We start from the raw sequence: 99,809 nt of genomic DNA, 5'->3' as shown, positions 1-99,809 counted from the left end.
AGCCGGGAAACCGTTCAAAGTGGTCATCATCGCCCTCGCCAGACGCCTGCTCACCCGGCTCAACAGCATGGTCAAAGAGGATCGAAACTACCGGTTCAAACCACTTCCGTGCTAACAGTTGCTACATGGTGCGACTGGCGTTCCGCGATAATCTACGGCGCAATTGTCGCAACAGCTCATGGTAGTAGTTTCAATGCCGGTGAAACCAGCGTCGTGTTCATCAAGCTCAATAGCATACTGCAAACGCAAGTGATGATCGCCTCCAAGCGTCAGAAAACCTCGCGTTCGACGCGGAAAGTCACAAGAGCGGAGATAATCGGCATGGCCGTGCAAAGTCGCAAATCAAGATTGTTCAAAACAGTCCAGATTCGCAAGTGACGTGCCAGTCGGGCGGATGTAATCCGTACCCAAACAAAAGGGGATGACATCTCTAGTCGGCGCTTTGGGCTTTCGATGCCCGGTCTTTATCGGTCTGGGCGTCTTGCAAAATGTCCACGCCGCCATAAGCCGCTATTGCCGCAACGGCCAGACCAACGATCAAATCGGGCCAATTGGAGCCGGTCCAAAGGACGACCACTCCCGCGACAATAATTCCGCCATTTGAGATAAGATCGTTGAAGCTGAATGTTGTTGCCGCGCGCAGGTTCACGTCCTTGTGCTCGATTCTCTTCAGGAGCCAGAGGCAGATCAAATTTACGACAGCGGCTATCCCCGCCATGCCCAACATCACCAAGCCGAGCGGCTCGGACCCTTCGATAAACCGTCGAACGGCGTCGAACACCACACCGACTGCGAAGAGAAGCAGCATTATTCCCGAAAGACGCGCGGCGCTCCGTTTCCAAATCGCCGAGCGAGTTAGTGCAAGCAGACTCAACGCATACACAATTGCGTCCGATGAATTATCAAGTCCATTCGCAAGCAATGCATTCGAGTCGCCGGCCCAGCCGGAGGCAAAAAAGCCGATTGCTATCGCTACATTCAGCCATAGAACGATGTGCAGTGTCCTGCGCTTCTCTGCTGTATCGATACTTAGATTTTCACCGCTCATTGTCTTTGTCCTGCGCTTTAATCAGCCCCTGGCTGTGGATTGCGATGCGTGTTCTGTGAGGTCTGCCCACCTGCCTCTCGGCATAGGGATCAGGATGCCGAAAATCGGGGTCCGACTTGGGGGCCGCCATGGAGAGAGCGTCCTTCGCCAGATTCCGACGCCTGCGGAAAGTGAGCCATCGCCCGGTCCGTCGGCAATATTGCTCATACTGATCCCCAAATTTCCGCCGCAGAACCTGTTCTTCCGGAAAGATCTGCAATTTACTCAACGTGAAAACAAAGAGCGCAGGCATCATCAACGCCAGGATGTTGTTAGAATAGATCGCGATACCGGTGAGCTGGAGCGCGAAGGCGAGATACATCGGATTTCGCGTGAACTGATAAATGCCTGCCGTTACCAGTACGGCCGCGTTTTCAGGATTGATGGGGTCTACTGTCGTCGACGCGCGTTTGAAAGACGAGAGTGCCATGATCAGAACCGCTGTTCCAGAAACAAGACAAACAGTGCCGACGACTTTGCCTGTGACGCCAAGACCCAATCCAAACGATGGAATCAGGATGCTTGAAAGCCAGGCCAGCACACCAAAGCATGCGAGTATCAGGACAGGGGTTATACGGAGCGTCATGAAGGCGCCTTCGCTTCAGATACGTTTCTCCTGCGGGCTCCGGCGAGTTCGGACAAGGCTTGAGAGGAAATTGCCAAAGACGATTTGAGGAACAGTCCTGCAAGCGCGAAAGCAACGAGCAGATCGGGCCAGAACGAACCCGTGAGCGCAACCAGACCACCGGCGACGATGACGGCGACATTTCCGATCGCGTCATTGCGTGAGCAGAGCCAGACCGACCGGACATTGCTGTCACCGCTGCGCCACTGAAGAAGTATGAGAACACTTGATAAGTTGGCTGCCAGCGCGAGGACTCCGATGACGCTCATGGTCATGGCTTCCGGGGCCTGATCTGCGAAGACTCGAACCAAGGTAGAGATGAGAATGAAGCTCGCGATGATTGCCAACAAACCCGCCTTCAAGAGGGATGCTATCGATCGTACCGACACGCTCATTCCGATCACGGCCAGGCTGATGGTGTAGGTCGCAGCATCTCCACCGAAATCGAGCGCGTCAGCCTTGAGAGCCTGGGAGTTGGCAACATAACCTGCGGATAGTTCGGTTACGAACATTATGGCATTGATGGCCGTCACTGCGACAAGGGCACGCCGGTAAGCCCTGGATGTTCCGTCGAAGGATTTCTGGCCGCAGCACTCACTCATGATGCGCCTCCTCTTGGGAGGTCGATGAAGCGTGGCGTCGACGTCCGATATGTCCGGCAGGCCTCGCTATACTTGTCTTCCAGCCATGGTTCTTGTGCAGGGGACACCGTCGCAAGTGAGGCTGGGCGGGGGCTGTAATCGGAAGTGGATCCACCGACGCGGGTAACAGACACCATCCCGAGAACCTGACCATGTCAGCTAAATCGAGCAGAATGGACACGGCGGCTAATCCATCCAACCGAATGATAGGGGTTTGCTTTTCCATAGGCAGTTCGTTCTTGATTATCGAATGTGTCCTTCTAATTGCTATAGTAACTGTAGGGGCAAGAGGTTAGGTGAATGGCTTATCTGAGCATAGGACAGCTGGCGCGCCGTTCCGGCGTGAAAGTCACGACGATCCGATACTATGAAACGATCGGCCTTCTGGAAGAACCAGAAAGGACCGAAAGCGGTCAGAGAATATTTACCGACAGCGATGTGCAGCGTTTGTCATTCATCCGTCATACGCGGGATCTCGGATTTCCTGTTGAGGATGTGCGTGCGCTTGTTTCCCTGCAGGCAGATGCGGAGAAGGACTGTGCATCAGTCGATCGTATTGCCCGCCACCAGCTGGGAGCCGTGCGTCGCAGGCTGACAAAACTGGAGGCACTTGAAGCTGAACTGAAACGGATGATTGCGGCCTGTGAGGGCGGAACTGTCGCGAGCTGTTCGGTTCTGGCAGCACTTGGCGATCATGATGATTGTCTAGTCGGGGAACATGAAGGCGCAGAGCTCATGGCCGTACCTCCATCAAAAAGGTCTTGACCCTATAGTGACTGGAGGTGCTAAGGGATTTAGAGTAAGTGTTAACCAGATAGCCAGAAAAGCCTGAGACAATCCGAGAATGGACCTTATCGGCTGGATACGACCCATCAGAATGCTCATGGCGCTCGCCGTCATGGTTGCATTCGCTTTGGTCCCGCTATCTGCCGCCGCCAATATTGAGCATGCCTGCGATGAAGGCGGCATCGTCTGCAACGACCTGACAACATTGGATGTTGCGCCTGACGAGGCCCCTGATCACGAAGGTCATGACCATACAGCCCATCATTGCGGAAGTTGTCATGTTCACCTGATGGGTGGCGCCGCTGTCTCGATTGCCAATTCCAAAGAATTGTCCGGCCCCATCCCGATGCCGCTCAATGAGCGCTGCCCAGTTTCTGACCCGGACGGTCTCTATCGACCTCCCAAGGTCTGATTCAGCAAGTCGCGGCGGGTCGCTGACGCGGTCCTCCTTGTTGAATTCTAGAACTGGACAAGACACAAAATGAAAAGTCTATATCGCGGCGCATTGGCGTCGCTTGCCCTGCCGATTCTGGCGGGGGCGGCACAGGCGGAGCCATGCCTGCAGGTGCCTTCAACGACCGTCTCGACGGTTGAGCGTGGGCCTTTGACGCTGGAAGGCGCAGTATCGCGGGCGGGAAACGCCTCGCCGGAAGTGCTGCTGGCTGCACTCGAAGCGCGCGCAGCCTCGGCTGATGCCGATCAGGCGGGCCGCCGCCTGAATCCTGCCATCTCCCTGGAAACCGAGAACTTCGCTGGTTCAGGTGGCTTTCAGGGGTTTGACTCTTACGAGACCACACTCGCGTTCGAACAGACCTTCCGGCTGGGCGGCAAGCGCAGGCTATCGGAAAGAGCTGCCCGCGCAGATGCAGTGCGTGCACGCGCAGAGTGCGGTGTCCAGCGTCTCGAAGCGGAAGCCCTGGCAGGAGAGCTATTTCTCCAGCTTCAGGCCGCAATCGATCTTGCCGATGTCGCTGACTCATCGGCGGCACTCTCCGGCGAGTTCGTCGATATTGTTGCCAGGCGAGTGGAAGCGGGCGCCGGTGCCCCTCCGGAACTCGCTCGGGCCCGGGCCGAAGCCGCTGCATTGAAGGCTGTTGCGGACAAGGCACGAGGCGAAGTTGAAGCTGTCGCACTTGCGCTTGCTTCGATCTGGGGAAGCTCGTCAGTGGATTTCGAGCTTCCGGCAAGGCCCACAGACGACCCAGGCTCCGCCTTGCCACCTGAGAGAGCAAACATGTCGGGTCATCCCCGTCTGGACGCCGCTCGCGCCAATGCTGCAGCCCGGCTAGCGGCCACTGAACGCGCAAGAGCTGGCGCATGGCCGGATGTGACGGTAACGGCAGGTGTGCGGCGGTTTGAAGATACCGGCGACAGCGCCTTCCTTGCCGGGATCAGCCTGCCACTCCCAGTGTTTGACCAGAACCGCGACGCTACGCGGGCAGCAGGCATCAGGGCCGACGGGGCAGAGCTCAATGCCAGGGCCGTTGAAGCGCGCCTTCGGGCGGAGCAGGCAAGCCTGGTCGCCCGAATCCGTGCGGCTCAGCAAAGCTTTCAGCGCCTGAGAGATGAAGCTCTGCCGCTTGCCGAGGAAGCCTATGCCTCCGCGGCGGAGGGCTACCGGGTCGGTAAGTTTGATCTCACCACGACCCTCGATGCACGCCGTAGCCTGATTGAAACCCGCGCTGACGTCATTGCGTCGCAGCTCGTCCTTGAAACAGAAACCTTGCGGCTGCGCGCTCTGATCGGCGCAGCACCGTTTAACGGAGATACACAATGAACAGGAACTTATTATATGCGGCGCTCCTGACGCCTGCGCTCTTTTACATCACCGCATGCAGCGGTGATGCATCGGGGTCTGGACTACCGGCCGATCGTGAAGCTGGCCATGAAGACAGCCACGATTATGATGGGCGGCCGGATGAAGCTGGCCACGGCGATGAAGCCGGCGCGCATGACGAAACGGATGCCCACGATGAAGGGGATCATGTTGAACTCAGTCTGGATGAAGCGAAGGCGGCTGGCATCAGAACAGGAAAAGCGGAGACGGGCCGGATCGCGGGTGGGATTGAACTGCCTGCTGAAATCCGGTTCGACGCCGACCGGGTAGCGCGACTTTCTCCCAAGGTCGAAGGTGTTGTCTCCCGTCTCTACTCGGGAGAGGGCGATACCATCAAGGCCGGAGCTACTCTGGCGCTTCTGACGAGCCGCGAACTCGCGGGTCTCAAGGCGGACTTTCTCAATGCCCAGACAGCAGAACAGCTCGCAATGGCTGAACTGGAGCGAGAGGAACGGCTTTTTAAGCAGAACATCACAGCCGAGGCCGACGTCCAATCTGCCCGCGCTGCCTATGCGGCGGCCAACGCTCAGCTTGAAGCTTCCGAGAACAGGCTCCACGCTGTTGGGGTCGGGCATGAGGTTCTCGATCGATTGGATGACGTTGCAGACGGAGCTTTGTCCCACGCCTATGTGACGTCTCCCATTGCCGGAAAGATCATCCGGAGAACCGTTTCGCTGGGCGAAACGGTTTCAGCTGGAGATGATCCAATATTTGTGATCATCGACGACAGCGTCGTCTGGGCTGATATCGCCGTCTACAAGGAAAATCTCGGCGAAATAGATGTCGGACTTCCGGTCTCACTTCGACAGGAGACCGGCGAAACACTCGCTGACGGGGTGATTGCCACTGTCCTTCCCGTCATCGACGAGACTTCCCGCACAGCAACGGCACGCGTTGTCGTTGACAATAGCGAGCACCGTCTGAAGCCGGGCCAGTTCGTGACGGCGCACATCGAGACGGGTGGGACCGCAACGTCCGTTCGCGTCCCGTCGGGGGCTATCGTGGAAGTTGAGGGCACGCCCTCCGTCTTCGTCCCAACTGATGATGGATTCGAACCAAAGCGGATTGTGCCAGGCGACAGTGCAAATGGGTTCACACAGATTCTGTCGGGCCTCGAAGCGGGGGACGCGCTCGTCATCGAGGGCGCATTTACCTTGAAAGCCCAGCTTGAAAAAGACGCTTTTGGCGACGGCCACGCGCACTAGGAGACCAAGTAGATGTTTAACCTTATGCACCGACTCGCTGGTGGCCAGCTTCTTGCGGCCATTGCGGCGTTTGCCCTCGCAATCGGAGGATTGTTTGCTTTCCGAAGCCTTCCGGTGGATGCGTTTCCCGATCCTTCCCCGTCTCTAGTCCAGGTCTTCACCGAGACTGAAGGACTTTCACCCGAAGAGGTGGAGCGGTATGTCACCTATCCCATAGAAACAGCCATGTCTGGCCTGCCAAAGGTCGAGGAAATCCGTTCAACTTCGAATTTCGGTCTGTCTGTCGTCAATATCTATTTTGAGGATGGAACGGATGTCTATTTTGCCCGGCAAGTCGTCGGAGAGCGGTTGGGCGAAGCGGCGGAAGCGATTCCCCAGGGGTTTGGTACGCCCAAGATGGGCCCGATCTCGACCGGTCTCGGGATCATCATGTATTACCGCCTTGTCGATGAGACCGGCGAGCGATCGCTAGTAGAACTGCGCGAGATTGCAGACTGGATGATCAAATATCCGCTGCAATCGGTTGAAGGCGTGACTGAAGTCCTGTCACTGGGAGGGTTCGAGAAGCAGTATCAGGTTCGCCTTGATCCCGATCAGCTGACCTCATACCGCCTGTCCGTTTCAGAGGTGATCGCTGCGCTCGAATCGGCAAACCGGACTGCGGGCGCCCAGTTCATTGAAATAGGTGCAGAGCAATACACCGTTCGCGGCGTTGGCCTTGCTCGCACGCTCGACGATCTTCGCGAAACGCCCGTCAGAACGGTTGATGGCCGGACAATCCGGGTCCGCGATCTTGGCCAAGTGGAGATTGGAGGGGGCGTCCGGCAGGGTCTTGCGACCGCCAACGGAGAAGGCGAGGCCGTTGCTGGTCTTGTGCTCAAGCTTTACGGTTCAAATACGTCAGATGTCATTGAGAACGCCAAAACAAGATTCGATGAGATCAACGCCTCACTTCCGGCTGGCGTCAAGGCAATCCCCTATTACGATCAGGGCACGCTTGTCCGGAAAGCCGCGGCAACGGTAACAACGGCGCTGTGGCAAGGGGCTCTGCTCGTTGCAATTGTCGTGTTTGCGTTCCTGGGCGGGTGGCGGCCGAGCCTGGTTGTTGTGTTTTCCATTCCGTTCTCAGTTGGATTTGCCTTCATCGCGATGAACCTCCTGGGCATAGGTGCGAACCTGATGACGCTGGGCGGTGTCGCCATCGCAATCGGCATGATGGTCGATGGTGCGATCGTGATTGCGGAAAATGTTGATAGGAGCTTCAAGGAACGGCAAAGCGGCGAAGATGCTCGAACGACCGTGGCGCGAGCCAGCACCGAAGTCATCGCTCCCCTGATTGCAGCAGTCGCTGTCGTCATTATCGTTTTCCTGCCTTTGTTCTCGCTGCAGGGCACCGAAGGAAAGACGTTCCGCCCCCTCGCCGCGTCAGCTGCGCTGGCGATGACCGGGTCGCTTTTGTATGCAGCGTTGATTGCACCAGCCATGGCGCTCGGTCTGATGCGGCCTTCAGACAAGGCAGAGTCCGGCGCAGAAGGATGGTTGACGCGGTTTGTTAAACCGCTTGCGGCCTTCTTTGTTCGCCAACGGATGGCTGCGATCGGCCTGGCTTGTGCGTTGCTGCTCGCTGGCGGGCTGTCTGCGACACGGCTCGGGTCAGAGTTCACGCCCGCACTGGAGGAAGGCGATGTCCTGCTTCGGGTCACGATGGCACCCTCGATATCGCTGACTGAAGCCAAGGCTACTTCGACACGTATTGAAAGCCGGTTGCTCGAAGCCTTTCCGGAAATTGACTCAATAGTGAGCCGGATCGGGCGCGGCGAGGTTGGCGCACACGCTGACCCCGTCAACAGTATCGAGGCCTTTGTTGCGCTCAAGCCGAGAAGCGAATGGCGGGATGGAATGAGCCCGGATGAACTGCGTACCGCCATTTCGGACAATCTGGGTTCGTTTCCTGGTGTCCGCGTCAATGTCGGCCAACCCATTGCGATGTCGGTCGATGAGCTGCTCACGGGCACAAAGGCTCAGTTGGCGGTCAAGATATTCGGGCCGGACTCGGATGTCCTGCTGGACGGCTCTCAGAAACTGCAATCCATCCTTCAGGATGTTCCGGGTGCAAGTGATGTCCAGGCGGACCAGATTACCGGCGCGCCGCAACTTGTTGTATCGCTCAACCGGGTAGCACTCGGCCGTTATGGTCTCAGTATCGAAGACGCGCTGGAGGCCTTGCGATCAGGGGTTGGCGGCGCAGAAGCAGGTGCTGTGTTTGAAGGCGTGCGCCAGTTTCCGGTCGTCGTCCGCTTCGCGGAAGACGATCGAAACACGCCGGCAGCGATCGGCCGTATCATTCTCGAGTCCGAAAGCGGCGCACGTATTCCGCTGGAAAGCGTCGCTGAGATACGGGAAATCGTCGGACCGCGGCAAATCACGCGCGAGAATGGGGAGCGGTTCATCACCGTGCAACTCAACGTGCGGGGCAGGGACATCGGTAGCTATGTCAGCGAAGCCCAGAATGCGGTGGACGCGAATCTTGATTTGCCGGCCGGGTACCGGGTGGAGTGGGGCGGTCAATTTGAACTGCAGCGGGAAGCCAACAAGCGGTTCGCGGTCGTGATCCCGATCACGCTCGCCATCGTCTTCCTCATCCTTCTGCTGACATTCGGCCGCATGAAATCTGCCGTCCTGATCCTGCTCAACATCCCGCTCGCCCTGACTGGCGGCGCAATGGCGCTTTGGATCAGTGGTCTGCCTGTGTCTGTTCCGGCGACCGTCGGGTTCATCGCCCTTTTCGGGATCGCGCTTGGCAATGGCATGGTGCTCGTCAGTTTCATGGACGATTTCGCACGTGAAGGGCGGGATCGCGATGAGCTTGCAGTTGAAGCCGCCGGCCTTCGCGCAAGGCCGGTTCTCATGACGGCGCTGACGACCGCGCTCGGTTTGGCGCCCTTATTGTTCGCCACCGGCGTTGGTGCGGAGGTGCAGCGACCCCTGGCGACGGTGGTCATGGGCGGATTGGTGTCGTCGACCGTTCTTACGCTTCTGGTTCTGCCCGCGCTCCATCGCTGGTTCGCGCCGAAGCCGGAAAGCCATCATTCCATGCTGGAGGCACGCCATGTCCATGCTGAGTAAGAGGACGACGACTGCGGTTCTGCTTGCCGCGACTGGTCTGAGCGCCTGCGTCGCTGCGCCAGATTGGGTAAAACCAATGACGGCGGAACAAACGGATGCTGTTCGCGAAGCGTGTGGACCGATCCCCTCCCGCTCAAGAGTTCGCGCGGGCGGAGAAGCCAGATCTTTGAAATACAGGATGTGCAAGCAGCACGTGCTTGAAGATCCCTCGCTCTGATCTGAGATACGCGAACCCGAAGCCCGGCGACACCCGCGAGGTGTCGCCGGCGCCTTCACAAGTGGGCGACACTGACAGGTGGCATGCCGTCTATCTCAGAATGCGCCAAGGCAGTTCTCTTCCTCTGAGGACTTTCTGCAAATCTCCTGGATGCGGTAGGAGCCGTCGCGTCCGCGCTTGACCTCGAACATGACCACATCGCCTTCGGTGAAACCAGAAAGATCGGTGTCCCCCATCACCTCAAACCCCATCGTCATGGCGCCCATGTCGATGCCGTCGAAGGGGCCATGATCAATAGTCACAAAGTTGCGGTCTGCGCCGATAGACTCGATTGTCCCGGTAGCCTGCCCGACCCCGCCGTTCAGCACCGGTTCCTGTGTCGCATCTTCTGCCATGCTGTCTTGCGAGGCGTCCATCGATGTCGACGCGTCTTGCGCTGGAGGGGGGGAGTCTCCGCAGGCGGTCAGGAGCAATGCGACCGCTGCGAGCGGTAATGTAAAGAGGGGGGGCATTCCAAGATCCTTCTCTGTAAGCAATGAGGTCCTGTCCCATACTCGCGGATGGGACAGGACGCGCGGTGCCGTCCGACTAGTGGTCGGTGCCGTGATGATCTCCGTGCGACATGCTTTGGGTGTCGTCGCCGTGGGACTTGCCGTCACACATCATCATGTCGCCTGATCTCATGTTCTCCATCATGCTCTGCTTGAATTCCGCACGGTCGCCTTCAAACGGCATGAGCATGGCGATGGTCTGGTTGTTACCTTCTTCTTTGAGCATGAAGTGGACATTCGTCCCGGCACTGATTTTATCAAGATCGACCGTGTCCACGACTTGGAAATCCATCGTCATGGCGCCCCAGCCAAGCTTCTCGATGGGGTCATGGGTCATGTTGAGCCTACGGCCGTCAGCGTCGATACTATTGATGACACCATATCCCGGCGCCATGTCATCGCATGAGGCCATCATATCCATATCGTGCCCCTTCATCCCGTCCATCTTCATGTCGTGACCCTGGGCAAACGCAGATCCAAACAGGGTTGCAGACAGGGTGGCTCCTGCCAGAAGGATTTTCAGACTGGAAACTCGCATGTGTATTGTCCTTTGGTTTGAAAGTGTTGGCGCGTCTCTGGGAACGGCCCCCGTCATGCGCCGGGGCGGGGGAAGGGGTTGGATGGATAAGGGGCTATTTCGATCTCAGATACTTGATGAGAGCGGCGATCCCGAGGAGGAGGAAAAGCACGGCAAGCAGCATGAGGATCATGCCGAACAGCCCGCTGCCCATCATGCCGCCATCCATCATCATCCTGTCTGGTGCACGCTCCTGTGCGGCCGCTGGCTGGAGCGCTCCACCCATTAGTAATGGGATAACAAGCGATATTTTCGGTAAGCGTCTGGTCATGAGGTTTCTCCTTTGGGGGCGAATGAGCCGGACCGGTCATCCGGTTGGGCTGGGGGTCGATCAGATGGAAGCTGTAATCCGACCCGAATGTAATAGATGGCGGGGATCACGATGAGGGTGAGGACCAGCGTCGAGGCCATGCCGCCGATCATCGGCAGGGCGATGCGGCGCATCACATCGCTGCCCAATCCATCTGTCAGGAAAATTGGCGCGAGACCTGCAAAGATCGTTGTCACTGTCATCAATTTCGGGCGGACGCGCATGGCAGCCCCCTTGCTGACTGCCGCAAACAGGCCGGGCAAGTCGTCCGGCCTGGCCTTGCGAACTTCGCTGTCAATGTAGAGCAGCATGACCACGGCTGTTTCGACCGCGATGCCACCTAGGGCAATGAAGCCAACGGCAACTGCGACTGAGAGGTTGTAGCCAGCCAGCCAGACCACCCACAAACCACCAATCAGGCCGAAGGGCAGGCTCGCCATGATGATAAGTGTCCGGTCCAGCCGGCCAAAGTGGAGCATCAGCAGCAGGAAGATCAGCCCAACCGCAGCCGGAATGGCCACTCTCAGGCGGGCATTCGCCTCCTGCATCTGCTCGTACTGACCGGAAAACTCCACGGCGTAGCCGGGCGGAAGATCAACCGTAGAGGCGATCCGTTCGCGCGCTTCGGAGACGTAACTTCCTATATCGCGATCTGCAATGTCGACGAAGACCCAACCTGTGAGGCGCGCATTCTCCGACCGGATCATTGGCGGACCCTCCGTGTACGAAATAGAAGCCAATTCACCGATAGGGATGTGCGCGCCTCCTGGTGCTGGAACGAGGATGCGGTCAAGATCACCAGTGTCCTCACGGAACGGACGATCGTAGCGCAGCATGATATTGTAGCGTTCGCGACCCTCTACCGACTGGGCAAGGGACATCCCGCCGAGTGCGGTCTGCACGACCGACTGGAATGTTGCCATGTCGATTTCGCGCCGGGCGAGTTCAGCGCGGTCCGGCTCGATTTCGAGATACTTGCCGCCCATGACCCGGTCCGCAAAAGCGGATCGGGTGCCGGGAATATCCGTTGCGACCTGTTCGATCTGGCGGCTGATCGCCTCGATCTGATCGAGATTGTCTCCGGTTACCTTGATGCCCAGCGGTGTTCGAATACCGGTCGAGACCATGTCCATCCGGATCTTGATCGGATAACCCCAGGAGTTAACGAGACCCGGCATTTCAAGGCGCGCATTCAATTCGTCCGTGATGTCGTCAATTGTGATGCCGGGCCGCCATTCAGACTTGGGTTTCAGCCGGATCCAAGTTTCGATCATGGTAAGGGGGGCAGGATCGGTTGCGGTATCTGCCCGCCCGGCTTTTCCGAAAACCCGCTCGACCTCTGGCACTGTGGAGATGACCCGATTGGTCTGACCAAGGATTTCGCGCATCTTAGTTGATGAGGCGCCGGGCAAGGTTGTCGGCATGTAGAGAAGTTCGCCCTCGTAAAGGGCCGGCATGAACTCCGACCCAAGGCGCTGAATGGGCATGATGACGCTGGCCGTCAGCAGCACCGCCAATGCGATGGTGATCCACTTGAAACGCAAGGCAAGGTGCAGGATTGGCTTATAGGCCCAGACGAAGAAAGCATTCAGCGGATTGGCCTCTTCTCGCCTGAACCGTCCGCGCATCAGATACAGCATGAGCACGGGGACCAAGGTCACCGAAAGGATGGCGGCAAATGCCATCGCATAGGTCTTTGTATAGGCCAGCGGGCTGAACAGCCTGAAGCTTTGTCCCGTCAGCGCGAAAACGGGCAGGAAGGAAACGGTGATAATGAGCAGGGAAAAGAAAATCCCGGGGCCTACTTCCTTTGACGCCTCCACAAGCGCTTCGCGGCGAAGGGCGGGATCCGGTTTCGGACCGAGTTCGGATAATTTGCGGCTGGCATTTTCAACGAGCACGATGGAAGCGTCGACCATTGCGCCGATCGCGATGGCAATGCCGCCGAGCGACATGATGTTTGCAGTGACACCTTGCCAGGACATGATCAGGAAGGCGCCCAGAACGCCTAGCGGCAGCGTTATTATTGCGACCAGCGATGAGCGCACATGCAGCAGGAAAATCAGGATGACGAGGGCAACTGCGAGGCCTTCCTCCACCAGCTTATGCTTCAGATAGTCGACGGAACCTTCGATGAGGGGCGCGCGGTCGTAGACGGTGACGATCTCGACGCCTTCAGGCAGACCACGCTCCAGGCTGGCAAGTTTCGCCTTCACCCGTCCGATCACATCCAGCGCATTCTCGCCATCTCGCATGACGACGATGCCGGATACCGTCTCGCCTTCACCGTTGAGCTCAACGATACCACGGCGCAGTGCAGGTCCTTCGACGATGCGTGCAAGATCGCGCAGCTGAACAGGTGTGCCACTTTCGGATTTCAACACAACCTGTTCGAGATCTATACGGTCATCGACATAGCCGGACGAGCGGATGACAAACTCAGTCTCGCCCTGCTCAAGGACGCGGCCGCCAACCTCCCGCGAAGCTGCGCGAATTGCGTCGACCAATCTTGCGATGGATACATCGAAGCTGCGCAACCGGTTGGGGTCAATTAGGACCTGATACTCGCGCACGAATCCGCCAACCGAGGCAACCTCCGCAACCCCATCGACACCAGCCAGCTCCAGCTTCAGGAACCAGTCCTGCAAAGAGCGCAGCTCAGCAAGGTCCGTCCGGCCGGTCTTGTCGACGAGCGCGTACTGGTAAACCCAGCCGACACCTGTTGCGTCCGGCCCGATCTGGGGTACTGCGCCCTCCGGTAATTGTGAGCCAAGCCGCGACAGGGCTTCCAGCACGCGCGAACGCGCCCAGTAAAGATCAACATCATCTTCGAAGATGACGTAGACGAAACTGGTGCCGAACATGGACGAACCGCGAACATCCTTCGTGCGCGGCAGCCCAAGTAAATTGGTCGAGAGTGGATAGGTAACGAGATCCTCGACAATCTGCGGGCTCTGTCCGGGAAACTCGGTCCGGATAATGACTTGTGTGTCAGTCAGGTCAGGCACCGCGTCCAAGGGGGTGCGTTGAACGGCCATCCAGCCGGTCACCGCGAGCGCCGCGGCTAGCATCAGGACGATGAGCTGGTTCGTAACCGACCAGGAAATCAGTCCGGCTACCCAGGATTTCGACGGATCATTGCCGGCGAGCTGGTCTTTGTCCTGATGTGTCATTGGGGCGCCCCGTCATTTTTGAGGGCATTTGCACCTTTGCGATCGCCCGCGTCGCTCATCGGGTTGGGCCACGGCAGGCGGACGGCTGCGCCGTCGCCGTAAGGGTTCATGACCGGGGCACGGTCCTGCAGCCAGAGGCGTCCCGATGCCTCGTCTCGATGAAGCGTCAAACCGGCATTGCTGTAATGTTGTGGTGCGCCATTCAGGAGCCAGGGCTCCAGCGCTTTCACCAGTTGAGCGAGCGCGTCGGCGAGCTGCTGGCGGGATCCGGCCGCTTTTGCTGCCTCAAGCGCCGTCACGCTCCGCTCTATCACAGGCGTCAATCGCGTTGCAGCAAACTGGGAGGACAAGTCGGCCGACAGTGTCAGAGCGGGATCTACAAAGTAGGGGTCAATATCATATCCGTCCGTCACCGCTTCGTGAAAGTAGAGTGCCATATCGGTGAAGTGATCGAGCTTCGCGAGTGTCCCGGCATCCATCGGAAGGGCGTCCAGTGGGGTGTCAGGGCCAAAACCGGTCGAGCGAGACGGATCAAGCTTGGCAAGTCCTTCGCGCAGGCTGGCTTCGCTATCGAGAAGAAACTGGCCGCTCGCGACGACCTGTTCTCCAACACTCAGTCCAGAGAGGATTTCCGTCCGACCGCCTGCCGAAAGTCCGATCTTCACAGGTCGACTCGCGAAGCGGCCACGACCTTCGGCGATGACAACCCGTGCTCCGTCGCTGCCATACAGGATGGCCTCTGTCGGAACAGACAAGCGTTCTCCAGCCCCGAGGTCGAACGCAATGTCCGCATAGGCCCCAGGCCTCAGCATGCCGCCTTCATTTGCGAGTTCTATCCGCACCTTTCCGGTACGGGTTTGTGGGTCAATGGTCGGGTAGATGTAATCAATACGCCCACCGCTGTTTGCGTCTGGCGCGCTCGGAAAACGTAGGTCGACGGGTATATCTGTGTTGATAAGTGCAAGGTCGCTTTCAGGTATCGAGGCGATGACCCAGACGCCGGCATAGGATTGAAGGCGCATGATCGGCGTGCCGGGTTTGACATAGTCTCCGTTGCGGATCTGCAATTCGGCGACCGTGCCGCTTGCTTCAGCGTAAACCGGCACGCGTTCGATGATCTTGCCAGAGTCCTTGACCTGCTGAATGGCCGCGTCCTGCATGCCGAGCGAGCGCAGGCGCTGTGTGACAGACGCTATTCGCGCTTCATTTCCAATCTTGAGTGAATTGAGCAGATCTTTCTGCCCGGCCACGAGGTCCGGGCTATATATCCGGTACAGCAAACGACCGCGGTTTACAGTGTCACCAACAGCGTTGACGGAAAGGTTTTCGATCCAGCCCTCGAGCCTCGAGACAGCGGCGTTCTCCAGACGCTCATTTGTCTCGACAGTTCCAAAGGCGCGAAGTGTTTCTCCGAGCGGCGTCAGCTCCACAGGAGCGGTTCGGATCCCCATCGTCTGGACCATTTCCGGAGCAACGGTCACGCCGCCTCCAGCTGGCTCGGCATAGACGGGGATATAATCCATGCCCATGGAGTCCTTCTTCGGCACGGGCGACGTGTCAGGCTGCCCCATCGGATGCTTGTAATAGAGGATCTCACCCTTTGCCGGCGGCGCAGCGGACGCTGTGGCTGGCACAAGGTCCATGCCGCAGATCGGACACGATCCGTCCGGGTCGGTTGAAACGTAATGGGGGTGCATCGGACAGGTGTATTGCTGCACGGTCTCGGTCGGCCCATCGGTGCCCCCGACATGCGGAGTGGACGACGAGGGCTGCGCGCCACATCCTGCGAGCAAGGCGGCTGATGCGGCAAAGAGAATAAGAGCTGATTTGTTCATGGCTGCACCAAAAGCGCGTTCGATCGGGCCGTAGCGATGTCCCTGCGGGACTGCTCGGCCGCGATCTCCGATTTGAGTTTGAGAATGGCGATCTCGCCGTCGATAATGGGGGCATACCCGCCGACGCCTGATTCATAGATCGTCAGCTGCGCAGCGACTTCATCCTCGATCGCGCTGATCCTTGTCTGGATGACCGACATGGACCGTTCCGCGGATCGGATGGCGGCGTCGAGAGCTGAATATTGAACTGCAGCGGTCCGGGCCGCAGCCTGGTAGCGCTGCTCGGCGCTGGCCCGTTCAGCTTTGGCAGCGCGCAGCCTGGGCGCCTGTTTGCGCTCGGCCCAGATCGGTACCGTAAAGGTCACCATTCCCGAGACCCAGTCGTCGCCAGCGAACATGGCGCCTGCGTCCCGTTGCTGATAGGTGAGCTGAGCGCCCCACTCAGGCTTCCATTCCGACTTCGCCTCGTCGATCGCGTAATCGGTCACCTCGATTTCGCTCTCGGCAACACGCACGAGGTGAAAGTCGAGGGCGCGGCCCGACCACGGTTCAAGTGTCACTTGCGGATCAGTTCCGACGGGCACGAGCCCGACGAGATCGATGAAGCGGGCATTGATTTCGGCTTCCTGCTTGTCGAGGTCGACCAAGGTCCGGTCGACCTCCGTGCGTTCACCTTCGATCTCGGCCAGGCGATAGACGACGGGGCGCCCGGAATCGATTTCGGCTTCGGCGACATCGAGCAATTCATCATATTTTGCATTCCGGGCATTCGCGAGCGAGCGTTGCGTCTCGATCCGCCGTTTCTCGATCAGGAGCGCCAACAAATCGCTGCGGAGCGCGGCGTAACGAGCCTCCAATTGCGTGCTGGTCTGATCAGCCATGGCGCGCGCCTGGCCTGCCCGAGCTTCGCGCCCAGCCAGGTTCGGAAATTGTTGCCGGATGCCGACCGCCTTGTTGGTTGGCAGATACGCGTTGAACGAAGGATCATAGATCGGGAAGTTGTTGATCCCCAGCGAAACGACAGGATCAGGCAGGGCTATCGCGGCGACGGCGCGTTCTTCCTGGGCTGACGCGCGATAGTCCATCGCGATGAGGCTGGGGTGTCCGCGAAGTCTGGCTTCCAGATCTTCGAATGTCTGGGCTGTCGCGAATTGCGGCACCGCTGCAGCGATGCACATCGCGAACAGCGAATATCTGAATTGGGTAGGCAAGGTCGCGTCCTCTGAACTGGTTGAAAGGATGAGTGCGGCAGGCCATTCAGCCAGCCGGATTCATCGCTCTCAATTCAGGGCGCGTTGTTTCAGGGAAATTGGAGTTTCGGGCTGCAATACCGCATTGGGGGGTGGACCTGTCGAGCGCGACGGTCTTTCCGGCGGAAACGATACTGGAGCGGCTGCAAGAATGACTGGAAGAGCAGGCGCGGGATCAGCATTTGGTGCGATCGGCGTTGTTTCCGATTGCGCCTGAATGAGCATTGGCGCGCAATCAAACCCGGCAGGGCAGTCAGACGACGAATCCTGCTGGTGGTTATCCTGACCGGCAGCTTCCATCGCCATATCGTGACACGGATGCGCTGTGCTGATCTCGCTCGGCGCCGCAACGCCTGCCCCGGTCATGAGGGGACAGGCCAGCACCGGCTGTGCGACGATAAACGTCGCAGCAATCAGTGTCAGAAGGCGAGTCAGTATTGGCATCGATCGGTTTATTTAGACCAAAAACATAAAGAAGTTACTTCAAGACTTTGTGAGGGGTGTTCATTTCTTGCGCCCGCCAAGGACTGCAACCAGCTCTTCGACCTTTTCCCGCCGATCTTCGACGCTATCTCCCGTCAGTGCATGTTCAACACAGGTCGATATGTGATCGTCCAAAATAGTTGCTTCAAGACCGGTCAAGGCGGCCTTCACCGCCTGCACCTGCCGGATCACATCGATACAATATCGATCCTCGGCGATCATTTTGGATATCCCCCGGACCTGGCCCTCAATACGGGCCAGCCGCCGGGCTGCTGCGTCTTTTGTTTCGGTCTTCAACATTCAACAATACCCCATACAGGGTATCTATTTGGGAAGAAAGTTAAGATATTTCCAGTCTCTTTTGCAGAATCCTACTGTTCACCTTTATGCTAAGACTATTGCTCTGCTACTTCTGAGCCAGACGGGACGGCAGGGTCGAGTTCGCCCTCGAAAGGAGGCACGGGTCTGGCCGCTGCCTCGGCCTCTGTCGTGGCCGGACCGTTGGTAGCGATATCCCTGATCAACCAGTCCATCTCCTTTATCTCACGGCGCTGAGCCTTGATGATTTCATCAGCGAGCTTGCGAACACGCACGTCTTTAATTCCAGCCCGTTCGCTCGTCATGATAGCAATTGAGTGGTGCGGGATCATCGCTTTCATGTAAGAGCGATCCTCGACCGTCGCCTGGCTGCGCACAAGCCACAGGGCAAGCAGGAAAACGAGGGCGGAACCGCCAAAGATCGCGAGATTGATCCGGCTATCCTTGTACATGCTCAGCATGAAGCTCAACATGACCACCGCCATGCCAGCGCCCATTATAAAGGTCATATAAAAGCGCGTTTCACTCCACCGCACGTGCTCAAGGGCGTAGGTGTTGAGATACATCAGTCCAAACATCACAATCATCGACGTGCCGATCATTGCGCCGAACTTCCAATAGTTGCTTTTGCTTTCCATCTTATGCGTCCTCCTTATACGGCGGTGGGGTATATGAAGGTTGAAACGGAGCGGGCTGACCAATGTTCCGTGAAAAATTAGAACGCAACGTCAGCTATTGCCTGGCTGGCTAAAATTTTTGTGCATCAGAACGAACACCAGCGAGGCTGAGCAGGAGATGAGCAGAAAACCATTCAGGGATTCCAGCCCAGCCATAAATCTCGAATGTCCCGTGGGGTAGATGTCACCAAGGCCGAGCGAAGTGTAATTGACCAGAGAAAAATAGAAGATGTCCATGAAACCATCGCTGTCGCCTCCCTTGAATCCGCCTAGTCCAGTAGCGTCCATGACGGCAAAGCTGAGTGCGTAAAGCATGGCTTCGAGAAGGTGAGCAGCTCCTGCGCCGCAGATGCCAGCCAGCACTGCCGAATACCCCGGCTTCATTCGCGCCGTGATTACCCCGTGCAGCCGGGTCAGCGCAAAATAATGGACCGTACTTGCGAGGCAGAATGTGAGAATGCCGATGAGAATGGACCCGGTCACGACGGTTTCATGTGATCGTGCGGCGTACTTTGATCAGACCTTTGGCTTCGCAAGTGACGAAGGAAGAATCGTTCGAAAGCGAACACGATCACCATGCCGACAATCGCAATGACGATGATCATAGGGTCGGCCTGCCATTTCAGCACTATGAAAGCAGACAGCGCGATCACATCCAGGCCAATGGCGACAAGAAGCACAATCGGTGAAGCCTCAACCTCTTTGCGGAGATACCGGAACACGCCCCAATGGATCATAATATCCATCACAAGGTAGAAAATCGCACCGAGTGAAGCGATACGGCTCAAATCAAAAAACACGGCAAGGAGCCCCGCAATTACTGCGGTATAAACGAGTAAGTGCTTCTGAATGGGACCTGGCATGCCGAAATGACTATGCGGGATCAGCTCCATATTCGTCAGCATGGTCAACATGCGGGATACAGCGAACAAGCTGGCTAACAACCCTGATGCTGTTGCGATCATCGCAATCGCAACGGTGAACCATAAACCGTAATTGCCCAGCGCAGGTTTTGCGGCCTCGGCTAATGCATAGTCTTTCGCTTCAACGATTTGCGAAACACTGAGTGTTGCCCCAACGGCGAGACACACGAGCAGATAGACAACCGTACAGATCGCCAATGAGATCATGATTGCTCGGCCAACATTCTTGTTCGGGTCTTTCACCTCGTCGCCGCTATTGGTGATGGTCGTGAAGCCTTTATAGGCGAGGATTGCAAGAGCGACCCCGGCAAGAAACCCGCCAGCAGATGTCTTGTCGGCCAGGCCATTCTCCATGGGCTGGAAACTGAAGCCACCAGCCCAGAGCGCGATCACGGCGAATACCAGAATGCCGCCAATTTTCAGAAATGCCGTCACCTTGGACACACTGCCAATAACATTGTTTCCGGCGATATTGACCAGAAAGGCCAGCAAGATCAGGCCGACCGCCAGAATGGGAACCCAAATTCCTCCTTCAATGCCAAATATCTGGAGCGTGTAGGTGCCGAACGTCCGCGCCACGAGGCTTTCATTGATGATCATGGAAAAAGCCATGAGCAGCGCCGCACCGCCTGTGATCATTGACGGCCCGTAAGCCTTCTTCAGAATCATAGCAATGCCGCCAGCGCTCGGAAACTTATTCGATACCTTGATGTAGGAATATGCACTGAAGCCGCTGATGATCGCGGCAAGCAGGAAAGCAGCAGGATATAAGTCACCGGCAAACTCTGCGACTTGTCCGGTGAGCGCAAATATGCCCGCGCCGATCATGACACCAGTGCCCATGGCCACGGTGCCCGCGAGAGTCAAAGACCCTTTTTTGTAGTCGTCATGCTGCATTCTTATGTCCAATCTGCGGAACCAGTTCTGATCCCGCGCTCATCGAGTTTTAAAGTTTCAGGGATCGCAGCCGCAACGCGTTGCCGATGACCGAGACTGAACTCAAGCTCATGGCGGCGGCAGCGATCATGGGTGACAGAAGTAGCCCGAAAATCGGGAACAATACTCCAGCCGCCACGGGGATGCCGAGTGTGTTGTAGCCAAACGCAAAGACCAGATTTTGGCGGATATTGCGCATGACAGCCCGAGACAACTCAAGTGCCTGAGCTACACCGGTCAGGTCTCCGCGAACCAAGGTGACCCCAGCACTCTCGATGGCAACATCGGTGCCCGTTCCCATGGCGATCCCGATATTAGCCTGTGCAAGAGCAGGTGCATCATTGATACCGTCTCCGGCCATGGCAACAATTGCACCGCTATCTTGGAATTCACCAACGATGCGGTGCTTATCTTCTGGCGAAACATCGGCCCGCACGTCGTCAATGCCAACTTTCTGGGCCACTGCCCTTGCCGTGGTTTCATTGTCGCCGGTCAGCATCACAATCTTCAACCCATCTGCTTTGAGCCGTGAAATCGCATCAATCGTTGTCGATTTGATCGGGTCTGCAACGCCAATAAACCCTGCAAACGCACCATCAATTGCAGACAGCATTACAGTCTGGCCATCCGCACGAAGAACGTCAGCTTCCCGGCCGATCTCTTCACTATATACGCCAAGCGTTCGCATAAGTTTCGCGTTGCCAATGGCGACTTTCCGTCCATCGACTTCTGCTTCAACACCTTCACCGGTTGTGGAGGAGAAATTCGAAGCGTCAGAAAGCTTCAGGCCACGTTCGCTTGCTGCGTTGACGATGGCTTGTGCGAGGGGGTGTTCGCTGGAGGTTTCTACGCTCGCAACGAGCTGGAGCAACGTGTCTTCCATCATGTCGTCGGATGGCTTGAGGCTTTGAAGCTTTGGTTTTCCTTCGGTAAGAGTGCCTGTTTTATCGACAATAAGTGTGTTGACCTTCTCAAAAGTCTCAAGAACCTCGGCGTTCTTAATGAGGACACCGAGCTGCGCACCTTTTCCGGTGCCCACCATAATCGACATCGGGGTGGCAAGACCAAGTGCACATGGACAGGCAATGATCAGGACCGCCACTGCGTTCACGATTGCAAACGCCATCGCGGGTTCAGGGCCAAAGATTGCCCAAACAATAAAGGTCAGAATAGCCGTCAGGATGACAGCAGGCACGAACCAGGATGACACAATATCGACCAGTTTCTGGATGGGAGCACGGCTCCGCTGAGCTTCAGAAACCATTCGCACGATTTGAGATAGCATGGTGTCTTCGCCGACTTTAGCGGCTTGAATGATCAGCATGCCCGTGCCGTTTACGGTTCCGGCTGTGACCTGACTTTCAGCGTGCTTTTCAACCGGCATTGGCTCTCCGGTGATCATGCTTTCGTCTACAGAAGAACGGCCTTCCAGCACCGAGCCATCAACGGGAAGTTTTTCCCCCGGACGCACGCGAATCTTGTCGCCCTGTTTTAAAGCTTCGACTGGAACCTCTTTTTCTTCACCGTTCTCACCGATGAGGTTTGCGGTTGGCGGCGCGAGTTCAAGCAAGGCTCTGATCGCGCCCGATGTCTGAGACCTGGCACGGAGTTCGAGCACTTGTCCCAACAACACTAGCGCTGTGATCACTGCCGCTGCTTCGAAATAGACGGGAACATTTCCGCTATGATCACGGAAGGTTGGCGGAAAAATTTGAGGGAAGAATAGCGCGACGAGTGAATAAACAAACGCAACCGACACGCCGAGACCGATCAGAGTGAACATATTCAGATTGCCGCTGCGAACAGATTGCACCGCGCGGACCATGAAGGGATAGCCACCCCACAAGACGACCGGCGTCGCCAAGATAACCTGGAACCATTTATTCCAGTCGCCGGAGAAAACATGTCCGAAAGCTGGGATCATTTCCCCCATGGTAATGACGAGCAGTGGAAACGCGAGGAACGCGCTCACCCAGAACCGTCTGGTCATGTCTTTTAATTCACTGTCATCCTCGGGTGTGGCACTGAGCGTCTCGGGTTCGAGTGCCATGCCGCATATGGGACAACCCGAGTTCCGTACATCGCGGACTTGCGGGTGCATTGGGCAGGTCCAGACCGTGCCTGTATAGCCAGATGGTACTTTATCATACTTGCCATCTGCGCCTGCGCTCTTCTGTTCAGGATCGGTGGAACAGCAAGAGTGGTCGTGGTGATGGTGATGCTCGTGATTGTGATGATCGGTCATGGTCGCCTCAAGTTTCTTAAAATACATATACCCCCTATAGGTATTTATTCAATACGTCGCACCTTGAACTTAAGTGATGGCTTTTCTACGAAATGCCACGAAATGGCAGAAACGATGATGATAAACGGGAGCCCGATCAGGAATAACGTCGGCGCATTCGTGAGAGAAAACGTGATTGCGAGGCTCTGCATGACCGGGAAATGCCAGATATAAATACCGTACGAGTAATCAGGAATTTTGGCGATCCGTGCGTTTGCTGACCGTACCAATCCGGCGCGCATCATGATCAATGCAATCGCGATGTTAGCGAATAGTTCGCCTAAGAACGACCACCCAAATACCGCGAACAAGACGACTGAACAGCCTAGGCTCCATAGAGGAGGATGTCTTAAAACCGGAAAATACCAGAGACACATACCCATCAGGAAAGTGCTCATGAAGCGAAGCAATGAAATTACTCCACCCGGAATGGACAGATTCTGTTGCTGCAGGACTGGGGTCGCCAGATACATTATCTGAACCAGCAAAAAAGCGATTAAAACGCTGCGCGCTGACCGAAGCACACCGACAAAGAATGCGGCACCGGCTAAAATATACGCAAGAACTTCATATCTGATAGTCCAGAGCGCGCCATTAAAGTGAGGGTCTGATGATGCGTGGAACACCCCTCCAGGCCTACCCAAAGGGTCACCCATCGCGAGCGTTTTTGCGACATAAGCCCAAGGCTCACTCTGCGTCAGGTAATCAAAGCCGGTCTTTTCACCGTAAACTGGTCCAAAGAACAGGATGAGTGCAATTAGAAGCACAATGAGTGCGGGCGCTATCCGCAACAACCGTGAGATAATGTATGGCAGAAGTTGGGGGCGTGTGTTCAGACTCTTTGATATCAGCAATCCCGACAGAATAAAAAAGCCATTCACTGAGAGATAGCTCAGGGTCCACTCATGTATACGGGTTACTTCATAACCCGTCGTAATCATGAAGGCATGACCTATCACCACGCCAAGTGCCAGAGCCCATCGGAGCAATGTGAAGTAATTTGCTCCAAAGAGCGGGTCCGTTTCCGGTCCCGCTCCCGTGGCCAGTGTCGCCGTCAATTTCACACGCCCATATGGGTGTGCAGATTGTGTTCAGACTCGAAGTAATAGACATTCCCGTCTGCATCAGCGCCGATGACTGCTGTCGCCTTGTCGACTTCAGCGCCGCTGACAGGGTCTGTCGCCGTTCTCAGGCTGGCATCAGATTCAAGGCGGTCTTTGCACATTGGGCAGCAGCCGTAATAGGTCTTTCCATCGACTTCGACAGCGATCTGATCTTTGTCGAAAGCCATATCGTTGACCATGCAGACTTTGGAGGCTTCAACCTGCCGCACACTTGGCATAGCCTCTCGCTCACCGTCCTCTGCAGCATGGCCCATGTGCTCGCCATGCATACCGCCCTCCATATGGGTCATGTCATGTCCCGGCATATGTTCATGTTCCTGTGCGAGGACAGGCGTTCCAAACAGTGCTGAGATAGCGATAATCGTCATGAATTTTTTCATTGTCGTGTTTCCTTTCTTTTAGTGTGAGTGATCATGATCATCGTGGTCGTGATCATCATGATTGTGGGGTTCAGACTCCATTGGTATGTTCGATGGAGTATTCGTTGGTTCCGTCGTGACACCTGACATGTCATCTTCAAGCATGACGTCATGCTCATCTGAGTCATGGTGGTCGTTTGCTTCGCCGTGGTCGTGATCATCTCCGCCATGGTGATGACTGCCATGGCTTCCATCGCCTTCGACTTGCGGGAGGGAGATGACGCCCAGCCCGTATCGATAGACTGCTTCGCCGCCTTTAAACGCCGTGACTGTGAGCAAACCTGCTGCTGCAAGCGTTGCAATCAGAAAGAGCCAGCTACGCCGGAAGCCTGATTTTTTCGCTCCGAAGCCCGCCCAGATGGCCAGTGCAATCCATACACTGGCCGTTGGAAGCGCCCAATTTCGGTGATCCGTCATCGCCGCGTGCGATGGGCCGTCATGTGCAACGGTATTGTACGCGTAAAATCCGGCAAGCACGGTGATGAGCGAAAAGCCTGCACCCAGCCAGAGATTGACGTGCGCAGTCCCGCTCAAAATCTCCGACCATCGCGATTTGCCTGAGACTGTGGTTATCACAAACAACAGCGTAGCAATGAGCAGGAGCGCGACGGTGAAGTGTACGAACAAAGGGTGCCAGTTTGGAATGATCTCAATCATATTGTTCTCCTAAAACCATGCGCGCACACCGATGACCCAAACCGTGTCATCTTTGCTGCCGCCAGCTGCTTCAATCATGTTGGCTGTGTCGCCCAGTGCGCTGTGATATTCGACACCGACATAGGGTGCGAATTCTCGCTCAAACTCATATCTGAGACGCAAACCCGCCTGTAGGTTGGTGAAACCAGATCCGATGTCCCGATCCGGTATGTCCTGTGCAGAGAACTGCAATTCAGCACGCGGCTGAAGGATAAGCCTTTGCGTCAGGAAGAGCTCATACTCACCTTCCAGATCACCAGTCAGATCACCTTCTTCGCTCAGATATGTCGCGCCATTGAGTTCAAACCAGTACGGCGCGAGCCCCTGGAACCCGAGCACAGCGTGTGCCAGTCCATCTGGTTCAAAATCGTAGCGGATACCTGACTGTATATCGAAGAAAGGTGAAACAGCTCGTGACCAAAGAACCTGAACCTCAGCCTCTTCAAATTCATCGCTTTCAAAAGCGTATTCGCCTTCAGTACTGATGAAGAGCTTATTTACGTCACCGCCATACCAGAAGGAGCCATCCCAGACGCCGACTTCCTCGCCGTCCTTGAACTGGACCTCAGCTCTGTCCAGAGAAAACATGTAAAAATGGTCGTCGCCATTGTGATGCAATACGCTTGCGCGCGCAGCGTCCATTTCGTCTGCATCATAATATTGATCGGCCTGCGACCAGAGCTTCTCTCCATCGGAGTTATAGCCGTGATCTTGCGCGAATGAGGGAGCCGCAGACACCAATGCGCTTAGTATGCTTCCCATCAGAATGGTTTTCGAGATCGTGCTCATGAGCGCACCTCCTTTCCCATTTCGCCGTGCATGTCTGAGTGATCCGTGCCGTGCGAACCATGAGGATGCTCCATACCCGGCATCGACGATGAACTGTCCGGCAGGACCGAAACGACCTGCATCATACCTGCATGCATGTGGAAGAAGAGGTGACAGTGGAATGCCCAGTCACCCACATGATCAGCAGTTACATCAAATGAAAGTTTCTCGCCCGGTTTGACGATCACGGTATGCTTTCGCGGCTTATTGTGACCGGCTCCGTTGACGAGATCGAAGAACATGCCGTGCAAGTGAATGGGATGCGGCATCATCGTATTATTGATGAGCGTCACCCGCACGCGCTCGCCTTCGTGGAATATAATCGGCGCTGTGATGTCAGCAAATTCGACACCGTTAAACGACCACATATAGCGTTCCATGTTGGACGTGAGATGGATTTCCATTTCGCGTCCGGGCATTCGATGGTCGGGATTTGGCGCTAAACTGCGCAATTGAGAGTATCGCAAAACACGATGCCCGACATTGTCCAGACCGATGCCCGGCTCATCGAGGCGACTGGTCGGCATCATAGCAATATTTGTAACACCTGGACCCCTCTCAATTGTTTGTGCCTCCACAGGCCAGCTGCTTCCGCCCGTGCCCGCCATCATCCCATGGTTGGAATGATCCATTCCGCCCATGGCGCCGTGATCCATTCCAGTCATCGAACCCGATCCCGAAGGCATTCCACTCATTCCGTCATGACCCATACTGTCATGGCTCATACCCATGTCGCGCATGGTGAGCGTTGGAACGATGCGTAGCGCTGGAGCCTCAGCGCGCATGCCCGGACGTGGACCGAAAGTGGCGACGACTTGACCCGAACGGTCAATGCTTTCCGCCACGAATGCGAACGCCCGTTCTTCCTTCGGTTCGATAATGACGTCGTAAGTTTCGGCATTGCCCATCTGAAATTCATCGACTTCAACGGGCTGAACATTTAGGCCATCGGCTGCCACTATTGTCATCGGCAGGCCTGGCATGCGAACGTTGAACATTGACATAGACGACGCATTGATGATGCGGAGCCGTATCCGCTCGCCGACATTGAAGACGCCATTCCAGTTGTCCGATGTGGCGTGACCATTGATCAGATAAGTATAGGTTTCGCCCGTGACATCAGCGATATCTCGCGGCGACATACGCATCTCGCCCCACATGGCGCGATCAGCCCATGCTGCATCCAGTCCTCGCTCCTGAACATCCCGCAAAAAGTCAGGTACAGTTCGCTTCTGGTAGTTCAGCGTATCGCCCGCTTTTTTCAGCTCAGAGAAAATGCGGTAGGGACTCATAAAGCTCCAATCCGACAGAACGAGTACGTATTCACGGTCATACTGCACGGGATCAGTACCTGCCGGATCGATGATGATCGGTCCGTAATGCCCAAGTGGCTCCTGAAGGCCTGAGTGAGAGTGATACCAATAGGTGCCTGATTGGGGCACAGCATATTTATACGTGAAGGTTTCGCCTGGACGAATGCCGGGAAACGTCACGCCGGGCACACCATCCATTTGAAACGGCACCAACAATCCATGCCAGTGAACTGAGGTGTCTTCATTCAGCGTGTTAGTAACATTCAGCGTAATCTCGTCGCCTTCACGAAAGCGTAAGAGTGGTGCAGGAACCGTTCCGTTCATGCCGATAGCTTCGCCTGCGCGCCCATCGATACGGACAGGAAAACGTCCAACTGTGAGATTGAAATTTGTTGCCGTTCTTGTGGAGACGCCTGTGTTTCCGTTTGTTGCAGACTGCGCCCAACCGGGGAGCATGGACGACATCCCCAGAACCAATGCACCTTGCGCGCTGGTCCGGATAAATTGTCTTCGGGTGACCATAATATATTCCTTTGAAGTGAGTTTTCGTGCGATCAGTCGAAGACCAATCGCGCCATACGAGAGGCCTCGCGCTCAGGCGCAGGCCAAAGGCATGGAACTCAATTCAAAAGGCGTGTTTTCAGAGAAACAGGGGTTTGCCTCAGAGGCGGTCCGCGTGTTGAAAGCGGGCTAAAATACGCATTACCGATCAGCGCAACCGATGAATGCGCGACAGGAAACGCATCAAGGATGGCGACTTTCAGAGGAGCAGGAACGAGCGCGGCTCTGGAATCGTCCGCCTTCAGCAATTTCAGGCTGGTGTCGCAATGTCCGCACGGTTGGCCGTTCTCGTCCGTTCCGCCTTTGGAGTGTTCCGCGCATGGATCATCCACGTGCGGCTGAGCATCAGCGGAAGAATATGGAACGGTGATCTGGGAAACTGAGAGTTCACTTGGGCATGCACAAAGCGCCTGTTGCGCTCCAAACAGGAGCGCCAGAAGCGTAACGACAAATGTGCGAACTGCTGGCATGCATTGACCTTTCAGGTAGAAAAAAGCTTAATACCCCCCAGAGGTATTTGTCAATGTCAGAAAAAGTCGTTGCCCGGCTCAAGAGAATTGAAGGACAGGTCCGAGGACTTGTGCGTATGCTCGAAGAAGATCGGTATTGCATCGAAGTTCTACATCAGATGCAGGCCGTCAAATCCGCGCTCTCACGGGCTGAGAGCGAACTTCTGAAACAGCATGCCTCACACTGTGTGGAGGATGTTATTGCAACTGGCAACACGACGGAACAGCGCGAAAAAGTCGCAGAGCTGATCGATCTTTTCGACAAGCTTAAGCGCTGAGCTATTGCGTGTTTGAAAGCTGCGAACTTTCTTTCCGGAGATCTTGAGTCTATTCGGGCATCCAGATGCGACGATGTCGCGAATGACTGGTGGCTACAGATCGGCGTGACGCCCTGACCAAACGGATTTGTGAGCTTGTGCCATAATGGTGGATTGGATTAATCGTACAGGCGTTGCGCTGTTTTTATGGTCTGGATGTTGTGTCAGCAGCTACCTTCATTGCATCGGTTGGCGATCTGGCGCGCTTTGACAGCCCGAGACAGTTGATGGCCTATCTGGGCCTCACACGTCTGACTATACTTCCGAAAACAGAATTTGCCGCGGCGACCGGCAACCGTGAGGCAAGGCGCATGATTGTCGAAGCATCATGGAGCTATCGCTATCCGGCACGTGCGGGGTGGGGGTAATCGGAGTGACTAATGGGAAATACGATTTTTGGATGAAGCTTGTCCCGCGACCTTGGCGTATAAGCTGGAACATAAAAAGTGAGGCTCTGGTATCACCTATCTGAGCAGTCCAAACAATATGGCCCTTTCGAGGAGATGTTCGAACTCACGATGCGCTTCCATTTATGTCCTTATATTTGGAAAAAGGCGACTACATCGCACATCCAACAGTGCTGAGATTGACGCTGTTATCGCGATATGATCGAATCTGATGCACATGAATTCGAAGATAGTCCAATTTTTTCAGCAGGCTGGGAGAAATAATTTGCGCTTGAAAGCATGGCGCACCCGACAGGATTCGAACCTGTGGCCTTCGCCTTCGGAGGGCGACGCTCTATCCAGCTGAGCTACGGGTGCATACCGTTCGCGAGGTGCTTACGCTATGCTTACGCGAGATTTATATCGGTCTAAAGAGCGAACCCGACATCCGCTCAAACCGTTGTTTAGTCACTTCTTTCTTCCAACACCAGAAACCATCGCCAGACTTGACATCCGCCTTCGGAGGGCAGCGCTCTATCCAGCTGAGCTATGGGTGCTTACCTGTTACAGACCGGCATATTGCCAGAGCGGTCTGGATATGGCGAGTAGGTTTGAAACGCAAGTGATAGCTTCACCTTCTCCGGAAAAAGCAGGCCTCCATGACAATTTTCACCCATACGCTCACTGCCACCCGTAGCTGGGTTCTGGGTCTGGCCTGGTTCGTTTGCGCCTGCGCCGCTGTAGAGCCAGCCACGACGAACCATACACCAGAAACAAGCGGCCCGGCGATCTGGCGCGTGGCCGATGATGATACCGAAGTGTTTCTTTTCGGAACCATCCACCTGCTTCCCAAAACGCTGGCCTGGCAAACCGAGAAGCTTGAAGACACACTTCTGACATCTGACATCGTTTATCTGGAAGCCATTCCTGAAGATGTAACGCTGGATGATCAGCGTCTGTACGGGCAATTGGCGAAGGCCGAGCCAGGTAAATTGCTTTCGGACCTTCTGAGTGAAGAAGACTATGCCCGTCTTGAGATCGCGGCTGATGAGCTGGGGCTGCCTTTCGCAAAGTTGAATGGACAACGCGCCTGGCAGGTTTCCATCCTGTTTGGACGGATGGCACTGGAGCGTCTCGACTTCGATGCACGATATGGCAGCGAAGCCTGGATTCAGGACCTGATCGACAACAAAGACATTGAGAAGCGCGCACTGGAAGGCAGCATGGTTGTGCCGGTTGGTCTGGCCAGCCTGCCCGATGAAACCCAGCTTGAGTTTCTCATGCAGTCGGTCGACGAGATACCTGACCTGAAGGAGGAGTTCAGCGAACTCATTGCCGTTTGGGCGGCCGGCGACGCTGAAAGCCTCGACGCCTCGACCATGCAAAACATGCGTGAAATGCTGCCAGACGTTTATGAGATCCTGATCGTTGAACGCAACAAGGACTGGCGTGACACCATACTGCACCTGCTGAACACCGAGCGCGGTCGCATCTTCATCGCCGTCGGTGCAGGACACCTTTCAGGGCCTGACAGCCTCGTCCGGCTGCTCGAGGAAAAAAAGCTAACGGTCACCCGCTTCTGAGCCGTGAGCAGACGCAGCCTTTTTCCGGCCAATCAACCCCATCATCCAGCCTCTCGCCTCCGTCAGGCCCGCGCCGTGCACAGCACCGGCCCGGTAAACACGCGTTGCTGCCCAGAGCACACCGGTTGTAAACAGGCCCATCCAGAGAATCTGCACAAGCACCTGCCAAACCGGCGGATCGTTTGGTACCTGAAGAATGAGCAGGAACGGTGTCAGCAGAGGAAACCAGGCCAGCCCTTCCAACAGAGGTGAGCCAGGATTGCTGATGGCAACCGGTATCATCAGCAATGGGATCATCATGACGATGAAAACGGGACTGAGTAAGGATTGTGCTTCCTGAATGGTGTCGCAAAGCGATCCGAGCGCCAGAAACATGGCACCATACATCAGGTAACCGAGGAAAAAGCTGACAACAGCGGGAGCCAAAAGGCGCGGGTTGAGAGCTTCGGCGAGGGCCTGAGAAATCTCCGGCGGCAGCGCATCCTGAAGTGCCAGACTGAAAATCAGCGAGGAACAGGCCCAGACCGAGACGAGCGTCAGGCTGAGAAACAAGACACCCAGGAGTTTGCCCGTCAGCAATTGCGGCAGCGAAACACTGGTCAGAAGTGCATCAAAAATCTTGTTGGAGCGCTCTTCAATCGTACCGGTCAGCAGATAATTGACGACCGAGAAAATCAGCAGCCAGAGCAGAAAGGAAAGCCCGATCGCCATGAAGAACGGTGCTTGGTCCGAAAATGCAATCTGACCGGTTTCGCTTTGTGCGGACGGGCTACGCAGTTCAATTTCAAGTGCATTCGCGCGTGTCTCAGCAATCAGGCGCTCGTCAAAGCCTTCCGCATCGAACATGTTGCGAAGCGCCATCTGTTCGCTGACCCGCATACCCATGCGTGAAAAATCCGTCGATACGACATCGTCACTCCAGTATTCGATCTGGTCGTTGCCAACGATGAAGACTGCATACAATTCGCGCGCTCCGAGTGGCCCCGACACAAGCTTCTCCCCTGTGAGATAAGCCATCAGATCGTCAATGCTTTGTGCAGGCGGCGGAACCTCAACAAAATCATGTGCGGGAATGGCAGGAACGAGCTCCGGGGCAACCTGCAGAACGGCGGCCTCAAGGGCCGTGCCCTGAGCGCGCAGACTGCGAAATTCCTTCAGCCTTTCACTTGCGTCCGCATCTTCGCTCAGCCCTGATACTGGTGAGAGGAGGCGTTCGATCTCGCGCGCACGCCGATCATTGAGATATTCGGTAAGGTGATCGGAAAAAGTCGTGCCCGTTTCAAGTACCGTATAGTAGCGGGCGGGCTGTGTCTTCTCGATGAGCAGAGGCAGCCCCATGGCAAGCGCCAGAATGAGCGGCGTAAACAAAAGGCCGAGCCAGAAGCCCCATGCCGTCACATAGGCCAGATATTCGCGGCGAGCGACCAGCAGCAATTTACCCATGGCGCATCGCTCCATATTTTTGTTCCGCTTCCGAAACAAGAGACACGAAGACGTCACGCAGGCGACGCTCATCCGGATCGAAACCCTCGATCAGAATCCCCTTCTGGATCACGGTGGTGAGCACATCCTGACTCGTCGCACCACTCGGAAGCGTGACTTCCCACCATACGCGCTGGGCATCGTCCTCTTCCACTTGCAAAGGCGCGACCTCAAACGCAGTTTCCCGCATCTCAGCTGCCAGGTCCCGCTCTGGTAGCGTTGCAAGTCGCACTTTGTGAGCCAAAAGCGAAAACGCTTCCTGCATACTACCGTCGAACATTTTTCGACCGCTCGCCATCATGACGAGCCGATCACATAAACGCTCAGCATGTTCCATCACATGTGTCGAAAACAGAATGGAAGCACCGCGCGCGTGCTGTTCACGGATCAGAAGCTCCAGATCAGATTGATTGACGGGGTCGAGACCGGAAAAAGGTTCATCGAGGATCAGGATGTCCGGTTCGTGTGCGAGCGTGGACAGGATCTGAACTTTCTGCGCCATCCCTTTAGAGAGCCGAGAAATGCGGGTTTTGCGAAAGTCAGAAAGATTGAACCGTTCGAGAAGCTCATCGGCCCGCGTGAGCGCGTCACTGTTTTTCATCCCCTTCAGACGGGCGAAATACGCAATAACGTTTCGCGCTGTCATGCGCTTGTAGAGACCGCGCTCTTCCGGAAGAAAGCCAACCCGATGAAGATTTTTTAGTGACGGCGCCGCCCCATAGATACGCGACTGACCTTCATCTGGCTGCATAATGCCAAGCGCCAGTCGAAGACTGGTAGACTTGCCCGCACCATTGGGGCCCAGAAAGCCGAGTATTTCGCCTCCCCTCAATTCGAAGGAGACATCCTGCACGGCGCAGAAGCTGCCAAATCTTTTGGTGAGATGGGAAACTGCCAGAGGCAAATCAGACATAAAGGGCACTCAAATCAGACGAATTATCAATTTGGGGCATGGATTTCCCAATGAAGCATGAAATTTTTTGCTTGCGGGAATGATTTTTCATGAGCAGCATACATTTTGTGGGAAAGCGAACAAACTCTTCTTCGCCTGTTTTGCCAGGCTCGGTGTCCAATGGCCCAGCCATTGGTCATGCTCCGCGCGTGGGATTCGACCATTCGCATAAACTTCGAACGCCGCGCCCTCTTGCGCAGCCTGACATTCTGTTTCGGGTCGAGCTCGCTCTGTCTCGGCTGGAAAACGGTGATTACGGCTACTGCGTGACCTGTGATGGTCCGATTTCCATTGCGCAGCTGGAAGATGACCCGTCTGCAGTTGTCTGCAACACCTGCCGACCCGTTCGCGTCTGAGCATAAAAAAAGGCCAGGCAATTCGCCCGGCCTGATTTCTCTCACCCGTGAAGCAGCTCTATAAGACAGCGCTCGCGAACATGATGATCAGCTGAAGGATGACCGCGAAAACCGCCAATCCGATTACGGTGACGATCCAGGCGCTACCCATGCCCATGAACAGGCCACCTGCAATGCCGAGGACAGCCATCAGGCCGAGCGCAACCATCCAGTGCATGCCCATTGTGATGGTGAAGACCGCATAGCCGAGCGTGATGATCAGGATGAAAGAAGCCCATTGGGTCACTTTCATGAAGCCATGCCAGGTATTTTCTTGCGTGGAAATGTCCATTTCGCCGCGAACGTAATGATCGCTCATGCGGGTGCCCTTTCAGCCTAAAACCTAGTTTTTATCGGGATAGTGGCTCCGGCGCATTCTCGCAAGCCCCAATCCACTCAATACATCTATTCCTTACTCGGATTTTCTCGATGGGGCGGAATGATCCCAGTCTGCCAGGATCGCACGCAGAGCCGACACAAAGGCGAGCGGCTGATCCAGCATGACATGGTGATATGCGTGCGGAATGGAGACGAAAGGGACCTTTCGGTCCAGCAATTGCTCCATATAGTCCTTCACCTCGTCAGGCATGAGCTCGGAGTCCTCACCCCTGAAGAGCGCGATCCGGCAAGCCGTCTGCTTCAGGAGCTCGCTTGCAGACTTTCCGATTTCAAAGCGCTGCCAGATGTCTGGATCAAACCGCCAGGTCCATCCCATACCGCTGTCCGTCTCGACCTGTTTGAGACTCCAGCGGGCAATATAATCCATCGCAAAATGATTTTCGCAAGGCTGTGCCGGCGCAAGACGGAAGCGGCCCAGAGCCGTTGGAAGATCTGGATAAATCTTATGGCTGCGGATCGCCCGGCTCTCTTTGCGTTCGCGATGAGGCGGATTCACAGGACTATCCACAATCACCGTGCCAGCAAGCCGCTCGCCATATTCCGCCCCGGTCAGGATCGTTACAAAGCCACCAAAGGAATGCGCCACAATGATGGGCTTTTGTTCATGATCGAACATGCCTGTCGCTTCACAGACGGCTATCTGCTCTTCGGCGAAGGTCGCCATGTCGTATTCAGAACGCCAATCAGACTCTCCCATGCCGGAAAACGTCATCGCTACAACATTATAAGTCTGCGCAAAATATGGCGCGATGAAGTCCCACCAATGCGCATGCGCGCCATTGCCGTGCACGAGCAGCAATCCCGGCTTGTTCGGAGAGGACCAGCTTTGATAGTGAACGCGCGCACCTTTTACGCGCACGAAGCGCGTTTCATACCCCGTCGCAATCGCTTTGGTGAACCAGTCAGGACATGGAGGAATGTCGCCATTGTATGACGACAATGGGCCTGCCTCACGCGGCAAGCCCTGCACATCTCGGTGAAGTGTGTTCGACGTTTCCATGACAACACTTTCAGACCAGTGACCTTGGGGCAATCAATCGGATTTTTCTGAAATCTCATTCCGACTGATTTTGGTTTCCGGAATGTAAATCTGACACGTTACGAACCGGTCCCAAAGGATATTCTGCTTCGCTGACATAGCGGGATGCATTTTTTCCACTCCAGCTCGAATAGAGGTGAAAGCGATCGGCCCAGAAAGGCCCTATGTTGAGCAGTGCATGCTTCTGCGCAAATGACATCGCATCGTGCAGGGTCGTGCCATGACAATAAGCCAGGGTCACATGTGGACGATAGGCTCGTTTCTCTGTAGCAAGCCCAACCCGGCGCGCCGCTCTCAGGCAATTTGCAGCCAGACGGTTCAGCGCCTCATTTGGCTCAACACCTGCCCAGAGTGAATGGGGCTCGGACGCACCAAACCAGCCCGCCGACTTCAGCCTGATCTGCATTTGTGTTGCATCAATCCGGGCAAGTTCATGGTCGAGATCTTCAGCGATCGTGCCGTCCATCTCTCCAAAAAAGCCAAGCGTGATGTGATAATTCTCGATTGGTCGCCAGCTGGCACCATCAACCTTCTTGGATATGACCTGAAGCGCTTCGCCCACGTCATCGGGTATATCGAGTGCCGCAAACAGTCTGTACATGTGCGAAGATGTGGCACCAGCCAGCAGACAGAGCAAGACTTCTCACAATTACCCGCCCGTGCGACAGATCGAGCGCTTGCGATCACCGAACGCACGGTCAATCATGAAGACAATTGATTCGACCTTAATGGAGAGGCATTCACATGAGCTCGTCCCCACTCGGTTCCAAAGCCAACCCGTCCCAATTTGACGTTTACAATGAGCTGCCAGACGACGAGCCATACTTCGTCATCCGCGCGCGCGATCCTCTGTCCTCAGCCCTTGTCGAGCTGCATGCCTATATCGGTGCGGGCCAGTCCGGCGCGGCACACAACAAACTGGCTGAAATCATGAATATGACATCAACCAAGCCACCGCGTCCGTCTGACAGCCCGAAATACCGTGAGACCTTTCAGATCTCGCTTTCCATGGAAAAATGGCGCGAAGGCTGATCAGTATTTTTCAGCAAGCTTCCGGTTTTCCCGTCCGGCTCCAAGGCGCAGACGCGTCGCCAGCGTCAGAGACTTTTTTGTTTGTTGAACAATTCGGTTGAGATGTTCATCCGAAAGGCCTGCACGCTGCGTTCTTGAATATGCGACCCGCAAGTCCTCGCACAATGAAGAGATCGTCTCCCGGAATGCCTTGGATGCGTGATAAGCATCTGGCATGGTCGTGACTTCAGATCGCGATACAAAGTCGCGTTCCAGAGATTCACAGGATGAACGCGCTATGGCCAGACGCCGCGCGAGCGCCGCCTTCGGGATCACTGCGACATTCATTTCAATGTCAGAGATCGCTGCCTGAATATTCCGGAGCTTCATATCGGAGTAAGCGAAGCTACTGCCGCGAACAGTCAATGCGGGCGTAGGCGTGCGTTGAGATATGTCAGGCAGTGCAGGATGCGCGACAGGTTTCACACCGCCCGCATTCTGCGCTGCGGCCGGCAAGGCAAACAGCACAAACCCCAATATCCAATTCTGCAAAACTCGCATAATCAGCTCCCATAGGAGCTGAATCCTGACGAATATCACCTGAACGGGACATGAAGAGAGCGCTCAGCTCGCTTCGGCTTCAGTTTCTTCCGGCTTCACGCGAAGGTCATGCTCGCGCACTTTTCGGTAAAGCGTCGAGCGGCCAATGCCAAGCTTGCGAGCGACTTCAGACATATGTCCGGCGTAAAAGTCGATCGCATACTGGATCAGATCTCGTTCCACTTCTTCAAGCGGACGAAGCTCTCCGCCGGAATCGGTCACGCGAACCGGCATGCTCGTCTCATCGGTAGCTTCAACCGGCATAGACAACATCGAGGCCGCGACCTCTCGGGCAGGCACCTCTGCCTGAACAGGCTCAAGTTCGGGCAGTTTGTCCATCAGGCTTGCAAGCTGCGGGAAATCCTGAGGGCGAAGCTCATCGCCTTCACAAAGAACCACCGCCCGGAAAATCATGTTCTCAAGCTGGCGAACGTTACCTGGCCAATCAAAAGCGCTCAGAAGCGTGGCTGTCTCTGGCGTCACGCCTGTGACTTTCGTGCCTTCCGAGGCATTGATCCGCTTGATCAGATGCTGCGTCAGCGCAGGAATGTCTTCCTTGCGCTCGCGAAGCGGTGGCATGTCGACCGGAAACACATTCAGACGGTAGTAAAGGTCTTCACGGAAATACCCTTGCTCAACCAGTTGCGCGAGGTCCTTGTTCGTTGCCGAGATGATGCGGACGTCCACTTTTGTCGGGCGACGGGACCCAATGGCATCCACTTCACCTTCCTGCAGAGCCCGAAGCAGCTTTACCTGGATGTCGAGCGGTAGCTCGCCGACCTCATCAAGAAAGAGCGTGCCGCCATCGGCTTCGACGAATTTACCCGGCGATTTCGAAACGGCGCCGGTAAAAGCCCCCTTCTCATGGCCGAACAGAATGCTCTCGACCAGATTTTCTGGAATCGCACCACAGTTCACAGTCACGAATGGGCGACCAGAGCGTTCCGACGCGCCTTGAATGCAGCGGGCAATGACTTCTTTACCGACACCTGATTCACCCTGAATGAGGATCGGGATATTGGAAGATGCTGCACGCTGTCCCAGACGCACGACCTGACGCATGCTTGGGGCTGACGCGATCATGTCATCAAAAGACAGTTCACCGCTTGCCGTTTTCTTCAGACGTTTCACTTCGCCCCGCAAATCGGTCATCTGAAGGGCGTTGCGAATGGACACCACCACACGCTCGGGCGATGCCGGCTTCACAAAGAAATCTATTGCGCCTGCGCGCATGGCCTGAACGACCGTATCAATGCTGCCGGAAGCCGTCAGAACCATCACTGGCAGATCCGGGCGAACTTCCTGGATCTTTGACAGCACATCCATGCCAGAAAGGCCGGGCATGATGAGATCCAGCAACATGACGTCCACGCCGTCGGATGGATTTCGTGCCATTTCCAGACCACTTTCGCCATCTGGGGCGACCCGGCAGGCAAAGCCTGCGCGCTCTACAGCTGCCTGAAGAAGACGGCGCTGTGTCGGGTCGTCATCAACGACGAGAACTGTCTTGGCCATTTGTATCACCCTCATCCCGCCATCACTGGCGTGTCATTCGGGTGCCAACTTGGCACACTGGGTTAAAATTATGCTTAAGGTGATAGAATGAATTTAAGCGTCAGGCCGCGCCAATTACTCGCGTAAGCAGCCACTTGCTGCGAATACACGAAAACACGCACAAGAAGCATATTTTATCGAATTACAATAATTTTACTTTACAGAATTATCGAAAAACGATACATACATCCTCGTAGGGAGCAGTGACCCGGTCCGGCGGCATCCGGACAGAAAAGAGGACACTGAAAATGAAAAACGTAATGATCGCACTTGCTATGACAGGCATGATCGCTTCACCAGCCGCGTTTGCCGGCGAACAATTCGACTTCGAATTCTCGTTCGACCGTGCGACGCTGCAAACAGAAGAAGGCGCGCAGGCAACTTATGATCGCCTGCAGGATCAAATCAAAGACGCTTGCAAATTTGCATCGTCTCGCAAGGGTCTCTCAGCCGTTCGCTATGAAAAGCAGTGCATCGCGGCCGCAACAGAGGAAACCGTTCAGAAGATCAATTCTGACACTCTGAAAACGGCGCACTTCAACGAAGTCAGCCAGAACAGCTGATCCAGACGACATATCTTACCCAAAGGCCGCCACAAGCGGCCTTTTTTGTGTCGCGCATATCTAAAAAGGTTGGTCAGAAAGACGCGTTGGCTTTCCGTCGTTTCAACCTATCTCTTGTAAACAAGGAGACTGGTTTTGAGTGACGACAGCCGAACACCCGATGACCCGGAGCGCAATCGCTTTACCGCACGCTTTGGCCGCGCCGCCAAAGTCGGTGCCAACCTTTCAGGTGCCGCGCTGAGCTTCGGTGCCAATCGGGTATTTGGCAGCAATGATGAGAAAGTCGCTGCAGCGCTGGCATCCGCACTAGGAAACACCAAAGGGCCCTTAATGAAAGTGGCTCAGATGCTGTCCACAATTCCAGATTTTCTGCCACCTGAATACGCTGCGGAATTGTCCCAGCTTCAGGCACACGCGCCGGCCATGGGCTGGCCATTCGTCAAGCGACGCATGCGTGCAGAACTGGGAGCTGACTGGCAGAGCCGCTTCAGCGAGTTCGAGAAAGAGGCAGCCCATGCCGCCTCTCTCGGACAAGTGCACCGCGCCCGGACGCCGGAAGGCGACGACGTTGCCTGCAAGCTTCAATATCCGGACATGTCGAGCGCGGTGGAAAGCGATGTCGGTCAGCTCAAATCCATGATGGGTCTATTCAAGCGCATCGATGGGTCGATTGATCCTAGTGCTGTGATCGATGAAATTTCGGCGCGCCTGCGCGAGGAGCTTGATTACACACGCGAGCGAAAGGCGATGCAGGCTTACGAAATCATGCTCGCCGACAAGTCATTCGTGAATGTGCCGCGAGCCATAGACGAATTATCGACCAATCGCCTGCTGACCATGACATGGATGTCGGGACGACCACTTACATCGTTTGAAAGTGCGCCTCAGGAAACCCGAAATCAGATTGCTGAAATGCTGTTCTGGACCTGGTGGGGACCGATGAATGCCTATGGCATCATTCATGGCGACCCTCATCTCGGCAATTATCAACTGACCGGAGAAGGTGAAGGGATAAATCTGCTCGACTTTGGCTGTATACGGATTTTCCCGCCGCGTTTTGTAGAGGGTGTGGTGAAACTTCGTGATGCGCTTTTGCGGGACGATTTCGATGATTGTGTCGCCGCCTATGAACAATGGGGTTTTGAAGGGTTGAACCGTGAACTTGTCGAAGTTCTGAATGTATGGGCCCAATTCATCTACGGACCTCTGCTTGATGATCGCGTCCGCACAGTTGCTGACGGGGTAAAGCCCGGCGAATATGGCCGCAAGGAAGCGTTTCAGGTCCGCCAGCTTCTGAAAGAAAAGGGGCCTTTGAAAATCCCGGCCGAATTCGTTTTCATGGATCGAGCTGCGATCGGCCTGGGCGCAGCGTATCTGCGGCTAGGAGCCGAGCTGAATTTCTATGAGCTGTTCGAACGCAGTATTGAAGGCTTTGCCGTTGAAGACATGGCTGCCAGACAGAAGAAAGTTCTGGAAGAGGTTGGACTCGCTTAAGCTAGCCCTTCACGTCGATCGCATAGCGCTTCGCCATTGCTCTATCGACCCAACGTTTGGGTAGTCGGCGCGGAATCGTCCAATTGGTCAGCCGGTCCGGTACAGGCGCATAGCGTGCCCTTGGCTTCTTTGATGTCAGTGCCTCTTCGATAACAGCCGCGATGTCCTCCGGCGGGAACCCATCACGCCCGCCTTTCAGCATGACTTCGGAGAATTTCTCAATGGATTTTCCCCAGGGCGTGTTGGCATAAGGCGTTGATTCATTCTTCTCTTCTGCCTTGTCCCAGATCGGAGTTTTCACTGAACCCGGACCAATTGCGATCACATCAATGCCAAACGGCAACAGCTCCCGTCGCAAGGAATCCGTAAGCCCCTCAACGGCATGCTTGGTCGATGAGTAGGCGCCTAGAAACGGCGCTGCGAGTTTACCTCCAACGGATGTGATGTTCACGACGCGCCCCGGACGGCCTTTGCGGGTCTCATCCATTCCGAGCAATGGCAGAAAGGCCTGGGTGACCGACAGCGCACCAAAGACATTGACTTCAAAATGCGCTTTGAACTCATCGAGCGGCTGCAGCGCGAGCGGTCCCATCTGGGCAATGCCCGCATTGTTGACCAGGCCGGTCAGCGTGTCGCCATTCAGCTCTTGCTCAACACGATGAACGGCGTGTTCGATCTGTTCCGGTTTGGTGACATCCATTATGAGCGGCTTGATTTTCGGTTCAACCTCGTTGAGCGCAGCCGCATCCTCATCAGAGCGCACGCATGCGAAAACAAGCCAGCCATGACTTGCAAGCCATTGGGCAGCCGCCCGGCCAATTCCGCTTGATGCCCCTGTAATCAGGACCGTGTTCATACCTTGCTCCTTACTCAACGTGTCCTTCAGGATACGCATGGAAGGAGGCAGAAGTTCACTCAGGATTCGGAATCGCTGCCTATTTCATCACGAACAAGTCTCAGAAATGGCTTTTGAGCCACAGGTTTCGATGACGGCGAGCTGTCGTCGTGTGGCGTCTCGGAATGGCCTGAAACCAGTCTTAAACGTGGTGAATCACCTGTAAACGAAACGTTTTGTTCCATTTTCTGATCTGCATCGCCCTCAGGCTCGTCAGCGATATCGTCATCAATCTGACGACTGGACGGTCTTCTGTCAGAAAATTTGTTTTTTGTCTTCAGGGGCTTTCGGGTTTTAAAGCCGCCATATGGTTTCCCACGGCTCTTTTTATCGAGCTGACGGAGTATTTCTGTCTGAGCATTGGATAGCGCTTCATCGCGGCGCCCCAGATTTGGATCATGAAACGCCGAACCAAATTTGGTCAGGCGTTCATCAATACCCTCGACAAAGTCCTTTTCCCAATCCGTGAGCTCGACTCCCTCAGCTTCTGCGCGCTGCCTCGCTTTACGAAGTTTACGCAGTGCTTTCCGGGTTTTCTTCTCGTCGACCTCACGAGGCAAAACGTTTTCCCCTTAGATTTCTCCCAGAGCCAGCAGATAGGTTTCCAGAACCTGTTCCTGCTCTTCGCGTTCCTGGCGATCCGTCTTGCGAATCTTGATGATTTGGCGAAGGGCTTTCACATCGAAACCAAACGCCTTGGCCTCAGCATAAACGTCTTTCACCTGCTGGGCGACTTCTGCTTTTTCTTCTTCCAGACGCTCAATGCGCGCAACGGTCTGCCTCAGCTTTTCAGCTGTTGAGGCGTTGAGGGATTGCATGCTGACTGTCGATGGCTCGTCGTCTGTCATTTCTCTTATCCGTTTGGTGTTTCAAAATCTGCTTCCTGCACCGATTCGCCCTTAGCAAGGCGCAAAATCGTCCGCGAGATCAGGCCCGCCTTTCCGTGCTGAGGCATATGCCCCTCATCAGCAAGTTTCACCAGTATCACGTGCTCGGGCGCATCACGGCGCAGTTTTGCAGAATGGAGTTTCGGCTTCAGGACGGTATCGCCTGCGCCGGAAAAAACAATAACAGGTACGGAGATTTCCCCATACCGTTTCTGTTGTTTCGCCAATTGCTGCTTCAGATTTACGACATCAGCGGCATTCCGCCGAAAAGTCGGTGGTCGAAACAGGAGGTCCACACCCATCCGATCTGCATAGTTCTCAGGCGCGGGCGCGGGCGAGAACAGCCTGTCCAGGCTTGTGCGTGCGATATCAGGCCCGACCGAAGGCGCAAATTGTGAGAAAACGTTACCTACCAGAGGGAAAGCCGCGATGCGATTGTACCAGGCAACGCCACCATCGCCCCAGTCATGGGTAACAGGCGCAAGCAAAACGACGGATTTCACCAGTTCCGGATGGTCCAATGCAAGACGTAGCGCGACAGCACCGCCAAAGGAATGTCCCACAATGACGACGGGCTCTTCCGCCTTCGCTTTTAAGATGGTTGCCATCGCCTCAGCCTGGACACCAAGTTCAAAGCCTTCGTCAGGCCGTCCGGAATATCCATGCCCCGGACGATCAGGGATCAGCAAGCGCACCGTTTCACCCGAAAGCTCTGGCTCGAGCGTTAAGAGGTATTCGCGCGCATTGGCACTGGCGCCGTGTATCATCATGACGGGCGAGCCATCACCACGATCAATCACGTGAAGTGCGACATCCTTATAGGACACAAACTCACCGAGTGGCGGATATGTCTGCTCAACCCGTTCGGAGAAGTTTTTCGACGACACGCAGCCCCCCAGAGCAATAAGAAGAACAACAGAAAGGCAAGCGAGCTTCATCGCGCCCCGGGTCAAATTGCACGACCTTCGACAAGCGGCCGCAGACGCCGGACCTCCGATAGCGCAGGCGCATAAAGCGGGTAAACGCGAAGCGCCTCACGATAGGCCTCAAGGGCTTCCTTGTTCTGGTCGAGACCGACAAAGATCCGACCAAGTGTCAGCCAGGCCCGAAAATTTCGCGGTTCAGCCGTCAACGCTTCATTCACATCCAACAAAGCCTGAGAAAGCTTGTCATCAGAAAGAAAATGCAAAGCCCGATACAACCATGCCTCGGAAAAATCCGTTTTGATATGGACGACCCGATCCAGCAGCTCTCGCGCAAGTTCAGACTGACCGGCCTGCTCGGCAAGCAGCGCACGTTCCATTACGAGATCAGCTGTGGGAGAGCCCGATTCCAGCATCGCATCCAGAATGTCTTCTTCGAGCGATTTTGCGTGAGCTGCGGTGGGCGCATCCTTGAGCGCCTCAAACATCTCATCGCTTGGTAAAGCCAAGGCCGGGCGGGCGGCAAACAATGAAATGGACATCAACAGATAGAAAATGGACTTCATATATGCGCCTAGCGTTACCAGCCCCCAAGATTGGTTCGAAACGCGGCTCGGTCAACACGCATAATGTAATCGGCCGATATGCGATGCACTCGGCTGATCAAAAACTCATTTTCCGGATAAAATTAGAAAGTCCGATTAGCGTAACCCGCAAATCAGACGTCATCGGTTCATTATCTAGATGAACAGATTACGGTCTACGACCGTGTGCTGCTGCCTCACCTGCGAAGGTGACACAATGGGAGCGCAAAAAATCCTGCCCGACCGCAGCATAGCGAGGTCGAACAGGATCGAATTCACGCGCAAAGGGTGTTAGCCTTGCTTGGCCTTGAAGCGCGGATCGGTCTTGTTGATCACATAGACGCGACCACGGCGACGTACCACCTTGCAATCCCGGTGGCGGCTTTTGAGCGCTTTGAGGGATGACTTGACTTTCATGGGTTCTCTGCCGTCGTTGCTGTCGAAAAAAGAAGGCGGTGGATACCTAGCGGACGCACAAGAGTCAATGCCTGCATTACAGAGATTTGATGAAATCAGTGTTTGGAAACTGCTATCTTTGAAGTTATCCAATTCTGGGAACGGCAAGGTGTGAGGAATTCATGAGATTTACGGCTTTGACAACGGTTTTGATGGCCTCTGCCTCCCTTCTGGTCGCGTGCGAAAGTACGTCAGAATCTCAGGCAAATGAACGCACGGAAGTCTACACGCCGGCACCCACCCGAACACCGACAACAACGACACGTCCGCCGGCCACCCCGGAACCACAGGCCACACCGACGCCAACATCAAGCTCTCTCAGCCAGATCATTGGTCCGTTCCGGTCGTCAGGACATGCTGCACTTGATGCCTGGCGGGATGATTTCGCACAGCGCGCTTATGGACAGGGATTTCACGTCACAACCATCCGTTCCGTCCTCAGCGGCATAGAACCAATGAGCATATTCCTGGAATCGCGCGCCGATATTGTACATCAGTCCGAATTCTCAAAACCGATCTGGGAATATCTCGACAGCGCCGTCAGCAGCTCCCGTATCTCCAATGGGCGCGAGAAGCTCGCAACGGATGCAAGTCTGTTCGCTGATCTGGAGCGCACCTATGGCGTTCCAGGCGAATACCTGACGGCCATCTGGGGCATGGAAACCAGCTATGGTCAGGTTAAAGGTGACTTTGATGCACCTTCGGCATTGTCCTCTATGGCAACGGAAGGACGTCGCCGCGCCTTTGCCGAGGGCGAGCTTTTGGCGCTGATGCGCATTCTGGACCGGGGCGATGCCAAGCGCGAATGGCTTCAGGCCGGATGGGCCGGCGCCATGGGACACACGCAATTCATGCCATCGACATATTATGCCTACGCGGTCGACTGGACCGGCGATGGCACAATTGATGTCTGGAATGCCCGTGCGGACGCATTGGCATCTGCTGCCAACTATCTCAGCAAATCCGGCTGGCGTGCCGGAGAGCCGGCTGTACGTGAAGTCACACTGCCGCCTGCCTTCGACTATAGCCTCGCTGATGGCGAGGAGCGGACTATACCGATCTGGGGCACACTTGGGCTGGAGCCCGTTGGTTATACCGAACTCGCGCCAGGCACCGTAAACAAAGCCGAGCTTTGGCTACCGGCTGGCAAGGACGGCCCCGCATTCCTTCTCTTCACCAATTTCCGGATGATCAAAACCTATAACCGCGCGGATTCCTATGCGCTGGCAGTCAGCCTGCTTGCAGAAAACATCGCCGGTCGCGCATCACCATCCGCAGCTTGGCCTCGCGATATTGATCGGCTGAGTATTGAAGAGGTGAAGGTCCTGCAGAACCAGCTGAACCAACTCGGCTATAATGCCGGCGTGGTCGATGGCATCGCCGGTCGTGGCACGCGCAAGGCTTTACAAAACTTCCAGGCTGATCGTCGTATGATGGCGGATGGCTATCCAACCCAGCGCGCACTGAATGCTGTCCTGAACGGGCGATAGCCCTATTCCGTCGGCTCCTCGACCTCGGTATGCGCGTCCCCTTCAGGATCGCGATAGATCGCTGTGGCCTTCCAGAACGCAAAGCCGCCCATAAAGGCCATCACCAGCGCCGCGAAGATGAAGGGCGCATAGGGGTGGATATGTTCATAGGCCCAAAGCCCAAAAAGCGGTGAGACAACAAATCCAACGCCATTGGCTGCGGTGACCAGTCCGGCGACATTGCCTTGCAGCGTCGCGCCCACAGCAAGCGATGCACCTGATGTGAAGCCAGGCCTTGAAAACCCCTGCCCCATGCCGAAGAGAATCTGCACCAGCGCAAACACCGCTATGGAAGGGGCAGTGAGGATTAGCCCTGATGCAACCGCAATCATGATCGCGCCGGTCGCCATAAGCGCACGCGCCGACAGCTTCAAACGCGGAATCAGCGCGATCTGAGCCATGAGGGTCGCCATCGCACCAAGCGTCATCACAATCCCCAGTTCGCCCGTGCCAGTCGGTTTTGCATCCGGGTCCGTCTGAACCGGGAAATAACCCGTCTCGGTCAATCGATCGAGCATGAAGAATGGAAAAGTCTGAACGAGAATACCAGACACCAGTGACAGACCAATGCCGTAGATCAGATAAGGAGCCAGACCAGGGTCACGCCACAGGCCTTTTTCCTCACGGGAGACAATCTTCTTGATCCGGGGCTCCCGATTTTCCGGCAGGAAAAACCAGATCGACAATCCCATGCCTGCCGCAAGCGCTGCGATCGCGAACACAGGCGCCAGAAGAGCAATCCGTTCGATCAGGACCGCAGCGAGCGCCGGACCAAGGACCGTTCCAAGCGTAAAGCCCGCAGTTAGCGTTGCGATCTCTTCTGTTCGATTTGCGGCGTCGGTACGGTCTGCGACATAAGCCTGTGCCGCCGGGTTAGTGCCAGACCCGAAAATGCCGAATAAAGAGCGCCCGCTTAACAGCATGACGAATACAATTGGCCAGCTGGTGATCAATCCGACCAGACCAGCCGTCCCCGCAAGGCCAAACAGGAGCATGGAGGCTGCAAACCCCATCATCCCCATGGCGGCGATCGGACGACGCCCATACCGATTGCTCATCTGCCCCCAGAATGGACTGAAGAGCACCCAGGCTAGTGCGGACAAGGAGAAGATCGCACCGGCCGTCCAGGCAGGGAATGCAAGCTCTCTTACGAGCAGAGGCAACACGGTTGTAATGAGCATGGTGTTGCCAGCGCCCACCGCCATCAGAGAGAAAAACAGAAGGCGAAACGCCCCGCGTCTGTTTTCGGCAGTTGGAAGATTCGTTTGTGCGCTCATAGATCCGTTTGTGCGACTGCACCCCCAAAGGGTCAACAAAATAAACTCACCGTTTTAGCGATCCGGGCGTGCGCAAAAGCCAGTTTTTTACCAGTGTGTTTACAGCCGTTCGCAAATTTCAATGGCCATGAAACGGCACATTAAGTCTGTTCAGCTACAAGTCTCCCAATAACTTAGAATAAGTTGGGTGCAATGTTTCAGATTATTGGTGTCGTCGTTGTATTCGGCATGGTCTTTGGCGGGTTCATGCTCGCAGGCGGTCACTTCGACGTGATCATCAAGGCTGCGCCCTTCGAGATGATGATGATTGGCGGGGCCGCTGTCGGCGCGCTTCTCATTGGTAATTCATTCAAGACCGTCATGGGTGTCTTAGGAGGGTTCGGAAAGATCCTCGCAGGCCCGAAATGGAAACCCAAAGACTATACCGACCTGTTATCCGTCTTATTTGTTTTAACAAAAACGATGAAGACGAAGGGCGTGGTCGCCATCGAAGCACACATTGAGAATCCGAAGGAATCTCGCATTTTTCAGGAATATCCGAAAATCCTGAAAGACCATTTCGCGATAGACCTGATCTGCGACACGCTTCGTATGATGACCATGAACCTGGAAGATCCTCACCAGGTTGAGGATGCTATCGAAAAGCAGATCGAGAAACACCACCATGAAGCACACGCCCCGGCTCACGCCCTTCAGAACATGGCAGACGCGCTGCCAGCTCTGGGTATCGTTGCCGCCGTTCTGGGTATCATCAAGACCATGGGCGCGATCAACCAGCCACCTGAATATTTGGGTAAACTGATTGGTTCGGCGCTGGTCGGTACCTTCCTGGGCGTGTTCCTCGCCTATGGTCTGATCGGCCCGTTTGCAACGCGCATGGGCGAAGTGATCGACGAAGAAGGCAAGTTCTATCAGATCATCAAGGACGTTCTGGTCGCACACCTTCACGGTAACGCAGCGCAGATCTCGGTCGAGATTGGCCGCGGCTCTATCCCATCGCCGGCTCAGCCAAGCTTCGCCGAGCTGGAAGAAGCGCTCAACAATGTTCCGGAAGCTGGCTAGGCGAGCAGCGGCTTAGCCACGCGGCTCATCTGTCATGAGCCGCATCCAATCCCGCTTCGGCAGGCCATAAACCATGTCCATGACTTCGAACTGAAGGCCTGTCGGACGGCTGACCCCTGAATTCCAGAGCGCGACTACGCCTGTTTTGAGCTCAGGATCAAAGAAGACCAAGGCTCGATATCCACGCACCGCCCCGCGATGACCGATGAGCGTGCGCCCGTGATATGAGTAAACACGCCAGCCAAGCGCATAATCGGCACGCTCAACACCTTCAAAACGACGCCCCATACCGCGCTCTTCGCGGAGCGTGCGCACATATGGACTATGGGCCTCGATCAAGGCATCAGGGCGGAAGACATCCGGATACAATCCCATCTGCGCCTGCAGATAAAGCGCAAGGTCATGGATGGACGAGCTAACACCCCCGGCCGTCGCGACCCGGAAGTACGGCATAGTAATCGTCGAGGCGTACAATTTCTTCGAACTCGAAGACCAGGAATATGGCCGGGCGTAATTCTTCGATCCGGTAAAGCCGGTGTATGTTGTCGTTGCCGTCTTCATTCCCAGCGGCTCAAAGACCTTCGATTTCGCCAGAGCTTCGAATTCAAGCCCGGTCGTTTCCTTGAAAATCTCAGAAATCGCATCGAAGGCCACGTTCTGATAGCCATGACATTCGGCAACCGGGCAAATCAGATTCAATCCACCGAGTGTTTGGCGAATATCGGCAGGCTCACGCCCGGACTCCAGCACGTTATCATAAGCGTTCGAGACAATGCCGAGCCGGTGAGACAGGAGATCTCGTACCGACGCTTTTTCTTCACCAAACCCAGGCAGGCGCAGACTCGTTTTGTAATCCGAGATATGGGAGTCGAGCGAGAACGCCCCCTCGCTGGCAAGTTCAGCCGCGAGTGTCGCTGACAAACCCTTTGAAACAGACGCCCATCGGAACAATGTATCGGTATCGACCGAGAGACCGTTTTCCTCGGTTTTGCCAAATCCGCGCTCAAAACGGATTTCACCATCCTCAACAACGGCCACAGCGAGCCCCATCATGTCATCACGCTCCATCAGGAGGTCGATGCGGGCTTCCAGATACTCATAGTCGATTGGATCAGCGGTAGCAGCACATGTGAGCACGGCAGGCAGGATGGTTCGTGCGACCAGATGAATGAACGATTTCACCAAAGAACCCTTGTGTGAGGACCGCAGCGCACAAAAGCACCATCGATCGATAATCTACGCGTCGCCCGTGCAATTGCCGGGCCACAGGACAAATTAATTCAACAAAAGTTGAAAACTCAAGTGCCGCGCAGCGATGTCTCTGCATCGCGCAGACATTTGCACATGGTTTTACATCCTGCTTCATCCAAAGCAGGATTGATCAGCCTTTCAGGCCGTCGCGGAATACATGTTTGATAGAGGCGCCCCGATCAGAATGCTGCGCGCTCTTCAGAGCTCACTGGAACTTCCCAGCCACGGATCAAACTTTCTGCAACCTGACTTGCATCAAGCGCCGCCTGCGTTGTCGGGAATTTTTCCATAATCGGTGTCTGACTTCGCAAGCATTCACGCACTTTCGCGTCGCGGGTCACAATGCCGGCGAGCGGAGGACGGAAGCCGAGGAAGGTCTGACAAGCCTTCGCAATCGCCTCATAGGTCTGGCGTCCACGCTGACGGTTGTCCGCCTGGTTGATCAGAACGATCGGCTGAACCGACGGTGCATAGCCTTTGAGAACCTTGATGAAGGCATAAGCATCGGTCATCGACGCAGGATCATCGGTCACGACGACCAGCGCACGATCAGCTGCACGTGCCAGGCGCATGACGTTTGACTCAATACCCGCTGCGAGGTCGAGCAGAACATGATCATACTGCAGCGACAGTGCAGATAGGCCAGCAGCCAGGCGTGCGACTTCCTCACTTGGCAGTTCAGCCAAAGCACCAGAGCCTGAACGCCCCGGCAGAACATCAAAGCCGCCATTCGCCACACCGCCGGAGACGGGCGTGACAGCATCTTCAAGTTCAACCCATCCGGCCATTACCGCGACAAGATCTGTCTGCGGCGCGATACCGAGGTGAACGTCCACATTCGCCAGTCCAAGGTCTCCATCGACCAGCAAGGTTCGTCGTCCGGCTTTCGCCAGTGCGCCTGCTATGGCTGTAGACAGGAAGGATTTGCCAACACCGCCCTTGCCTGAGGCAACGGCAATCACTGAGGCAGGCTGAACACGCGGCTTGGAGGCCAGCACGTTCTTAATTCGTCCAAAACCGATAGCCATTACGCGGCTCCTTTCAAGGATTCAGCGCCCGGCGCATCTTCAAGAAGAATGCGGGCGAGTCTGTTTGGGGTAGCAGGGATCAGGCCCCCGCCAATAAAGGGTGTCAGAGCCAGGTGCGAGATGTTGATCTTCGCACTGGCGATAGCGAAAAGTACGCCGCCTCGCCGTCTGACAACGTCAAGTTTAGTTACGATACACCGTTTTACGCCCACTCTTGCGAAAGCGCGAACGCTCTCCTCAAGATCCAGCGGATGCCCCTCAGCAGAAATGACCAGGACCGGCTCGACTCCGAGCAGGTTTATCAGGTCGGACAGACGTTCCAAGTCTTCACCATCACACGGATTAATCGAAGGTGTATCTATAACGACACCTTGCTTGTTATCTATTTCTCGTCTGGTTGCCGCCAACAGGTCATCCGGCATGACAAAGCTTTGCATGTCGTGAATTCCCGCCTGAAGATAGGCAGCCAGTTGAGCACCACCCGCCGTCGCATCGAAGTCAGCGACCAGAGGCACAGCGGAGGCTTTCGCAGCGCGAGCGCGGCGAATGAGTTTGGCCGTGGTTGAGGTTTTCCCCGAACCCGGCGGCCCCACAAGCATGATCGGATCGCTGATGGCTGGTGTGATTGGCGCAAAGCCAACCACGCCTTCCAGTGCTGCCGAGAACCCGCTAGCGGGTTCTGTGGAAGCACCGACCAGACGCGAACCGGTCACGGCGATGACTTCAGAGAAGCCATCAGGTGCACCATGCCAATTCAGGATCTCCCGGAGATTCTCCCGATACCGGCTGATCTGTAGCGATGGTGCAGGCTTGTTCTTTTGCGCGAAATTCGGCGCTACGATAGAGGTCGCGCGCTCAACAGCTGCGCGGACTTCATATCCTTCATCAATGTCTCGTTCCGACAGGATCACCGCGTCCGTCCCCATATCCGTCTTCATTAATGCGACGGCATCTTCCCTGGTTGCTGCGGTGTAGAGTTTCATCCTCATCGGCGTCTCCTATACAGTCCCAGCGGCCCGCAGGCGCGCCTTGGGATGAATCTCGTTTTGCGACATGACCGGCGTTTTCGGTCTGAAGCGTTCAATGAGCGACTGAACGAATGGGCGGATGCCAGCGCTTGTAAGCAATACGGGCGACGTACCCTGCTGAGCTGCTGCATCGAAGGCTTTCTTCACATCCCCTGCAAAGCCATGCAGGCGAGATGGCTCCAGCGCGAGCTGACGGTTGCCGCCCTGCCCGATAATCGCATTCGCAAACGCTTCTTCCCAACCTGGTGAGAGCGTCACGACTGGCAGTTCGCCCCGCTCATCGGAATGTGCCGCGCAAAGCTGGCGCCCCAGACGTGAGCGCACATGCTCGGTCACCGTCACAAGGTCTGTCTGCGTGGACGAAGCCTCAGCAATGCCTTCCAGAATTGTCGGCAGGTCACGGATCGACACATATTCTGACAGCAGATTCTGCAGAACACGTTGGATTCCGGACAGGCTGATTTGGTTCGGCACGATATCGTCCAATAGGGCTTTCTGTTCAGGCGGCAGATCATCAAGGAGATTCTTGACTGACGCGAATGACAGCAGTTCAGCCATATTTTCCTTAACAATTTCCGTAAAATGTGTGGTTAAAACGGTCGCAGGGTCGACAACCGTATAGCCGGAAATCGCGGCTTGTTCCTTGTTCGCCTCATCCACCCAGATCGCCGGAAGCCCGAAAACAGGCTCCATTACGCGCTCACCTGGCACAGGTGCCGCCCGACCGGACGCGTCCATGGCAAGATGGTGGTTCAGCTTCAGGCGTCCTGTTCCGGCCGTCAGTTCCTTAACGCAAACCTCGTAGTTGTCTGACGGCAATTCCAGATTATCGACGATACGAACCGATGGCGCGACAAAGCCATAATCAGAAGCAATCTGACGACGAACCGCTTTGACCTGGTCTGTCAGCTTGCGACCCTTGGTTTCGTTGATCAGCGGCACAAGACCGAAGCCCAGTTCGATTTTCAGCTCATCAACCGTGAGCGAATCCTTGATAGGTGGCTCTTTTGGTTCGGCAGGTGCAGCTTTCGCCTTCTCCGTTGCGGCCTGTTCCGTCGCAACTTCCTCTCGCTTCTGCTTGTCGATCCGGTAGGCCATATAGCCAAGCGAACCCGCCAGAGCGGCGAATGGAATGAATGGCATGCCCGGCAGGACACCCGCAAAGAGGGCGCAACCTGCGACCATATAAAGACCAAGCGGGTTGCTCATCATCTGAGTGGCAAGCGCTTTATCCGCTGCTCCGTCCAGACCTGCTTTCGACACCAACAGACCCGCCGCGATCGAAATGATCAGAGCAGGGATCTGCGATACAAGCCCATCGCCAATGGTCAGACGGGTATAGGTATCTGCAGCCGTTTCGAAAGCGAGCCCTTCCTGGGCCACGCCAATAACGATCCCGCCAATGATGTTAATTGCCGTGATCAGAAGACCTGCGACGGCGTCGCCGCGAACGAACTTTGAGGCACCATCCATGGCACCAAAGAAATTGCTCTCGCCTTCGACTTCCTTACGGCGCGAGCGTGCTTCTTCCTCATTGATCAGACCAGCCGACAGATCCGCGTCAATCGCCATCTGTTTGCCCGGCATCGCATCAAGGGTGAAGCGAGCGGCGACCTCGGCGATCCGCGAAGAACCTTTCGAAATAACGACGAAGTTCACAATCACGAGAATGATGAAGACAATCACGCCGATGACGTAGTTCCCACCCATCACGAAAGAACCGAACGCCTTGATCACATCGCCAGCCGCATCCGGTCCCTGCGCACCATTGCTCAGGATCAGGCGGGTGGAAGCAAGGTTCAACCCAAGTCGAAGCAGTGTCGCAAGCAGAAGAACCGCAGGAAAGGCGCTGAACTCAAGCGGCTTCTTGATCAGAAGCGACGTCATCAGAACCAGAACAGAAAACGTGATCGACACAGCGAGCATCATGTCGAGCAGAATGCTCGGCATTGGCATGATGAGCATGATGATCAGCGCGAGAACGCCGACACCGAGTGCCACTTCACCTTTCATGCCCGACTGCAGGAAGGCCTGAACATCGAAATTGCCGATGCGCAAACCGCCCTGTGTTTCAGTCTCTGTCGTGGTCGTGTCCGTCACGTGCGTGATATCCTATTATCAACCAGCTTCGCGAATTTCGCCCGGAGCAGGCACATCGATGCCAGCTTCGGAATAGGCTTTGAGTTTGTTGCGGAGCGTCCGGATCGAGATGCCCAGAATGTTGGCCGCGTGTGTGCGGTTTCCAAGGCAGTGATCGAGCGTTTCGAGAATCAAGCCCTGCTCAACATCGGCAACCGTACGTCCGACCATGGATTGGGAAACTGATTGCGCTGACTGCGTGGCCGCATCGACCACAGGATTACCAGTTGCAGACAATGCTGCCGTGCTCGCAGCCACCGGAGCCAGGCCATCAGGTTGACGGATGGCATCTGGTCCGATGACATTGTCAGGTGACAACAAAACCGCGCGGTGCATGGCGTTTTCCAGCTCCCGGACGTTGCCAGGCCAGGTGTGAGACGAAATCCGAACCTTCGCGTCGTCAGACAGGATCTTTTTCTGAAAACCATTCGCCAGAGAATATTTCTCGACGAAGTACTCAGCCATGGTGAGCGCGTCTTTGATCCGATCACGCAGCGGCGGAATACGCAGGTTCACAACGTTCAGGCGGTACAGCAAATCCTCGCGGAATATCCCATCACGCACGGCCTGAGCGAGATCACGGTTGGACGTCGCCAGAATACGGATATTCACCTTGATTGGCTTGTTTCCGCCGACCCGGTCAATTTCCCGCTCCTGAATGGCGCGCAGGAGTTTGGCCTGTAGTCGCGCATCCATCTCGGAAATCTCGTCCAGAAGCAGCGTACCGCCATCGGCCTCTTCGAATTTACCGATACGGCGTGCCACGGCGCCTGTGAACGCGCCCTTTTCGTGACCAAAAAGCTCGGATTCCAGGAGGTTTTCAGGAATGGCGGCACAGTTCACAGAAATGAACGGCGCGGTGGAGCGACGTGATTTCTTGTGGACATAGCGCGCCATGACCTCTTTACCGACACCGCTTTCACCGGTGATCAGAACGCTTGCTTCACTTGCAGCGATCTGGTCTGCCAGCTGAACCACGCGCATCATGGCTTCATCAGAGGCGATCATCGGACGATCATCATCCGCCACCGCCTCAAGGACCGCAGCGATCATATCCGGGTCTGGCGGCAATGGGATGAACTCGCGTGCGCCCGCCTTGATGGCCTGAGCTGCCCCGCGCGCATCAGCTTCGACGCCGCAAGCCACGACCGGGACAGAGATGCGCTCCATGTCGAGCGCAATCACCAGACTTTCAAGATCAAGCCGGTATTCCGCCATAATCAGGTCAGCGCCCCGCCCTGCCCGCAGCGCGGACAAAGCCTGCTCGACCGTGTCGAAATGGGTTACCTTCGCACCGCGATCGAAGGCGATTTTGGACGCGACAGAAAGTTGGCCGCCCAGATTACCGATCATCATTACGCGCACGGCCAAACTCCTTTCAGGATAAGAACTGCTGCTGGTTCACGAAGTGCGTTCTTCATCAGTTACCAACGCCTCCATCCTTGATGATTTCCGTCATCGTCACGCCCAGTCGCTCTTCGACGAGAACGATTTCGCCACGCGCGACGAGACGGTTATTTACGTAGATATCGATGGCTTCCCCGACGCGGCGATCCAGCTCCAGTACGGAGCCGGGAGCAAGGCGCAGGAGGTCCTGCACTTCCATCTGTGTGCGCCCGAGAACCGCCTGAATGTTCACCGGTACGTCAAAGACAGGCGCCAGATCTGCTGCGGCTTTTTCCTGACGATCAGCTGGTCCCGGCTTAACGACAGATTCGCCGTTATCCAGTTCCGGTAGATTCATCGCATCATTGTCACTCACAACGCATCTCTCTTTTCAGTTACGCAACACCGGCGAACAAATCGCCCTGCGCATCAATCGGTTGGTTCATGTGTTCCGCAATCAGCGCTTCCAGCGTTTCTGCGAGTTGCTCGGGGTCATGCGAAAACGCGCCCTGATCCCAACTCAGCTTCCAGCTTCCCGGTGCGCCGCCTTGCGTCGGCTCAATGTGAAATTCTGAATCAGCTGGCAGACGGGCCTGAATGGCTGCGCTGACCCGATCTGCGATCTCGGCATCCACCTTCAGTACCAGTCGTGGCCCATTTGGCAGGCTCGACAGAATTTCGCTAAGACCAGCTTCTACGGCCGCTTCAGGAACATGCTCCAGGGCTGCTCCTGCGAGCTTCTTCGCCAATTGCACGGCGAGCTCGGATGCTTCTTTGCGCATCTGATCTGCAATTTGCACGGCAAATGGTAATAAGGGCTGAAGATGCTGAACAATGGCTTCAGCAGTCGCGGCCATGCGGCGCTCTGTTTCGGCTTCAACGGAACGAAGTGCCTCATCGCGTGCCGTCGCGACCAGTTCATCGACCTCGTTCTGTTTGTAACGCCGGTACGACTGCAGGCCTTCGTTGAGAACATCACCTTCTTTGGAAAATTCAGTCTCAAAGGCGAACGCTTTAGTAGACGAGCTCATCATCACCTCCACCTTCGGCCAGCATGATCTCACCGCGTGCAGCGAGGTCTTTTGCGATGAAAACCATTTCCGTCTGCGCCTGATCGACATCTTTCAGTCGGACAGGTCCCATTGCCTGCATGTCGTCTTTCAGAAGCTTCGCAGCGCGCTCAGACATGTTGGACAGGAACATGTCGCGAAGCGAATCCGAGGCACCCTTGAGGGCCAGACCAAGCTTGTCCTTGTCGACACTGCGGAGCAGCGTCTGGATGCCACCCGGGTCCAGTTTGGAGAGATCTTCAAAGACAAACATCAGCGCACGAATTCGATCAGCGCTCTCACGGTTACGTTCTTCCAGATTGGACAGAAAACGACCTTCGGTCTGACGATCAAAGCTGTTGAAGATTTCAGCCATCATTTCGTGGCTGTCGCGCTTGGATGTGCGCGCAAGGTTCGACATGAATTCAGAGCGCAGCGTGTTTTCGATCTTGTCGAGAATATCGCGCTGAACCGGTTCCATGCGCAGCATGCGCTGGACGCACTCAATCGCGAATTCTTCCGGAAGTGCCGCCAGAACACGTGAGGCGTGTTCGGACTTGATTTTGGACAGGACCACGGCAACCGTTTGCGGATACTCATTCTTGAGATAGTTCGCGAGAACCGTCTCATTCACATTGCCAAGCTTATCCCACATGGTCCGGCCAGCCGGACCACGAATCTCTTCCATCAGGGAATCGACTTTTTCCTGTGGAAGGAAATTCAGGAGAAGCTTCTGTGTCTGGTCATAAGTACCCATGAGCATGCCCTGGCCGCTCATGTTGGAAACGAAATCACTGATCAGTGATTCGACGAGTTCAGCCTCAACCACGCCAAGACCTGACATGGCATGAGAAATCTCGCGGATTTCATCCTCGCCCAGCTTATTCCAGACCGGCCCCATATTCTCACCAAGTGCCATGAGAATTACGGCCGACTTCTCGGCACCCGTCATGCTGGAAATACGCTGTTTGATCTTGATCGGAGCGTCACTCATCAGGCAGCCCCTCGCTCAGATTCGTTCAGCCAGCTGCGCAGGATCGAAACTGACTCATCGGGGTGCTTCTCGATCATATCGGCAATCTTCTTCATCGAAGACGCTTTGACCTGACCCGTCACATTCGCGACGTCGATGGTGTGCTCAAGATCGCTTGCAGCTTTGCCTGCGGCATCACCCGGACCAGGCAACGCCCCAAAAGAGGCACCGTCGCCCATATTTGGAAGCGCATTATCACCACTTTGCTGTTTTGGTTTCGGCGGCGAGAGCAGGCCCGCTACCAGCGGACGCAGCACGAAGAAAATCAACGCCAGGCCACCGAGCAAGAGCGCAATAATCTCTACGCTCCGCATGATATCATTCTTGGTGAGTCCAAAGAGGGACGAGGTGGCAACAGTTCCAAGCGCGGTATCAGGGCGCGCAAAGCGGATATTCACCACTTCCAGAACGTCGCCGCGCTGTTCGTTGAAGCCGACGGCTGAGCGCACCAGCGCTGCGATCTGGTCCATTTCCGCCTGCGAGCGTGGCGCCATGGACACCTGACCAGCTTCACCTTCTTCACCCGCTGCCATTTGTTCTGCATGGTCAATGGCAACTGCGACGGACAGACGTTTGATCGTACCACCTTCGATGATCTCGGTCTGCATCGTCTTGGAGATCTCGTAATTCACAATCTCCTGAAGGCGGGAGTTTTGAGAATCCTCGACTTCAGTCATGCCAGCGACATCGCCGTTATCAGGCAGGTTTTCCTCAACCGTTACGGGATTTTGCCCCCCACGGACTGTATCAGAGGAACTCTCCTCGATCGTCTCAGTTGAGCGAACCACCCGGCTTTCCGGGTCATAAAGTTCTGACGAGCGTGTGACGCGATTGAAATCAATATCAGCGCTAACCTGAACCCGCGCAGCACCCTGGCCAACGACAGGAGACAACTGGCTCAGGATTTTCTGGCGCAGCTCTTCTTCCAGCATGGCCCGGCGCTCATCGCCGGTCATGCCGCCAGCCATTCCGTTTTCTTCAGATGCAGCAGCCGCCAGAAGCCGGCCCTGCCCATCCAGAATGGTCACCTGTCCCGGCTCGAGCCCCGGCACCGCACCCGCGGCAAGGTTGCGAATCGCGCGGATCTGACCACCTTCGAGCGTCCGGCCGACCACTTCTACCACGATCGATGCCGTCGGTTTGCGTTCATCCCGCTCAAACAGGCGGCGTTCTGGCAGAACCAGGTGCACGCGGGCCGTCTTTACATTGTCGAGAGAGGTAATGGTTCGCGCAAGTTCACCTTCGAGTGCGCGCAGGCGATTCACATTCTGGATAAAGGTGGTCGCACCGAGTGCGTCCTGCTTGTCGAACACTTCGTAACCGATGGAGCCACGAGTCGGCAGACCCTCAGCAGACAGAAGCAGGCGCGCATCCATCACGTTGTCACGGTCGACAAAGATGGAAGATCCATCGCCGCGCATTTCATACTTGATGTTGGATTGATCTAAACGGCCTGCAATTTCAGAGGCTTCGGTCAGCTCAAGGCCGGAATACAGCAAAGCTTTCTGAGAACTTCCCGTCCTCAGAAAGACCGCAGCCAGTGCGCCGCCAACAATCGCCAGAACCAGCAGACTCGCAATAATGCGCGTCTGGCTGAGCCCTCCGATCGAGATCACTGATTTTTTCGATTCTTCAGCCATAACCTGCCTAGCCGACCACAAGGAAAAAAGTCGCTAGGCAGGAATTTCCCACCTCTCCGTAAATGAGGTTTTAACGCGGTAGGAAATTATTACCGAAAAATCTGTGAATTTTAATTTCGATACTGTTGAACGCGGGTCACCCGCAGGCCTTTTGATCCATGACGATCATAAAGACGCTCCCAGCCGGAAAACTCCTCTTCACTCAGATTATAGCGTTCGCACGCTTCCTTGAGTGTCAGGAGGCCGCCGCGGACCGCTGCAACAACTTCTGCCTTTCGTCGTGTCACCCAACGACGAATCGAAGGATCTGGTAGATCCTGTAATGTGATCGGACGGCCGTCTGGTCCCGGCACTGATGTGATCACGCTTTCTTCTCGCACCATCATGTTAGCCCTTCTTTGTGGCTCATTTATCGACAGCCAGGACTATATGCCGAACTCCCTTAAGGGCTTGCTCAGCGCTAAGCGTCGGTTTGATGGAAACTTCCAGCAAATTTGATGTGCTCGGGTATGAGTTTTTAACCCATAGAAAAAGAGCGCCCCATTTTGGGACGCTCTTCTCGTGGTCAATGAACGAAAGGCTTGAAAAGACTATCGTTTCAACTGAATCAGTTCATTCAGCATTTCGTCAGCCGTTGTGATGATCTTTGACGAAGCCGAGTAAGCTCGCTGAACAACGATCAGATTTGTAAACTCCTCAGCGAGGTCCACCGTCGAACCCTCCAGGCTGTATGAGTTGATCAAACCAGAGCCATTCTGGTTGGCCGCCGCGAGAATCACGGAACCTGCATCAATCGACGCTGAGTAAGCACCACCAGCTTCCGTAATCAGGCCCGATGGGTTTGCAAACGATGCCAGAGGCAGTTTGTAAATCGGACGGGACAGACCATTGGTGAAGAGGGCATTCACATTGCCATCATCATCAACTTCGATCTGAGCCAGAACACCAAAGGCCACACCGTCCACAGATGACTTGCTCAGCTCAGATGCTGATTCGTACTGTGTGATGCCGCCTGTTGTATTGGCGCCCGCAAAATCAAAGTTAATCGTCTGAGCAGAAAGACCTTCAGAAGCAGCCCAGCCAACCGCTGGCGCCGTAACAGGCGTGTCTGAAGCGCCAATGCTCAGTGACGTTGGCAGCGTGGTGTTTGCCATATCCAGCTGACCGTCAGACGTGAAGGCCACCGTACCGGACGCCAGAAGACCGTCTGGAAGACCGGTTGCCTGCATCGCACTTGCCGGAACGGCGTGAATTTCGGCAAACCACTCATTCGCCGTTGGTGACTTCAGGAATGACATGGCAACGGTACGCGTACCGCCGAGTGAGTCATAAATCTGAACCGTTGTCTGGAAGTCAGGTGTCACAGCACCCGACGCCATGGATACGCCTGGGTTTGTTGCCAGATCATAGGTCGTGGCAGCTGTGCTGACGGCTTCCGACGCATCAAGGTTTGCAGAGATGGACATATTGGATGTCGCTTCCGCAATACCATCAATGCCAGTAACCTGAACCGGCTCGAGTGACCCAAGGTTGGTCGATCCCACTGTGTCCGGCGCACCGCTCTCATCGGCAGGCCAGCCATAGAGATAATAGCCTGCGGTATTTTGCAGAAAGCCATCCTCATCCGGCGAGAACTGGCCAGCGCGTGTGAAGTAGTACTGGTCAGATGCCGTCGCATCATCTGACTTCAGACGTGTAACAAACATGCCATCGCCGGAAACGGCGAGGTGCGTTGATGTAGAGCTTGCCTGAATAGAGCCCTGATCCGCAATTTCAGCCGATTGGGTCGCGCGAACGCCGCCCGCATTATAGCTCGACACATGGCTTTGCTCGATCAGCATCGCTGTGAAGTCGTTGCGGACACGCTTGTATCCAACAGTGTTCGCATTCTGAATGTTGTCCGAAACAGAAGCGAGAGCAGAAGAGTTTGCTTTCAATCCGGAAACGCCCGAAAGCAAAGCGGTATTGATACTCATTGTAAGGTTCCCCTTGAAAAATCATCACCAGTCTTTGTTTTTCGATCTTTCAAGATCTGTTGCGCTATCGCGCCGCCCGTCATTTTGACCGACGTCTCTTGCTGTAAAACTAGCCGACTTCCGCAAGTCGAAGCACGGCATCAAAATCATATGTTCCTGATTTTGTTGAAATTTGTGTCGATTCCCCAGAGAGATCGACACCGGTTACTGTCGTGCGCACACGCGGTGACACGGTTACAGGATCCTCAGCCTCATCGGCTGCGGAGATAATCAGGGAGAATTGACCGCTTTCGGCATATTCACCCGTACTCAAACGCCCGTCCCAGACGAATTCGCGACTTCCGGCGCTGACATCATCCAGCGCCTGAGAATAAATAATGGTCCCGGCTTCAGATCGGACCGACAAGGTCGCCTCTTCCACGCCTTCAGGTAACTCATACAGCCACTCAATCTGACCTTCAGACAGATCAGCGCGCGGCGAGTTCACCTCGGCTGTTTTTCCGAGATAACCAGACAAACCAGCGGCCGTTGAACTGCGTGTCAGTGACACCAGATCGGAAAGCGTCTGATTCGATTGGATCTGTTGTTCGACGCTCGCAAACTGAACCAGCTGATTCGTGAATTCCGTCGTGTCTGTTGGAGACAGCGGATCCTGGTTTTGAAGTTGCGCGGTCAAGAGCGTCAGAAATGTATCAAAATCCTGGGCCAGTTGAGCCGAAGAGTTGCTTGCAGAAGTCTGGGCGCTCGCCGCAGATGATACAGCATCTACCATATTCGTCTCTCCTTAGACGGTCAGATCGAGGCGCGGCCTCGACCAGGTTTCAAAAATGGGTTGTTGAGGTGGCACAATGTCATCGGCTTCCAGCATTTCGCTTTCCTGACGCGCCATATACTCACCTGCCTGAGCGAACTGACCGGCATGAGCACCAGAACCGGATGCATTGCGCTGGTCGAGTTGAACCGAAACGCCACCTTCTGACAGGTTCAGACCCGCCTGAGTCAGCGCATTCTCAAGTGTTTTAGCGCCGCGCATCAGCGCATCCGCAACGGAAGGGTCCCGAGCAGACAGAACCGCCATGACTTTACCATCACGTGCGACCTCGACCCGAATATCGACCTTGCCCAGTTCTGGTGGATCGAGACGGATTTCAAACTTCGAGGACTGGCCGTTAAAGCGCTCCAGAAACTGCTCACCAACCCGCGACACCATCGCGGCCATCTGAGCAGAGTGAGGCGTTCTGGCGGCTGCGCTTTGCGCCGCGCCCTCTGCACCGGCATGGCCCTTTGCGGCCTGCAGCGCGGCAATGTCGAATTCGCCGTCGCCGACCGCCTCGCCAAGCTCGGCGAGCTGGGCGTCACTTAGGAGAGTCGGGCTGTTCATCTGCGCAGGTGAAGATTGCGGTGAGGTTTGCCTCTGGCCGGACGATGAGGCGTTGGACATCATGTTCGCAAAGTCGGCGCCTGGTCGAGCCTGCTGTGACTGACTCTGCGCAGATGTACCGTCCGTAACTGTCGGCTTGTCTGCACGCGCACTTTCAACAGAGGCTGGCACGCGCTCAGCGGAAGGACGAGGTTCGACCTGGGGCGCAACGTTCTGACCGGCTGTCTGTGTCTGAACGTCCAATCCGGTTTGCGTCTTCAACGCGGCGTCTGTTTCTGGCGCCTTATCGACTGGACCTGTCGTACCACTACGGCTCGCTTCAACGCTCTCTACGTCCGGTGCATCCTGTTCGCTGGCCGCGATAGGAGCAGTCTCCTTCAGTTTCGGCTGTGTCAGCTCTTCGACCTGAGCTGCCTGCTGAACTTGCTGCGCATTGCGCGGCTGTTCGACGACGGCCTTATCACCTGAAACGGCCTCGGTCTGCGGCGCCGTTATACGGTCAGACGAAACGCGTGGCTCATCAGCGTCCGTACCAAGCTCATGAAGCTCCGGTTCAGCAGATTGCTTCGACTCCAGAGAAGCAGCCTCGGCCTCCATCGGGGGCTGCAAAGCCGATTGGTCCTTCAGGGTTGGCTCGCGACCTGAAAACCCGTTCTGCTCCGTGGGCGCATCCGACTTTGCCATCGGGCTGTAAGCCGCAAGATTTACAGGCGGACCGCCAACCGGCTCACCAGCGACCCACTGCTTCATCGGAGCAGGCATGTCAGCATCAACGGTTGCTGGTGCCTCAGCGCGCTGCGTATTCACATTCGCAGGTTCAAAAACAGGTATATCAGCCGGTTTCGGCGTCGCACTATTCGCAGGCTGGTCGCTTACGGCACGCCCTGTCCTGGAAGGCCGTTCGGACTTGTCTGAAGTCTGTGCACCCGAAACAAGCGCTTGAGTCTGCGCAAGCTCGGCTGCATCTGTGCCCTCTGTATCCTGAGCAGTTGAGGCTCTATTATAAGGAACAGAAAGCTCATCGCTGTAGGTTTTGCTTACATACTCTGGAAGCGTCTGGCCTGGCTGAAGAGACGCCAGCAGATCACCATCTGTCCCGGCCTCATCCTTCTGAGCTGGCCGGTTAGCGGTCTGGTTTTCGACGGCACGATCTGATGTTCCATCGGCCTTCGCTGTCGGGTCGGTGTCCGTTTGCACAGACGCCACAGCCTGTTCAGGCGTCAGCGCAATGACATTCTCTTTGGTCTTTTCGGTCTCGAGAGACGATGTCTCGTCAGCCGTTACATCTGTATTCTCTTGAGAGTATTGCGTGCGCAGTTGAGCAAGCAGGCGGTTTGCGCCTTCTTCGGTCGGCGTCGCACGCGACGATGCGCCCATCAACTGAGACTTCAGCGATGTTGGCTCACCATTATTTTCCTCACCGGACGCCTGACGCACCAGATCTGCGAAATTCGCAGCTTCTGCGTCACCATTCTTCACGGTTGGTCCCGTTAAAGGGGCTTCGCCAATCAAAGAGATCAAACTTGCACGCATGAATTACTCCAAATGCCACGCAAATCGGGCATCGTGAAACATGGAGCAAGCTCGGGACCAGAAGTGTTGCCGAGACTTTAACTCTTTTTATCTATAAAAAACAGAGAACTATGTATTTTTTGATTTTGCTAATCTGAAAACTGCATCTGTCCTGCATCGAAATTGCCGGTCTCACTCGGCAATTCGTGCCTGTGTAAAAAATCTGAATACTTTCTCAAATCTTAGTCTTTTCGGGGCAATTCTGGGCGCGCGGAAACATTCCGGAAATCTCCCCTTAATACAATGGTGCTTAACCTGAATGAACAGGGGTGGCGAAATCTCCGCCGGAGGGAACTGCCCGCCCAATTGATGAACGCAAAGCAAGTGTCGAGAAGAACAGGTCTGCCATGAGTGTCTCGAGTATTATGAACAATGGTCTGAGCGCGTTAACCGCGAACCAGACAGCTTTGCGCAACACATCGAACAATATTTCGAACGTAAATACAGAAGGCTATGTCCGTCAGGAAACGCAGATGACTGCCGTTTCTTATGGACAGGAGAGCGCGGGTGTCAGAGCCGTTACGGAACGCGCAGCCAATCAGTATCTTGCCGCGACACACCTTTCCAGTATTTCGGCGCAAAGCCGTTACGAGATTGAGGCCGATCTGGTGGATCGCGCACAGGCAGGGCTCGGAGACCCATCGGGTGCAACCTCCATCTTCTCAAGCATTGACGGCATTCTGGAAAAGTCTGCCGCGCTTTTAAACGATCCCGGTTCGTCGCTGCGCAAGGGTGACATGGTCGCCGCCATGCAAACCACATTCGAAGACATCCAGAATGGCTATCGAACAGTAGAAAACCTTCGCAAGGAAGCCAATGGCAACATTGTCAGCGCTTTGAGCAGTGCGAATGAGACCATGAGCCAGATTGCTGATCTCAACATTGAGATTCAGCACATGAAAGCCATTGGAGGCGATGCAAGCGGCCTGGAGACAGAGCAGAGCAAGCTGCTCGACTCCTTGTCCGAGGTTATCGACTTCAAACTCAATTATCAGTCCGCAGGCGGCGTCGAACTCCGCACACGGACCGGCGCCTTGCTCGTCAATCGCGAAGCAGGAACCCTGTCAATTTCCGAAGACACCGACGCATCCGGATATGGCGGCATTTCTCTGACGCCTGCCGGCGCTGCTGACGATTATGCCATCGACATCACCCAGCAAATTCAGGGCGGAGAGATTCGTGGACTTTTAAGTGCGCGAGATGGTGACCTTGCCGAAATGGCGTTCGAGCTGGGTGAATTGTCCGGCGCGATCGCCAATGCGCTCAACGCAGCCAGCAATGAAGGCACGTCCGTGCCTCCACCCACAAGTCTTGACGGCCGGAACACAGGCCTGGTTGCGAGCGACAGCCTGAACTTCACGGGCAGCTCCGTTTTTGCGGTCGTCGATTCCTCAGGTCGTACCGTTGATACCGTTACCGTGGATTTTGACGCTGGCACACTCACCAACTCAGCTGGCGCTGTATCTGCAACAGGCACAACCATTGGCAGCTTCGCAACGGCACTGAATGCAAGTTTCGGGGCAAATGCTTCGGTTGACTTCACCGACGGTGCTTTGAATTTCTCGGCGACGGGCACCAATGGCGTCGCAATCGCCCAGGATCCGACCAATCCATCTGATCGCGCAGGGCGCGGGGTTTCGGCGTTCTTCGGCATGAATGACGTGGTGAGCTCCACAAAGCCAAGTTTCTACGACACCGGACTGACGGCTGCTGATGCCCATGGGATCACCGGAACGATCACATTCGGCATTCGTAACGAGAATGGTGATGTCATCAGTCGCGTCGAGTACACGCCCGTCGGGACCACCATGGCCGACCTTGTGAACGAACTGAACTCAAGCACGGTTCTGGGACAGTTTGCGACGGCATCTCTGGATCCAAACGGTCGCCTTCAACTGGCCTCTGACAGCAATAATGGTGTCGCGGCCGTTGATGTCGTCGAAGATGGCACGGATCGCGGTGGCACCGGTCTGTCGATGTCCGAAGTCTTTGGCCTTGCCATCCGGACGCCAGCGGAGCGCGCCAACACGCTTTCTGTTCGTGAAGACATCGCGCTGGACCCAAGCCGCCTGCCATCTTCCGGCTTCGATCTCAGCAAAATGGCGGTCGGAAGCCTCGCCATTGCTCCAGGCGACAACACCGGCGCTATGGCAATGCAAAGCGCGCTCGCTTCTCCGGTAACCACCTACACAGCTGGTGGTTCTGCCGAAACGACCGCTTCCATCACAGATCTCGCAGCAAAAGTTGCAGCAAATGCCGGCGCCAAGGCCACTCATCTTGAAAATCGCGCCATGTCTGCTGAAGCCCTGAAAACAGAAGCAGCCGCTCGGCGCTCCTCTGCAGAAGGCGTCAATCTCGATGAAGAGATGATCAATATGACCATCTACCAGCAGAGCTATTCGGCTGCTTCACGCCTCGTAACCGCTGCACGCGACATGTACGACGTGCTTTTGAACATGATCTGATCCTCGCAGGATAAACCGCCATGAACCGCATTTCTTCTTCCATGCTGAATTCAAGCGCCCTGCAAAACCTGCAGCGCTCTCAATCCGACATGTATGAGGCGCAGAGAAAAACGGCCTCCGGCAAGATCGCTGATGATCTCAAGGGCTATGGCAAGGATACCCAGGCAATCGTGTCGATGGATCGCACCCGCGCCAAACTTGAAAGCCATATCGAAGCTTCGAAAGAGCTGAACGTCCGGCTGAACATACAGGACGCTCAGATCGGCCGCGCAGCGGACGCGGTCGCCGATTTGCGCGAAAATCTGACCACCTCACTGGCTCTCGGCGATCTCACCGAAGTCATGGCCTATGTGAACAGCGCCTTTTCCGATGTGAAATCTGCATTTAACACAACATTCAATGGCAGCTATGTATTCGGCGGAACGGCTTCGAATGCGGAGCCCATTCAGGCAGACTCGCTTGCGGATATGGCGGCAAACCCGCTGACCGACTCCATCAATCAGGACGGTAGCGAAGTCAGAATTCGTGTATCAGAATCGCGTGTTGTCACAGCAGCGCCGCTCGCCAAGGATGCTGCAACAGACATGATGAACCTGCTTCGCGATCTTCAGATTTTTGAAGACGGCGTCGACGGTCCCTTTACAGACAATCCATCAGAAGCTCAGAAGCAGGCCATCCAGAGCGCCATTCTGGGCCTCGACAGCGTTTATGAAGGCATGCTCGAGGTTCAGTCCAAGAATGGTCAGGTGATGAACCAGACCGATACGCTGATCGAGCGCCAGCAATCACAGGCCGATCTGCTTGCGAATATGACAGCAGGCATGACGGATGCCGATCTCGCGCAGGTCGCTGTCGAGCTCAATCAGGCACAAATTCAGTTTCAGGCAACCGCTTCGATCTTCAGTACGATCCAGAGTTTGTCGCTGGTGGATTATCTTCGATAGGCCTAGCCGATCACTGAAAACTTCTTCCGGTCAAAATATTTGAGCACAGTCGTCAGATCATGACCGCGCTTCAAGATCATGCCTTCCGCAGACACGATGGAATAAGCACCCTGGCGTTTGGCAAGAGCGGGCTGTTTTTCGATGCGGTAAACCGGCATTTCCGAAGCTCTTCTGAAGATCGAAAAGACGGCGCGGTCTTTATGCATGTTGATCGCATAATCCCGCCATTCACCTGAAGCGACCGAACGGCCATAGACATTCAAAATGGCATCGAGTTCTTTTCGAACAAAACTGACGGGTCCGGACTGACGTGCGTTCTGAGACGACTGGTTCACGAATACGTTCATGCGTACGAGTTTCAACTCCGTTTTTGCGGAAATCCATCCATTTTTTCACAATGTGACAGATATTTAACCGCGAACACAAACTTGCCGCAAATCGGACCCTTCACTGCCTCTGCAGACACCCAATATCATAAGGGTCGGGCAGCATGAAACGGAACCGTTCCAGAACCATCAGCCCCCCAGCCCCCTGGGCGCTTCCGGGCTGTCCGACAACAAATTTGAGTTGCCCCTCAATCTAAAGCGCGTTGCTTCGGCTGCGCGCTTTTTGTTAGGGTTCTTACTCTGCACCTCTTTTCTGGATAGCGGCTGATCGTGACCCCCATACTTTCCGTTCGCGGCCTCTCAAAAAGATTCTCTGCCAAACCGGCTCTGAACGATGTGAGCTTTGATCTCTACAAAGGCGAGATTGTTGCTCTGCTCGGCCTGAATGGCGCGGGAAAGTCGACAGCGCTGTCCGTGTTAACGGGAAAACTGCTTGCAGATGAAGGCGAGGTTTCGTTTTACGAATCCGGGATAATCGGCTTTCTTCCTGAAGGCGCGCCGCTCTTTGAGGACTTGTCGGTCATTGAACAATTAAAGACCCTTGCAGGCCTCTATGATCTCTCAAGAGCAGAACGAACCGACGCGATCGAGCGCGTGCTCACCGATTTCGAACTCTCAACGGTACGAAAGACAGCCATTTCCGCACTCTCGAAAGGCTTTCGGCGCAGGGTCGCCCTCGCAGGCGCCTTCTTACCCAAAGCGCCGCTTCTATTGCTCGACGAACCAACAGACGGACTTGATCCGGCGCAACGCGACCGCGTGCTTGATCAACTCAGAAAATCCAGAGAAGACCGCACCCTCCTCGTCTCCACACACAGTCTGGAGGATGTTGCGGCGATATGTGACCGGGTCCTGATCCTCACGCGGGGGACATTGGCCTTCGAGGGTACACTGGAAGCGTTGAGGCAATCAGCCAACGGCGATCTCAAACAGGCCTTTCTCACCCTGGCTGATGGCACGGAAGAGATCACGCGATGAATGCGTTCCGCTCCATCTTTCTGCGTGAACTACGCGCCTACTTCCTGTCACCGCTCGCCTATGTCTTTCTGGCGGTCTACATTCTGGTAACGGGTCTTTCCACCTGGAACATGGCTCGCTTTTTCGACACTGCACTGGCGGACCTGACACCGTTCTTCCAGTTTCAGCCCTGGCTTCTTGCCTTTTTTATCCCAGCAATCGGCATGCGGCTCTGGAGTGAGGATCTGAAGTCGGGGACCATAGACCTGTACCTGACCGCCCCAGCGCCCATTTACACAGTCCACCTCGCAAAGTTTGCCGCAGGCCTGACGCTCGTCGTCACAGCGCTTTCTCTGACACTGCCATACTGGGGCAGTGTTACTTATCTCGGCACGCCCGATCATGGCGCAATCCTGGGCCTTTATCTGAATCTGATCGTCACCGGCATCATCTTCCTACTCATCACACTCGCTTTCTCAGCGCTGACCCAGCAGCAAGTGATCGCTTTTGTGCTCTCAACCTTCGCCTGCCTCGCCTTTCTCGTGATCGGATTGCCAGCCGTCACTAGCCCGCTATCAGCCGCGCTTCCAGGATGGATCGCGAACTGGCTGCTTGATCTCAGCCTCTATGATGTCTTTGCGCGGGCTCTGCGGGGCATCATTCTGCTGTCTGACGTGGTTTATCTGGTCGGCTTGATCTTGCTGCTCTTTCTCGCCGGCCTCGTCATTCTGTCCGCAAAGCGCCGTGTTGGCAGCCGGACAGGCCTTCCCTTCAATACGCTATCATTCGCCTTGCTGATCATGGCCCTCCCCTTGCTGCGAGGCGGTATTGGGCACATTGCGCCCGCAGCCCAGATCGATATGACAGCCGATCGTCTGAATACGCTCTCCCCGAGCGCCAAACAGCTCGCCGCGGAGCTGAAAGAACCGATTGATCTGGTCTTTTTCTATAGTGAAACGATCGGGCAGGACTATCCGCAGATCCGAGCCCATGCTGAACGGGTAGAAGCAACACTGAATGCCTTCCAGCGCGCATCCAACGGCCAATTGCGCGTGCGTACCATTGATCCTGAGCCCTATTCTGCAGGCGAAGATCTCGCCATCACGCACGGCATGACAGAGGTACCAACCGAAGGCATCGATCCGCTCTATTTTGGCATCTCCGGTCAGAACCGAACAGATGACCTGCAAAGTATCCCGTTTCTGAACCCGGAACGCGATGACGCTCTGGAGTTCGATATTGCAAGTCTCATTTCAACTCTTGATCAGATCACGAAGCCGAAGATCGCGATCCTCTCTGGAAGTTCGGCCATCTCCGAAAATGGCGGCGACGGCACAGCCAGTCATATCTCTCAAAAACTGATCGAAGGATTTGAGATTGTCTGGCTAAGCCCGTCTTCTTTGGACATCCCCGAGGATGTTGAGACTGTTCTGCTGATCGCTCCGCCAGACCTCAGTGATTATACCGCCTACCAGCTTGACCAGTTTCTCATGCGAAAAGGGCGGCTCATCCTGATGATGGATCCAGCGCCGCTCTTCTCACAAACGCCGCCACTCGGACCAAAACTGTCCAAATGGCTGTCAGACTGGGGCATTGAGCCATCCGATGAGATACTCGCGGACACCGAGCTTGGGCTACCCGTCACGACGAATGGGCCTGCCGGTCAACGCGTCGAAACACAGCCCATTTATCTTGGTCCTGGACCATCACAATTTGACCGCTCTGACTTTCTCACCCGCAGCCTGAAACAAAAGCTGCATATCGGCGGGACGGGCTGGTTTGATGTAAACGGGGCAAACCGCCTACAAGCTAGCCCGCTCATTCAGTCCAGCCTGCAATCCTATGCGGTTCAACCAGCTGATCTTGCCAGCTCCGACCTGACGCCGTCCAGCGTCCGCGCTCTCATGACACCATTGGAACGAACCGTTCCGATTGCCTTTCGTTTGTCTGGCCGTCTGACATCTCGCTATTCCGACGGCGCACCCGAACCAGACTTACCAGAAGATCCGGTGCTGAAACGCATCGCTGAAGCGTCACTTGTGACGCGGCCCCATCTCCAGAAAAGCGACGAAACGGTACAGATCCTGCTTTTCGGCGACATCGATTTCCTGAGTGATGCCTTTTATGTTCATCCACAAACAGGTGCGCTACTCGCCGACAATGAAGCGCTGATCCTCAATGCGCTTGATCAGTTCGCTGGCCGTTCGGCTTTGGCGGGCCTCAGAGCTCGCCCTTCCGGACGCCGTCCCATGACACGCGTTCTGGAGCTTCGCCAAACTGCCGAGGCCAACTATCTGGCTGAACAGGATGCGCTCGAACTGCGCATGTCGGAAATTCAGACCGGCATTTCACAGGCAGCACCGGAAACACGGCAGGAATACCTGGAAGCAAGAGAGGCGCTTCGGAATCTGCAACGTCAGTTCCGAAGCAAGATCAATCGGCTCGAAACGACGCTGCGTATTCTGACAATCTGGCTACCCTTCACTCTCGCAATTCTCACCGGCCTTCTCATTCACTTTACGATGCAGAGGCGAACATGACCCTCAACGACGCACGCGCCAAAGACAAACGTTTCGCGCTGTTCGCCTGCATCGCCTTCGTGCTGGCAATAATCCTGTACGTGGTTTCCAGTCAGATAGCGGGTGACACGGGACGAAAAAGTGCGTTTTCCGGAGACCTCGTGTTCGCCGACGTGACATCAACCCCGCAGGTCATTCGTATCACGACCAATCGGTCTGACTATCAACTTCGCAATGTCGATGGCGTTTGGGTCATGCCTGAGAAAGCAGATTACCCGGTCCAGATCGACAAGATCGAACAGATGCTGAATGCAATCGCGTCCGCCCGGTTCACAGATGCCAAAACAGCTTTGCCGGAAAGACATGATGCGCTTGGCCTCGGAGACCCCATGTCGGGCGGAACTGGCGCTCTGATAACTCTACCAGGTCTCGACGAAACCGGCGCTGTGATCGGTGAGAAACGCGGGCTGGCCTATGGCCGCAGAGGCAATAACGACCAGACATGGCAGGTCGATGCACTTTTTCCGGCTCTGCACAGCGCAAACTGGTGGCTGGATTTCTCGGGTGTTTTTCCACGCCCCTCGTCAGCGGTCCAAAGTGTCGAGATACGCTCTGGCGACGGCGAATCGTTGCAAAAAATCACGCCATCGGAAATCGAAGCGCTCGGACCGGAAGATATGATCCTATTGGAGGCCGCCTCATCTCAGCGCGTGCTGGACGTTGCTTCCCTCGACGAGATTGGAACTCTGAGCCCCGTTCTTTCGCATACGACCCGGTTTCAGGATGGACGTGAATTGACGCTCACTCTCTATGATCGCTCTGGACGAAGCTGGGCGCACATAACGGGCTCTGCGCTGGACGCGCCAGAACTCGTGGAAGGACGGGTTTTTCAGCTTGATCCGATCACCGCGAGCGATCTCATTCCAAGTGAATGATGCTCAGCCTTTGGCCTGAATAATCACCTTGCGGGGCACAGGCTTGAAGAGAAGAATGTCACCAAACTCGGCTTCCTGCACAATCACGAGACAAGCCTCGTCACGGCAGTCCAGCGGCACCTCAAGCGCATCACCATCTTTCCATGTCGCCAGCTTTTTCAGACTGGTTGCAAGGTGGGCATGAACCAGAGACTTACCCGCGTTTCCGCCTGCCGTCGGGTTCACTTCCGTGAGCCCCGGTTTGTAGCCGACGAGCCAGAGTGTGACGGGGCCGACATCATCATCGCCTGATATTTCAAGCGCGGACGCCGTTACACGAAGTGCAATGTCAGGTTTGTCTTCTTTGGACGTGGCGTCGACTCGTTCTTCAACGGCCGCCTTCGACGTACCACTCGTCTGAACGCAACCATCGATCACGGCCTGCGGCGTATAGGGGCCGCGAAGGTCAAAAATCTCTGCGTATGCTTTTTGGCGCGCGACGAACTCTGGCTTCGAATAGGTATCCGTCCAGCCGAGATAATCCCAATAGGGAACCGACCAGACGATTGGAAATGCCTTTCCATTGTCCATCAGGTCGATCAGGTTTTTGTTCGCCTTTGGACAGGCGCCACAATTCTGATTGGAAAACAGCTCCACCAGCACGGGTTCTGACTTTTGCGTGGATTTGGACGGCTCAGCCACCGCAGAACAGCAAAAACCTGCCGCAGTTACGCAAAGGCAGGCAACAGAATTCGAAAGAAAGGAGCGGAGATGAGGAAACACCATGTGTCCCTTTAACGGATCAACGAGATCGCTGCGAATCACGTGCCCGTGATTCGCAGCGTCTTTAGCAGTTGAACCTATTTCGCTGCGCGAGCGAGGTTGCGCAGGACGTAGTGCAGAATACCACCGTTCTTGAAGTACTCCAGCTCGTTCTCTGTATCGATACGAAGCTCAGCGGTGATCGTCTTCGTTTCGCCGCCTGGGAACTCAATGTTCACAGTGACAGCTTCGCGAGGTTTGAAGTCGCTGACACCTTCAATGGTCACGATTTCATTGCCGGTCATGCCGAGATCCGTCCAGCTACCGCCTTCTGGAAGCTGAAGTGGAAGAACGCCCATGCCGATCAGGTTTGAACGGTGAATACGCTCAAAGCTTTCCGCCAGAACGGCGCGAACGCCAAGCAAATTGGTACCTTTTGCCGCCCAGTCACGTGACGAACCGGTGCCGTACTGCTCGCCTGCGAAGATTACCAGCTCTTTGCCGTCTGCCATATACTTCATCGCAGCGTCATAGATCGGCATAACATCGCCTTCCGGCCAATGCTTCGTGATGCCACCTTCTGTACCTGGAACCATCTGGTTCTTGATACGAATGTTGGCAAATGTGCCGCGCATCATGACTTCATGGTTACCGCGACGCGCGCCGTAGGAGTTGAACTCCATGACCGGAACGCCTTTTTCCTGCAGGTACTTACCGGCAGGGCTGTCTGCCTTGATGTTACCCGCTGGCGAAATGTGGTCGGTCGTGATCGACTCACCGAACAGGCCAAGAATGTTGGCTTTGTTGATGTCGTTAATCGCTTCCGGCTCCATACCCATGCCTTCAAAGTAAGGTGGGTTTGCAACATAAGTGGATTCCGGCCAGCCATATGTCTCGCCGCCCTTCACTTCAATTGCCTGCCAGTGCTCATCACCTTTGAAAACGTCGCCATAGCGCGCGTCGAACATTTCCGGGGTCACGCAAGAACGGACAACAGACGTGATCTCTTCGTTGGTCGGCCAAATGTCTGACAGATAAACCGGCTCATTCTCATCATCATAACCAATCGGATCTTTGGTCAGGTTGATGTTCATGCTGCCTGCGAGAGCGTAAGCCACCACGAGCGGCGGGCTTGCGAGATAGTTCGCACGCACGTCTGGGTTCACGCGACCTTCAAAGTTACGGTTACCGGACAGAACCGACGTCGCAACCAGATCACCTTCGCTGATCGCTTTGGAGATTTTCTCAGGGAGCGGACCAGAGTTACCGATACATGTCGTACAACCATAGCCAACCAGGTTGAAGCCCAGCTTGTCGAGATCATCCTGCAGGCCAGCTTTGGCAAGATAGTCTGTCACGACCTGAGACCCAGGCGCGAGAGACGTCTTGACCCAAGGCTTGACCGAAAGGCCACGCTCAGCGGCTTTCTTAGCGACCAGACCCGCAGCAACGAGAACAGATGGGTTTGACGTGTTTGTACAGGATGTGATGGCTGCGATCACAACATCGCCGTGACCAATCGTGTACTCTTCACCTTCGACTTTGACGCGCTTCGTAGCTTCGTCGAGCTGTTTGAACTCAGTGTCCATCGCTTTGGCAAAAGCGTCTGATGCATCGTCGAGAATGATGCGGTCCTGCGGGCGCTTCGGACCCGCGATGGATGGCTTGACCGTCGAAATGTCGAGTTCCAGCGTATCGGTATAAACAGGGTCCGACATTTCCGGACGCCACATGCCTTGCGCTTTGGAGTAAGCCTCAACAAGTGCAACCTGATCGCTCGTACGACCTGTCGTTTTCAGATACTCAAGCGTTTCGTTGTCGACCGGGAAGAAACCACAAGTCGCGCCATACTCAGGCGCCATGTTCGAGATGGTTGCTTCGTCTTCCAGAGACAGGTTCGCAAGGCCAGAACCATAGAATTCAACAAACTTGCCAACAACGCCCTTCTTGCGAAGCATGTCGACGACCACGAGCACGAGGTCAGTCGCGGTAACGCCTTCAGCAAGCTTGCCGGTCAGTTTGAAGCCAACAACTTCCGGGATCAGCATGGAAACTGGCTGACCCAGCATCGCAGCTTCGGCCTCGATACCACCAACACCCCAGCCGAGAACGGACAGACCATTGACCATAGTCGTGTGAGAGTCTGTACCGACGCAGGTGTCCGGGTAAGCGACGGTTTCGCCGTCTTCGTCTTTAGACCAAACTGTCTGAGCGAGGTATTCGAGGTTCACCTGGTGACAGATGCCGGTGCCCGGAGGCACAGCGCGGAAGTTTTTAAACGCGGTCTGTCCCCATTTCAGGAACTCATAACGCTCTTTGTTGCGCTCATATTCACGCTCAACGTTTTTCTCAAACGAATCAGCGTGACCGAAATAGTCGACCATAACCGAGTGGTCGATGACGAGGTCGACAGGAACCTGCGGGTTAATCGCTTTCGGGTCGGCGCCGAGTGCTTTTGCAGCGTCGCGCATCGCAGCGAGGTCAACAACAGCCGGAACACCTGTGAAGTCCTGCATGAGAACACGTGCCGGACGATAGGCAATCTCGTGCTTCGCTTCACCCTTGTCAGTGAGCCATGCTGCAAAAGCCTGAATGTCTGCTTTCGTGACGGTTGTGCCGTCTTCATTGCGCAGCAGGTTCTCGAGCAGCACTTTCAAAGAGGCTGGCAGACTGGTCACATCACCCAGGCCATTCGCCGCAGCTGCTTCCAGGCTGTAATAGGTGTAGGTTTTGTCGCCGACCGTAAGGGTCTTTTTCGCTTTAAAGCTGTCGAGAGATGCCATGGGCTTTTCTTCCTTCCTCCGGTGTGCAGATTGGTGTCTACACGGGCCAGTGTCGATATGCGTTGGGCGTGTTCATATAACCACACACGCATTACCGCAATTCGTCTTCGTCGTTCTTTAGGTAGTGAATTTGTCGAATCGTGAAAGTCCGCCTGATTTTGGGCTAAAAATAATCAGTTTGACCGGTGCGCGAGGTTACAATCTGCTCTTTAGCGGACTTACCGTTGATGTCGCACCCGGTAATTTTGTAGCGCTTGTCGGCCCAAATGGTTCCGGAAAGACCACTTTGCTGCGGATGCTGGCTGGGCTGATAACCCCGGAAGCCGGGGAAATTGAGCGCCCTCCCGAAGTGAGAGAACAAGGCCCGTTTTATCTCGGACATGAATCCGGTCTTCGTCCAAACGAAACACCTCTCAGTCATTTGAAAGACTGGGCGGATCTGCATCATGCAACATCGGCTGGCATTTCGGCAGCCATTGAACGCGTCGGGCTTACCGAGCGCGCCATGGTCCCGGCACACGCTTTGTCGGCAGGCCAGAAAAGACGTCTTTGCCTTGCCCGAACGCTTGTGGCTCCCAGACAACTCTGGCTGCTGGACGAGCCAGCAGCAGCGCTCGACCTTCACGGACAAATGCTTTTATGCGCATTGATCCGCGAGCATGTCGCTCAGGGTGGAATTTGCGTAGCGGCGCTTCATGACCCACTGGATATCGAGCCCGATCTGACCATCAATCTGAAGGACTATCAGCCGTGAAGGGTGCGCTTTCTGTTTTCCGGCGCGAGCTCGTCCAGGCCTGGGCGGGCGGATCAGGCCTGTTTCTCCCGGCCGCTTTCTTCGCCGGCACCATCTTCCTCGCACCTCTTGGCGTTGGCACGGAACCCGGTCTGCTCGCAAAGCTTGCGCCCGGGCTGATCTTTGTCGCGCTCTGTCTAGCGTCCCTCACAACACTGGAACGCATATTTCAGGCGGATCTCGAAGCGGGCGCCCTCGATCACCAACGATTGTCCGGTGCGTCCATGGAATTGGTCACATTCTTCAAAGTACTGGCACACTGGATCGTTTCCGGCCTCCCGCTGGCCCTGTTAACCCCGGTTGCCGGTATCATGATGCGCGCTGAGCATGTTTCAGCCCTTTCGATCCTGCCGGTTCTGATCGGTGGACTGACAATCTTTCTCTGGGGCGGTGTCGGCGCTGCGCTCACAGCCGGGCTTCGCAGAAGCGGGCCTCTGGTCGCGTTGCTCGTCCTGCCGCTATTTGTCCCAATTGTGATATTCGGGTCAGAAGAGTTATCTCACGTTTTCCAGGCAGCACCGTTTGCTGCAGGGCTCACATTACTGGCCGCGAACGCGCTTGCTGCGATTGCTATGGCACCATTTGCCATGGCAGCCGCTTTGAAACTGGAGTAGAGGCAGAAACATGTTATCGCGTTTTGCCAATCCACACCGCTTTATGGTGCTGTCCAAATGGCTTTTGCCGACCTTTGCCGTGATCGGGCTGATCATGCTGGTCAGCGGCTGGGTCTGGGCGCTCTATTTCGTGCCGGAAGAGCGGTATCAGGGCGCAACAGCCCGCATCATGTATATCCACGTGCCAGCTGCCGTCATTGGCATGATGGCGTATGGTTTGATGGCACTCGGCAGCCTGCTTTATCTGATCCTCAAGCACACGCTGGCCGATGTCGCCGCCAAAGCCGCCGCACCAACGGCTGCGGCGCTCACAATCATCTGCCTCGCGACCGGCTCTCTTTGGGGGCGACCGACCTGGGGGACGTATTGGATATGGGATGCACGGCTCACCAGCATGCTGTTCCAGCTGTTTCTGATCCTTGGATATATGGCGCTTCGGTCCGCCTATTCGCGTGAAACAGAAGCGGCCCGTGCCGGTGCCATTCTGTGTCTGGTCGGCGCGATCAATCTGCCGATCATCAAATTTTCAGTCGACTGGTGGAACACACTCCACCAGCCTGCAGGCTTCCTGACGCTGGGCGGGTCCAGTCTGGCCGCAGAATTCTTCTGGCCGTTGCTCTATAATCTGATCGGAATGTCATTCGTATTCGGTGCCCTGCTCATGGCGAGCATGCGTGCGGACGTCTTGAAACGGCAATATGATGCGGCACTGGCAAGGCTGAATCGGAGTTCACAATGACCGGATATGTGTCAGGCGCAGAGGCCTTCATCTATGCCAGTTATGGCGTATCAGCTGTCCTGCTGCTGGTGCTCACGGGATGGACCTGGTCAAAACTCGCAAGGGCAAAAAAGCGCCTCTCAATGCTGGAGGCGCTTCGGGAGAAGAAGAAATAGACCGCGTCGGTTCGCGCCGATTTAGTCCTTCTCTTTTTTCTTCTTTTTGTCCTTTTTGGACTTTTTCTTTTTCTTGCCAGCGTCGTTGGTTTTCTTCTTGGCTTTCACATCGACAGGTGAATCGAGCTCGTCAAAGCCAATATCCCCGACATTGGCAAGCAAGCCCAGAATACCGATGAAAGCGCGCCGGCGGTTTTTCGGCAGCATGGACAAAATGGCTTCATCGGCCTTCTGCACCATTGGCATGGCCGATTCCAGCGACGTTCGTCCGCCCTCGGTCAAATGCACCGATTTGGCTCTGGCATCGAGTTTCGCCTGGCGGCGCTCGATGAGCCCGTTCTTTTCCATGCGCTGAACCATGTCAGCGAGCGTGGAGCGATCAATGCCTGTGGTTTTCACAAGCTCCGACTGAGAGCACCCTTCCTGTTCACGGACGGCTGCAAGAACGGCGAACTGGCGGAGCGTTATGTCGACGCCGTCTAGCCCTTCAAACTGTTCAGCTGCAAATTGCTGGGCTCGGTGCAGCAAGTGACTCGCAGAACGGTCCAGGCTGAACTCAGTTTGTTGTTCGACAATTTCCAAAACCCGCTCCTCAAAAATCGATTGATTTTATCTATGCCACAATCACCTTAATTGAAAAATATTGCAGTCGCGTGAAATCCTTCGCATGCGGATGATTTTTTGCTTTGAAAAGTGGGAGATTTTCAGAATGGCCGATTTAGACCCAGATTTTAGGCAGTCCATTCCGGATGGTGATGACCGGGTTCGGCGGATTTGTACGCATTGCGACTTCGTTGATTATGTAAATCCGAAAATCGTCGTTGGCTCTGTCGCGCGCTGGGAAGACAAGTTCCTGATCTGCAAGCGCGCCATAGAACCACGACTTGGGTATTGGACGCTTCCGGCCGGCTTCATGGAAGAAGGGGAAACAGTCGAGCAAGGCGCGGCACGCGAAGCCCGCGAGGAAGCCTGCGCAGACCTCGAAATCGAGCGCATTCTTGCCATTTACTCCATTCCGAGGATCAGCCAGGTTCAGATCATGTTTGAAGCGACATTACGCTCGCAAGATGTTCGGCCTGGCCCTGAAAGCACGGATGTGAAGCTGGTCACCTGGGACGAAATTCCGTGGGACGACCTGGCCTTCCCTTCCGTTCACTGGGCGCTGAAACAATGGAAGAGCGTTGAGGGTCAGGCTGCCTATGCGCCCTTCGGAAATCCGGCCGGTTCCGAACACCTGACACATGGCTAGGCGCCAGTTGCACCTTCCTCGTCTGTCTTCATGAACTTCATCAGATAAGGCAGGTTTGCCAGCATAAAGACGAATGTGACGACGATGTTGCCGAGCTTCATCCAGGCCCACACATTTTCCTGATCGCGCACGCCAAACTCGATACCCAGCAGGGAATAGGGTTCGGTTGGCGCGACCGTCAGACCCAGCAGAACGAGCGGTGATTCCGGGACCGGACAGAAATAGCGCCAGAGGAATTCGTTCAATACCGCCAGGAAGATAAAATAGAGCCCCCAACGCACGGAAAATACCTTCCAGGCGTGGTCTGGCAGGTCAAACACATGACTGAACATTTTTTTCCAGACATTCACGCCAGCCGCGAGGCCGCCGAAAATCAGAATCGCAAACAGCGAATTGATGATCGTTGGTTTCACATACGCAAAGGCCTGTTGTTGCATGGCGATCGTCAGCACACCGAAGACACCGATCACACTGCCCGTCAGGATCAGCATGGGCGGAATTTTCTTGCCCTGAGCCAGACGAATAACAATGACGGCAGCGGTGCAAACCATCAACGCACCCGTCGCCCAGAAGATCGCTGCATCCTTTGTCAGAATGCCATCGCCTTCCGGGAAGAAGCGTCCCATGACTGTGTATGTCAGGATAAAGGCGATTGCCGGACCAAGCTCCGCCCACAGACTGGTCGGATTGTTCGTTGGCTTGTCGGCAGATGCCGTCACTTTGTCTTCTTCTAAAGTCATGACCGGACATACGCACGAAATGTCGTAATCGATCAATCTTTTTAGCCGTCAAAAGCGCGTGAAAGCCCCGCAAGGATGAAAGGCGCACCGGTCGTGGCGAGCAATAACAACGTGAAAAAGCCGACAAGCTTGAGATTACTCCAGCTCAGAATTGGCGATGCTGATCGCTTGGGGCGTGTTCCCGAGATGAGAGCAGTGAGCAGCAAAGCCAAAGACATGGCCAGAATGAACCAATCCGAAAGCGCAGGCATGGCGGGCAACCAGGCACATACACCGAACAGAAGTCCCGCTATAGCCGCGAGACTGAGATTTAACGCTAGTCGGCGTTCCTGGTGTCGATACTGAAGGCCATTGAAAAGGAAGATCAACACGCCAAGACCGGCGACCAGCATGCGAATGGGCACGATCCCGAGAACGCGACTATTAACCGGGATGATCATCATAATGGCGCTCATCAGAAACGCACCGGCTATAATCCGCCAGATGACGCTAGGCCAACTTAGCATGATGGGCACACGAAGGTGATAATCAGGGTCAAAGCTCATCCTGTAACCCTAAATAGAATATTCTATCGTCGCAATAGTCTACGTCGCACGAGGACGGAGCCGGCTTTTTACCTTTCCGGCCACACTGATCGCAGTCCCCCGCGCGCCAGCTGCATTGAGAGAAACAACACACAAGCCATAAGTCAGTGCGCCGATCGCTGCTTTGCACATCAGTTCAATCAGGCCCCCAAAGCCAGGAATCAGCTGAACGGCGCCAGCCATGGCCAGACAGGCACCCAGTATTTTCGCGAGATCCAGCATAGGAACCGGCATGGCGAGGTGTCGGCGCCCAAAACCTGCCAAGAGTGCGACGGCCAGCACGTAACAAAAGACGGTCGCGTAAACCGCCCCCATCAGCCCCATAACTGGCAGTAAGACAATGTTCAGTCCGATATTCAGAAGAGACGGAATCAGCATGATGAATGCGCGTTCGGCGGTTTTGTGTGCGAGCTGAAACGCTTCTGAAAAATAATGGATCAGCAAGCCGTTAAAGAGGCCCGCAACGGCAATCCATGGAATGATTTCACGCGCCTGATCGCGCAGCTCCTCACCGATCATCACGTCTGATAAGGGTTTCGCCACAACCGCAATGCCAACCGCAGCCGGTATTGCCAGCAGCATGATGGCCTGCGCCATGCCCCTGGCTTCTGTTTCCGCTGCTTGCTTGCCACGCATTTCATACGCTTCCATGACGAGCGGCGCACCGGCCATCGCAGCCCAGGCACAAATCATCAAAACGGTTTTGTCCGCAACACCATATCCCGCCGCATAGGCGCCGACGGCAGCCTCATCGATGAAATAGGCAATCAGAAAGCGATCTGAAGCAGAAAGAATGAGATCGAGAACCAGAGCTGCCGAAATCGGAATCCCATAGGCGAGGTATTTTTTAGCGCCATGCCAGTCGACATGACCGCCTGTTGATTGCCGCCAGAGCCAGTAGCCTTCCGTTGCGGCGGCAATCGAGAAGGATACAGCAATCCCGATTAATGGAGCAGCCGCGCCAAATCCACCGATCCAGGCAAGTCCGGCACCAATCAAGAAACCACCGAGCGTACGACCAATTTCTATCGCTGAAAATCTCGCCACGCGCAGGCCAGCCTTGTGGCTCTGAAGCGCGATGTTCACGATGACTGAGACAGGCAGCAGGATCAGAATCCAGACAATGGCGTCTCGAAGTTCCGGCATGCCCTGCAACAACAAGAGCGTTGCGCCCAGTACGAGAAAGGCTGGCACGAGCGATATCAGCGCCAGAGCCAGGCATGTCTTGAAGTGATCGGGCAAATGCCCTTTGGCCTGCGCTTCGGCATAGAAGCGATATCCGGCAGCCTCAGTCCAGGTAAGCGTCAGAGTATGAATGACGTGCATGGCCGAGAATGCGAGTGCATATCGGCCATAGTCATCTGCGCCCATCAGACGGGTGAACAGAAAAACACCGCCAAAGGATGACAATCCCAGGACGATATTCACCGGCATGTAACCCAACAAATGGCGGATCAGATTTGGCAAGCTGCAGAACTCCTCAACAGCTGTCTATCCAAACCTCTTCAAGAAGCGATTAACCGTGTTCGTGAAGTTTTGTCTTCCGGGTGCTCAAATCGCTCCTAGCTCCATCAACGCAAGCCCCAGCGCCAGAATGACGGAGGCGATAATGCGGCGTGGCCCCAAACGCTCCTTCAGGAACATCCAACCCATGGCTGCGCCAAAAATAACGGCTGTTTCCCGCAGGGCCGTCACCCGTGCTGCCTCAATCAGGGTGAACGCATAGAGCGCTGCTCCATATGACAAGACTGACAACACGCCGCTGACAATTCCCTTTCGCAGAACAGGTTTTACCGCTTCGATAAACCCGTCCCGGCGCTCGTAGAGCGCGACCGTCGTCACGCCAATCCAGTCGAGCAGGAATATCCAGACGATAAATGTCATCGGATTTTCAGCTTGGCGAATGCCGCGCGCATCAAAAACGCTGTAGAGCATCACACCAAGCGCGGTCATGCCGGCCCAGAAGAGCGCTGAACGGCTGATACGCCGGGCAGCACCCACTTTCTGCCCCTGCAAAAAGCCGAAACTGATGACCGCACATACCGAAACAAACAGACCGAACCATGAAATCGCGCTCAGACTTTCCTTGAGCACGACAAAACTGGCGATCGCGACCAGCAGCGGCGCGAGCCCGCGCATGACCGGAAAGACAAGTGAAAGGTCACCGCGATGCATCGCCCGGATCAGAGACGACTGATAGAACATATGCATGGCGACGGAGATGGCGATTGCGCCCCAGAGCTCAGGCGTCGGCAAGGGCACAAAAAACGCGAAAGGCAATAAAACCAGTGCGCAGCTGGTCGACAAGACAGAACGCACGACAAGAATGTCGCCGCTTGCCTTCACAAACAGATTTACCGACGCGAGCGAAAAAGCCGAAAACAGGCCGAGTCCGATTGCCAGTGTATCGGGACTCACCCGTCCAGACCTACCAATGCACGTGAGAAGGTCTCAGCAGAGAAAGGCTGCAGATCATCTGCGCTCTCTCCGACTCCGACGAAATGGATCGGCAAATCATGCGCATGGGCAATGGCCACCAGAACGCCGCCTTTGGCTGTGCCGTCAAGCTTGGTCATGACCAGCCCGGACACCCCCGCTGTGTGACGGAAGGCTTCGACCTGTGAGAGAGCATTCTGGCCAACCGTCGCGTCCAGAACCAGAATGACATCATGCGGCGCTTCAGGGTCGAGCTTGCGCGTGACGCGCAAAATCTTGGACAATTCGTCCATCAGCTCAGCCCGGTTCTGCAAACGACCCGCCGTATCGACGAGCACCAGATCCAGGTCCTCTGCTTTCGCCTTCTCAACGGCCTCATAAACAAGACCGGCGGCGTCCGCCCCCGGAGCTTTTGCCATGACCGGAATACCAGCGCGCTCACCCCAGACCTGAAGCTGCTCAATTGCAGCAGCGCGGAACGTATCGCCGGCAACCAGCAGTGCTTTTGCGCCCTGATCTTTCAGCTTAGAGGCAATCTTACCAATCGTCGTCGTTTTGCCAGATCCATTCACGCCCACGAAAAGCACGATGCGCGGCTTTGGACCGTCTGCAAAATCAACATGGCGTTCACGCGGTTTCAGGATGTCTTCGACTTCCTTGGCGAGCGCGATCTTGATTTCCTGATCCGTGACTTCCTTGTCAAACCGGTCTTTCGCCAGATTGCTTGTGATGCGTGACGCCGCCTTCGCCCCGAGGTCCGACATAATGAGAATGTCTTCGAGTTCTTCCAGGGTTTCGTCATCAAGCTTGCGCTTCACAAAGACCGAGGAAATGCCTTCGGTCAGCTTGTTCGATGAGCGCGATAGACCCGAGGTCAGACGGGCAAAGAAATTCTGTTTTTTCGCTGGCTCTGGCTCTGGCTCTGGCTCTGGCTCTGGCTCTGGCTCTGGCTCTGGCTCTGGCTCTGGCTCTGGCTCTGGCTCTGGCTCTGGCTCTGGCTCTGGCTCTGGCTCTGGCTCTGGCTCTGGCTCTGCAGGGATTGTCGGTTCGACAGGAGGTGTCTCGTCAAGCGTTTCTTCGAGCTCTTCGATCTGCTCCTGAATTTCCTCGGCGCGTTCTTCGCGGCCCATGGCATCCTGGAAGGCAGCGCTGTCTTCAAGTTGCTGTTTCAGAGCTTCCGCTTCGGCGCGTTTAGCCTCTTCCGCTTCGATCTCACGACCGATGGCCCTGGCTTTTTCCTTGTCTTTCTTCTTACCGAACCAGAGTATCAAACCATGCCTCCCACCAGTCGACCGTCTCTCTGCCCTGAAATACGGATTTCTGCAAACTCACCATGCGGGAGTTCGTCTGGCAATTCGCAGACGGGCGTAAAGTCCGCCAGCCGTCCCTGCCCCCCTGCCTCGACAAGTACACGGCGCACCTGTCCGATATGCGTCGCGAGGTGTCGTCCCAGAGCCCGCGTGCCAGCTTCTCGCAATTCTGCTGCCCGCGCTTTTATGAGCGCGCGGTCAAGCTGAGGAATTCGCGCAGCTGGCGTCCCCTCTCGCGGGCTGTACGGGAACACATGAACGAATGCGAGCTGACAGGCCTCGATCAGACTGACCGAGTTCTGGAACATCTCTTCGGTTTCGGTCGGAAATCCTGCAATCAGATCCGCACCAAACGCAATTTCCGGGCGCGCTGCCTTCAGGCGCGACGTAAGCGCAATTGCATCATCACGGGAATGGCGACGCTTCATACGCTTCAGAATGAGTGGGTCGCCGTGCTGGAGCGATACGTGAAGGTAAGGCGCAAAACGCGGCTCACTGATCGCAATATCGAACAGTGCCTCATCCATCTCGATGGCATCAATGGAAGACAGGCGCAGAAGCGGTAGATCCGGAACCAGTTTCAGAATCCGGGCGACGAGATTACCCAGTGGCGGCTGACCCGGCAGATCAGCGCCCCAACTCGTCAGATCAACCCCCGTCAGAACCACTTCACGGTGGCCGCGTTCGACCAGCCGTCGCACCTGATCGACCACTTCACCAGCAGGAACGGAACGCGAATTGCCCCGTCCATATGGAATAATGCAGAATGTGCAGCGGTGATCACAACCATTCTGGACATGCACAAAGGCGCGTGCCCGGCCATCAAGTCCATCAACAAGATGCCCCGCCGTTTCGCGCACAGTCATGATATCGTCGACCAGCACTCTTTCAGACGCACCAAGAAGCTTAGCCGGCTCAAAGGTTTCCGCACGCATCTTTTCGGCATTACCAACAACGCGCGTGACTTCGGGCATTTTAGAGAATTGCTCAGGATCGATCTGCGCCGCGCATCCTGTGACAATAATCGGAGCATCCGGGTTCTCCCGGCGCGCTTTGCGAATAGACTGGCGCGCCTGGCGCACGGCTTCGGCTGTCACGGCGCAAGTGTTGATGATCACAGCATCCTGCAGACCTGCGGCAATCGCATGATCACGCATGACTTCGCTCTCATAGCTGTTCAGTCGGCAGCCATGCGTCACGAGTTTCAAACTGTCAGGAGCGTTCGCTTTCTCTGTCATGGCGCACAGATGACGTTGAAAGCGTCTTTCTGCAAGTCACGAAAACACGCGGCCTATTGATTGAATTCTGCTTCCATCTCGATCGGGCCCGTCATGAGCACATGATCATCGCTCTCACGCCATTCGATGACGAGCTCACCGCCATCCAATATCATACGTGCCTTGCGCTCTGTTTTATCGAGACGCGCCGCGCAAACAAGCGCCGCACACGCCCCCGTACCGCAGGCAAGCGTCAGCCCGGCGCCGCGTTCCCAAACGCGCAGACGGATCGTCTCACGATCCAGGACCTGCGCAAATCCAACATTCACACCTTCTGGAAACAAAGGGTGCCATTCGACAAGCGGGCCGACGGAAGGAATGTCAAAACGCGCAATGTCATCGACGAAGAAAACGGCATGTGGGTTGCCCATGCTGACACACGCAGGCCGCGACAAGACAGGCGCATCAATCGGCCCGATTTTTACGTCAACGCCGCGTGTATCCATTTTCTCTGCCAGCGGGATCGATTCCCAGCTCAAAAGCGGAGACCCCATATCAACCGTCACCGAGCCATCGTCGTTCATGTAGGACTGCAGCAAGCCCGCTTCTGTTTCGATTTTGATGTCCGGCTGTCCGAGCTCCTTGCCAATCAGGTGGCCCACACATCGACTTGCATTCCCGCACGCCTTCACTTCACTGCCATCTGCATTCCAGATGCGCATAAAGACGTCACCGCGTTCGGAGTTTTCCAGACCGATAATCTGATCGAAACTCTCACCGCTGCGTGGACGCGCAATATGTCGGATTTGCTCAGCCTGTGGCCGAAACGGCGCATTGGCATGACGACCATCAAAGATCGCGAACCGATTGCTGCACCCATTCATATGAATCACACGCATAAAGAACGCCCCGAACACACATTTATAAACCTTAGTTAATGTGAGTTCGAACTTGCGTCAGCAGTTTTCGGAAAATGGTCGCACAAAGAGTATTGAGGTGATGCATGCAGACAACATCTCACGCAGCGGCAGCTCATTATAGGTTCTGGCGAAGCTGCTACCTGAACTCCGGATTGGATAAAATCTTCACGCCCCCACAACAGATGGCTTGTCCTGCGGCAAAAACTGGCCATGCTGAGCGCGATTGGAGGAATACCCATGCTTAAAACGCTTATGTCTTCTGTTTTCTGTGCCTCGCTCTTGGGGGCCGTCTCATATGCGCAAGGAACACCTGTGACCGACGATACCGCTCAGGAGAGCACAACCAACGACCCTTATCTCTGGCTGGAAGAAGTTGAAGGCGAAGAAGCGCTGAACTGGGTCCGCTCCCAAAACGAACGTACGCTTGCCGACCTCCAGGCTGATCCGATTTTTGAAACACTGCAGCAGGACGCGCTTGAAATCGTGAACTCGAAGGAACGCATTCCTTACGGCTCCATTCGCGACGGCGACGTCTACAATTTCTGGCAAGATGAAACCAATGTCCGTGGGCTGTGGCGTAAGGCGAGCCTTGAAAGCTACAAAACCGAGCAACCTGAATGGGAAACCATTCTCGACTTTGATGCCCTGGCAACGGCCGAAGACAAAAACTGGGTGTTCAAGGGATCTAACTGTTTTTCCGCACCGGATACGTCCGACTGGAAATGCATGGTCACGCTGTCGAATGGCGGGAAAGACGCTTCCGAACAACGTGAGTTCGATCTCGCGAGCAAATCCTTCGTTGAGGATGGCTTCTATCTTCCTGAAGCAAAATCAGGTGTCGTCTGGCTTAATGAAGATACATTGCTGGTGGCCACCGATTGGGGCCAGGATGGCGGCACGCTGACCGAATCCGGTTATCCGACGACTGTGAAGGTCTGGAAACGCGGCACGCCACTGGAAGAGGCTGAGCAGATTTTCGTCGGCGACAAAACTGATGTCGGCATCTGGCCCTTCTATCTGGAAATGGAAGATGGCGCTCGACTGCCGGGCGTCGTAGAAGCCGATACCTTCTTCACCTCGCGCTACTTCATCTATCCGGATCTGAACGCGGAACCTGTTCAGCTTCCGATCCCGCCGAAATCCACACCAATTGAACTGTTCGACGGCTATCTGCTCCTTACGCTACAGCAGGACTGGGACGTCGAAATCGACGGTAAGTCAGCGCAGTATTCGTCAGGAAGCCTTCTGGCTATTCCGGCATCTGATATGCTGAAAACGGGCGCGCTCGCTCAACCTGAAGTCATTTTTGAACCGAATGAGCGTCAGTCCATTGAAAGCGTTAGTGTCACGGACACCGAAATTCTGCTGACCATGAATGACAATGTCACCGGTACAATTCTCAGCATAACAACCGGTGAGAATGGCTGGAAAACAGCGCCACTCGATCTGCCTGACAATGGCAGTCTCAGCGTCGTCTTTGCCAACGACAAGGAAGAAACGGTTTTCCTGAACTATGAAGGTTATCTGACGCCGGACTCCCTGATGACATACAGTCCGGAAAATGGGCAGATCGAAACCATCAAGAGCCTGCCGAAGAAGTTCGATTCAGACGATCTCACCGTTGAACAGTTTGAAGCAACGTCCACAGACGGCACCAAGATTCCGTATTTCATCGTGCACAGGAAAGACGTGAAACTGGATGGAACAACGCCGACACTGCTCTACGGTTATGGCGGCTTCCAGGTCTCAATGACGCCTGGCTATTCAGGTCTGAATGGAAAGCTCTGGATGGAACGCGGCGGCGCTTATGTCGTGGCGAACATTCGTGGCGGCGGCGAGTTTGGGCCAGAGTGGCACCAGGCGGGCCTCAAAACCAAACGCCAGATCATCTATGACGACTTCATTGCCGTCGGCGAAGATCTCATTGAACGCGGCGTCACCTCAACCGAACATCTGGGCATTATGGGCGGTTCAAATGGCGGCCTGTTAATGGGTGTCATGCTGACTCAGCGTCCGGACCTCTGGAATGCCGTGGTCATTCAGGTCCCACTTCTGGATATGTTGCGCTATCACCTGCTGTTGGCTGGCGCTTCCTGGGTCGATGAATATGGCTCTCCAGACGTTCCCGAAGAGCGTGAGTGGCTGGAAAAAATGTCGCCATACAACAACTTCCACGCCGATAAGGATTATCCGGAGCCGCTCTTCGTCACATCAACGAAGGATGACCGTGTCCACCCAGGCCATGCCCGCAAAATGGCGAAACTGTTTGAAGCCGCAGGCAAGCCATTCCTCTACTATGAGAATATTGATGGCGGTCACTCGGCCGCAGCAAACCTTCAGGAAACAGCCAAACGAAAAGCGCTGGAATTTACCTATCTGATGCGAAAGCTGGGACCGATGCCAGCCGCAGAAGGTTCTGATAACTGATCAGACAAGCCCGCCCTCTTTTAGACGGCGGGCTTTTTTTGGAAATTGGTTCTTTCATCAGGGACTTTCGCCGCCCGACTTTCTGAAAGCCGTTTTCCCCAATTCCGCGGCGAGCGCATTCACTGCAGACGTCATCCTGTCATCCATTGTGTTCTGGGTGTGGTCTTTAGCCGACGCGAGACGCCAACGCATCACATCATGGTGGCTCGTGTTACCGGCTGGCGCACTGGTCGGATTGTCGTTATCACTTCCGCTCTATCTGTATCTGCTCGAAGATCGCCTCTGCGAGGAAAACGTCTAGCTGAAGAGGAAACACCAGATGAAAGTCAGCGCACTTCTGCCACTATTGCCTGCCGCCGCCCTGCTCGTCGCCTGCAACAAATCCGATCAGGATATTCTGATCGCTGACTGTCTCGAAAATGGTGGAACAGAGACTTTTTGCAGCTGTTCGGCAGATGTCATGGCCGAGCAGGCACCGCCGGTGATCTATGACGCCATTGTGGAAGACATGCGTAAGGGAAGCAGTCGCGACGAGGCCATTGAATCACTGCCAATGTCGCAGCAACTTCAATTGCTCGCCCTGTTTCCGGCCGAAATGTCCTGTCCCGTCGAATAATCGCTTGCCAAATCCAAAAAAAGAGCCACCGACTAAACTTATTCAATGTCTGTAGGCGGGGGCTCAAAAGACGTGAACACCTATCGGTTCTGCGCAAGCGCCAGAGCGCTTCGTTCTGTGCGTGTTTTTCTGGCGGGTTGATGACATGCTTCAAATCATTGGCGTGAACGACACGCCGACGACCGAAAAAGTCCTCGCTGCCGCGAACAAAGTTGGGGCCATGATGTCGCCGACGATGGTGCTGGTCTGGTTTCTGACGATGTCGCCTTTGCGAACGTCGCCAATTTGGTGGCTCTGGATGGTCGGCCTGAGCGGCTTGTCCATCACGCGCTACGTCAGCGCAAAGGCCGTCGTGGCGGCATCTGCGGACGGACCGAAATCGGAACAGACAACCCTCATCCTGAAGGCGATCATCGGGCTGACCGGTCTGCACCTTGCGATCCTCACGGGCTTCATGCCACTCGAAACCCTGACGCAGCTCCTGATGCTTTGCGCACTCGTCATCCTGCTGATCATGGGAAATGCCTACACACAGGCCGCGTCTTTCGTGGCTTTCCTCGCCTTCTGCGCCCCGATGGTGGTGACGCTGATCCTGCGCGCAGGCATCTCTCTGCCAGAGAATTTCGGCGATCACATAAACCTGCCACTGCTACAGATCGTGTTTTTGCTGCTGACCATCTATGCAGCGTTTCTGTCTTTTCAGTTTGGCAGTGAAATTCGCCTGGGACTGGAACTCCTGTCCGATCTGCGGGACGCCAATGCGCAAATCGAAAGCCAGGCACGTGAGATGAGCGACCTGGCTGAGCACAATGAAATAGCCGCGACACGTGCCGAAGCGGCGAACCTCGCAAAGTCGCGTATTCTCGCAAATACCAGTCACGAAATCCGCACGCCCATGAATGCGGTGCTCGGCATGGCTCAGGCGCTGAAATGGGAAAGTGACCCTGCCAAGCGGGACGAGCATATCGATCTCTTGCTGAACGCCGGGCAGGACCTCAAAGCTCTGCTGAACGACATCGTTGATCTCTCTCACATTGAGAGTGGAAAGTCCGTCCTCAATCTGGCGCCTGGAAAGCCTGTCGAAATCATAAGCGACACCCTGAAACTCCATAGCCATCTGGCGCAGGAAAAGCAGCTATCCTTCGATATAACCGTTCAGGAAGGTGTTCCCGAATGGATCATGCTGGATCGCATGCGCTTGCGTCAATGCTTCGGCAATCTCGTCTCTAACGCCATCAAGTTTACAGATGTTGGCGGCGTAAGCCTGCATCTTCGAAGTGAGCCGAAACAGGATGGAGAACATGAGCTCACGCTCGATGTCATCGACACCGGGATTGGCCTTGCGCAAGACGAGATAGAAGGCATGTTTTCCGCCTTTGCACGCTCGAATGATGAAAAAGCCCGCATGCGGCCCGGCGCAGGTCTCGGGCTCACCATCACACAGAATCTGGCACGCGAAATGGGTGGAGATCTCACCGCAGAGAGTACCCCTGACAAAGGCTCCCGATTTTCGTTTCGTTGGATTGCCGAAGCAACAGATGCCGACTCGCAGTCGCAGATTCCATTCAAGCACGATGCACGCATGGAACTAACAAACCGGACGGAAGCATTACAGACAATCCTCGTCGCTGAAGATCACAAGCCCAATCAGATTGTTCTGGAAACCATGCTGAATGCCTTGGGACTGGAAGCCGAGTTCGTCAGCAACGGAAAGCGCTTGGCCGAGATCGCCAATGAAAAGCCGTTCGCCATCATGCTCGTTGACATGCACATGCCTGAAATGACTGGTCTTGAAGCCGTCAAAGCCATTCGTGACGGATCAGGCGCCAATCAGCACACTCCCATCATCGTACTCTCTGCGGATGCCAGCGCCGCGACGCAGACGGCTTGCCTGGATTCCGGCGCGAACTCTTATATTGTCAAGCCAATCGATGCTGGCGAACTTGTGGTCTTGCTCAACCATTACCTCGCCCCCACTGCATCGTAAAAGCGCGACGCCTGATCTCTCTGGCGAGGTAATTGGTATAAAGGGCATATCCACTCTTGCCCCGCGCGCGCCGATCCCTTAAAGGGCCAAAAAGGATGCCGACCAAATGCAAATTCGCTCTGCGCTCACCTTCGATGATGTACTTCTCGAGCCCGGTCCGTCCGAGGTCATGCCGGCCCAGACGGATGTTCGCACACGCCTGACAAATACGATTTCACTGAACATTCCACTGGCGTCATCCGCCATGGATACGGTGACCGAAGCCAAGCTGGCCATCGCCATGGCTCAGAATGGCGGCATTGGCGTACTTCACCGCAATCTGACGATGAAGGAACAGGCCAGACAGGTTCGCCAGGTCAAGAAATTTGAAAGTGGCGTGGTCATCAACCCGGAAACGGTCACACCACAGACCACACTGCGTGATCTCAAAAAGCTGAAAGACAAGACCGGATTTTCCGGTTACCCCGTCGTTGAAACTGACGCGTCCGGCAAGCCCGGAAAGGTTGTCGGCATCATCACGAATCGCGACGTTCGCTTTGCTGAAAACCTCGATCAGCCTGTCTCAGCTCTCATGACAAAAGAAGTCGTGACCTGCCGTGAAGGTGTGAAGGAAAAAGAAGCCCGACGCCTCCTACATGAACACAAGATTGAACGTCTCGTCGTTGTCGACGCGGATCAACATTGCGTTGGTCTTCTGACCGTCAAGGACATGGAAAAAGCAGTCGCCAATCCAAACGCGGCCAAGGACGCGCGTGGGCGCCTGCTCGTCGCAGCAGCTTCCACGGTTGGAGACGCCGGCTTTGAACGCTCAGAGCGTCTTCTTGATGCAGGCGTCGACGTGCTGGTGATTGATACGGCGCATGGCCATTCTCAATCCGTTCTTGATGCTGTCGCGCGCGTCAAACGCCTCTCGAACTCGGTTCAGGTGATTGCAGGCAATGTGGCGACACATGACGGCACGCTCGCGCTCATCGATTCTGGCGCAGACGCGATCAAAGTCGGCATCGGGCCTGGCTCAATTTGTACGACCCGCATTGTTGCTGGTGTCGGCGTCCCTCAGCTGACGGCGATTGCAGATGCCGCGGGCGCCGCCCGGGCGTCTAACACACCGATCATTGCCGATGGCGGCATCAAATTCTCAGGTGATTTCGCAAAAGCCATGGCCGCTGGCGCAAGCTCTGCCATGATGGGCTCGGTATTTGCCGGCACGGAGGAAGCACCCGGCGAAGTCTTCCTGTTCCAGGGCCGTTCTTACAAAGCTTATCGCGGCATGGGTTCACTTGGCGCGATGGCGCGAGGCTCTGCCGACCGCTACTTCCAGAAAGAAGTTGCGAACGAAAAGCTTGTTCCGGAAGGCATTGAAGGCCAGGTCCCATTCAAAGGCCCCATCAGCCCGATTGTTCACCAGATGGTCGGCGGCCTGCGTGCAGCCATGGGATATGTCGGCGCAAAAACGATCACCGAACTGCACGAGAAAGCACGATTTGTGCAAATCACGGGCGCAGGGCTCAGAGAATCGCACGTTCATGATGTGGTGATGACGCGAGAAGCGCCAAACTACTCCATTCCACGAGCCTAAGCGGCCTGTGGGCCTGCGAGCTCAACGGCTTCGGCTGGAACGACATCGTCAAGATCAGCTGGCAGTTCAATAACCTTGCTGGCCAGCTGAACATTCCAGTTCAGAATGGGATTCTCGAAATCGGAAACCGCTGCACCGTAGCGGGTGCGCCGTGTGTCTGGCGTCCATGTCCAGAGCGGCGTGCCGCATGAGCTGCAGTAATAATGGCGTGGCGAAAACGCATCGAACTGATATCCGCGGACACGGGATTCAATCACATCAATGGTGAATTCATTGGGGTCACAACACGCCCAGCTCGCGCCGGTATTTTGACAATACCCGCATGTACACCCCTGCGAATGATCCGGAGCCGGAGCCGTCCATTGAACACCACCGCAAAGGCAGCCCGCTTTTACGCATTTGTGTTCTGCCATGACTCGTCCTCCATCAGCTCCCGTGCGTCAGTGGCTAACGCCCCAACCTGTTTACGGTTCCCGTGCAGGGTGACAGACCGCACATGAACGCCAGATGAGCGAGGTAGCGTCCACTATTTTTTCTCGTTATAATTTATGTGAAATTTTGCTAATTTAGGCGGTCTGCTTTCGACGGCACTCACATGCAGATGCATCACAACACAAATTCACCAGCGATGATTCAGCATCATCTCAGAGCAAAAGACGAAATCCAGGTGACCACACAGACATCCGAGTCGCTCGCAATGCATGTTTTACGCGGGGAAGCGACCACAGAGGAACAGCTCGAATTCGACAAAAGAATGCTTGAGGAGCCGTCTTTCGGCATTCTCGTCGGTCAACTTGAAACCTGGCTGAGCCACTCTCAGAAGAGGAAGCACGTACAAACCCGGACCCACATCTTCTGAAAAAGATGATGAAGCAAATCACCCAATCCGATAAAAATGCTCGCTCGAAAAAATAGTCACGCGATAGACAAGGCCGCATGCGGCGCGTCGAACGGGACTGCGTGCCGAAGCATTTCCAACCCGCGCCTGATCCATGAACGTACCGTGTTTGCGGGGACGGATATATCGTGGGAAATGTCCTGAACAGACTGCCCCTTCAGGAAACGTCGACGAATAACGCGCGCCATATTGGGCGGGAGGCTATCCAACTCTTTGTGAAGGAGCGTTCTGACAAGTCTGAGTTCCGTTTGTTGCTCCGGCAAGACCCCATCGCATCGAACATTTTCCTGGAGTTCTTCATCTCCTCGCCGACGCTTCATCCGTCGCCATTCATCTATCGCCTCGTGACGAACGACCGAAAGCAGCCAGGTGAATGCACGCCCTTTTGAATCGTCAAAACTTTCAGCTTTGCGCCAGATAGAGAGATAAGCCCTCTGCAGAACATCGTGAGCGATGTCTTTGTCCTGAACAATTCGCTTCGTGAGCGCAAAGAGTGGCTGCGCCGTTAGCGCGTAAAGTCGAGCAAACGCTTCGTGATCCTGGCGAGCACATGCTTGAAGTGCATCAACCAGTTCCTGATCTTGTGCTGACATTCCCTCCACCTCTCTTTCTTCCCTTCCCGAAATTGAGCTAGCCCATTCCTCAGGGATTCCCATTTCTCGAGAGACCAAAAATCGATAAATTCAAACGCATCACCTCAAGCCTCTGTATTTGTTGACTAAATAAGTTCAGTTTTTTTGCATCATTTCTGCTGAGTAGCTTCGTACCTCCTTGTGACGACCTTTTCGTCGACAGACATTTCTGCAGGGAGGCCCTCAAATGCCATCGAATTTCAAAACATCACTTGCCGGAAAAACCGCGCTTGCCAGTGCACTCTTCGCGTTACTCAGCGCACCAGGTGCATTTGCGCAGGTTGTATCCGGCACGGGCGCAACGGCTTCAGCAGATGCAGCTGCGGCGGTCGGAGATGGCGCAAGTGCTGTCGGCGACGGCGCGATCGCGGTAGGTGATGATGCCGCTGCATCAGGCGCAGACGCGACCGTTGTCGGCACCGACTCCTCCGCAACCGGCCCGTCCTCCACCGTGGTCGGCGGAGAGGCCATCGCGACTGGGCCGGGAACAACAGCTATTGGCTGGCAGTCAGCCGCGACCGCTGAGCGCGCAACCGCGCTGGGGCATCTCGCGACAGCAAAAGGTGTTCGCTCGATAGCTGTCGGTGAGAACGCTGATGCGCAAACGGACTTCTCAACCGCCATCGGCAATGAAAGCATTGCAAACGGCATTGACGCGCTCGCCGTCGGCGATTCCGCTTTTGCCAGCGGCAATTCCACAACGGCAATTGGTGGCGAATCCGTCGCGACAACACCAGGCTCAACTGCGATTGGCTGGCAGGCCGCTGCAACAGGCGCGATGGGAACGGCCGTGGGCCACCAGAGCACAGCTTCGGGTGATCAGAGCTTTGCAGGCGGTGAAGATTCCGTCGCCAGCGGCTCGAACGCGATTGCCATTGGTAATACCGCTGAAGCGTCAGGTGGCGATTCAATCGCGATTGGCGGCAATCGTGATGGCGATGCTGGCCAGGCAACGGTCGCCTCTGGTCCTTCCACAACCGTGGTTGGTGGTCAGGCGCTTGCCATGGGCCCGGGTGCAACAGCATTTGGCTGGAGATCTGAAGCCAGCGCAGAGCGCGCGACAGCCCTTGGACACCTTGCCACGGCTCAAGGCATTCGCTCGACCGCGATTGGTGAGAATGCTGACGCCCAGACCGACTTCTCAACCGCTATCGGCAATGAAAGCATCGCAAATGGCATTGATGCGCTGGCGGTCGGCGACACCACGGTTGCGACGGGCAATTCCACAACGGCTGTCGGCGGCGAAGCGGTTGCGACAGGTCCCGGCGCCACGGCTTATGGCTGGCAGTCAAGCGCTGGCGCTGAACGCGCGACAGCGCTCGGTCACCTCGCCAATGCGTCCGGTGTTCGCTCTGTTGCGGTTGGTGAAGCAGCCATGGCGAGCGCAAGCGGTGCCATCGCAGTTGGCAACGAAAGCTCTGCATCTGGCGTAAATTCTGTCGCCATCGGCAATGGTGCGACCGCGACACGCGATGGTCAGGTTGCAATCGGCGGCGATGACAGCACCTACACCATGTCTGGCCTGAATTCGACGGCGAGCACATCCGCACAATCTGGCCCTGTTGGCCTCGTCACAACGGACCAGAACGGCAATCTGGCCGCAGATTACACCTTCTCTGACTCTCTTACGGCAAATGCTGGCGCAATTGCTGCAAACACCAACATGATTTCGATGAATTCCGATCTCATTGCTGAGAACTCAGAACTTATCCGGGACAACCAGGCGGGCATCGCTGCCGCCATGGCGCTCGACATGCCATACATCCCGGTCGGCCGGACCTTCGGTGTGTCTGGTGGCTTTGGTTTCTATGGTGACGAAAGCGCGTTCTCCGCAGCCGGTGCTTACCGCATCAATGATAACTGGCAGTTCAACGCTGGTCTCGCGACAGGCTTTGATCGCGGTGAAACAGGCGGCCGCGTCGGCTTCTCCGCCAGCTGGTAGACCCCAGGCAAAGTTACGAAGCAAAGGCCGCTCCATCCGAGCGGCCTTTCTGCATTCAATAGTTGGCGAGCAGCCGGTCACCAGGTCGGCCAGGCATCACCAGATTCAACTCCGGACATTGCCGGAACCGCATCTGGCATACGGGGCCCATCAAAAGCCAGTTTTCCTGAACGAGACGGATATCCGACGCAGGAATGAAGATTGGTGGATAGAGCGCATTCAGCGGAAGCATCATTCTCAGGCCAATGCCGTCTTCGGCGATCGTTACAATCACTGTTCCCTGATGGTGATTATACACCTCATGATCGGCATAGAGAAAAATCGACTCCATATGGAAGCGTTCTCCAACTTCCTTGTTATTTCCCGGATAAAACGTAGCGAGCCTGCGCCAGCGGTGGCCGTGACGCCATGACATGAAACCGAGCAAGCCTGCGGCAAAGGCAGTGCCATAGATCAGCATGGCAAAGCGAAATAGGATGTCCCACATAGCTGCAGCGTAAAGCCGCCCCGTTAAGATTCCGGGTTCGCGATCAGCACAATTGCGTGCATTGCACAGGCGGGGCGATTGATTCTCTGAGATGACTTACGTATTTCTGCCCCTTCTCCAGACTGAAAGACACGAACTATGAAAAATGGCGGACGAATCGAAGCAGCCATTCAGGTGCTCGACGATATTCTGAACCGACACCAGCCGGTAAAGTCTGCCATGCGCGACTGGGGCAAACGCGCACGCTATGCCGGTGCCAAGGACCGTGCCTGGGTGTCCGGGCTGGTATTGGACTCTCTGCGCCATCGCAACTCACTTGCCCACGCCATGCAAAGCGATGCACCGCGCGCGCTCATTCTGGGCGCATTGCGTCATGTCTGGGATTGGGATCTGAAAGCCGTTGAAACCGCACTCAAAGACGAGCACGCCCCCGCGCCACTGACCGGCGAGGAGCGTGAAGGCCTTCTTCTCGCGCCGGATCCAACGGCGCCGCCACATATTCAGGGCGATTTCCCCGAATGGCTGACCCCACATCTCGAACGGGTCTTTGGCGAAGATCTGGTTATTGAAACACAGGCCATGTCCGTCCGCGCACCGGTTGATCTTCGTATCAACACGCTGAAAGCTGATCCGGAGAAAGCTGGAAAAGCGGTCAAAACAGCTGGCGGCAAGGCCTCCGAATTGCTTGTGAACGGGTACCATATTCCAGCTCCAGACCCGTCGGAACGCGAAACCAGTCTTCAAACGATTCCGGCTTATTCAAAGGGTTGGGTTGAGGTGCAGGACGCAGGCTCGCAGATCGCAGCCTCCGCAGGAAACGTGCAGCCCGGAGATAATGTCCTCGACTATTGCGCCGGCGGTGGCGGTAAAACACTTGCTCTGGCCGCCATGCTGGAAGGCAAAGGCCAGGTCTTCGCCTACGACATTGATGGCAGACGCCTGTCAGCACTCATTCCGCGACTGAAACGATCTGGCGCACACAATGTTCAGCTCTGCCATCCAAAGGAGCCTGAGAGCCTTGAAGTGCTGCGCGGCAAGATGGACCTCGTCTTCGTCGATGCTCCCTGCACAGGTACGGGCACATGGCGTCGCAAGCCGGACACCAAATGGCGGCTGAAAGAATCCGCACTGGAAAAGCGTAATGCCGAGCAGAGCGAGATCCTTGATAAGGCAGCAGAATTTGTGAAACCCGGTGGGCGTCTTCTCTATGCCACATGCTCGTTTCTTGCCGAGGAAGACGAAGACCAGGTGACGTCGTTTCTGGAGCGTAACGATCAGTTCAAGCAGTTGGATGCAGCCTCCGAAGCGATTGCCTCCGGCCAATTGACCGAAGCAGGGGCCCAACTGGTACGTCAGAACCAGATTCCGGGCGGTGCCGTGCGCCTTACGCCTCGCAAGGCGGGCACGGACGGCTTCTTCTTCGCCGTATTGCAGAAGGCGAGTTAGCCTCTGATGGAGACGCTGACCCCGATTCTAACATTTGGCGCATTTCCGAATGAACTCTTCGATCTGCGCTTTTCATGGTCGGGCGGCGTCCTCATACTGGATCTCATTCCACGCGATCCCTATTACGTCCCCAACGCCAAGCATTCGGACGCTGAAAAAGCTCTGGAAGGCATCGGTGCCCAGAAAGTCGGCCCAGCTTCGCGGTTTCTCCGTCTCAGGTTTGACTATGTAGACGCACTGGTCGTCAGCAATGGCGCCGACATGTCAGCTCACGCACTCAACTGGTCGCTTGATCCCGATGATCACCCCTCGATTGCCGGCCAGGACTTTCCCTACCCGCTTTTTCTTGTCGAAGGTTCAGACTGGAGCGAGGCTGTAATGCCCGGCGTCAATCATTACCGCTTTAGCGGACCATATTGCCGAGCCGACATCCTCGGCTACGAACCAGACGGCGAATGGTTAGACGTTTCAGCTCATAGCTGATGACGAGCTACACCTGAATCGGACGCCGCCGAACCGTAGGGTCGCGACGCGGGCGAAATCTTCCAAACACCCGGATCAGAGCTTCCAGTCGACGCCAGAAACGAATGCGTTCCAGGGGCGCGTTCAGCCATCCATTCACGGCGCAGTAATGGGTATTCTTCTTGTTTCGGTGATGTTTTGCATGCTCTTCAAAGGAAATAATGATACCTGATTTCTGCAGAAATCGGATCACCATTCCATTTTCGCTCGGTTTACGATGTGCCCAATTATGGAATTCATTGGCCATACCACCAAACAATACTCCGGTAATCGTCATCGGATTGACCCAGCCTAAAGCCACAAACCCCAATAGAAACAGGCCCGCGATAAAGAGAGTTGGACCATTGCGCTTCGCAAATCCAACCTTTGTCATCCTGAGCGGCTTTTTGTGATGACGTATGGTTGCACGGATCAGTGGACCAACAATGGGCCAGCTGGGCCCGCCATATCGATCTTCCATCCAATGGAAAAAACCAGAAACGAAATCTGCAATCAGTAAGCCCGCCAAAATCTGGCCACCGACCCACACCACTTGCAAGGCAAGAGCCCATTCAAAACCCGACATCTCTGACCACCCTCCATATGTAAGTGCTCACTTACATAGTAGTGACCAATCGCTCACATATAGTCAACCAGAAAAAGAAACCCGTTATTTTCGACGCAAACTTCTACAATTTATGGGCAATAAATCTGTCGAAGCGCGAGATCTGAAAGCCGGTCCGAAAGACTGTTTCACATGGGCTATGTCAGCCGTTCTTTCCAACACGCAGAAAATTCGGGGCGCCGCAGATGGAGGGCCGGAACAAAGCGAGTTTCTGAATCTGGGTTCCAGGCCTGATGATTGATCGAATGATCAAATGAGCAGCAGTCACGCGCGCCTTGTGCTTTTTGGACGTCATTCAATGTTTGTCACACTCGTGCGACCATTACGCCAGAGGCACGGCTGGAGGATGAGAGACAATTAATCGGTCCCACGCGGAGGATTCTCCGACTCAGGAATTGAATTTTCACCCGACTCCAGCCTATAGAGCGCCATGACGGCGCACGAACATCTTCTCATCATCGATTTTGGGTCTCAGGTGACCCAGCTCATCGCACGACGCGTCCGCGAAAGCGGCGTCTATTGCGAAATCCACCCTTACAACAAGGTCGATTCGGCCTTTCTGGATGAGTACAAGCCCAAGGCGATCATCCTGTCGGGTGGCCCCTCCAGCGTTTACTGGAAGGATGCCCCGCTTCCGGACCCGAAAGTCTTTGACCTCGGCGTACCGATCTTCGGCATCTGCTATGGCCAGCAAGCCATGGTTCACATGCTCGGCGGGAAGATTGAAGGCGGCACCAGCCGCGAGTTTGGCCGCGCCTTTATCGAGAAAGTTTCCGACGACCCGCTTTTCGAAGACATGTTTGTCGGCGGCGACAAGGAAGAAGTCTGGATGAGCCATGGCGACCATGTCGCCGAAATGGCTCCCGGCTTTGGCGTCGTTGCACGCTCTCCAGGTGCACCCTTCGCTGTTATTTCCGACCCGGAGCGCGGCTTCTACGGCACGCAATTCCACCCGGAAGTCGTCCACACCGTTCATGGTCGCCAGCTTCTGCGAAACTTCACGCATAATGTCGCGGGTTT

General features: G+C 55.5%; 97 protein-coding genes and 1 tRNA gene (1 of these 98 cut by a window edge). 34 read left to right on the top strand and 64 right to left on the bottom strand.

From position 1 onward, the window contains the following. The coding region (locus tag ACFQDM_RS09330) for a hypothetical protein (protein ID WP_377378373.1) at window positions 1-378 on the top strand (378 nt) is incomplete at its 5' end. Window positions 379-430: 52 nt separating this feature from the next. Here the strand turns inward: ACFQDM_RS09330 and ACFQDM_RS09325 are convergent. The 3 genes from ACFQDM_RS09325 to ACFQDM_RS09315 are packed head-to-tail and all read right to left on the bottom strand — an operon-like array spanning window position 431 to window position 2,314. After that, window positions 431-1,048 (bottom strand): cation transporter, encoded by a 618-nt coding sequence (locus ACFQDM_RS09325; RefSeq protein ID WP_273280356.1) that lies wholly within the window; start codon window positions 1,046-1,048, stop codon window positions 431-433. Then, window positions 1,038-1,628 (bottom strand): methyltransferase family protein, encoded by a 591-nt coding sequence (locus ACFQDM_RS09320; protein ID WP_377378372.1) that lies wholly within the window; start codon window positions 1,626-1,628, stop codon window positions 1,038-1,040. Before ACFQDM_RS09320 ends, ACFQDM_RS09325 begins: the two co-directional genes overlap by 11 nt. A gap of 41 nt (window positions 1,629-1,669) precedes the next feature. Then, window positions 1,670-2,314: a cation transporter gene (locus ACFQDM_RS09315; RefSeq protein WP_273280359.1), complete on the bottom strand. Its 645-nt coding sequence runs from the start codon at window positions 2,312-2,314 to the stop codon at window positions 1,670-1,672. Between the two features lie 339 nt (window positions 2,315-2,653). On the opposite strand from ACFQDM_RS09315, the gene ACFQDM_RS09310 reads away from it, so the two are divergent. The 5 genes from ACFQDM_RS09310 to ACFQDM_RS09290 all read left to right on the top strand — a co-directional run bounded on the left by ACFQDM_RS09310 (window position 2,654) and on the right by ACFQDM_RS09290 (window position 9,307). Further along, window positions 2,654-3,118, top strand: a complete 465-nt coding sequence (locus tag ACFQDM_RS09310; protein ID WP_377378370.1) for a MerR family transcriptional regulator — start codon at window positions 2,654-2,656, stop codon at window positions 3,116-3,118. Between the two features lie 79 nt (window positions 3,119-3,197). After that, a complete protein-coding gene (locus ACFQDM_RS09305) occupies window positions 3,198-3,551 on the top strand; it encodes a hypothetical protein (protein ID WP_377378368.1) in 354 nt (117 codons plus the stop codon). Window positions 3,552-3,620: 69 nt separating this feature from the next. After that, window positions 3,621-4,916, top strand: a complete 1,296-nt coding sequence (locus ACFQDM_RS09300; RefSeq protein WP_377378366.1) for a TolC family protein — start codon at window positions 3,621-3,623, stop codon at window positions 4,914-4,916. Continuing rightward, entirely contained in the window at window positions 4,913-6,181 is a 1,269-nt protein-coding gene (locus ACFQDM_RS09295; protein WP_377378364.1) for an efflux RND transporter periplasmic adaptor subunit, read from the top strand. Before ACFQDM_RS09300 ends, ACFQDM_RS09295 begins: the two co-directional genes overlap by 4 nt. A 12-nt stretch (window positions 6,182-6,193) precedes the next feature. Beyond that, window positions 6,194-9,307: an efflux RND transporter permease subunit gene (locus tag ACFQDM_RS09290; protein ID WP_377378363.1), complete on the top strand. Its 3,114-nt coding sequence runs from the start codon at window positions 6,194-6,196 to the stop codon at window positions 9,305-9,307. Window positions 9,308-9,619: 312 nt separating this feature from the next. Here ACFQDM_RS09290 and ACFQDM_RS09285 read toward each other — a convergent pair whose 3' ends face one another. The 18 genes from ACFQDM_RS09285 to ACFQDM_RS09200 all read right to left on the bottom strand — a co-directional run bounded on the left by ACFQDM_RS09285 (window position 9,620) and on the right by ACFQDM_RS09200 (window position 28,252). Continuing rightward, window positions 9,620-9,919, bottom strand: coding sequence for a copper-binding protein (locus tag ACFQDM_RS09285; RefSeq protein ID WP_377378361.1), 300 nt, complete (start codon window positions 9,917-9,919; stop codon window positions 9,620-9,622). A gap of 193 nt (window positions 9,920-10,112) precedes the next feature. Further along, the gene (locus ACFQDM_RS09280) at window positions 10,113-10,613 is read right to left on the bottom strand and encodes a copper-binding protein (protein ID WP_377378359.1); all 501 of its coding nucleotides are present in this window, start codon (window positions 10,611-10,613) and stop codon (window positions 10,113-10,115) included. 94 nt (window positions 10,614-10,707) lie between these two features. Next, complete coding sequence (locus tag ACFQDM_RS09275; RefSeq protein WP_377378358.1) at window positions 10,708-10,923, bottom strand: hypothetical protein; 216 nt, start codon at window positions 10,921-10,923, stop codon at window positions 10,708-10,710. After that, complete coding sequence (locus tag ACFQDM_RS09270) at window positions 10,920-14,135, bottom strand: efflux RND transporter permease subunit (protein ID WP_377378356.1); 3,216 nt, start codon at window positions 14,133-14,135, stop codon at window positions 10,920-10,922. The genes ACFQDM_RS09275 and ACFQDM_RS09270 overlap by 4 nt, the downstream gene beginning before the upstream one ends. Beyond that, complete coding sequence (locus ACFQDM_RS09265) at window positions 14,132-15,970, bottom strand: efflux RND transporter periplasmic adaptor subunit (protein ID WP_377378354.1); 1,839 nt, start codon at window positions 15,968-15,970, stop codon at window positions 14,132-14,134. The genes ACFQDM_RS09270 and ACFQDM_RS09265 overlap by 4 nt, the downstream gene beginning before the upstream one ends. Beyond that, window positions 15,967-17,181 carry a TolC family protein gene (locus ACFQDM_RS09260; RefSeq protein ID WP_377378352.1) on the bottom strand — a complete coding sequence of 405 codons (1,215 nt, stop codon included), beginning with the start codon at window positions 17,179-17,181 and terminating at the stop codon, window positions 15,967-15,969. Before ACFQDM_RS09260 ends, ACFQDM_RS09265 begins: the two co-directional genes overlap by 4 nt. Window positions 17,182-17,250: 69 nt before the next feature. Beyond that, window positions 17,251-17,664, bottom strand: coding sequence for a hypothetical protein (locus tag ACFQDM_RS09255; RefSeq protein ID WP_377378351.1), 414 nt, complete (start codon window positions 17,662-17,664; stop codon window positions 17,251-17,253). Between the two features lie 60 nt (window positions 17,665-17,724). After that, window positions 17,725-18,000, bottom strand: coding sequence for a metal-sensitive transcriptional regulator (locus tag ACFQDM_RS09250; RefSeq protein ID WP_377378386.1), 276 nt, complete (start codon window positions 17,998-18,000; stop codon window positions 17,725-17,727). A 98-nt stretch (window positions 18,001-18,098) separates the two neighbouring features. Continuing rightward, window positions 18,099-18,659 (bottom strand): DUF305 domain-containing protein, encoded by a 561-nt coding sequence (locus tag ACFQDM_RS09245; RefSeq protein WP_377378349.1) that lies wholly within the window; start codon window positions 18,657-18,659, stop codon window positions 18,099-18,101. 90 nt (window positions 18,660-18,749) lie between these two features. Then, window positions 18,750-19,181, bottom strand: a complete 432-nt coding sequence (locus ACFQDM_RS09240; RefSeq protein WP_377378347.1) for an ion channel — start codon at window positions 19,179-19,181, stop codon at window positions 18,750-18,752. Continuing rightward, on the bottom strand, window positions 19,178-20,518 hold the full coding sequence (locus ACFQDM_RS09235) for an APC family permease (protein ID WP_377378345.1): 1,341 nt from the start codon (window positions 20,516-20,518) through the stop codon (window positions 19,178-19,180). Before ACFQDM_RS09235 ends, ACFQDM_RS09240 begins: the two co-directional genes overlap by 4 nt. A gap of 49 nt (window positions 20,519-20,567) precedes the next feature. Next, complete coding sequence (locus ACFQDM_RS09230; protein ID WP_377378343.1) at window positions 20,568-22,829, bottom strand: copper-transporting P-type ATPase; 2,262 nt, start codon at window positions 22,827-22,829, stop codon at window positions 20,568-20,570. Between the two features lie 17 nt (window positions 22,830-22,846). Beyond that, on the bottom strand, window positions 22,847-23,899 hold the full coding sequence (locus tag ACFQDM_RS09225; RefSeq protein WP_377378341.1) for an acyltransferase family protein: 1,053 nt from the start codon (window positions 23,897-23,899) through the stop codon (window positions 22,847-22,849). A 2-nt stretch (window positions 23,900-23,901) separates the two neighbouring features. After that, complete coding sequence (locus tag ACFQDM_RS09220; RefSeq protein WP_377378339.1) at window positions 23,902-24,345, bottom strand: hypothetical protein; 444 nt, start codon at window positions 24,343-24,345, stop codon at window positions 23,902-23,904. 18 nt (window positions 24,346-24,363) lie between these two features. Next, window positions 24,364-25,041: a DUF2231 domain-containing protein gene (locus ACFQDM_RS09215; RefSeq protein ID WP_377378337.1), complete on the bottom strand. Its 678-nt coding sequence runs from the start codon at window positions 25,039-25,041 to the stop codon at window positions 24,364-24,366. A gap of 9 nt (window positions 25,042-25,050) precedes the next feature. Next, complete coding sequence (locus tag ACFQDM_RS09210) at window positions 25,051-25,869, bottom strand: copper resistance protein B (RefSeq protein ID WP_377378335.1); 819 nt, start codon at window positions 25,867-25,869, stop codon at window positions 25,051-25,053. Then, window positions 25,866-27,743: a copper resistance system multicopper oxidase gene (locus ACFQDM_RS09205; RefSeq protein WP_377378334.1), complete on the bottom strand. Its 1,878-nt coding sequence runs from the start codon at window positions 27,741-27,743 to the stop codon at window positions 25,866-25,868. The genes ACFQDM_RS09210 and ACFQDM_RS09205 overlap by 4 nt, the downstream gene beginning before the upstream one ends. Before the next feature lie 98 nt (window positions 27,744-27,841). Next, window positions 27,842-28,252 (bottom strand): hypothetical protein, encoded by a 411-nt coding sequence (locus ACFQDM_RS09200; protein ID WP_377378332.1) that lies wholly within the window; start codon window positions 28,250-28,252, stop codon window positions 27,842-27,844. A gap of 53 nt (window positions 28,253-28,305) precedes the next feature. Between ACFQDM_RS09200 and ACFQDM_RS09195 the strand changes: the two genes are divergently transcribed. Together ACFQDM_RS09195 and ACFQDM_RS09190 are read left to right on the top strand one after the other, a co-directional pair. Further along, the gene (locus tag ACFQDM_RS09195) at window positions 28,306-28,569 is read left to right on the top strand and encodes a metal-sensitive transcriptional regulator (RefSeq protein ID WP_377378331.1); all 264 of its coding nucleotides are present in this window, start codon (window positions 28,306-28,308) and stop codon (window positions 28,567-28,569) included. A gap of 173 nt (window positions 28,570-28,742) precedes the next feature. Beyond that, window positions 28,743-28,976, top strand: a complete 234-nt coding sequence (locus ACFQDM_RS09190) for a transposase (protein ID WP_377378329.1) — start codon at window positions 28,743-28,745, stop codon at window positions 28,974-28,976. Window positions 28,977-29,295: 319 nt separating this feature from the next. Here ACFQDM_RS09190 and ACFQDM_RS09185 read toward each other — a convergent pair. Further along, window positions 29,296-29,372 (bottom strand) — tRNA-Arg (locus tag ACFQDM_RS09185). 281 nt (window positions 29,373-29,653) lie between these two features. On the opposite strand from ACFQDM_RS09185, the gene ACFQDM_RS09180 reads away from it, so the two are divergent. Continuing rightward, window positions 29,654-30,577: a TraB/GumN family protein gene (locus tag ACFQDM_RS09180; RefSeq protein ID WP_377378327.1), complete on the top strand. Its 924-nt coding sequence runs from the start codon at window positions 29,654-29,656 to the stop codon at window positions 30,575-30,577. On the opposite strand, the gene ACFQDM_RS09175 is transcribed toward ACFQDM_RS09180, so the two are convergent. Then, window positions 30,557-32,020, bottom strand: coding sequence for an ABC transporter permease (locus tag ACFQDM_RS09175; RefSeq protein ID WP_377378326.1), 1,464 nt, complete (start codon window positions 32,018-32,020; stop codon window positions 30,557-30,559). The genes ACFQDM_RS09180 and ACFQDM_RS09175 overlap by 21 nt on opposite strands. After that, window positions 32,013-32,972 (bottom strand): ABC transporter ATP-binding protein, encoded by a 960-nt coding sequence (locus tag ACFQDM_RS09170; RefSeq protein WP_377378325.1) that lies wholly within the window; start codon window positions 32,970-32,972, stop codon window positions 32,013-32,015. Before ACFQDM_RS09170 ends, ACFQDM_RS09175 begins: the two co-directional genes overlap by 8 nt. An 89-nt stretch (window positions 32,973-33,061) precedes the next feature. On the opposite strand from ACFQDM_RS09170, the gene ACFQDM_RS09165 reads away from it, so the two are divergent. Then, window positions 33,062-33,367 (top strand): TraR/DksA family transcriptional regulator, encoded by a 306-nt coding sequence (locus ACFQDM_RS09165; RefSeq protein WP_377378323.1) that lies wholly within the window; start codon window positions 33,062-33,064, stop codon window positions 33,365-33,367. 58 nt (window positions 33,368-33,425) lie between these two features. Here ACFQDM_RS09165 and ACFQDM_RS09160 read toward each other — a convergent pair whose 3' ends face one another. From ACFQDM_RS09160 to thpR, 3 genes are all read right to left on the bottom strand, one after another. Next, on the bottom strand, window positions 33,426-33,725 hold the full coding sequence (locus ACFQDM_RS09160; protein WP_377378321.1) for an aa3-type cytochrome c oxidase subunit IV: 300 nt from the start codon (window positions 33,723-33,725) through the stop codon (window positions 33,426-33,428). Window positions 33,726-33,818: 93 nt separating this feature from the next. Further along, window positions 33,819-34,805, bottom strand: a complete 987-nt coding sequence (locus tag ACFQDM_RS09155) for an alpha/beta fold hydrolase (RefSeq protein WP_377378319.1) — start codon at window positions 34,803-34,805, stop codon at window positions 33,819-33,821. 55 nt (window positions 34,806-34,860) lie between these two features. Continuing rightward, window positions 34,861-35,445 carry an RNA 2',3'-cyclic phosphodiesterase gene (gene thpR / locus ACFQDM_RS09150; protein WP_377378318.1) on the bottom strand — a complete coding sequence of 195 codons (585 nt, stop codon included), beginning with the start codon at window positions 35,443-35,445 and terminating at the stop codon, window positions 34,861-34,863. A gap of 143 nt (window positions 35,446-35,588) precedes the next feature. On the opposite strand from thpR, the gene ACFQDM_RS09145 reads away from it, so the two are divergent. Then, window positions 35,589-35,876 carry an aspartate decarboxylase gene (locus ACFQDM_RS09145; protein WP_377378316.1) on the top strand — a complete coding sequence of 96 codons (288 nt, stop codon included), beginning with the start codon at window positions 35,589-35,591 and terminating at the stop codon, window positions 35,874-35,876. Here ACFQDM_RS09145 and ACFQDM_RS09140 read toward each other — a convergent pair whose 3' ends face one another. Together ACFQDM_RS09140 and ACFQDM_RS09135 are read right to left on the bottom strand one after the other, a co-directional pair. Beyond that, window positions 35,877-36,416, bottom strand: a complete 540-nt coding sequence (locus ACFQDM_RS09140; protein ID WP_377378314.1) for a hypothetical protein — start codon at window positions 36,414-36,416, stop codon at window positions 35,877-35,879. A 63-nt stretch (window positions 36,417-36,479) separates the two neighbouring features. Beyond that, window positions 36,480-37,970, bottom strand: a complete 1,491-nt coding sequence (locus ACFQDM_RS09135; protein ID WP_377378313.1) for a sigma-54-dependent transcriptional regulator — start codon at window positions 37,968-37,970, stop codon at window positions 36,480-36,482. 287 nt (window positions 37,971-38,257) lie between these two features. Between ACFQDM_RS09135 and ACFQDM_RS09130 the strand changes: the two genes are divergently transcribed. Then, a complete protein-coding gene (locus ACFQDM_RS09130) occupies window positions 38,258-38,572 on the top strand; it encodes a UrcA family protein (protein ID WP_377378311.1) in 315 nt (104 codons plus the stop codon). Between the two features lie 135 nt (window positions 38,573-38,707). Further along, entirely contained in the window at window positions 38,708-40,066 is a 1,359-nt protein-coding gene (locus tag ACFQDM_RS09125; RefSeq protein ID WP_377378309.1) for an ABC1 kinase family protein, read from the top strand. Window position 40,067: 1 nt separating this feature from the next. Here ACFQDM_RS09125 and ACFQDM_RS09120 read toward each other — a convergent pair whose 3' ends face one another. The 6 genes from ACFQDM_RS09120 to ykgO form a co-directional block, all read right to left on the bottom strand. Continuing rightward, a complete protein-coding gene (locus ACFQDM_RS09120) occupies window positions 40,068-40,922 on the bottom strand; it encodes an SDR family oxidoreductase (RefSeq protein WP_377378307.1) in 855 nt (284 codons plus the stop codon). A 59-nt stretch (window positions 40,923-40,981) separates the two neighbouring features. After that, window positions 40,982-41,521, bottom strand: coding sequence for a hypothetical protein (locus ACFQDM_RS09115; protein ID WP_377378305.1), 540 nt, complete (start codon window positions 41,519-41,521; stop codon window positions 40,982-40,984). A gap of 12 nt (window positions 41,522-41,533) precedes the next feature. Next, a complete protein-coding gene (locus ACFQDM_RS09110; RefSeq protein WP_377378303.1) occupies window positions 41,534-41,809 on the bottom strand; it encodes a DUF2312 domain-containing protein in 276 nt (91 codons plus the stop codon). A gap of 5 nt (window positions 41,810-41,814) precedes the next feature. Further along, window positions 41,815-42,735 (bottom strand): alpha/beta fold hydrolase, encoded by a 921-nt coding sequence (locus ACFQDM_RS09105; protein ID WP_377378301.1) that lies wholly within the window; start codon window positions 42,733-42,735, stop codon window positions 41,815-41,817. 62 nt (window positions 42,736-42,797) lie between these two features. Further along, the gene (locus tag ACFQDM_RS09100; RefSeq protein WP_377378299.1) at window positions 42,798-43,337 is read right to left on the bottom strand and encodes a hypothetical protein; all 540 of its coding nucleotides are present in this window, start codon (window positions 43,335-43,337) and stop codon (window positions 42,798-42,800) included. Window positions 43,338-43,646: 309 nt separating this feature from the next. Next, window positions 43,647-43,772, bottom strand: coding sequence for a type B 50S ribosomal protein L36 (gene ykgO / locus ACFQDM_RS09095; protein WP_377378298.1), 126 nt, complete (start codon window positions 43,770-43,772; stop codon window positions 43,647-43,649). Between the two features lie 161 nt (window positions 43,773-43,933). On the opposite strand from ykgO, the gene ACFQDM_RS09090 reads away from it, so the two are divergent. Further along, window positions 43,934-45,301 carry a lytic murein transglycosylase gene (locus ACFQDM_RS09090; RefSeq protein ID WP_377378296.1) on the top strand — a complete coding sequence of 456 codons (1,368 nt, stop codon included), beginning with the start codon at window positions 43,934-43,936 and terminating at the stop codon, window positions 45,299-45,301. A gap of 2 nt (window positions 45,302-45,303) precedes the next feature. Here ACFQDM_RS09090 and ACFQDM_RS09085 read toward each other — a convergent pair whose 3' ends face one another. Further along, entirely contained in the window at window positions 45,304-46,617 is a 1,314-nt protein-coding gene (locus tag ACFQDM_RS09085) for an MFS transporter (RefSeq protein ID WP_377378294.1), read from the bottom strand. A gap of 192 nt (window positions 46,618-46,809) precedes the next feature. Between ACFQDM_RS09085 and motA the strand changes: the two genes are divergently transcribed. After that, window positions 46,810-47,679: a flagellar motor stator protein MotA gene (motA, locus tag ACFQDM_RS09080; protein WP_377378292.1), complete on the top strand. Its 870-nt coding sequence runs from the start codon at window positions 46,810-46,812 to the stop codon at window positions 47,677-47,679. 12 nt (window positions 47,680-47,691) lie between these two features. Here motA and ACFQDM_RS09075 read toward each other — a convergent pair whose 3' ends face one another. The 13 genes from ACFQDM_RS09075 to ACFQDM_RS09015 form a co-directional block, all read right to left on the bottom strand. Beyond that, on the bottom strand, window positions 47,692-48,861 hold the full coding sequence (locus ACFQDM_RS09075; protein ID WP_377378290.1) for a serine hydrolase domain-containing protein: 1,170 nt from the start codon (window positions 48,859-48,861) through the stop codon (window positions 47,692-47,694). A gap of 248 nt (window positions 48,862-49,109) precedes the next feature. Further along, window positions 49,110-49,958 carry a MinD/ParA family protein gene (locus tag ACFQDM_RS09070; RefSeq protein ID WP_377378288.1) on the bottom strand — a complete coding sequence of 283 codons (849 nt, stop codon included), beginning with the start codon at window positions 49,956-49,958 and terminating at the stop codon, window positions 49,110-49,112. Further along, window positions 49,958-50,947 carry a flagellar biosynthesis protein FlhF gene (locus ACFQDM_RS09065; protein ID WP_377378287.1) on the bottom strand — a complete coding sequence of 330 codons (990 nt, stop codon included), beginning with the start codon at window positions 50,945-50,947 and terminating at the stop codon, window positions 49,958-49,960. The genes ACFQDM_RS09070 and ACFQDM_RS09065 overlap by 1 nt, the downstream gene beginning before the upstream one ends. 9 nt (window positions 50,948-50,956) lie before the next feature. Further along, window positions 50,957-53,086: a flagellar biosynthesis protein FlhA gene (gene flhA, locus ACFQDM_RS09060; protein WP_377378286.1), complete on the bottom strand. Its 2,130-nt coding sequence runs from the start codon at window positions 53,084-53,086 to the stop codon at window positions 50,957-50,959. An 18-nt stretch (window positions 53,087-53,104) separates the two neighbouring features. Further along, the gene (gene flbD / locus ACFQDM_RS09055) at window positions 53,105-54,481 is read right to left on the bottom strand and encodes a sigma-54-dependent transcriptional regulator FlbD (RefSeq protein ID WP_377378385.1); all 1,377 of its coding nucleotides are present in this window, start codon (window positions 54,479-54,481) and stop codon (window positions 53,105-53,107) included. 64 nt (window positions 54,482-54,545) lie between these two features. Further along, window positions 54,546-54,887 (bottom strand): flagellar motor switch protein FliN, encoded by a 342-nt coding sequence (gene fliN, locus ACFQDM_RS09050; RefSeq protein ID WP_377378284.1) that lies wholly within the window; start codon window positions 54,885-54,887, stop codon window positions 54,546-54,548. 19 nt (window positions 54,888-54,906) lie between these two features. After that, entirely contained in the window at window positions 54,907-55,542 is a 636-nt protein-coding gene (locus ACFQDM_RS09045) for a hypothetical protein (RefSeq protein WP_377378282.1), read from the bottom strand. Beyond that, window positions 55,526-56,512 carry a flagellar motor switch protein FliG gene (gene fliG, locus ACFQDM_RS09040; protein ID WP_377378383.1) on the bottom strand — a complete coding sequence of 329 codons (987 nt, stop codon included), beginning with the start codon at window positions 56,510-56,512 and terminating at the stop codon, window positions 55,526-55,528. The genes ACFQDM_RS09045 and fliG overlap by 17 nt, the downstream gene beginning before the upstream one ends. A 41-nt stretch (window positions 56,513-56,553) precedes the next feature. Beyond that, window positions 56,554-58,233 carry a flagellar basal-body MS-ring/collar protein FliF gene (fliF, locus tag ACFQDM_RS09035; protein WP_377378280.1) on the bottom strand — a complete coding sequence of 560 codons (1,680 nt, stop codon included), beginning with the start codon at window positions 58,231-58,233 and terminating at the stop codon, window positions 56,554-56,556. A 110-nt stretch (window positions 58,234-58,343) separates the two neighbouring features. Beyond that, entirely contained in the window at window positions 58,344-58,619 is a 276-nt protein-coding gene (gene sciP / locus ACFQDM_RS09030) for a CtrA inhibitor SciP (RefSeq protein WP_377378278.1), read from the bottom strand. A gap of 204 nt (window positions 58,620-58,823) precedes the next feature. Further along, window positions 58,824-60,209, bottom strand: coding sequence for a flagellar hook-basal body complex protein (locus ACFQDM_RS09025; protein ID WP_377378276.1), 1,386 nt, complete (start codon window positions 60,207-60,209; stop codon window positions 58,824-58,826). A gap of 109 nt (window positions 60,210-60,318) precedes the next feature. Then, window positions 60,319-60,981: a flagellar hook assembly protein FlgD gene (locus tag ACFQDM_RS09020; RefSeq protein ID WP_377378274.1), complete on the bottom strand. Its 663-nt coding sequence runs from the start codon at window positions 60,979-60,981 to the stop codon at window positions 60,319-60,321. A gap of 12 nt (window positions 60,982-60,993) precedes the next feature. Then, entirely contained in the window at window positions 60,994-63,123 is a 2,130-nt protein-coding gene (locus ACFQDM_RS09015; RefSeq protein ID WP_377378272.1) for a flagellar hook-length control protein FliK, read from the bottom strand. Window positions 63,124-63,509: 386 nt separating this feature from the next. Between ACFQDM_RS09015 and ACFQDM_RS09010 the strand changes: the two genes are divergently transcribed. Then, on the top strand, window positions 63,510-65,627 hold the full coding sequence (locus ACFQDM_RS09010; RefSeq protein ID WP_377378270.1) for a FlgK family flagellar hook-associated protein: 2,118 nt from the start codon (window positions 63,510-63,512) through the stop codon (window positions 65,625-65,627). Between the two features lie 20 nt (window positions 65,628-65,647). Next, complete coding sequence (locus ACFQDM_RS09005; RefSeq protein WP_377378268.1) at window positions 65,648-66,571, top strand: flagellin N-terminal helical domain-containing protein; 924 nt, start codon at window positions 65,648-65,650, stop codon at window positions 66,569-66,571. 2 nt (window positions 66,572-66,573) lie between these two features. Here the strand turns inward: ACFQDM_RS09005 and ACFQDM_RS09000 are convergent, their stop codons facing one another. Then, a complete protein-coding gene (locus ACFQDM_RS09000) occupies window positions 66,574-66,918 on the bottom strand; it encodes a DUF2794 domain-containing protein (protein WP_377378381.1) in 345 nt (114 codons plus the stop codon). Between the two features lie 309 nt (window positions 66,919-67,227). Between ACFQDM_RS09000 and ACFQDM_RS08995 the strand changes: the two genes are divergently transcribed. Genes ACFQDM_RS08995 through ACFQDM_RS08985 form a run of 3 tightly spaced genes read left to right on the top strand, consistent with a single transcriptional unit; the run spans window position 67,228 to window position 71,368 of the window. After that, window positions 67,228-67,935: an ABC transporter ATP-binding protein gene (locus ACFQDM_RS08995; protein ID WP_377378266.1), complete on the top strand. Its 708-nt coding sequence runs from the start codon at window positions 67,228-67,230 to the stop codon at window positions 67,933-67,935. Beyond that, complete coding sequence (locus ACFQDM_RS08990; RefSeq protein WP_377378264.1) at window positions 67,932-70,454, top strand: Gldg family protein; 2,523 nt, start codon at window positions 67,932-67,934, stop codon at window positions 70,452-70,454. The genes ACFQDM_RS08995 and ACFQDM_RS08990 overlap by 4 nt, the downstream gene beginning before the upstream one ends. Further along, window positions 70,451-71,368: a hypothetical protein gene (locus ACFQDM_RS08985; protein ID WP_377378262.1), complete on the top strand. Its 918-nt coding sequence runs from the start codon at window positions 70,451-70,453 to the stop codon at window positions 71,366-71,368. The genes ACFQDM_RS08990 and ACFQDM_RS08985 overlap by 4 nt, the downstream gene beginning before the upstream one ends. 3 nt (window positions 71,369-71,371) lie before the next feature. Here the strand turns inward: ACFQDM_RS08985 and ACFQDM_RS08980 are convergent, their stop codons facing one another. Further along, the gene (locus ACFQDM_RS08980) at window positions 71,372-72,049 is read right to left on the bottom strand and encodes a DUF1223 domain-containing protein (RefSeq protein WP_377378260.1); all 678 of its coding nucleotides are present in this window, start codon (window positions 72,047-72,049) and stop codon (window positions 71,372-71,374) included. A 158-nt stretch (window positions 72,050-72,207) separates the two neighbouring features. After that, on the bottom strand, window positions 72,208-74,892 hold the full coding sequence (acnA, locus tag ACFQDM_RS08975; RefSeq protein WP_377378258.1) for an aconitate hydratase AcnA: 2,685 nt from the start codon (window positions 74,890-74,892) through the stop codon (window positions 72,208-72,210). A gap of 178 nt (window positions 74,893-75,070) precedes the next feature. On the opposite strand from acnA, the gene ccmA reads away from it, so the two are divergent. From ccmA to ACFQDM_RS08955, 4 genes are read left to right on the top strand one after another with little or no spacing between them, the layout of a single operon-like run. Continuing rightward, window positions 75,071-75,646, top strand: coding sequence for a heme ABC exporter ATP-binding protein CcmA (ccmA, locus tag ACFQDM_RS08970; RefSeq protein ID WP_377378256.1), 576 nt, complete (start codon window positions 75,071-75,073; stop codon window positions 75,644-75,646). After that, on the top strand, window positions 75,643-76,299 hold the full coding sequence (gene ccmB / locus ACFQDM_RS08965; protein WP_377378255.1) for a heme exporter protein CcmB: 657 nt from the start codon (window positions 75,643-75,645) through the stop codon (window positions 76,297-76,299). Before ccmA ends, ccmB begins: the two co-directional genes overlap by 4 nt. A gap of 10 nt (window positions 76,300-76,309) precedes the next feature. Then, window positions 76,310-77,038, top strand: coding sequence for a heme ABC transporter permease CcmC (gene ccmC, locus ACFQDM_RS08960; RefSeq protein WP_377378253.1), 729 nt, complete (start codon window positions 76,310-76,312; stop codon window positions 77,036-77,038). Further along, entirely contained in the window at window positions 77,035-77,193 is a 159-nt protein-coding gene (locus ACFQDM_RS08955) for a heme exporter protein CcmD (RefSeq protein ID WP_377378251.1), read from the top strand. The genes ccmC and ACFQDM_RS08955 overlap by 4 nt, the downstream gene beginning before the upstream one ends. Window positions 77,194-77,214: 21 nt before the next feature. Here the strand turns inward: ACFQDM_RS08955 and ACFQDM_RS08950 are convergent, their stop codons facing one another. Beyond that, the gene (locus tag ACFQDM_RS08950) at window positions 77,215-77,775 is read right to left on the bottom strand and encodes a MarR family winged helix-turn-helix transcriptional regulator (RefSeq protein ID WP_377378249.1); all 561 of its coding nucleotides are present in this window, start codon (window positions 77,773-77,775) and stop codon (window positions 77,215-77,217) included. A gap of 127 nt (window positions 77,776-77,902) precedes the next feature. On the opposite strand from ACFQDM_RS08950, the gene ACFQDM_RS08945 reads away from it, so the two are divergent. Next, on the top strand, window positions 77,903-78,442 hold the full coding sequence (locus tag ACFQDM_RS08945; RefSeq protein WP_377378247.1) for an NUDIX hydrolase: 540 nt from the start codon (window positions 77,903-77,905) through the stop codon (window positions 78,440-78,442). On the opposite strand, the gene ACFQDM_RS08940 is transcribed toward ACFQDM_RS08945, so the two are convergent. The 7 genes from ACFQDM_RS08940 to dapF all read right to left on the bottom strand — a co-directional run bounded on the left by ACFQDM_RS08940 (window position 78,439) and on the right by dapF (window position 85,628). Beyond that, window positions 78,439-79,182 (bottom strand): inner membrane-spanning protein YciB, encoded by a 744-nt coding sequence (locus tag ACFQDM_RS08940; protein WP_377378245.1) that lies wholly within the window; start codon window positions 79,180-79,182, stop codon window positions 78,439-78,441. The genes ACFQDM_RS08945 and ACFQDM_RS08940 overlap by 4 nt on opposite strands. 41 nt (window positions 79,183-79,223) lie before the next feature. After that, window positions 79,224-79,727 (bottom strand): hypothetical protein, encoded by a 504-nt coding sequence (locus tag ACFQDM_RS08935; RefSeq protein ID WP_377378243.1) that lies wholly within the window; start codon window positions 79,725-79,727, stop codon window positions 79,224-79,226. Between the two features lie 39 nt (window positions 79,728-79,766). Continuing rightward, complete coding sequence (locus ACFQDM_RS08930) at window positions 79,767-81,233, bottom strand: lipopolysaccharide biosynthesis protein (RefSeq protein ID WP_377378241.1); 1,467 nt, start codon at window positions 81,231-81,233, stop codon at window positions 79,767-79,769. Between the two features lie 84 nt (window positions 81,234-81,317). Next, the gene (locus ACFQDM_RS08925; RefSeq protein ID WP_377378240.1) at window positions 81,318-82,184 is read right to left on the bottom strand and encodes an EamA family transporter; all 867 of its coding nucleotides are present in this window, start codon (window positions 82,182-82,184) and stop codon (window positions 81,318-81,320) included. Further along, window positions 82,181-83,473, bottom strand: coding sequence for a signal recognition particle-docking protein FtsY (gene ftsY / locus ACFQDM_RS08920; RefSeq protein ID WP_377378238.1), 1,293 nt, complete (start codon window positions 83,471-83,473; stop codon window positions 82,181-82,183). Before ftsY ends, ACFQDM_RS08925 begins: the two co-directional genes overlap by 4 nt. Next, window positions 83,470-84,750: a tRNA (N(6)-L-threonylcarbamoyladenosine(37)-C(2))-methylthiotransferase MtaB gene (gene mtaB, locus ACFQDM_RS08915; RefSeq protein ID WP_377378236.1), complete on the bottom strand. Its 1,281-nt coding sequence runs from the start codon at window positions 84,748-84,750 to the stop codon at window positions 83,470-83,472. The genes ftsY and mtaB overlap by 4 nt, the downstream gene beginning before the upstream one ends. A 53-nt stretch (window positions 84,751-84,803) precedes the next feature. Then, window positions 84,804-85,628: a diaminopimelate epimerase gene (gene dapF / locus ACFQDM_RS08910; protein WP_377378234.1), complete on the bottom strand. Its 825-nt coding sequence runs from the start codon at window positions 85,626-85,628 to the stop codon at window positions 84,804-84,806. 258 nt (window positions 85,629-85,886) lie between these two features. On the opposite strand from dapF, the gene ACFQDM_RS08905 reads away from it, so the two are divergent. From ACFQDM_RS08905 to guaB, 5 genes are all read left to right on the top strand, one after another. Continuing rightward, window positions 85,887-88,076 (top strand): prolyl oligopeptidase family serine peptidase, encoded by a 2,190-nt coding sequence (locus ACFQDM_RS08905; protein ID WP_377378232.1) that lies wholly within the window; start codon window positions 85,887-85,889, stop codon window positions 88,074-88,076. Beyond that, the gene (locus tag ACFQDM_RS08900; protein ID WP_377378379.1) at window positions 88,066-88,377 is read left to right on the top strand and encodes a DUF2834 domain-containing protein; all 312 of its coding nucleotides are present in this window, start codon (window positions 88,066-88,068) and stop codon (window positions 88,375-88,377) included. Before ACFQDM_RS08905 ends, ACFQDM_RS08900 begins: the two co-directional genes overlap by 11 nt. A gap of 18 nt (window positions 88,378-88,395) precedes the next feature. Then, on the top strand, window positions 88,396-88,692 hold the full coding sequence (locus ACFQDM_RS08895; RefSeq protein WP_377378230.1) for a hypothetical protein: 297 nt from the start codon (window positions 88,396-88,398) through the stop codon (window positions 88,690-88,692). 145 nt (window positions 88,693-88,837) lie between these two features. Continuing rightward, window positions 88,838-90,679: an ATP-binding protein gene (locus ACFQDM_RS08890; protein WP_377378228.1), complete on the top strand. Its 1,842-nt coding sequence runs from the start codon at window positions 88,838-88,840 to the stop codon at window positions 90,677-90,679. A 106-nt stretch (window positions 90,680-90,785) separates the two neighbouring features. Then, window positions 90,786-92,258 (top strand): IMP dehydrogenase, encoded by a 1,473-nt coding sequence (gene guaB, locus ACFQDM_RS08885; protein WP_377378226.1) that lies wholly within the window; start codon window positions 90,786-90,788, stop codon window positions 92,256-92,258. Here the strand turns inward: guaB and ACFQDM_RS08880 are convergent. Next, window positions 92,255-92,671, bottom strand: a complete 417-nt coding sequence (locus tag ACFQDM_RS08880; protein ID WP_377378224.1) for a GFA family protein — start codon at window positions 92,669-92,671, stop codon at window positions 92,255-92,257. The two genes, guaB and ACFQDM_RS08880, sit on opposite strands and share 4 nt — an antisense overlap. A 502-nt stretch (window positions 92,672-93,173) precedes the next feature. After that, window positions 93,174-93,812 carry an RNA polymerase sigma factor gene (locus ACFQDM_RS08875; RefSeq protein WP_377378222.1) on the bottom strand — a complete coding sequence of 213 codons (639 nt, stop codon included), beginning with the start codon at window positions 93,810-93,812 and terminating at the stop codon, window positions 93,174-93,176. A gap of 163 nt (window positions 93,813-93,975) precedes the next feature. Here ACFQDM_RS08875 and ACFQDM_RS08870 point away from each other — a divergent pair, with 163 nt between their 5' ends. Further along, window positions 93,976-95,730: a YadA-like family protein gene (locus ACFQDM_RS08870; RefSeq protein WP_377378220.1), complete on the top strand. Its 1,755-nt coding sequence runs from the start codon at window positions 93,976-93,978 to the stop codon at window positions 95,728-95,730. A 55-nt stretch (window positions 95,731-95,785) separates the two neighbouring features. Here the strand turns inward: ACFQDM_RS08870 and ACFQDM_RS08865 are convergent, their stop codons facing one another. Then, the gene (locus tag ACFQDM_RS08865; protein WP_377378218.1) at window positions 95,786-96,217 is read right to left on the bottom strand and encodes a hypothetical protein; all 432 of its coding nucleotides are present in this window, start codon (window positions 96,215-96,217) and stop codon (window positions 95,786-95,788) included. A 138-nt stretch (window positions 96,218-96,355) separates the two neighbouring features. Here ACFQDM_RS08865 and ACFQDM_RS08860 point away from each other — a divergent pair, with 138 nt between their 5' ends. Together ACFQDM_RS08860 and ACFQDM_RS08855 are read left to right on the top strand one after the other, a co-directional pair. Then, complete coding sequence (locus ACFQDM_RS08860; RefSeq protein WP_377378216.1) at window positions 96,356-97,663, top strand: RsmB/NOP family class I SAM-dependent RNA methyltransferase; 1,308 nt, start codon at window positions 96,356-96,358, stop codon at window positions 97,661-97,663. 6 nt (window positions 97,664-97,669) lie between these two features. Then, window positions 97,670-98,146 carry a hypothetical protein gene (locus tag ACFQDM_RS08855; protein ID WP_377378214.1) on the top strand — a complete coding sequence of 159 codons (477 nt, stop codon included), beginning with the start codon at window positions 97,670-97,672 and terminating at the stop codon, window positions 98,144-98,146. A 7-nt stretch (window positions 98,147-98,153) separates the two neighbouring features. On the opposite strand, the gene ACFQDM_RS08850 is transcribed toward ACFQDM_RS08855, so the two are convergent. Next, window positions 98,154-98,750, bottom strand: coding sequence for a fatty acid desaturase CarF family protein (locus tag ACFQDM_RS08850; RefSeq protein ID WP_377378212.1), 597 nt, complete (start codon window positions 98,748-98,750; stop codon window positions 98,154-98,156). A gap of 469 nt (window positions 98,751-99,219) precedes the next feature. Between ACFQDM_RS08850 and guaA the strand changes: the two genes are divergently transcribed. Then, window positions 99,220-99,809 carry the beginning of a glutamine-hydrolyzing GMP synthase gene (gene guaA / locus ACFQDM_RS08845; RefSeq protein ID WP_377378210.1) on the top strand. 967 nt of this gene lie beyond the right edge of the window, so only the first 590 of its 1,557 coding nucleotides appear in the window; the start codon lies at window positions 99,220-99,222; the stop codon falls past the right edge of the window.

The organism is Ponticaulis profundi, assembly GCF_042659465.1.
In the GTDB taxonomy this organism is placed as follows: Bacteria; Pseudomonadota; Alphaproteobacteria; order Caulobacterales; family Hyphomonadaceae; genus Ponticaulis; species Ponticaulis profundi.
Note: the sequence above shows the minus strand (reverse complement) of the source record. Positions and strands in the feature narration are given on the sequence as shown.

Coding starts and splice junctions, on each gene's coding strand:
- ACFQDM_RS09325 (WP_273280356.1), bottom strand. CDS start 1,048: ATGAGCGGTGAAAATCTAAGTATCGATACAGCAGAGAAGCGCAGGACA.
- ACFQDM_RS09315 (WP_273280359.1), bottom strand. CDS start 2,314: ATGAGTGAGTGCTGCGGCCAGAAATCCTTCGACGGAACATCCAGGGCT.
- ACFQDM_RS09310 (WP_377378370.1), top strand. CDS start 2,654: ATGGCTTATCTGAGCATAGGACAGCTGGCGCGCCGTTCCGGCGTGAAA.
- ACFQDM_RS09305 (WP_377378368.1), top strand. CDS start 3,198: ATGGACCTTATCGGCTGGATACGACCCATCAGAATGCTCATGGCGCTC.
- ACFQDM_RS09300 (WP_377378366.1), top strand. CDS start 3,621: ATGAAAAGTCTATATCGCGGCGCATTGGCGTCGCTTGCCCTGCCGATT.
- ACFQDM_RS09295 (WP_377378364.1), top strand. CDS start 4,913: ATGAACAGGAACTTATTATATGCGGCGCTCCTGACGCCTGCGCTCTTT.
- ACFQDM_RS09290 (WP_377378363.1), top strand. CDS start 6,194: ATGTTTAACCTTATGCACCGACTCGCTGGTGGCCAGCTTCTTGCGGCC.
- ACFQDM_RS09285 (WP_377378361.1), bottom strand. CDS start 9,919: ATGGCAGAAGATGCGACACAGGAACCGGTGCTGAACGGCGGGGTCGGG.
- ACFQDM_RS09280 (WP_377378359.1), bottom strand. CDS start 10,613: ATGCGAGTTTCCAGTCTGAAAATCCTTCTGGCAGGAGCCACCCTGTCT.
- ACFQDM_RS09275 (WP_377378358.1), bottom strand. CDS start 10,923: ATGACCAGACGCTTACCGAAAATATCGCTTGTTATCCCATTACTAATG.
- ACFQDM_RS09270 (WP_377378356.1), bottom strand. CDS start 14,135: ATGACACATCAGGACAAAGACCAGCTCGCCGGCAATGATCCGTCGAAA.
- ACFQDM_RS09265 (WP_377378354.1), bottom strand. CDS start 15,970: ATGAACAAATCAGCTCTTATTCTCTTTGCCGCATCAGCCGCCTTGCTC.
- ACFQDM_RS09255 (WP_377378351.1), bottom strand. CDS start 17,664: ATGCCAATACTGACTCGCCTTCTGACACTGATTGCTGCGACGTTTATC.
- ACFQDM_RS09245 (WP_377378349.1), bottom strand. CDS start 18,659: ATGGAAAGCAAAAGCAACTATTGGAAGTTCGGCGCAATGATCGGCACG.
- ACFQDM_RS09235 (WP_377378345.1), bottom strand. CDS start 20,518: ATGCAGCATGACGACTACAAAAAAGGGTCTTTGACTCTCGCGGGCACC.
- ACFQDM_RS09230 (WP_377378343.1), bottom strand. CDS start 22,829: ATGTATTTTAAGAAACTTGAGGCGACCATGACCGATCATCACAATCAC.
- ACFQDM_RS09220 (WP_377378339.1), bottom strand. CDS start 24,345: ATGAAAAAATTCATGACGATTATCGCTATCTCAGCACTGTTTGGAACG.
- ACFQDM_RS09215 (WP_377378337.1), bottom strand. CDS start 25,041: ATGATTGAGATCATTCCAAACTGGCACCCTTTGTTCGTACACTTCACC.
- ACFQDM_RS09210 (WP_377378335.1), bottom strand. CDS start 25,869: ATGAGCACGATCTCGAAAACCATTCTGATGGGAAGCATACTAAGCGCA.
- ACFQDM_RS09205 (WP_377378334.1), bottom strand. CDS start 27,743: ATGGTCACCCGAAGACAATTTATCCGGACCAGCGCGCAAGGTGCATTG.
- ACFQDM_RS09200 (WP_377378332.1), bottom strand. CDS start 28,252: ATGCCAGCAGTTCGCACATTTGTCGTTACGCTTCTGGCGCTCCTGTTT.
- ACFQDM_RS09195 (WP_377378331.1), top strand. CDS start 28,306: ATGTCAGAAAAAGTCGTTGCCCGGCTCAAGAGAATTGAAGGACAGGTC.
- ACFQDM_RS09180 (WP_377378327.1), top strand. CDS start 29,654: ATGACAATTTTCACCCATACGCTCACTGCCACCCGTAGCTGGGTTCTG.
- ACFQDM_RS09175 (WP_377378326.1), bottom strand. CDS start 32,020: ATGGGTAAATTGCTGCTGGTCGCTCGCCGCGAATATCTGGCCTATGTG.
- ACFQDM_RS09170 (WP_377378325.1), bottom strand. CDS start 32,972: ATGTCTGATTTGCCTCTGGCAGTTTCCCATCTCACCAAAAGATTTGGC.
- ACFQDM_RS09165 (WP_377378323.1), top strand. CDS start 33,062: ATGAGCAGCATACATTTTGTGGGAAAGCGAACAAACTCTTCTTCGCCT.
- ACFQDM_RS09160 (WP_377378321.1), bottom strand. CDS start 33,725: ATGAGCGATCATTACGTTCGCGGCGAAATGGACATTTCCACGCAAGAA.
- ACFQDM_RS09155 (WP_377378319.1), bottom strand. CDS start 34,805: ATGGAAACGTCGAACACACTTCACCGAGATGTGCAGGGCTTGCCGCGT.
- thpR (WP_377378318.1), bottom strand. CDS start 35,445: ATGTACAGACTGTTTGCGGCACTCGATATACCCGATGACGTGGGCGAA.
- ACFQDM_RS09145 (WP_377378316.1), top strand. CDS start 35,589: ATGAGCTCGTCCCCACTCGGTTCCAAAGCCAACCCGTCCCAATTTGAC.
- ACFQDM_RS09140 (WP_377378314.1), bottom strand. CDS start 36,416: ATGCGAGTTTTGCAGAATTGGATATTGGGGTTTGTGCTGTTTGCCTTG.
- ACFQDM_RS09135 (WP_377378313.1), bottom strand. CDS start 37,970: ATGGCCAAGACAGTTCTCGTCGTTGATGACGACCCGACACAGCGCCGT.
- ACFQDM_RS09130 (WP_377378311.1), top strand. CDS start 38,258: ATGAAAAACGTAATGATCGCACTTGCTATGACAGGCATGATCGCTTCA.
- ACFQDM_RS09120 (WP_377378307.1), bottom strand. CDS start 40,922: ATGAACACGGTCCTGATTACAGGGGCATCAAGCGGAATTGGCCGGGCG.
- ACFQDM_RS09110 (WP_377378303.1), bottom strand. CDS start 41,809: ATGACAGACGACGAGCCATCGACAGTCAGCATGCAATCCCTCAACGCC.
- ACFQDM_RS09100 (WP_377378299.1), bottom strand. CDS start 43,337: ATGAAGTCCATTTTCTATCTGTTGATGTCCATTTCATTGTTTGCCGCC.
- ykgO (WP_377378298.1), bottom strand. CDS start 43,772: ATGAAAGTCAAGTCATCCCTCAAAGCGCTCAAAAGCCGCCACCGGGAT.
- ACFQDM_RS09090 (WP_377378296.1), top strand. CDS start 43,934: ATGAGATTTACGGCTTTGACAACGGTTTTGATGGCCTCTGCCTCCCTT.
- ACFQDM_RS09085 (WP_377378294.1), bottom strand. CDS start 46,617: ATGAGCGCACAAACGAATCTTCCAACTGCCGAAAACAGACGCGGGGCG.
- motA (WP_377378292.1), top strand. CDS start 46,810: ATGTTTCAGATTATTGGTGTCGTCGTTGTATTCGGCATGGTCTTTGGC.
- ACFQDM_RS09070 (WP_377378288.1), bottom strand. CDS start 49,958: ATGGCTATCGGTTTTGGACGAATTAAGAACGTGCTGGCCTCCAAGCCG.
- ACFQDM_RS09065 (WP_377378287.1), bottom strand. CDS start 50,947: ATGAGGATGAAACTCTACACCGCAGCAACCAGGGAAGATGCCGTCGCA.
- flbD (WP_377378385.1), bottom strand. CDS start 54,481: ATGATGATCGGTAATCTGGGCGGCCAACTTTCTGTCGCGTCCAAAATC.
- ACFQDM_RS09045 (WP_377378282.1), bottom strand. CDS start 55,542: ATGAGCTCGTCTACTAAAGCGTTCGCCTTTGAGACTGAATTTTCCAAA.
- fliG (WP_377378383.1), bottom strand. CDS start 56,512: ATGACGGGTGCCGAGAAGTCGGCCGTAATTCTCATGGCACTTGGTGAG.
- fliF (WP_377378280.1), bottom strand. CDS start 58,233: ATGGCTGAAGAATCGAAAAAATCAGTGATCTCGATCGGAGGGCTCAGC.
- sciP (WP_377378278.1), bottom strand. CDS start 58,619: ATGATGGTGCGAGAAGAAAGCGTGATCACATCAGTGCCGGGACCAGAC.
- ACFQDM_RS09025 (WP_377378276.1), bottom strand. CDS start 60,209: ATGAGTATCAATACCGCTTTGCTTTCGGGCGTTTCCGGATTGAAAGCA.
- ACFQDM_RS09020 (WP_377378274.1), bottom strand. CDS start 60,981: ATGGTAGATGCTGTATCATCTGCGGCGAGCGCCCAGACTTCTGCAAGC.
- ACFQDM_RS09015 (WP_377378272.1), bottom strand. CDS start 63,123: ATGCGTGCAAGTTTGATCTCTTTGATTGGCGAAGCCCCTTTAACGGGA.
- ACFQDM_RS09010 (WP_377378270.1), top strand. CDS start 63,510: ATGAGTGTCTCGAGTATTATGAACAATGGTCTGAGCGCGTTAACCGCG.
- ACFQDM_RS09005 (WP_377378268.1), top strand. CDS start 65,648: ATGAACCGCATTTCTTCTTCCATGCTGAATTCAAGCGCCCTGCAAAAC.
- ACFQDM_RS09000 (WP_377378381.1), bottom strand. CDS start 66,918: ATGAACGTATTCGTGAACCAGTCGTCTCAGAACGCACGTCAGTCCGGA.
- ACFQDM_RS08990 (WP_377378264.1), top strand. CDS start 67,932: ATGAATGCGTTCCGCTCCATCTTTCTGCGTGAACTACGCGCCTACTTC.
- ACFQDM_RS08985 (WP_377378262.1), top strand. CDS start 70,451: ATGACCCTCAACGACGCACGCGCCAAAGACAAACGTTTCGCGCTGTTC.
- acnA (WP_377378258.1), bottom strand. CDS start 74,892: ATGGCATCTCTCGACAGCTTTAAAGCGAAAAAGACCCTTACGGTCGGC.
- ccmC (WP_377378253.1), top strand. CDS start 76,310: ATGTTATCGCGTTTTGCCAATCCACACCGCTTTATGGTGCTGTCCAAA.
- ACFQDM_RS08955 (WP_377378251.1), top strand. CDS start 77,035: ATGACCGGATATGTGTCAGGCGCAGAGGCCTTCATCTATGCCAGTTAT.
- ACFQDM_RS08945 (WP_377378247.1), top strand. CDS start 77,903: ATGGCCGATTTAGACCCAGATTTTAGGCAGTCCATTCCGGATGGTGAT.
- ACFQDM_RS08940 (WP_377378245.1), bottom strand. CDS start 79,182: ATGACTTTAGAAGAAGACAAAGTGACGGCATCTGCCGACAAGCCAACG.
- ACFQDM_RS08935 (WP_377378243.1), bottom strand. CDS start 79,727: ATGAGCTTTGACCCTGATTATCACCTTCGTGTGCCCATCATGCTAAGT.
- mtaB (WP_377378236.1), bottom strand. CDS start 84,750: ATGACAGAGAAAGCGAACGCTCCTGACAGTTTGAAACTCGTGACGCAT.
- dapF (WP_377378234.1), bottom strand. CDS start 85,628: ATGCGTGTGATTCATATGAATGGGTGCAGCAATCGGTTCGCGATCTTT.
- ACFQDM_RS08905 (WP_377378232.1), top strand. CDS start 85,887: ATGCTTAAAACGCTTATGTCTTCTGTTTTCTGTGCCTCGCTCTTGGGG.
- ACFQDM_RS08895 (WP_377378230.1), top strand. CDS start 88,396: ATGAAAGTCAGCGCACTTCTGCCACTATTGCCTGCCGCCGCCCTGCTC.
- ACFQDM_RS08890 (WP_377378228.1), top strand. CDS start 88,838: ATGCTTCAAATCATTGGCGTGAACGACACGCCGACGACCGAAAAAGTC.
- guaB (WP_377378226.1), top strand. CDS start 90,786: ATGCAAATTCGCTCTGCGCTCACCTTCGATGATGTACTTCTCGAGCCC.
- ACFQDM_RS08880 (WP_377378224.1), bottom strand. CDS start 92,671: ATGGCAGAACACAAATGCGTAAAAGCGGGCTGCCTTTGCGGTGGTGTT.
- ACFQDM_RS08875 (WP_377378222.1), bottom strand. CDS start 93,812: ATGGGAATCCCTGAGGAATGGGCTAGCTCAATTTCGGGAAGGGAAGAA.
- ACFQDM_RS08870 (WP_377378220.1), top strand. CDS start 93,976: ATGCCATCGAATTTCAAAACATCACTTGCCGGAAAAACCGCGCTTGCC.
- ACFQDM_RS08865 (WP_377378218.1), bottom strand. CDS start 96,217: ATGTGGGACATCCTATTTCGCTTTGCCATGCTGATCTATGGCACTGCC.
- ACFQDM_RS08860 (WP_377378216.1), top strand. CDS start 96,356: ATGAAAAATGGCGGACGAATCGAAGCAGCCATTCAGGTGCTCGACGAT.
- ACFQDM_RS08855 (WP_377378214.1), top strand. CDS start 97,670: ATGGAGACGCTGACCCCGATTCTAACATTTGGCGCATTTCCGAATGAA.
- ACFQDM_RS08850 (WP_377378212.1), bottom strand. CDS start 98,750: ATGTCGGGTTTTGAATGGGCTCTTGCCTTGCAAGTGGTGTGGGTCGGT.